Below are 115,343 nucleotides of genomic sequence, written 5' to 3'. Positions count from 1 at the left end.
CAAGGCCAAGGGATAAATCCCAATATCAAGCAAGGCTCCGCCGCCAAGCGCAGGGTCATACATGCGATGCGTCGGATCAAATGGGAAGTGGACGCTGAAATCGGCATGAAACAGATGTGGCGTGCCAATTGCGCCCTCTTCAATCAATGCTTTGGCTTTAATGGTGCTCGGATGAAACCACATCCACATTGCTTCCATCAAAAAGCGCTGGTTGGCTTTGGCCGCAGCAATCATTGCCTCAACTTGTTGGCTGTTGATACCCATTGGTTTTTCGCATAACACATGTTTGCCAGCATTCAAACAAGCGATGGCTTGTTCTGCATGGCGTGGATGCGGCGAGCCAATCACCACCACATCAAGCGCTGGATCAGCCAAAAATGTTTCAATATCGCTATGGGCATGGGCAAATTGATGGGTTTGGGCGAAGGTTTCAGCCGAGGTTTGATTGCGCGAAAGCACGCTCCAGCGTTGAGCACCGGGCAAATCGGCCAAAGCATTGGCAAATTGTTCAGCGATCCAGCCCGTTCCGAGCAAACCCCATTTGAGTTGTTGCATGATGTTCTCCATCAGTTGATGAATCCGGTCTCATGCTACCACGTAATTTGCGCTTGCTGATGAGAGAATGCTTGGATTCAGTTGGGCAATAAGCCAATACTCCTAGCATGCGCATAGCCTAGAGGGTTGGCGATCAGCTAAAAATTCCCTCTAAATCTCAACTGCTCATGCGGGTGCTTGTGTGCTAGACTAGCCATGCGGCAGCGTGATTTAAGCGAAATCGCTCATCGTTAGTAGCCTACTAAGCCATGTGCTATCCCATACAGGAGGATTGACCATGCTCAAACGAGCCAGCTTGGGAATGCTTGTCTTCATCGGCTTGGCCTTGGTTAGTGCCTGTGGAAGTTCTTCTCAGCCCCAATCAGAGACGATTAAAATTGGCTTTTTCGGCCCATTAACTGGTGCGAGTGCGAGCGATGGGAATAATGCAATGCATGCGGCTAAGCTGGCGATTGATCAAGCGAACGCCAACCAAAGCGTGCCTGGCAAAACCTTTGAATTGGTTGCCTACGACGATCAACTTGAGCCAAATCAAGCGATTACGGTGGCCCAAAAGCTGGTAACCGAGGATAAGGTGCGGGCGGTGATTGGCGGCTCCTACAGCAGCACAACCCGCGCAGCAGCCCCCATCTTTCAGCAGGCCGGCATTCCAATGCTCGCGGCGTATGCAACCCATCCCGACGTTACCAAAACTGGCTCGATGATTTTTCGGGTCATTTATATAACGACGGTGCAAGGGAAAGCGCTTGCTCAGTATGCGACAACCAAACTGAACTATCGTAATTTCCATGTCTTGAATATTAATAATGATTATGGGCGCAGCGTTACCGAAGCCTTTACCAAAACCGCAATCGCCAATCAATCAACAATTGTTAGCACCAGTGAATATACCAGCGATACGAGCGATTTTAGTAGCCAGATTGCTACGATCAAGGCCAAACCAGCAGATGCCTTGATATTGATTGGCTATTATGCGCAAAGTGCTGATATTATTAAACAAGTGCGCCAAGCAGGTATTACCTTGCCAATTATTGGCTCCGATGGCTTAGATTCGCCTTCGTTGGTCAAACTCGGCGGCAGCGATGTTGAAGGTGTGATCTTGGCAACCGATTTTTCACGCAATGATCCACGGGCAATTGTGCAAAATTTTATTCGTGAATTTCGCAACGCCTACAATATCGACCCTGATGTGGTGGCTTCGTCGACCTACGATGCGACCAACTTATTGATCGATGCCTTCAAGCGTAGCCCAAATAGCAGTTCGAGCACAATTCGCGATAGCTTGGCCGCAACCCAAACCTTTGAAGGCGTAACGGGGGTGATTGCCTTTACGCCAGAGCGCGAAGTTAACAAAACTGTCTTGTTTGTGCAAATTGAGCGTGGAGATTTTATTTTTCTCGATAAACTTGACCCAAGCCAGCTGCGCTAAGCAGAATGCTTGAGGCATTACATTTGATTCAACGTCGCAAAGCAACGTTTCAGCAAAGATAGGATCATTGATATGCGGGCACGGGTTCGCCAACGAGTTACATTAATAGTTTTGCTTGCGGCGCTGTTGCCGTTATTAGCGGTCTGGGCAATTGCCTTGACGATTAGTTATCGTGCGCAACAGAATTCTGCCCAAAATCAGCAAATTGCGCTGACCAACCTTGCAGCTGAAGATTATCGGCGCTTTATCCTCAATAGTATGGATGAATTGCGCAACGCCAGCAATACAATTGGCAATAATGGCAATCCCAGCCAGCTGAGCGATTTGCAATTAGGTTCGCAAGTGCTGTTTGGCTCAAGCTTCTCCGAAGTTGGCGTATATCGGGTTACTGGCGAACGGATTGCAGTGGCCGCCCGTTTGCGCGGCGTGCAGATGCCCGAAAGTTTGGCTGGCTCGCCATTATTGCAAATGCTGCAAAATCGCCAAGTTGCCATTCAAAATCCCGAGCCATTGCAGGCAGTTTCTTTGCCGCTTGCGCCAAGCGAAGTGCCACGTTTTCGCATGGCCTTGCCTGTGTTGGGCCGTGCCAATGGCGAATTAATTCTGGTTGCCGATATTAGCATGGATCGGATTTGGGAAACGACTTCGCGGATCGAATCGGCGGCTCAGATGCGGGTGTTGGTGGTTAATCAACAAGGCCAGCTTCTCAGCGCGGCCAATACCCAATCGCTGATCGAACATCAAGATTTAGCTAACTTGCCGTTGCTGACAAATGGCAATACCATTGAAACCTACACTAGCCCATTTGGCGAAGAAGTATTGGGCGTGCGCACCGCGCTTGATCCCACCGATTGGCTGTTGATCGTCGAACGTCCACTTGACGTAATCTATAGTAATGTGCGAACATTGGCGCTCAGCCTCTCCATCGTAATTGGGATTGCCTTGCCACTCGTGGCGGGGATTGGCTGGTATGTTGGGCGGCGGCTGGCCTTACCAGTTCAAGAACTGTATGCTAGCGTCACGCGCTTTACCAACGATCCCAAGGCCTACACGCCTGTGCACCTCAAAACTCGCGATGAATTGGCCAGCCTTGGCGATGCCTTCAATACGATGGTGGTGGGCTTGAACGCCTCGCAAACCAAGCTTGCGAAGATGAACGAGGAGCTAGAAGGCTTGGTCGTGACGCGAACTGGCGAGTTACACCATGCCTTGGCCGAGGTGCAGGCCCAAAATGTGGAGCAAGAACGCCTACTCGAAACCGTCCGTCGCTTGAGCATGCCGACCATCCCAATTACCAAACAAATTTTGGTCATGCCGTTGGTTGGTGAATTTAGCGCCAATCGAGCTGGTGATATTAATGCAACCTTGCTCAAAGCGATTGAGCAGCAACAAGCCAAAGTTGTGATTATGGATATTACGGGCGTGCCAGTAGTCGATGCAGCGGTTGCCCGCGCCTTGATCAATGCCTCGCATGCGGCCCAATTGCTCGGCGCACGGGTGATTTTGGCTGGGATTCGGCCTGATATGGCCGAAACCTTGGTTAATTTGCACTTGGATCTGGCGGTGATTGATACGGCAGCAACCTTGGCCCAAGCCTTCAGCCGCGCCACTGAGTATTTGCAAACCCGCAGACGTTAAAGGCTGTTCCCTCACCCCCCAGCCCCCTCGCCCACTGAACGCGGGCGAGGGGGAGCATTTGGCAATCATGCGAAAACCATCAGATTAAGCACCTTTTCCACTGGACGCGGGCGAGCACCTATTTTTACCGCCGAATTGTGTACGAACTATGGATTAAAGCCCCTCGCCCGCGCCACGGGAGCGGGTTTGGGGTGAGGGGATCTTAATTCTGTTCTGGCTCGTTGCGAATATACAATTGCTTGAGCAACGGCGTAAACACGCGGTAAAAACGCTCAAGGGTGTCGATCATCCAAACGTGATGGTCGGCCCAATGCTGATGATCGTGGAGGTTGGCGTTGCGCCGAACCAGCCAAATTTGATATTCCTTAGTTAAGGGATTTTCGCGCCATTCGAGGCCAACGCCTAATTGTTGCTCAATCGCTACTCGTTGTTGGCGCAGCCAGCGAAAACGCAATTTGGCTGAAATTCCACTCAACATCACCGCTACCCCAAGCCAATTATCGCGGGCATTTAAGCTCGCTTGCAAGCTGCAATCGGCTCGGCCTAAGGCAAAGCTGGTGCTTGGCTCAGAATGCGGTTTTTTGGCTCCAAGGTGGCTATTACGCTCGCGCAACATCGCATTAAAGCGCATCCAATAGCCTAAATAAATGTTTTTGCTGGGATTTGCTGTTGGCGGAGCGGCTGGCAAACTTGGCTCGTTAGTAATCGCCAATTCCCAATCTGCGGGCTTACAAATCAGCTTGAAATGCGGGGCAAACGGTGAATCATCAATTTGCCATAATTCCAGTTCAATTGCAAAAAACAAGAGATGCGGCAGAGTTTGTTGATTGAGCCATTCGATGGTGGCCCGATGCTCAGGCGTAAAATGCTCAGCAATCCAAATCAAAATCGTCGCTTTAACGCTGCTGGCGGTGGTGAGCAATTGGCCAAGATGAGCGTGATCGCTGCCAGCTAATTGATTTTCGATCAAGACTTTGGTTTCGGTGCGTTGATCGTAGCAGACAAGGCTTTGGCGCAAATTGCCAGTGCCTTTGTTGAGCGCCTCAAAACGCAATTCGAGGTTGGTGGCGGTGTTTAATTGGGCGATATTTTCTGCTTGAGTGAGCCAATGGGTAAAATGGCTGGCTGCTTGTCGCCAAGCATCGTGAATCGGAACCCGTTTAAGCCGACCAAGCTGATTCATCGCCGTAATTCCTCACTACACCGTTGGGCTGCAAAACTACTACCGATTATAGCATGAAGGGCGCAGGGATGATTTTACGCTCAATCAAGCGATTGATTCGTAATTCAAGCAAAACTGCTAGCATCCAGTAAACAGTTTAAGGAGCAGTTTATGGCTGATCAGATTATTCTTGAAACCGAACGCCTGATGTTACGCAAACTAACGGATGCCGATCTTGATGCTTTATTTCGGCTTTACCGAGATCCGATTATTCGCGAGCATTTTCCCGAGGGCGTGTTGGATCGCGAGGAAACTAAAGCTGAGCTTGATTGGATTATCAAGGTGTATTATGGCGAGTATGGCTATGGTTTATGGGCGACGATTTATAAGCCAACCGGAGCATTTATTGGGCGTTGTGGCTTATTGCCGTGGGTCATCGATGAGCGCCAAGAAGTTGAAGTGGCCTATTTGCTCGATCGAGCCTATTGGGGGCAGGGTTTGGCAACCGAGGCAGCCCAAGCAATTGTGGCTTATGGCTTTGATGTATTGAATTTTGAGCGCCTGATTTGTTTGCCAATTCCCGAAAATGCTGCTTCGATGCGGGTTGCTGAAAAAATGGGCATGCACATAGAGCGTGAAATTGTGCTCGATGGCACGCCGGCAATGCTCTATTCGATAGAAAAAGACTCACGAAGAGAATTTTAACGCAGAGGCGCAGAGGATCAGGCTGTTGGCTGTTGGCTATCGGAATTTAACAGGTTTAGCAAAGACGTTGGGAATTGACACGGAACCGATCCCCAATCCCTGACACCCGATCCCTCGCATCGGAACCACGAAGAGCGCGAAGAACACGAAGGCTTCATTTTTGCTACGAATTGCACGAATTGCAAGAATGATGTTCCGATAGCCACCATCCCATAGCCTTATTTCTCTGCGCCTCTGCGTTAAACATGCTCTCCAAGAAGGGTACGAAGCTGTGGTTATAGGCTGGTGGCTATGGGCTTCTGATTTGATTTTTGACTTTTGCTTTCATCCTTCATCCCTCATCCTTCTGACTTTTCTTCTTTGCTCTTTGTTCTTTGTTCTATCCTTAGACCTAACTTTTTGGCCTGCTCTTGGATATATAAAGCGAGAGCGCTCTCAATCTTAGGCTGAAAGGAAGGATATGCACGATCACGAGGCTATAGCTCGACTCAAACAAGGTGATATTGCTGGGCTGGCCCCCTTGGTTCACCAATATCAATATCAGGCAGTGCGAGCAGCGATCTTGGTTGTCCGCGATCGATCTGCCGCCGAAGATATTGTTCAATCGGCTTTTCTGCGGGTGGTGCAGCGCATCCAACAATTTGATAGCCAGCGGGCCTTTGGGCCGTGGTTTATGAAAATTGTGTTGAATGATGCCTTGAAAGATGCCCAACGCCGCGAACGTCACCGATCACTTGATCAATCGAACGCTGCTGGTTTGGCAATGTTTGAAGAATTGATGAGCAATGAGCCGCAACCAGAGGCCTTGCTAGAACAAGATGCTATGCGCGAAACCGTCGTGCAGGCCTTGAATCAACTAACGCCGTTGCAGCGTGCGGCAATTGTGCAACGCTATTACCTTGGCATGAGCGAAGCCGAAATGGCTCACGATGCAGCCACCAGCCCAGGCGCGATCAAACAACGCCTGTTGGGTGCTCGCGAACGTCTACGTCGGCTCTTAGCCCCAATTATTAATGAATCTGTGTAGTCGAGGAGTCTGTAATGCATAACGATAATACCATCTCAAAAGCACTCGCCAACGTGGCAGAGCACGAAATTCCCGAAGGATCGCTCAACATGCTCAAACCATTGCAACAACAAGCTAGCCTCAAGCCACAAACCCGTCGCACGGGCTGGTTGCGCCCAGCGATGATGGCCGCGACTGGAGTAGCATTGGCCGCAGTTGGTTTTGGCTTGCTGCCAAGCCAAGTCAGCCAAGTTAGTGCCAAAGAAGCCTTGCGCCGCGCCGAACAAGTAACCGCCTTTGGTTTGACTGGCATCGATTCGCTGCATGGCGTGCTCGAAACCCATGTGCCAGGAACTGGCAGCACGGTCAGCGAAGAAATTTGGGTCCAGCAACCAAATAAATTGCGCAAAGAAATTGTTTGGCCAGGCAGCGAAACCAGCGCCGAACAATACGAAACCCAAATTATGAATGGCGCTGATGCTTGGGCTTGGATCTCGCCAGCAGGCCAGCCTAATACAGTTGATGGCACCGTTTCCCAGTTCAGTTCAAGCGAATTGGATGGCGCATTGTATGTGATTCCAAACCCAACCGCTTCGCTCGACTCGAATGGCAATAGCGACGGTTTGTGCGCCCAACCAGGCGATCAACTTTCAACCGTTGGTCAAGAAAGCTTCTTGGGTCGCGATGCCTTGGTGATCGAATGCGTGATTGGTGGCGATAGCGACCAAGCCAACAGCCGACTCAAATTCTGGATTGATGATGAGTTGTTTGTGGTGCTGAAGTCGGAGTATTACGAATCGAATGGCGATATGTTCGTTGAATCAGCCTATACTGAATTCGAAGTTAATGCTGATTACCCAGCCGATTTCTTCGCTCCACCAGCAGGCGCTCCAATCGAAGTTAGCCAATAAGCCTTGAATAGCAGGCCAGCGATCATGTGTTGATCGCTGGCTTTTTGATTTAATCTGTAGATTATTGTTGAATCTAGGCTTTTATTCTAACCGTGGAAGTTGTTGATCTCATTGAATTTCGCCACCCTTCCGTCCCTCCGCCGGAGGGAAACGCAGGGGTTTTCATCCCCTGCACCCCAAATGTTTATGTTGTGGAATGTGCTGCTGGTACAAATCCCTCTTCGTGGTTAAAAAAGATTCCCCTATGTGGTTAAAAATCTATCATCAAGCTGATTATGCTCGATCAGATGCGCAACCATGCATTCAATTGTTGGCCGATCGAGGCTCTGAATCAAAATATCTGGTGTTTCAAATAAACCCAATTCAGCTGATTTAGTTAATTGAAGATCAAAAAAGTCGAATGTTTCAATACTAAAGCTAAAGTTATCCCCATCGGTAAAGCTTATACTCATATTAATAGCATCGAGTGTTCGATTGAATTGATTGTGGAATTCAGCTGAGCTTGCCTCAGATTCAAGCCAAATTGTATAATCGATGTTGCGTTTATCGATGATTGCATTTGGCCGATTAATCGATTGATCAATAAAAATTGTATCGAGATTAATTGAATCGTTTAATAGATGAATTGGTTTAAGCAAATATAAACCATTTAAATTAATAGTATATTCTTCCATTATTCGGCGAATAATTGGCAAATGTAAGCTATTGATGAACACTATTTTGCTATTTTGAATGCTAATTGAATCGATAATATCGAGATTTGTTTGTACTTTGATAATTGAACGAATGTGCTCAAGGGTCGATTGATAGACGATCATTGAAAATGTATCTCCACAAAAATCGAAATTAGATGTATAAACGTGGAAATTGTTGATCTCATTGGATTTCGCCACCCTTCCGTCCCTCCGCCGGAGGGAAACGCAGGGGTTTTGTGCGAGGGGTCGGGGGTCAGGGGCTGGGGACTGGTATCCGTACAGTGCCAACCACTGTTGCATCACCCACCAATTGTTCCGCTCGCCAAGAGCCAAAAGCCAATAGCCTCATCCGCTTCGTGCTCTTCGTGCGCTTCGTGGATCAAAAATAATCTATGCTCTATGCTCTATGTTCTATGTTCTATGCTCTTTGCTACCCATGCTCAGCGCAGCCCAACGAGCTGCAATCGGCGGCCAAGGCACAACCAACCAAGTGGCGCAGCGATTTCGGGGCCTGCGTTTGCTGAACAAAGCTAAACTGATGCGGCAACATCCGGCGTAAGGCTTGATGATCGGCTGGTGGAATTGGCGCACCGAGTAGTTCGCGCAGCCAGTGAGCGCCCGCCCAAAGCGCTTGGGCACGCTCTGGCTGCTGATTAAGTGCACTCCAAACCGCCAAGCCTTCGATTGAAGCCGCCACACCTTCGCGGTCGCCAACGCGATAGAGCGTGGCAAGGCTTTCATGCAGCAGCTGTTGAGCATCAGCATAGCGTTTTTGGGCCAAGGCAACCCGAGCGAGAAAGGTTTGGCTCCGCGCAACCGCTGGCCAGTTGCCCAATGGCTCAAGCATGGCGATGCTCTGTTCGAGCCATTGCTGGGCTTCATGATCGTCGCCGTAGATTAGGAGCGCTCGGCCATAGAAGCCCATTGCTGTGCCAATGCCGCTTTTGCTGCCAAGCTCTTGATAAAAACTGAGGCTTTCGGCCAACAAGGCCAAGGCGCTGCGCGAGCCATGTTGCACCAATTGGCTCATGCCCAAATGGCGCAAACTGCTGGCCAAGCCATAGCGATCATCAAGCATTTTGAGCAAAGGCAAGCTTTCTTGCAAGGCCTGAATTGCCTCGGCGTAGCGACCTTGCCAATAGGCGACCATGCCAATGTTGGTCAAGGCGTGGGCAATTGCCTTTGTTTGATGTTCGCTGCGTGGCTCAACCAGCACTTCGCCAAATGCCCGATTGGCCGCCGCATAATCATCTTGGATAAAGGCCAGTACGCCAGCGCCAAGCCGCACTTTATCGCGAATTGCCAGCGGAATACTGGTTGGTTGCAGCTGTTGGATTTTGGCCAGCCACTCGCGGCCTTCGCTAATTTGGCCTTGCTCGTGCCAAAAACGCCAAAAACTAGCGCCCAATTGCCACACCGCCATGGCATTATCTTGCTGAATGCCCCATGCGAGAATGCTGCGAATCGTGGGCAATTCGCGTTCAAGCCGCTTGATCCAGCCGGTGTGGTTGCTGACCAAGAAGGCCTGCTCTGCTTGCTGCATTAACTCAACATAATAATCAAGTAGTTGTTGTTGCAGCCAATGAGCCTCGCCTTTGGGCAATTTGCTTAGGCTATATTCGCGAATTGTATCGAGCATGGCGAACCAGCTTAAGCCATCGCTGCTGGTTTCGCGTTGCAACAAACTGGCATTAACCAAGTGGTGCAAGCCGCGTTCGATCCTGCTTGGCTCGTCATTGGGCCACAAAGCTTGGGCCGCATCGCGGGTAAAACTGCCAGCAAACAAGCCAATGCCTTGGAAAATCGTTTGCTCGTAGCTGCCAAGCAGTTCGTAGCTCCAATCGATTGCGCCGCGCAAGGAATGTTGGCGTGGCGTGCGATCTGGGCTATTGTGCTGGAGAAAATCAAGCCGCTGATTAAGCCGTTGCAGCATCACCTGTGGTGGATAGAATTTGCTATGCACCGCCGCCAACTCAATCGCCAAGGCCAAACCATCAAGCCGCACACAAATTTCGGCCACGATGGCAGCGTTTTCAGCGGTCAAGCGAAACTGGCTATCAACTGCCTGCGCGCGCTGGACAAAGAGTTGAATGGCGGGGCTGGCAGCAATTTGCTCGAATTCAGGGCTTTGTTGCAAATCGGGCAAGCCCAGCGGCGGCAACACAAATTCATATTCGCCATAAATGCCCAACACAATGCGGCTCGTAACTACAATTTTTAAATTTGGGCAATGCTGGAGCAATTGGCTAACTTGCGGTGCTGCGGCCAGCACTTGTTCAAAATTATCTAAAATGAGCAGTATGGTTTGTTGGCCAACCCAATCTTGTAAGCGTTCAAGCGACTCATCATCGCCATGGTCGCGTAATCCAGCAGCGCGAGCGAGGGTTGCCGCCACCAAACTCGGGTCATTAACCGTATCGAGCGCCACAAAAACTACTGGAATTTGTTGCGTTTGGTGCATGGTTTGGGCGATATAGCTAGCAAGGCTCGTTTTGCCTGAACCGCCCATGCCCGTTATCGTGATCAGCCGCGCTTCTGGTTTGGCCAACAATGCTTGGAGCGTGGTTAACTCATGCTGGCGGCCAATTAGGGCGGCGATGGGATAGGGCAAGCGTAAATGGGCAAGGCTCGCTGGATTGGCTGCTGGCGCATAACTGGGCGCTTCGATGCGCGCAAAGCGATAGCCAATTCCCGATTCGGAGTGAATTAACTGCGGCTTGGTTGGGTCGTCTTCGAGCTTGGCTCGCAAGCGCCGCATATAGGCGTGCAAATAAGCGCGATCTTCGCTATAGCTTTTGCCCCAAACCTGTTGCAACAGCATGCGGTGGGTCAATACTTGGCCATGATATTGAATAAATAATTTGAGCAAAGCCCATTCAGTCTTGGTCAGATGCACCAGCTCGCCATGTTTGCGTACTTGCTGATCCTGCCAATTGATCAGCAACGAGCCGCATTCGGTATAGTTGGGCTGTTGTTGCAAGGTTGTTTGTTGACTGCGGCGCAATAATGCACGCACGCGGGCCAAAAATTCGCTTTCGTGAAACGGCGTAATCACATAATCATCAATGCCTTGATCGAGCGCAATCCCGCGCATATAGGCATCACTGCTGGCTCCAACCATCAGCAACGGCACGCTCGAATGCTCACGCAAACTACGGCAAAATTCTAACGCATCGTGGTCGGGCATCCACTGATCGATCACGACCAAATCGAAGGCTTCTTGCTCGACTAAGGCTTGGGCCTCGTGAATGCTGGTGCTGCGCACAACCTGAAAACTAGCGGTTTTTAACACCCGCACAATCAAGGCTTGCAAGGCGCGATCTGGCTGAATCACTAAGATCGTAGGCTGTTGCGTCATGGAACCTCCTAGTGGCTCGTTGCTCCTTGAAGGCTTCTTAAGATGTTTTTTAGAAATATAACAAGTTTTTTAGAATTTTTTAAGAAGCGTTGTATATAGTATACCTACGAAAAGCGCTTTTCGACAATCATGCAACAGTCCCATTCCCGATCTTTTTTGGTGTCATTCACAAGGAAGGATAGCGATTATGCACAAGCGATGGGCATTTTGGTTCAGCGGCCTAACCATAGCCTTAGTGGCGTTTGCGAGTTTCGGCCCCTTGGCACGCGGCGTAGCAGCTCGCACTTGGGCAACGGTCAGCAATGGCGACACCGGCGATAACGTCTACACCGTGCAAGCAATGTTGAAACAACGTGGCTATAGCTTGACCGTCGATGGCGATTTCGGCCCTGGCACCTTGTCGGCAGTCAAAAGCTTTCAATCGAGCAAAGGCTTGAGCGCCGATGGCGTGGTTGGCCCAAATACTTGGGAACAATTGGTGGTTGTTGTGCGCTCAGGCGATAACAATATCGTTGTCAATGCTTTGCAACGCCAATTGCGCAAACACGGCCACTCGCTGACGGTTGATGGCGATTTTGGCGCTGGCACGTTGTCGGCAGTCAAGAGCTTCCAATCAAGCAAAGGCTTAGGCGCAGATGGCATCGTTGGTGCTGATACTTGGGCTGCCTTGACTGGCAATGCCAGCGGTGGCGGCGGCTCAACCCGCGCCGATTTGGCTCGCACCATCCGCGATAGCAGCCGCATCGCTTTGGCAACCATCCACACCTCAGGCGTTTCCGATAGCGCAACCGCCCGCCAAAACATTGTTGATACCGCGAATGGTGGCGCAGCTCGCCGCAGCAGCTATGGCAATGCTCCAGGTGGCTCGGTCAACCTCGCTGCCTCACTCTTGAACGGCATGATTACCCTCTCGCAATCGTGGAGCTACTCGGTCAGCGAAATTGCTGGCGGCTCGCACAGCGCAAATTCACGTCACTATGCTGGCGTTGCGGTCGATGTCAACGTCATCAACGGCTCACACGTTAGCGCATCACACCCCAACCAACAATCATTCCGCAACAAATGCGCAAACCTCGGCGCAACCGAAGTGCTTGGCCCCGGCGATTCCGGCCACAGCACCCACATTCACTGCGCTTGGCCGCGCCCATAATCGACCTTGCCTGCAAGCCTCACGTTGTCTAACGTGGGGCTTGTTTTTTGAACAAAGGAAAGCCCTGCAATGAAGAAAATTTCGCGCCGAACATTTGGCAAGTTATCAATGGGCGTAGCAATGAGTGTGGTCGTTGGCGGGACGGAATTACGTTTGTTGCGCTCGGCCCACGCCGTCGTGCCAACCCCAGCCATCGATGGCACTGCTGCTTGGGGTTCTGCCGCAGCCAAAGAGCCAATTAATGTGCTCAATCAAAAGCCAATTGGCATCGTCGTTCACCACACCACCAACCTCAACACCAACGATTTTACCCGCAACAAGGCTTGGCAAGTGGCTCGCCAAATTCAACAAAGCCACTTCAATCGTGGCTGGATCGATACTGGCCAACAATTTACGATCAGCCGTGGTGGCTGGATTATGGAAGGTCGCCATCAAAGCCTGAGCATTTTGCAGGGCGGCACGAAGCATGTGCAGGGTGCGCACGTCGATGGCCATAATGAAACCCATATTGGCATCGAATGCGAAGGCTTGTATATGAATGTCACGCCAAGCCTGCCATTGTGGAATAAACTGGTAGCCTTGATTGCCTATATTTGCCAGCAATATGGCCTTACTGCCAACGATATTGTGGGTCACCGCGATTTGGATAGCACCAGCTGCCCGGGCGATACGCTCTATAGCTTGTTGCCTCAATTGCGCACCGCCGTCGATACGACGCTCAATGGTGGTGCGGTTGGCCGCATGTGGCCGATTTTACGCCGCAACACGCCAGCGACTGGCCTTGCCAAAACCATGCAATATCTCTTGCGGGCACGTGGCGCGACGATTACCGCCGATGGCGCGTTTGGCCCAGGCACCGAAACCGCCGTCAAAACCTTTCAAACCGCCAATGGCCTCACCTCCGATGGGATTGTTGGGGCGGCGACATGGGAAAAACTGATTATGACCGTGCGCTTGAACGATACTGGTGAGGCCGTCAAAGCCTTGCAAAATCAACTGAGCGTGCAAAATTATCCAACCACGATTGATGGCAACTTTGGCACCGGCGTAAATACCTTGGTGCGTGCCTTCCAAACCAATCGTCAATTGACGGTTGATGGCGTGGTTGGCCTGAATAGCTGGAATAACTTAGCGATGTAGTGAGGTTACTTCATGAAAGCTTTGGTTTGGCGAATCGCCAGTTGTACATTAATTCTTGGCATTATGCTGAGTTCGATCAACACGGCGCAGGCATTTTCAGCGGCATTTTTTCACACTGTTAGCAAGGGCAATCGCGGCAGCGATGTCAAGGCGATGCAATATTTGCTCAATATCGATGCCGATGGCGTATTTGGCTCAGGTACCGAAAGCTCGGTCAAGAGCTTTCAATCCAGCAAAGGCCTTGGAGCCGATGGCATCATTGGTCCAAATACGTGGGGCGCGTTGGTCGTCACCGTGCGTCGTGGCGATAATGGCAACGCCGTCAAAGCTGTGCAAACCTTGTTGAACGCCAAACGCAATGCAGGCCTGACGGTCGACGGCGATTTTGGCGCAGGCACCGAAAGCGCTGTCAAGAGTTTTCAGAGCCATGCTGGCTTGAGCGCCGATGGCGTGGTTGGCCCCACAACTTGGAAAAATTTGATTTGGCACTATGAATATGCCGATATGAGCGCCAATATCTGCGATAAAGATCCCGATGGCAATGGCAATGCCAACTGGGGCGTAGCCTCAACCGTGGCCCAATTGGAAGAAGCAAGCAGTAATTTTGCCAGCTTTGGCAAAGGCAAAGTGCCACTTGGCGATATTAGCTTTGAGCATGGCGGCGATATTCCAGGCCATGCGTCGCACGAAACAGGCCTCGATGTGGATATTTGGCCAATTCGCAGCGATAGCAATCAATGCTCCGGCAGCCGCATCACATGGCAATCAAGCACCTACGATCGGGCCGCAACCCGCAATTTGGTCAAAGCGATTCGCGCCGCCGCCCCTGGCCAAATTACCGTGATCTACTTCAATGATCCAGTGTTGATTAACGAAGGCTTGACGACTTCGTACCCAAATCACGATAATCACTTACACATTCGCTATAAATAATTATTATTCGTCTGGCGTATAATCCGTCATGGCCGCTGCTGCAAAACAGTGAGCCTGACGGATTCTAGGTATTTAGGGGAATTTGATCGCATGCGTTGGATCCTATTTTTAGCAATTCTTGCTAGTTTAATCAGTTGTGGTGCGCAGCAATCAACCGCTGTGCCAACCGTTGGCCCACAAAGTTGGCGTTTGGGCTACGTCCAACAGCCCTTGGCTGAGGCGAATTTGGTCATGAGCAGCCAAAATACAGCGCCGCAAACCATTGCCTCTGGTGTCAATGGGCCAGTCTGTCTTAGTCAAGGACGCTTGATTTATACGACGAAGCTGAGCGGCACGAATCGCTTACTAGCAAGTGATGTAAATATGCGTCAAACCCAAACCTTGGTTGATGATCCTGCGGCAGTGTTGAGCCAAGCCACCTGCCATCCAGTTAACGATCAAGTGCTCTATTTGCGTTCACCATTGGAGTTGATTGATGACGAGCCTGCGCCCTCCAGCATTTGGCAAATTGGCGCAAGTGCGAGCCAACCCCAAAGCTTGGATGCTGATCAAACGCCAGCCTTGAACCAACAATGGTCGCCTGATGGCAACTGGCTGATCTATGAATTGGCTGATCGACCCAATTTAGTCTTGCAAGCGGCGACAGGCGAGACAAGCGAACTAACCTTCACTGGTACATTTACATGGCAGCCCGATAGCCAAGCACTGATTATTGCGCAATTGACCGAGCCAGCAGCAGGGCGTTTTGGCCGTTTGGTGCGCTACGATCTCGCTAGCCAGCAACTAAGCGTTGTGCTCGAAAGCACCGATGCTGATGTTTATTATCCAAGGCTGGCTCCTGATGGCCAGCAATTAGCCTATATTCGTCGCCTGTTGGGAGCCGAAGTTGGCGATCTTTGGCTGCTAAATCTCAACAATCCTCAACCGCCACGCCAACTGACTGATGATCCACGCTACGATAATTTCGACCCCCAATGGTCGCCTGATAGCCAACAATTGGTTTGGAGCAGACTTGACTTGCAGCAAATCCGCTATTCAATTTGGCAGCAAGATCTGGCCGCAGCAACTGCCAACCAACGTGCTGATGATGCGATTTGGCCGCGCTGGTTGCCCTAAAACACAATGCAGCAGGTCTTGCCTGCTGCATTGGTGATCGTGTGTCGAAAATTATAGCTTATTGTTTGATGATGCGGTTTTCGACATTGGCATTGACTGGTTGCGCCAATTTTTCGATGTAACGTACGAGGCCATCGAGGTCGGTTGGGCCAACTTCGCGGTTGCTGCCTTGTTTGAGCACCACGAAGCCGTCGCCGCCATCGGCCAAGAAGCTATTGACGGTGATGGTATAGCTTGCAGCTTTATCCAACAATTGGCCATCGCCACCGCGAACTTCTAACACCTTTTGACCAATTGGGTTGGCATCAGTCCAGGTGTAGCTCAAGCCTGAAATTTGCAGGATGCGAGCGCGCACTGTGCCATCGCTTTGGGTTTGCCATTGTTGGTTGAGCAAGGTGTAGATGTCGTTGCCTGAAACCGTCATCTTAACCAAATCATTGCTGAATGGTTGAATAGCGTACAACTCGCCCCAAGTGATTTCGCCAGCATCGAGTGGTGCGCGAATGCCACCAGGATTCATGAAGGCAAATTGGGTATTCATGGTGTTGCGTTGGGCATCGGCAATCAAGTTGCCCAAGGCCGATTCGCCTGCATCGTTGGGGGTGTTGTTGATCGCGATTGAGGCTGAGCCAACCACACGGTTGACTTGTGGTGCAACTTGGTCTTCATATTTCTTGACCATCGCTGCAACTTCAGCATCTGGGGTCATGCCTTCGTGGAAGGTCGTGACGATTGTGGCTTTTTTGCCCACAATATCGCGCTTGGCGCGGTCAATCGTCAAATCAATATCAGCAAACGCGGTGCTATACGACAGCGCTTGGGTGATCAATTTGCCATCGACTTCGCCGCTGATTGAGGTGTGGGTGTGTGCGCTGACAATCACGTCAACATCATCATTCACATTATTGGCAATTTCGGCGATTGGGCCAGTAATTACGCCACTGGTTGCGTTTTGGGTGCCACCTTCGTGGGCCAAAACAACAATTGCATGCACGCCTTGGCCGTTCAAATCGGTAACTGCTTGGTTGATTGCGGTCACTTCATCGATGAACTCAAGGTTTGCAACGCCCGAAGGAATCACGATTTCAGGCGTGTTTTTCAACACAACCCCAATAAAACCAATCCGTGCGCCATCGACGTTGACAACGTGGTAGGCTGGCAAGATGGTTTTGTTGGTGCGTTTGTCAATCACGTTGGCAGCGATATAAGGATAGTTTGCACCATCCCAGCAGCCAGCGGTTGGGTGACAGCCACCGTCGATCAAGCGCATCAGTTCATCAACGCCTTCATCAAACTCGTGGTTACCAATTGTGCCGACGTTCACACCCAAGGTATTCAAGAATTCCATGGTTGGTTGGTCTTGCAACAAGGCCGAGCTTGGCGGGCTTGCGCCGACCATATCGCCAGCTTGCACCGTTAAGGAGTAGCGGGATTTGGCGCGAGCTTGTTTGATGTAGCTGCTCAAATAGGCAGCGCCACCAACATCTTTGTTGCTCACTTTGCGGCCAGTTGAGATTTGGCCGTGGAAGTCGTTGATTGCCAACATTTTGAGCTGCATGGGCACCAAGGTCACGCCAAGGCGGGTCAGCAAGATTTGGTTCTTGCCATCTTTGGTGTGCCATTCCATGCGCGCGCGCTCGAAGTGTTGGGTCACGACTTTATCGCCATCGATATTGATTTCTTCTTGTGGATCAGAGAGTGGCAAGCCCCACAAGGCTAACGATTCGCCGTAGGTAATGCCGTTTTCGCCCAAATCCAAGCCTTGCGAGTTCCAATATTTCAAGAACTCACCACAAACGCTGTGGCCAGTTTCGCTGAACAATTGGCAGCCATTGGCTTGTGGAGCGGTTGGGAAGTCGCGCCAGACGCGGTTTTCGCGCAACAGCACTTCATCATTAATCCGTCCGAGCAAAATCGTAAAGGGAGCTGGAGTTTCGGGGTGATATTCAAGCCGTTGGCGCTCGAAATATTGCACCAAGAACTTGCCTTCTGGCGTGACTTCTTCATAGGCTGCGGTTTGGGGATAGCCAAAAACGGGCAAGCCACCGTTCTTTTCCCAATAATCGCGGAACTCGGGAGCAATACATTCAACAACGCCTGGCTGGTCGAAACACAGCTTCTCGGCGGCTTTGGTTGGAGCAGCTTGGCCAATTGAGCCGGCCAACAGCGTCAAGCCAAGTAAGACCCCTACTTTGCTTTTCACGTTATGCCACATTGCAAAATCCATGAATTGTTTCTCCTGGACACACAGATCAAAGAGTATTATACGTCAAAAAAAACTAAATTTGGTTAAATTTAATTCAAATTTTGAGGCAATTTTATTAACAAAGCCAAAATAAGCTATATAGCTAGCAAATATATTGGCTCTATTTATTCTATAATTTATTGGGCACGATACTTAAGAATGAGCTATTTGGGTATTTCGTTTAACGGCCTTCCCAAATTTGCTCGCCATTCATAATTCGGCGCAGCTGCTCGGGAAAGCGTTGGAAATGGAGTGGCTTGGCGAGAAAACCATCAAAGCCAGCAGCGCGCATTTTGGCCACTTCTTGGGGTTCAGATTGGGCACTGACTGCAATCACAATCGCATTACATAATTTCGGATGGGCACGAATTTTGGGCAACAGCACATAGCCATTTTCCCGCGGCAGATTAATATCCAACAAAATTAAATTAATTGCAGGCACTGTATCATTTTCAAGCAAAGCAAACAGCTGCCTACCTGAGGGCCGGACCTTACTGTAGCTCACTTCTGGCATAACATTCAATAATTCAGTTAGTACCAGCATATTATCGATATTATCTTCGACAATTAGCACAAATGCTTTGGTCATTTTTTGAATCAGCGACATACAATTAACTCCTTCGTGAGTCGATTAATTGATTGATAACCGGAAGTATTGACGTAAATCGTTGTCGCTGATCTGGGATATGGAATGAATAAAATGAGCACAACAATTGAAATTAATGATGGCTGAGTTTAGCCACGTTTGCGCGCCACAATCAACACATAGCGCACATAATCTGCATAAATTTTCTCAACCATCGGCCATGTTTGTTCGATCATCGCCAACATTGGTGGTGGATAAATCGCCTCCAGTTCGGCCCGTTTTTTCTCGATACCAAGTTTGGTGTGGGCCAGCGTTTTGGCGATTCCTGCGGTCAAATCGATCAATTCAAGCTGTTCGAAGCCCGTTTGATCAAAAAGCTCAAGGTAGCCCTGCTTAGTGGTCAGGGTATTGATCTGAAATGCAGGGTAAAAGATGTGTTTTTGCTCAAGGCTTAGTGGTTTGACTTCAACAATATCGGTCAGCACCAAATAGCTGCCAGCTTGCAACACGCGATTGGCCTCTTGTAAGACAGTCAGGCGGCTGGGCATATGGAAGATTGATTCGAAAGCCCATGCAGCGTTGAAAAACCCATCAGCAAAGGGCAATTCCATGGCGTTGCCCCAAGCAATCTGCACCTTTTCCTGCATTTGCATGGCTTGAATAGTAGTTTGGGCTTCAGCAACTTGGCCGTGGGCAACAGTAATGCCATGCACGTGACAGTTTTTGGCAGCGGCCATGCGAATTGCTGGTAAACCTGTGCCACAACCAAGATCAAGCATGTGTTGACCAGCGGCAATTGGCGTTTTCTCAATCATCAAATAGGTCAAATGTTCTTGGGCTTCGGGCAATGATAAATGTTCTAAGCCCGCTGGCCAATAGCCCCCGTGAACACTATCACCCCAAATCAGCTTATAAAATGGCCCCATTGCGTCGTAATAGGTTTCGACATCGTTGATGCTTGGTGGGTTGGGTTCTGATAGATCGGTTGCTAAGACTGTCATACACAATTCTCCTTAAAACGCTGCTACAACTCTAATTCAATGCTGGTTGATTGTGGATACCAAAATGGGCCTAGTTGTTGGCCAAGCCCGAGAATGGGGCCGCGTTCCCAGTGCTGCCGAAATTCTAAGGCGGCCTTGGTACGTTCGGTTTTATCGCTCTGCCAGGTTTGGCGCGTGTAGGCAAAATCATACAAAATCTGGCGAAATTCGGCTTCGCTCAAGGTATAACCCGGTTTTTGCGTCCAGTAACATTGCAGATTGCCCACCAACAAGGGTGGTAACACATCCTGATTAATCTGTGGTTTACCAAATGAAACCAATAATTCAGCAGGCGGAATTGGTTCGCCATAGATCGCCTCAATTGCTTGACTCCGTGTTTTGAAGGCAGTCTGATGGGCAGCTTGGAAAATAGCTTGCCAAGGATCTTCTGAATCGCGGACAATAAACCACCAGAGGGTTGGCTGCTCCGAATTGTCGGAAGGTTGATGCAGGCTTTGAGCCGCTTCGGTGATAATCGGCGATGGTTGGGTATCGAGCAAGCGCACTCGCCAATTGTGTTCGCGATAAAACTCTCGCATGGCGGAGCCAGCAGCTCCGCGAGCAACCCAACCCTCAAGATGTTCGCGATAATCTGGTGTGGTTTCTTGGAATTGATTGGGCAAAAGCATTGGTAAAAACAGATGCTTAATGCCGTGGCGGAAAAAGAGCTGTAAACATGCTAATAATTGTCCGTGCGACCAACGCGCATACGCTTCGCCAGTTGCTGGCAAATTGGCCAATGCCGCTTTACGGCGGCTGCCGCCACTCGAAAAAACCATGGTTTTTGGCGCAACCTGGCGGATGGATTCAAGTGGAGCTTGGAGAAATTCTGCAAGCGTTGGAATGCTGTCGCGGATCATATCCTTAAATCTCCTAAGGTGACTGCTAACATGGCGCTTAGCTCATAGGCGCGATCAATCCGTTGGGGGCAATAAATTTCTTTATTGAGCCAACATTGATACTCTTTCATGCGGAAAGGGCGATAATGAGAGCAGAGCCAATTATAGCCACGTTGGAGCATGCGAATGTCATCGTTATCAAGCAGCCCCGCATCACGTAAATTTTGCAAAGCCAGCACTGCATAGGCGGTTTCGACCGTGGTTGAGCGTTGAATAATGCCCCAGCCGCCATCAGGGTGTTGATGGACTTGTAGCGCCGCAACCGCTTCTTTCATGGCTGTTTTATAGGGCGAGTTTTTCAAGGCAATCAACACGTGACATGTTGTATAGAGCCACGAGGTATTCCATTTATCGCCGCTCCAGCTGCCATCAAGCTTTTGGGCATCAATGAAAATCTTCCACCAGCGCGAAATATCGACTCCAGCCAAATCGAGGGCATGCACCGCCCGCGCTGTCAGCGAGATTGAAGGTTGAAGTTCGCCGTGATAGGCAACAAAACATTGGTCGCGCTCAAATTGGCGTAAAATTTCAAGATCGACCGGATAGCCGGCGGCGATCAACACGGCAACTGCTGCCGCTGTATCATCGCCATCGGGCATAAAATCATCGCTAAACCCAATGCCTTTGGGCTTGAGCGCTTGCTGTAAATCAGCAATTTGTGGTTTGAGCACATCTTGAATGCTCGGAAAATCGAGAATTCCGGCGGTTACCAAGGCATAGAGGCTGAATGATTGCTCGAAACGGGGAATTGGCCATGCGGTTGGCATAATACAGGGCGCGCTTTCCGATGTTGCTAATGATGCTTGGCGCAAGTAGCTTTCTGCGCCAGCAATCTCTGCTTGCAAACTCGGATTATGGTTGGCGGCAAATAACCAGGCAGCAGTTGCCGCAGGGCTATGGCCAATTCCACCGGAGCCATCAACTAAGCCAGGATCGGCATGGCTTGCCCACGCTTCCCACGAATAGACCGGAGCAGTACCTGCGCGCGGCTTCTTTTGCTGAATCAATGCCCGTTTGTGTTCGCCCAAGGCGATCAATTCGCGATAGGGCGCAAGGGGAATATCGAGGCGTAATTTAATCGGAATCCCATCAGCATCGTCGGCATGTTCCTCGCGGTACGCCTCTTTGAGCATATACGGTAGCAGCAATTCCATGCCAACTGGCAGATTATCGGGCAAAGGTTTTTCCCAATATTCAAGCTGGCGGCGCAGAAAACGTTTGGCTTCGAGCAAGCCATCGAAGGTTGAGCGCCGTTGGCAATGGTGGCGCAGCGCCAAAATCGCCGCTAAAGTTGGCACTGCCCGACTTAAGGGCATGGCAGGATTACCCCAACCACCATCGGCATGTTGTTGGCCGACTAACCAATTAACTGCTGGCCAAACATGATCTTCGTTGGGAGTTGGGTATAAGCGCAAGGCTTGGGCAGTATCATAGACCGACGGACTCATCAGGCCGCCATTCTGGCCAAGGTCGCGAATTAATGCCCGCAAATCATTGAGTAAAATGTCAAGAATTAAGCTCATAGGCAAAGGGTCGAGATCCTACACAAGGTCGTAATCTTAACCCTGCTCCTTTCTGGATAGCAGCCCAACCAGCGCCGAGCAATCACGCGCTGGTTGAGCTACCGCGATCTAGTAAGGTTCCCAGACCGATTCGCCATTTAAAATGCGGGTGATTTGATTGGGAAAGCGATTGCGATTAATCGGCTTGCCAATCAGTCCATTGAAACCAAGCTCACGCGCTTTGGCTACATCCTGCGGCATCACGTTAGCCGTAACCGCAATTACTTGGGTGTTTTTAAGTTGCGGCACATGCAGCATATTTTTGAAGACGGTAAAACCATCTTCATAGGGCAACTGAATGTCAAGCAAGACCAAATCGGGGTGCAGGCGGGGATTTGCCTCAAGCAACTTAAAGAATTGGCGGCCAGAGGCTCGTCCGTTATAATATTTGACCCGCAAATCTTCGCGGAGCAGAATCTCCAAAACGAATAAATTATCGGGATTATCCTCGACAATAACCACCGATGCGTCGCTGGGTACAACGGGAACAAAATATTCATTACTTGCCACGGGCATACTCTACTCCTTGGTTAAAGATCTCATTAATGCGTCTAAGAAATTCTTCCTCACTAAGTTGGCGTTTAGCAATGACCCCTTGGGCGCGGGTACGCAGCCAATCATGTTCCTGTTGATCAAGATCCTTGGCGCTGACAATAATCACGGGAATGTCAGCATAGTTGGGATTATTCCGCAGGGCTTCGAGCACTTCAAAGCCATCCATATTCGGCATCATCAGATCGAGAATAACCAGATCGGGCTTGGATTGTGCGATCAGCGCCAATGCCTCAACCCCATCCGCTGCCTCGCTCAGCGCATAATCTCGTGCCGCGAGAATGTGTTGGATAACGTGGCGAGCATCAGGGTTATCATCAACAACCAAGATCTCAGCAGTTGGTTCGACACATTCTTGCACAATAGCCAGCAATACCTCCTCACGTACAGGTTTGACAATATGTTTCCTTGCCCCCAACACCAGCCCAATCGTCCCCTGATCAACCACTGAACAGACAACAATCGGAATATGGGCAATCGTTGGATCATTTTTGATTTGGGCCAGCAACTCCCAACCATCAAGATTTGGCATTTGCACATCAGTAATAATTAATCGTGGTTCAATTTGTTTGATGCTGCTAATCGCCAAGCGGCTATCTAAGATGCTATGCACCCGATAGCCCCCTGATTCCAGCATAACCCGAAAGGTTTCATGGGCATCAGGGTTATCGTCAATCACCACAATCTCAATGCTTGCTGGGTCGTTTGCTGCGGCTTCAAGTTCGACCAAACTTGGTGGCGCGGCAAGATCAATGGTTGTAGTTTCGGCCAAGCTATTGGTAATGGGCAAGCTAAAGTAAAAGGTCGAGCCTTCGCCTTGCGTGCTTTCGAGCCACATGCTGCCGCCGTGCATTTCCACCAATAGTTTGCTAATTGGTAAGCCTAAACCAGTGCCTTGATATTGATGGGTGACTTCGTTTTGCACTTGTTGGAACTCCTCGAAAATCTGTTGTTGATTCTCAGGAGCGATCCCAATCCCACTATCTTGGACTGCAATTTGCACCGTTTCAGGATCTGGTTGGCTGATTGTGACCTTCACAAGACCTTGCTCTGTGAATTTGACGGCATTTGAAAGCAAATTGAGCAGCACTTGGCGAATTCGGACCTTATCAATCACCATGGTTGGCAATTCTTCGGGCATTTCTAAGTCAAGTTCAAGCCCTTTGTCGCGCGTCAGGCCGCTCGCAGTGGCCATTACTCCAGTGATAATGGGTTCAAGCTCGGTTTGTTCATACATCAATTCCATCCTGCCAGCCTCGATTTTCGAGAGATCAAGGATGTCGTTGATCAAGCCAAGCAAGTGATCGGCGTTATACAGCACCCGTTCTTGCAGCTCGCGCTGGCGCTCGGAAAACTCGCCATAGCGATCAAGAAAGGCGGTGAAATTGATAATTGCATTGAGTGGCGTGCGCAGCTCGTGGCTCATATTGGCCAAGAAGCGCGATTTAAGTTGGTTGGCTTCTTCGGCAGCGTTTTTGGCGCTTGCCAACTCGAGATTGGTTTTCTCAAGCCGACCTTCGCGTTCCTCAACTTCGTGCAAGGCATCTTGCAAGGCAGCGGTGCGCTGATCGACCAAAATCTCAAGTTTATCGCGAATCTGTTGTAATTCAGATTCACGCTGTAATGCGCGGCTCAAGGCATCATTTAAAGAGGCGCTAAAACGATGAAAAAAGAAGCCTACAATCAAAACGCTAAATACAAACGTGCTAATCGTTGGTGGCAACAGATCGCCGAGCCGTGGATAGGCTCCGATAAATTGCGCATTAAAGAGTTGTAGACCACCAATGAGGGCAATCACAACGATGCTTGCGCCAGCAATGGTTTTAATGCCCTTGCGACCAGTTAACAATCCTGAGAGTGTAATTGGCATCATAAAGGCCGAAAGAATCCAGGCACTATTGCGTAAGCCTTCAAGCGCCAAAATTATCGATAACCCTACCACAAGCCCGCTTGATGCCAGCGTAACTGCGCGGCGAAAATGACCTTGGCGCAGATTCACTACCGCAATCACAAAGAAAATGAAAATTAAAAGACTGGTAAGGCTCGCCCGAAAAGCGCTGCCACTGGTGCTTGAGACAATAAACGCAGTTGGAACAGTAACGAAACAGATGATACTTAAGCCAATTAACATTATCTGTAGTAGGAACGCTTGCTCACGTTGCACAGGGTCGGTAAGATTAATGCGATTCAGCCAGCGCTGGATTGAGGCTTGCATGGGTGCTCCTTCAGCATAGCGCCTGCTATGCCCTACCAAAGTTACACAACTCTTCCATCAGTTACCACAAGAAACTGCTTGAATGGATGCTTGGAGCAAAGCGCAGAATAGATTGATTTCAAGCAGCAATGGCTCAATCCTGAGCGGAACTATTTACACTTTACATACATCCATAGCTGCATACGACTCTGGATTTATGTGTGAGAAGTGTACCATAGCTGGACTATGGTTGTATAGTATTTAAGTTGGATATCAGGCCCGAAGTGCAACTACACCAGTACCATCATTTCCATGTGACAAATTTCGCAATTCTTGGTATGATACGGCCTACACTAATCCTAACTATTTGATAGTCAGGACTAGAACAGTCGTTGCCTAATTATCCCTATGGGTGTTATACCATAGCATGGGTAATTCATTCTAGAAGTGCTAGTACTGAGTTCCTATACACTCTAGGTCAGAAACCAGGTGGTACTATTGGTACTATCCAAATGGTTTCTAATTACCTAGTGGTATGGCGGGTAATCTGTGTATAATCTCCCCACAACCCACAGATAAACCAACCGGATCTGAACAACCATCACCAAATTATTGTGGCACGACCTGCCACAACAATTGACGATTTATCCCCCTCGTGGGTAAAGGTGTCGGGCTGAAAGTTCCAGCAGGCAACCCTGTACAAGGCTAATAGCCTCGTTGCTGATTTGGAGCTTTGGCTGGTGATTGTGGGTGATATACCGCAGCTTGCTGCCATCGCACAAACTAGGTACTAGCCTAGGCTGGTAGGAGCTATCGGAGGCGGGATTTGTATCGGCCCGTGTTTATATGGCATAAACACACCAAATTCTTACCTCAGACCCTGACCGTCTGATGTTTGGAGTTACCATGTTGTATTGTCTTGTAGCAGACCACGGTGAAGCGACATTCACCGACCAATCATCCGTTCGCGTTGGTATCATTGCCCAAACAATTGCTCTTTTGGTTTCATTCTTGCCTGCAATAGCCTCGGTTCAACAGCGTAGCTGGTGTTCTAGATACCTTTTGGCTTGGTCACCGAACGATGAGCATAGTTCTTGCTTAGGCAAACGCTAATCGCAAACCTTCGCTCATCATAATTCGCCCTTGCTCTTTTAACCACGTTGTTAAATGAAGGTAGACTGCTATGACAACCCTGCGCGATGTCTTGGTTTTGGATGTACAAAACCACCCTGTTCAAATGCCCGTTTTGTCGGCCTATCGCAGCAACATGCAATTTGCCCGCTTGCGCCACCACGATTTCTGTGATGCAAACTTGGCAGATACTCAATTCAACTTGGCTGATTTAGTGCGTGCTCAATTGAGTGGTGCAAATCTGCAACGCTGTAATTTTCACCGCGCTCGACTCAATCGGGTTGCCGCTATCGCTGCTGATTTCCGTGATGCGAATCTGAATCAAGCCCAATGTGATGGTGCTGATTTCACCAATGCCGATCTTTCAGGGGCCAATTTGAGCCAAGCTCAATTCTGTGGCGCACGCTTGGTCAACGCTTCGTTGTTTGGGGTTCGCTCCAATCAATCAGCCCACCCAGCCCGCCAACAATTGAACTTTACTGGCGCTGATTTGCGCGGTGCCGATTTGCGTGATGCTGATTTGCGCAACGCTATCCTGACTGATGTTCAACTCCAAGGTGCTCGCTATAATGCTGGCACGGTGTGGCCATTGGGTTGGAACACTGCCGATCATGGTATGATTTTCGATGACCATCTGCTTGCTCGTGAGGTTGCTTGCTAGTTATTCATTTTTTTGAACTGGCATTTTGCTAAGCAACGCCCATTTCACACGCTGAAACGGGCGTTGCTGCTTTTTCGTTATTGGTGCATGCGCTCTGCTTGTTTGAGCAAGTTCACAAATTCGGCTGCACCTTGGTTGTTGGGTAAATCAAGTGCTGCTTCTTCAGCTAAATCAAGAACATCTAAGATGTCAGTGCCGTTGTTCCAGCGCGAATGGCGCAAAAGTTCGGCAAATTCGGCAACACTGGCCGCCAAATGCATTCGTGCACTCGACCGATCAAAGCTGCTATGAATTTGCTCGGTGCTAATGCTCAGGCTTTCTTCAACCGGCGCGTCCGTATCCATATCGACATAACGAATAGTGACTTGGCCAATTGTGCCCTGCGCCTCAGGATGGCGCTTGATTTCATACAGCGCGGTTACATTATGCCCGCCACCAACTTCGCCCCCATCAACACTATCGTTGCGGAAGTCGCTATCAGCAACATCACGATTTTCGTAGCCAATCAGGCGATAACGCTTGACCACATTGGGATCAAAACTGACTTGGATCTTGGCTTCGCGGCCAATGGTTTCGAGCGAGCCAGTTAGTTGCTCGCCAAACAAGCGTTGGGCTTCGTCTGCTGAGTCGATATAACCATAGTTGCCATCGCCTTTATCGGCCAATTGCTCCAACAGAATATCGTTGTAGTTGCCCATGCCAACCCCATAGGTCGAAAGTTGCACGCCTGCATCAAGATATTCTTGGAAGGTTGCCAAGAGTTGGCTTGGCTCGGTCATGCCGCTGTTGGCAACGCCATCCGAGCACATCAAAATCCGGTTGATGCCTTCTGGTTTGAAGGCTTGCCACGCTAAATCGAAGCCAGCTCGCAGGCCTGCCTCTGCATTGGTGCCGCCGCTCGGTTCCAGCGAATTGATCGCCGTAATAATAGCCATCTGATTTTCGCCCGTAGTTGGTGGCAAGATGATCTGCATATCATTGTTGAAGGCCACAATCGCCAAACTATCATCTGGCTGCAACTTGCCAGCCAAATAGAGCAAGGCGTTTTTGACCATATCTAAGCGACCATCTTGCGCCATCGAGCCTGAGCTATCGATCACAAAGGTCAGCGCTGCTGGCTTGCGATCGGCAACTGCAATCTCGCGCGCTTGAATCCCAATTTGTACCAATTCGTAATTCGGGCCTCCAAATGGCGATGGTGCTACCTCGCTGTAAATTGCAAAATCACCATCTTCTGGCTGTGGATAATCATAATCAAAGGCGTTCAGATATTCTTCGACCCGCACCGAATCGGCTGGTGGCAAGAGGTTTTGATTGATGCTGCTGCGCATCAGGCTATACGAGGCACTATCAATATCCATCGCAAAGGTTGATAAGGGGTCAGTTTCTGTACGCACGAATGGATTGGTGCCATAATTTTTGAAGTACATCGAGTCGAACACTTCTTGATCTTGGTCGCTTGAGTAGGGCCGACCTGGATCAAGCGGTTGGGTTGGCATTACTTGCACATCTGGCAATGGCGCACCTGCATTAGCTGGTGGTTGGCTGGGGATTGGCCGCGGCGCTGGTTGTTCCGGTAAGCCGGTTGGCTCAAATTGTGGCGCTGGTTGTTGAGCGACGCTGGTTGGGATACTTTGTGGTGCTGGACGTGATTTTGGATCGCTGACTGACGTTGGAACACTCGCTTCTCCCCCACAAGCGCTGATGATCAGTGCGATCAGCACAATGCTACCTCGTTTGAATCGCATAACAGCCTCTTTTCAGATAATGTTGATCAAGCAATTGTGGACCACACCCATCAAACGCTACCAAAGAAATTTTTGTTCCATAGCTATCTGTAGTTTCTGCCTAGCTCTTCGTAACTCAATGCTGCGGATTGAACGCGCTATCAATTAAAGCTCCTTGGGTGATCCAGCTTTAGAATACCTGCCGCAAATGGCGAAAAAATGGATTTTTACTGGTGAAATACTGCCATTTACTGTACAAAACGCCAGTACAATGCTAAAAATCGAGGTTAATCCACCCAAGAAAGGCCAACGTGATGCAACTTTCAAGAGTCGATCCTGAATTACAACCCTATGTTCGCCGCATTCCACCGATTCCGCTTGGCAGCAATTGGGGGCGACGTTTTGTGCGTTGGTTGGGCAAGCGCCTGCCAAACAAGCAGTTTGCTGGCGTGAGCATTGAACAGCATACCGAGCTGAATCCTCCATTGCGCATCTATCGCCCAGTTGTTTGCCACTCCAGCGCCGCCTTGGTATGGATTCACGGTGGTGGGCTGATTATTGGGAATGCTGCTCAAGATGATCAATTTTGCGCCACGACCGCCCAAAAATTGGGAATTGTGGTGGTTTCGGTTGATTATCGGCTTGCCCCTGAACACCCGTTTCCTGCGCCGCTTGATGATTGTTTGGCGGGCTGGGATTGGCTGCAACAGCATGCAGCAACGCTTAACGTTGATCCAACGCGGGTGATTATTGGCGGCGAAAGCGCTGGCGGCGGCTTGGCTGCCAGTTTGGTGCAGCGCTTGTTTGATGCGGGCCAAGCGCAGCCAATTGGCCAATTGCTATTATGCCCAATGCTTGATGATCGCACGACGCTTGATCGCGGTTTGACGGCAATCGATCATTTTGTCTGGAATAACCACAAAAACATGCTTGGTTGGCAGGCCTATTTGGGCCACAAACCAAGCTTTGACGAGCTTCCAGCCTATGCTGCTGCTGCTCGGCGTGCCGATTTGGCTGGGTTGCCAGCAACCTGGATTGGGGTTGGCGATATTGATTTGTTTTACGAAGAAAATCGGCGTTATGCTGAACGTTTGCAGGCTGATAAGGTTGACGTAACGTTTGAAGTTATCGCTGGCGGGCCGCATGGCTTTCAGAATTGGGCCTTTGCTACAGCCATTGGTCAACGCTTTATTGCCAAAACTCATACATGGCTGAAAAGCTTGCTTGCAGCTGCGAATGATTAAGAGCTGCGCTACGCGGTTGCGCAAATTGAAGCCACATTTTAATAAATTCTAAAGTTTTAGTATTGACAGACTGCTTTTTTTGGCTAAGATGCTTTATTAATCGCTATTTAATTTTTGAGACCGGTTCCACTAGATTGAATAGTGAAGGAGGTTTTATTCGTTCATTGGGCTTACTAAGCCCTAGCTAATCCTTTTCTTGGAATCGATTCCAAGAAAACTTCTAAAACTTTCCTCAAAGGCCAAGCCCATTCTTGCTTCGATTCTACTTTGTGCTTGGCTGCTGCTTTACCTAATAGATCTAATCCTAGGGTGCAAAGGAGACCCCATCTATGCGTATGCTAAAGATGGCCGCAGCAGTAGTGGTGCTGTTTGCAGGCGTGATTCAAGCAATGGTCGCCGTACCGCAATCGCGGGCGGCAAGCAGCCAGCCCTATACGTGGGCCAATGCTGAGATTGTTGGCGGCGGTTTCGTGCCGGGCATTGTTTATAATCCAACTGAACGCAATTTGGTCTATGCGCGTACCGATATTGGCGGCGCATATCGTTGGAACCCAACCACCAAACGCTGGATTCCCCTGACCGATTGGATTAATGCAACCGCTTGGAATTGGACTGGGATTGAGAGCTTGGCAACCGACCCAGTTGAACCTAATCGCCTCTATTTGGCCGCTGGTACGTATACCAACGATTGGACTTCGGCCAATGGCGCAATTTTACGCTCAAACGATAAAGGCAATACTTGGAGCCGCACTGATTTGCCATTTAAGCTTGGTGGCAATATGCCGGGCCGCTCGATGGGCGAACGTTTGGCCATCGATCCCAACAAAAATAGCGTGCTTTATCTTGGGACACGCGGCCAAGGGCTTTGGCGCAGCACCGATTATGGGGTGACGTGGGCGAAAGTTACCAGTTTTTCGGCAATCGGCAACTACACCGATCCCTATTTTGGCGACCGAACTGGAGTGGTGTGGGTGACATTTGACCCACGCAGCAGCAGTAATGGCAGCGCTTCGCAGGTGATTTATGCAGGTGTGGTCGACACGACCACCAGCATTTACCGCAGCACCGATGGCGGCGCAACGTGGGCTGCTTTGGCGGGCCAACCAACTGCTGGATATTTTCCGCATCACGCAACATTGGCCTCAAATGGCATGCTCTACATCACCTATAGCGATACACCTGGCCCCTACGATGGCGGTAAGGGTGATGTTTGGAAATATAACACCGCCAATCAAACGTGGACGAATATTAGCCCCATTCCTTCGAGCAGCGCTGACAATTATTTTGGCTATGGTGGCTTGGCGGTTGATGCCCAAAACCCCAATACCTTGGTGGTCAGCAGCCTTAATTCGTGGTGGCCCGATGCCTTGCTCTATCGCAGCACCGATGGCGGGGCAACTTGGAGCGGCATTTGGTCGTGGGGCAATTATCCCGAACGGATTTTTCGCTATACTCAAGATATTAGCACCTCGCCATGGCTTGATTTTGGCGGCACGGCCAATGCGCCGGAAGTTGCACCAAAATTGGGCTGGATGATTGGCGATATTGAAATTGATCCATTTGATTCGAATACAATGCTGTATGGGACTGGCGCAACCATCTATGGCACTAGCAATTTGACCGCTTGGGATACCGGCGGCAAGGTTGCCTTGGATGTGCGGGCGCATGGCCTTGAAGAAACAGCAGTGCTCGATTTGATTAGCCCACCATCGGGCGCAAATTTGGTCAGTTCATTGGGCGATATTGCTGGTTTTTACCATACTAGCCTCAATGTTGCCCCATCATGGTCGAGCGGCTTGCAGCTTGGTACATCAACCGGCATCGATTTTGCTGAAAAGATGCCAACGACGATGGCGCGGGTTGGCTATGTTTCTGAAGGCAGCACAACCAAAAAATTAGCCTGCTCGTGGGATGGTGGCAAGAACTGGTCGCATGCTTCGAGCGAACCAACTGGCGCAGTTGGTGGTGGTAAAGTTGCAGTTGCCGCCGATGGTGCAAGCATTATTTGGAGTGGCACGACCGCGCCAGTGAGTGTAGCCAGCGGTTGTGGCAACTCGTGGACAGCCAGCGCTGGCATTCCAAGTGGCGCAGTAGTGGTTGCCGATCGGGTTAATCCCAAAACTTTCTATGGCATTGCTGCTGGCAGCTTCTATCGCAGCACCGATGGTGGATTAAACTTCAGCCTCGTTGCCAGCAACCTGCCTGCTGAAACGACCAAAATCAAAGCAGTTCCTGGGATTGAAGGCGATGTTTGGTTGGCTGGGCGTAAAGATGGCTTGTATCATTCGACCAATGGTGGCACGAGCTTCAGCAAAATTGCTGGGGTCGAAGTTGCCAATGTCGTTGGTTTTGGCAAGGCTGCGCCGGGCCAGAGCTATCAGGCAATCTATATTACTGGCACGATTGATGGTGCTGAAGGCTTCTTCCGCTCGGACGATGGCGGCACAACTTGGCTGCGCATCAACGATGATCAACATCAATATGGCTCGACTAACGAAACGATCACGGGCGACCCCCGAATTTATGGCCGCGTGTATATTGGGACGAATGGGCGCGGGATTATTTATGGTGATATTGCTGGCTCAATCCCGACCACTACGCCAGCCCCAGCGACGGCGACCGCAACCCGCGTGCCAGCGACGGCGACCAGCGTGCCCGCAACCGCAACGGCGACGCGCGTTCCAGCAACTGGCACACCAACCTTTGTACCTGCGACTGGTACGCCAACCGTGACCAGCGTGCCACCAACCGCCACGGTGACGCGCGTGCCAGCCACGACTACGCCAACGGCACTGCCATTTACTCCAACGCCAACTCGTGTGCCAACCGCAACATCCACGCCGCCAGCTGGTGGTTGCCGAATCAATTATGTTGTCAATCAGTGGAATACGGGCTTTACTGGCAATCTGACAATCACGAATTTGGGGGCACCAATTAGCGGTGGCTGGACATTGACCTGGAATTTTGCCAATAGCCAAACGATTTCCAGCAGTTGGAACACGGTTTTGACGCAAACTGGTTCAGCTGTAACAGCCAAGCATAGCGCCGATTGGAATGCGAATATTGCAACCAACGGCACGCAAAGCTTTGGCTTTATTGCAACTCATAATGGCACAAATGCTGTGCCAAGTAACTTTGTTCTGAATGGAGTTGCTTGTAGCGTTGCTCCATAGGTGTTGGTAGAGCGCGCCTGTTTCTAGGCAGCAGGCACGCTCTATGTTGGCAGCCACTGGTGAGCTTGCTTCTAGGCAGCGGGCTTGCTAGTGGCTTTGTTGCAACAGGTCGTGAATTTTATTGGCCAAATCGGTAATTTCAAATGGCTTGCTGAGCAACTCCATATGCGGTTCAAGCTCGCCGCTGCGCACTGCCGCTCGATCGGTATAGCCGCTGACCAACAAAATTGGTAAGTTTGGGGAGCGTTGGCGAATCTGGAGTGATAAATCGTAGCCATCGGTTTTGGGCAGGCCAATATCAGTAATCACCAAATCGATCGGGATATTTTGGGCAAAAATGGCTAAGGCACTGGTTGCGTCATACGATTCTAAGGTGTAGTAGCCCAACTCGCCCAACACATCAATTAAGACCATGCGCACTGCCTCATCATCCTCAACGACCAAAATTGTTGCGCCTTCAATGCTGCGCGATTGGGCCGATTCGGCAGCAAAATTGGGGTCGATCCCGCTTTCATCACGTGGTAAATAGAGCTTAATATTCGTGCCTTGTTCAAGTTGACTGTCAATTTGAATATGGCCGCCAATTTGTTTAATAAAGCCATAAATCATCGATAAGCCCAAACCTGTGCCTTGGCCAAGTGGTTTGGTGGTAAAAAACGGATCAAAGGCGCGTTCGACAATCTCTGTACTCATGCCAGTGCCAGTGTCGGCAACTTCGATCAACACATAGTCTGCGGGATCAAGTTGTTGTTGGCTGGCTTGTTGCGTGTTGATGTTGCTGGTTGCAATCCGCAGCGTTCCGCCATACGGCATTGCATCGCGGGCATTGATCGCTAGGTTGAGTAAGGCGTTTTCAAGTTGATTGGCATCAGTCTGTACGCGCCAAACATCGTTGCCAAGCGTGGTTTCGACCTGAATCTGCTCGCCAAGGCTGCGTTGCAGCAAATCGTCAAGCGATTGAATCAGGTTATTGACATTGATTGGTTGCACATCAAGCGCTTGTTGGCGCGAGAAGGCGAGCAGGCGTTGAGTCAAAGCTGCTGCGCGCTTGGCCGATTTAACCGCGCTGGTAATGTAGCGTTCAATGGTATCAAAACGGCCAGCATTAATTCGGCGTTGCAGCAAATCTAGCCCGCCAAGAATGCTGGTCAAAATATTATTGAAATCGTGGGCGATGCCGCCAGTGAGTTGGCCAATGGCCTCCATTTTTTGCGATTGACGGAGCTGGGTTTGCATAACTTCAATTTCAGCTTGGCGCTGTTTTTCGCTAGTAATATCGCGGGCAACACAATAGAGATATTTATTGTCGAGCACTGCCGTCCACGAAAGCCAATGATACTTGCCATCGCGGTCGCGGAAGCGATTTTCAAATGAGCTGGTGGGAATTCCCCGCGCCAATTTGGCGATTTCTTGCTGGGTGCGCTCATGATCATCTGGGTGTTCAAGCCAAGTGCTGGTGCGGCCAAGAATATCGGCATCATCCCAACCGAGCGTGCGTTGCCAAGCAGGATTGATTGAAAGCCAATTGCCATCTGGATCGGCAATGCCCAATAAATCTTGGCTGACCAACCAAATGCGGTCGCGTTCGCGGGTGCGTTGGGCTACCAAGCCCTCGAGGTCGTTATTGAGCGCTTGAAGTTGCTTTTCGGTGCGTTTTTCGCGGTCAATATCAATAATGGTGATTAAGCCACCAGTGATCGTGTTATCAAGATCGCGGACTGGGCCGCCGATAACCTTAATCCAAGCCCGCGAGCCATCGCCACGTTGATAGTGAAAATCGCGCTCGGAAACTTGGCCGGTTTGCACAGCAATTGCCAGCGGATATTCGTGGATTGGCACAAGTTGATTATGTTCGTCGTAGGCAATCCATTCGCCATAGGCATCGGTTGCAGGCGACGGCAAAACAGGATGCAACAAAATGCGCTCGACATGAGCATTGCCATCGGTAATCCGTCCGGTCGGAGTTTCGGCAAAGACCAAACCAACTGGCAAGGTATCGAAAATTGCGCGTAACCGTGCTTCGCTATGAGCCAAGGCATCTTCACGGCGCTTACGTTCGGTAATATCGATTAGCACGCCAGGAAAGCGCTGTGGTTGCTCGTTTTCAAAAATGCAAAAACCACTTGCTTCGACCCAACGATAGCCGCCATCGCGGTGGCGCACCCGATATTCGGCCTGATACGATTGGCCGTTATGAATCGCTGATTCGATCAAGTGCGCAATGCTTGGGCGATCATCAGGATGAATTGACTCAAACATGGTGCTGACGCTCACGCCTTGGCTTGCAAGCACGGGATCAAGCGAAAAATACTCGGCAAAACGGGGATCGACGATACAGCGATCGTCCACAATATCCCAATCCCATGTGCCGATAAGTAAACCAGCGTCTAAGGCTAATTGATAGCGTTCTTCGGCGCGATAGCGTTGTTGCTCAGCCAGCACTTGTGAGGTTATTTCGACGACTAAGGCCATCACCCCAAGAATTTCGCCCTGTTGATCCACGATTGGGCTATAACTTAAGTCGAACCATGCTTGTTCAGTGCGTCCATTCCGTTGGAGCATCAAAGCGTGCTTTTCATAGGTCAGGCTTTGGCCTGCAAACACCTGATCGAGGATCGCTTGATTGAAATCGGCAATTTCAGGCCACGCTTCAAGAATTGGACGGCCAAAAAGCGCAGGGTGGCGCGAACCAGCAATAGTTGAATAGCCAGCATTGTAGATCAGCACGCCTTGCCTGCCCCATAAAGTGGCGATAGCAACCGGAACCGCCAGCATCATATCCACGATGCTGCGCATGGCAATTGGCCATGTTTCGATTGCCCCAAGCGGCGTTGCACGCCAATCAAAGCTCTGAAGTAAGTTGGTGAGCGTAGCTTGATCGACGCGGGGCGCGGCGGTTCGTAACGAATTCGGCATGGCAATCTGATCCTTTATGTCCTGAAAATGCGTGTAGTTATTGTACCAAAAACGTTGCCACCAAACCGACTTTTGCCTAACCAATTTTTACTTAAGAATTTCTAAAGTTTTGCTATTGACAAAATTGATTAAAAGATTTAACATTCGTCCAACAGCTTTGGGATCGCTCTCAAAAAACGCTCTCGCCTCCCATTCCAAAGCCTGTTTTCACCCACATAAGCTATAAAAATGAGACCGGTTCCAAAGGAGGTTAGCCACTTTTTTTACCCAGTTTCCACGTTGAATGACAATGAATTGTTTGTGTACATAAAACCATGCGCGTTTTAATCGATGAAGAGTACACATACTACGCAAGGAGGCGAATTCGATGGCTCGGATCTTTAATTCCCGTGGATTAATTCTTGTTCTTTTAACCGCCGTGGTTAGCAGTGGCTTAGGCCAACTCAATGCTAAACCAACCGCCGCAGCCACCAGCTGCGAAGTCGTCTATAACATTGCTAACGATTGGGGTAGCGGTTTTATTGGCGATGTAACCCTCAAAAACACCGGTTCAGCGGTCTCAAGCTGGACAGTCGGCTGGTCATTCGCAGGCAACCAGAACATCTCAAATCTTTGGGGTGGGGTTTTGGCCCAAACTGGCGCGAATGTCAACGTCAGCAACGCTGGCTGGAATGGCAATATTGGCACTGGTGGCACGGTAAACTTCGGTTTCCAAGCAACCTATAGTGGTGCCAATGCCAAACCAACCGCCTTTACCCTCAATGGCGTGACCTGTGGCGGTGTCGTTGTTCCAACGACTGTTCCTACCAACACCACAGTCCCCACAACTGCACCAACCAATACACCGGTTCCAAGCGCAACTACGCGTCCAACCAACACGACTGTTCCAACGAATGTTGCAACCAATACACCGGTTCCAAGCGCGACTACGCGCCCAACCAACGTTCCGACGAACACTCCAGTTGCCAGCGCAACCACACGCCCAACCAACACAACTGTGCCAACCAACGTTCCAACCAATACGCCAGCTCCAACCACTGAGCCTGGAATTCACGTTGCGAACCCATTTGTTGGCGCACAAGGCTACATCAATAGCGAATATGCTGCTCGGGTGAACGCTGAAGCAAACGCCACTGGTGGCACGCTTGGTTCACAAATGCGCAAAGTTGCTGAGTATCCAACTGCGGTTTGGCTGGATCGGATTGCCGCTATCGCTGGCAGCAGCGATGCCATGGGCTTGCGCGGTCACTTAGACGCTGCCCTCGTGCAACAACAAACTAGCGGCCAACAAGTTGCGATCTCGATTGTTGTGTATGACTTGCCCAACCGCGACTGTGCCGCTTTGGCTTCAAACGGCGAGTTGAAAATTTCGGAAAATGGCTTGGCCCGCTACAAAGCCGAGTACATCGACCCGATTGCTACGATTCTGAGCGATAGCAAATATGCTTCGTTGCGGATTGTGGTGGTGTTGGAACCGGATTCACTCTCGAACTTGGTGACCAACGCCAACATTCCGGCTTGTGCCGAAGCAATTTCGAGCGGTGCCTATGTCCAAGGTGTCCAATACGCCATCAACAAACTGAATGTGACCAGCAACGTCTACATCTACATGGACATTGCGCACTCCGGTTGGTTGGGCTGGGACAGCAACTTCACGCCAGCGATTCAGCTGTACACCCAAACGGTGCGCGGCACGACCAAAGGCTTGAGCGGGATCGATGGCTTCATCTCGAATACAGCCAACTACACGCCATTGAACGAAGTGTTCTTGCCAAACTCGGGCTTGACCTTGGGTGGTGGCAACCCCATTCGCTCGTCGTTGTTCTACGAATGGAACCCGTACTTCGACGAAGTGGATTATGTGGTAGCGATGCGCAATGCCTTCATCAGCGCTGGATTCCCAAGTGGGATCGGGATGTTGATTGATACCAGCCGCAACGGTTGGGGTGGCACGGCTCGGCCAACGTCGGTAAGCAGCTCGAACTCATTGGAAATCTATGTCAACGATTCGAAGCTGGATCGTCGTCCACACCGCGGTGGCTGGTGTAACCAAGCCGGAGCCGGGATTGGCGAACGCCCAACGGCAGCACCATTGACGGGGATTGATGCCTATGTATGGGTCAAGCCTCCAGGCGAATCCGACGGCGTGGCCACGGCAGGGGTGATTGACCCAACCGACCCAGCCAAGCAGTTTGACGCAATGTGTGACCCGAACGCGCAAAACCGCTACAACCCAGCGTACCCAACCAATGCGTTGGCAGGTGCACCACACGCAGGCCGCTGGTTCTCATCACAATTCGCGATGTTGGTTCGCAACGCGTATCCACCAATTTCGCAATCGACCAACCCAACCACGACTCCAGTTGCAACGACGGTTCCTGCAACCAGCACGCCAGTTGGCACGCCTGCTCCAACGAGCACGCCAGCCCCAACGAGCACGCCTGCACCAACCAGCGTTCCTGGTGTCCACGTTGCGAACCCATTTGTTGGCGCACAAGGCTACATCAATAGCGAATACGCTGCTCGGGTGAACGCTGAAGCAAACGCCACTGGTGGCACGCTTGGTTCACAAATGCGCAAAGTTGCTGAGTATCCAACTGCGGTTTGGTTGGATCGGATTGCCGCTATCGCTGGCAGCAGCGATGCCATGGGCTTGCGCGGTCACTTGGATGCTGCCCTCGTGCAACAACAAACCAGCGGCCAACAAGTTGCGATCTCGATTGTTGTGTACGACTTGCCCAACCGCGACTGTGCCGCTTTGGCTTCAAACGGCGAGTTGAAAATTTCGCAAAATGGCTTGGCCCGCTACAAAGCTGAGTACATCGACCCGATTGCTACGATTCTGAGCGATAGCAAATATGCTTCGTTGCGGATTGTGGTGGTGTTGGAACCGGATTCACTCTCGAACTTGGTGACCAACGCCAACATTCCGGCTTGTGCCGAAGCAATTTCGAGCGGTGCCTATGTCCAAGGTGTCCAATACGCCATCAACAAACTGAATGTGACCAGCAACGTCTACATCTACATGGACATTGCGCACTCCGGTTGGTTGGGCTGGGACAGCAACTTCACGCCAGCGATTCAGCTGTACACCCAAACGGTGCGCGGCACGACCAAAGGCTTGAGCGGGATCGATGGCTTCATCTCGAACACGGCCAACTACACGCCATTGAACGAAGTGTTCTTGCCAAACTCGGGCTTGACCTTGGGTGGTGGCAACCCCATTCGTTCATCATTGTTCTACGAATGGAACCCGTACTTCGACGAAGTGGATTATGTGGTGGCGATGCGCAATGCCTTCATCAGCGCTGGATTCCCAAGTGGGATCGGGATGTTGATTGATACCAGCCGCAACGGTTGGGGTGGCACGGCTCGGCCAACGTCGGTAAGCAGCTCGAACTCATTGGAAATCTATGTCAACGATTCGAAGCTGGATCGTCGTCCACACCGCGGTGGCTGGTGTAACCAAGCCGGAGCCGGGATTGGCGAACGCCCAACGGCAGCACCATTGACGGGGATTGATGCCTATGTATGGGTCAAGCCTCCAGGCGAATCCGACGGCGTGGCCACGGCAGGGGTGATTGACCCAACCGACCCAGCCAAGCAGTTTGACGCAATGTGTGACCCGAACGCGCAAAACCGCTACAACCCAGCGTACCCAACCAATGCGTTGGCAGGTGCACCACACGCAGGCCGCTGGTTCTCATCACAATTCGCGATGTTGGTTCGCAACGCGTATCCTGCAATTGCACCGTAGGCTAGTTCCAACGCTGGACTATCCACGATACGCTCGCGATTAAACAGCCAAGGCGCAACGATTATTACAATCGTTGCGCCTTGGTTTTTTTAGGAAGCTTCACTTGAGCGATCAAGCGGTTTTGGCTGTTTATATTGGCGCTGCTGCCAACGGCGTAATGCTGGCAAGCGTAATAATAAGAGCATGCCAATCGCCGCGCCATACAGGAGTGGTTCACGCACATCAGCCTTAACTAACCAGACATAATGTAAAACAGCTAAGCCTGCAATCAAATAAACCAGCCGATGTAAAAGCCGCCAACGCTTACCAAGCCGCCGCATCCAGCCTTTGGTCGAGGTAATGGCCAATGGAATGAGCAAGAGCCAGGCGATTAAGCCAACGATGATATAGCGTTTTTCGCCAATCGCCTCGCCAATAAATTCCCAATCGAAGCCATAATCCCAGGCTACAAAAATTAACAGGTGCAAGCAAACATAGAAAAAGGCATATAAGCCTAGTGGTCGTCGCAACACCGTTACCTGTTTAAATGGCGTAAAGGTTTTGATTGGTGTGCATACAAGTGATAGCACCAAAATAATTAATGCAGTTTTGCCAGTGCGCAAGGTTGCTGCCTGAATCGGGTTGACGGTTAACTGATTGTTCAGATAATCGAAGATCAATAACCCAAACGGCACCAGACACCCGACATGCACCAAATAGCGTAGCCAATGACGTTTGAGTTGATTGAGCATGCGGCCTACCTTTTAATAGTTAGCTTTCAAATCCATATCTTTGTACAACGAAGCGACTTCATCGGCGTAGCCATTGAAGGGCAAGGTGCGGCGGCGGCCTGCCTCGCCAATGCGGCGCTCGCTTGATTGCGACCAACGTGGGTGGGGCACATCGGGATTAACATTGGCATAGAAGCCATATTCATCTGGCGCTGCGTTCATCCATAAACTGCTTGGTTGGTCGGCCACAAGCTCAATTTTGACGATCGATTTGATGCTTTTGAAGCCATATTTCCATGGCACGGCGAGGCGTAACGGCGCACCATTTTGGGGCAAAATAGGCTTGCCATAGACTCCAGTTGCCATCAAGGTCAAATCGTGCATGGCTTCATCGAGCCGCAAGCCCTCGACGTAGGGCCAAGTGTAGTAGCTGCTATTTTGGCCGGGCATTTCTTCGGGGCGCATCACGGTTTCAAAACGCACATATTTGGCAGCGCTGGTTGGCTCGACCTGTTTCAACAAGCCAGCAAGGCTAAATCCCGTCCACGGAATGACCATCGACCAGCCTTCAACACAGCGCAAGCGATACACCCGTTCTTCTTGAGTAAACTGCTTGAGCAAATCTTCAATTGCAAAGGTTTGAGGTTTGTTGACCAAGCCGCCAACTTCAACCGTCCACGGCGTGGTAGTGAAGTTTTTAGATTTTGCGGCAACTGCTTCTTTATTGGTGCTAAATTCATAGAAATTGTTGTAGTTGATGATCGATTCGTAGGGTGTTTGCACATCAACGCCAGCTGGCAAATTGCTGCTATCGTCGCTACCACATGCGGCTAACAGCGCGGCACTGCCAACCAAGGCCGCTGCACCCTTGATAAATTGGCGGCGCGAATGGAACAAGGCTTCGGGCGTTATCTCCGATGAGGGAATCTTTTTCATGCTCAGCATCCTTTTAACTAACAACCACTAACCCAACCTACGTTTGGCTAGCCCAAATAGATCCACGTTGCTGTTAATAGTATAGGGCTGAGATATTAATAGAGTATTACACCACGCTTACAGCTTGCGATCAATTGCCACGATGCTGAGCATTTTGCTGCTATGTGGAACAGAAGCACTGAATAAGGAATTTCTGGCAAGCAAAATTGGGATTTTTACAAGTACGGATGACTATCTTGTTGCTGCGGTTGAACACAAGATCATAACTCCTGATGAGCGTGATGCGATTCGAAGGCAATGGCAAACAGTGAGTGATACCAAAGATGTCGTTATCATGGGTGTCGATGGCCCATTGCAAGAGCCGACATATATCGATGTTCCTAACCTACCAATTCCTGATTGTTGATGATAGACTTGGCGGCAAATAATGGCTCATTAATCAAAACCAAAGCATTAAATAAAAATGCCATGATGATAGTTACGCTGACTATCACCATGGCGTTTGCTTATTACACCACAATGCCTTTGATCGCATTGACATGGGCTTGAAGCGTGATCTGGCCATTGGTATTGAGTGGCAAATTCGCCCGAATCTGGGCTTGGAAGGCTTGCTGCTTGCTGGCACTCATAGCATTCAGTTGCGGGCCAACGCTGGGTGCGCCAAGCGCAGTTTGCCAATAATCAGCAAAATCAACAAAGCTACGGGTTACGCTGATAACTTCAGTTTGAATAGTGCTGAGACCTGCTTGCAGCCAAAGCTCGTGCAAAACCTCCATGCGTGAGGCTTCGGCACTCGGCGGGCGCGGCACGCTGATGCCTGCATTAACCAACGCTGCTTGCAACGAAGCATAAGGGAAGCCGCCGCCAAACATATCCCAGGTGTAGGCTGCAACGGTTCCGCTTGGGGCAACCACGCGCGCCATTTCGGCTACGCCTTTGGCTGGCTCTGGCACAAAGAAAATCACCAAGGGCATCACCGCGATATTGACGCTGTTACTATCTAAAGGCAGGTTTTGGGCATCGCCTTCCTCCAGTTTGACTGGATAATCCGCCAAGCGCTGGCGGGCATAGCCAATTTGGGCGGGCGCTGGATCGATTCCAGTGACGGCGCTTGGTTGGCATTGTTTGAAGATCATTTCGGTAAATGCACCATTGCCACAGCCAACATCAAGCCAGTTTAAGCCTTGTTGTGGAGCCAGCCACGTTAAGAATTTGGCTGCTACCAGTTGGCTCCATACACCCATGTAGCGCTCATAGCTTGCGCCATCGTCGAAGCGAATTTGATCGTTTGACATAAAATCCTCAAGCTACACACTAAATCTACGCTGCCACTATAGAAGCATTGCAGGGATTTTTCAAGGGATTGGGGATCGGGGTTAGGGTGCAGAGCTAGCTTAAGCGAGTGTTTTTGATTATCTCGCTGTTTGTTGGGGATGAGGGGCTGCTTACAAGGGTAGGTTTTGAGCGATTGGTCGGCTGTAGAACGTTCCCTCACTCCCAGCCCCTCGCCCACTGCACGCGGGCGAAGGGATGAGCGATTGTTCACCAAGGAATTGGGAGAGAACCACGCTGTTAAAGCCCCCTCGCCCACGCCACGGGCGAAGGGATCTTAAAAAAACTCTAGTGAATAAATGTTGCTTCGCCGCTTGTTTCTCCTGTACGGCGAAGAAAGAGCGCCAAGAGCAATCCAACCACGGCCAAGCCTGCCGCGACCGCAAATGCCTGTTGGATGCCTGTGTTCAACGCTGCTATAGGATCAGCTGAGATCGTTTGTAAATGGCGAGCCTGCCCAGCACTCATAATCGTGATTAACAAGGCTGTGCCAATTGCTCCGGCAACTTGTTGCAGCGTGTTAGAGATTGCAGTGCCATGCGAGTGCAAGGCTTGGGGCAATTGATTAAGCCCAGTCGTCAGCACTGGTGTGAACAAGCAGGCAAGCCCCAAGCTGAAGATAACATGCAAACTCAAGAGCCAAATGACCGATGTGTTTGGATTGAGCGATGTCCATTGCCAAAGTGCGAGCACAACCAGCAGCATGCCGCCGATAACCAGCACGCGTGGCCCAGAACGATCGAAAATCCGCCCGACGAATAGCCCGCTAAAGCCCATCAAGGCCCCACCAGGCAGCAAAAATAGCCCAGTTTGCAGCGTATTGAAATGGCGAATTTCTTGGAAATAGAAGGGCAACAAAATCGCCGAGGCAAAGAGCGTCACCATCACAACCATCATCATCACAACGCTCAGGGTAAACATTGGAAAGCGAAAGACCCGCAGATCAAGCAATGGGCTAGCCAAGCGAGTTTGTCGCCAAGCAAAGAGCGCAATGCCAAGCACGCCAATTCCAATCAAGCCCAATACCAGCGGATCGCTGATGCTGCTACCTGGTTCGCCTGCGCGGCTAAAGCCATAAACCAGCCCGCCAAAGCCTATTGCGGCAATCACGATTGAGGCAATATCAAGGCTAGCTGGCTGAAGCTTGCCAACATTAACCAAGCGCAAATAGCCATAGGCCAGCACGCCAAGCGCAATCGGAACGACGAAAATAAACATAAAACGCCATGACAGGGCTTGCATAATCAGGCCCGAGATGGCTGGGCCGATTGCTGGCGCGACCGAAATTACCATGCTGGCGGTGCTCATCATGGCTCCCCGCCGCTCCATTGGCACAAGCACCAAAATCACGGTCATCAGCAAGGGCAACATAAGCGCTGTGCCCGAGGCCTGAAAAATCCGCCCAACTAAAAGCACTTCAAAGCCTTGGGCGGCAGCGGCGGTTATCGTGCCAACGCTAAACAAACTCATCGCCGTCAGAAAGAGTGTTCTCGTGCTAAAGCGCTGAATCAAAAAGCCCGTGGTGGGAATCAACACCGCCATGACCAAAAGATAGGCCGTGGTCAGCCATTGCACGGTACTGGCCTCAACTTGGAATTCGGTTTGTAAGCGTGGTAGGGCCACACCCATAATAGTTTCATTGAGAATCACCACAAAGGTAGCGATTAATAAGGTCAAAATAATGCCTTTTTCGCTGGTAGCGTTGCTTGAGGCATGTGAGTTTGGGGTAGTCTCTACGCGCATAACATTCCTTTAAGTATTCGACATCAACCAAGAAGCTGGTTGGTACAATTGTTAGCTAGCTAGCTAGCGAGGCCCTTCGCGTTTCAATTGACATGCTTGCTACAATCAGCCTGATCAGCGCTGATCAGCGAGCCATAACTGGAGTGATAGCATGAATGATCAAGTAGAACAAAACAAACAAAACGTCCAAGCATTTTACGATTTAATGTTTAACCAGTGTCAGCCAGCAGAAGCGATCGCGCGCTATGTTGGCGACCAGTATATTCAACATAATCCGGCGGTAGCCGATGGCAAAGCAGCGTTTATTGCCTATTTTGAGCGGATGGCAGCAGAGTATCCTGGCAAACATGTTACCTTCAAACGAGTGATTGCCGAAGGATCGTATGTGGTATTGCATTGCTACCAAACATGGCCCGGCGATCACGATTGGGCCGGCATCGATATTTTTCGCCTCGATGAGGCTGGCAAGATTGTTGAACATTGGGATGTGCTCCAGCCGATTCCTGCTGATTCGGCCAACGACAACACGATGTTCTAGGGTTTAGCGCCAGCGTTGCAGTGCGCCATGAAAACAATGATGCATGGTTAACTCCTGTTACAGAACAGCTTACAAGGCTTGAAAGTAGCGGGCAATTGGCATGAGCTGAAAACCTTGTTTGGCGTAGGTTTGGCGCGCAGGCTCATGGCCAGGGTCGCCACCAGTTTCAACCATTGCTACCCGCATGCCAGCGTTGCGAAAGTGTTCGAGCGCAAACTTAGTTAGCGCTGCGCCAACTCCCCGTTGCTGGTAGCTTGGCTCAACTGCGAGCATCACAATTTCGCCCATGCTACTTGCTTGATGCAGGGTTGTGGCTACAAAGCCAGCAAGCTGTTGATCAAGCAAGGCTACCCAAACTTGGTTGCTTTCGGCGGCGCAGACATCGGCAACCGCTTTGCGCTGGTCGTTCATCCAATCGGGATAAAAATGGCCGAATACCGCTGCATCCATTGCTGCTGCCATCGAAGCAAACACTGGTGCCCAAGCCCGAATCGAAAGCTCGCCAACCGCCGTGCGATCCTCAGCAGTATAGCGCCGAATCGTGACTTCCATAGAACCTCCATAAAGAGAGCCGTAGACCACATGCTACGGCTCTGTTGATCCTACCATGGCTGGTCGCTGCAACCCTCCATCGCGAGACCGAACATTACGAAAGGATATTCTATGAAGACGAATGAGATTGAAATTATCGTCTGTTTGGCAGATGATGATCGTGAAAGTGAAATACCTGGATGGATTGCGGAAATCTGGCATAAAGGCGAGACGGTAGCTGAAGTGTATGATTCTCCTCAAGGTTTGCAGATTATCCTCTATCCGCGCCGCAATGGTGATCCATGGCGCTGGACATATGCCGATTTGATGTTGATGTTGGAGAAGGCCAAAAGCGTCTTCAAAAACTATCAATAGCCTGTGATTATCGGGAATACTGTGTGCGAACGTCTTCTTGCAGCAGCAACATGCAGCTAGAGTATTTCGATCGTGCCTGTGCTGCCATTGAGCCGAATTCGTTGGCCATCGTGGATGCGTTTGGTTGCATCAGCAACGCCAACGACTGCTGGCAAGCCATATTCGCGGGCAATCACCGCACCATGAGTCATCAGCCCGCCAACTTCGGTTACAAGGCCGTGAATTGCCACAAATAATGGAGTCCAGCTTGGGTCGGTAAAGCGAGTAACCAAAATATCGCCTGCTTCAAGCGCTGCTGCTTCCATTTGCAATATAACCCGTGCTCGACCTTCGATGATGCCCGCCGAAACTGGCAAGCCCACCAGCGCCCCAGTTGGCACGTCGCTGCGTTGATAGCTGCCATTCAGCAGCTCGCCATCAGAGGTCAGCACGCGCGGCGGTGTGAGTTTTTGAAACTGCGCATGCTCAGCTTTACGCTGCTCAATCAGCTGATCATCAAGCTGTTGGGTACGCAGAACTTCGTGCAATTCAGCAAAGGTGAGATAGGCTATATCGCTTTGGTCGCGCAAGATATTGGCTTGTACCAAAACCTCGGCGGCCTGCAACAATGCCTGTTTATAGACAAAATAACGGCTAACAATGTGATATTTGGGATACTCACGATAGCCAATGAAGTTGCGAATCAGATCAATGACGCGTTTGGTGGCAGCGGCTTTAGCTGCTCCCTCAGGTAATTGCTGCAAGCGCTCCAAGAGTTCATGCTCTTTGGTTAAGGCTACTTGGCGGCCATGGGCAAATTTTTGCTGGCTGAATCCAGGGGCAAAGCTTTTAATATTATGCAGAATTAATGGCAGCAAGGTTGCTGGATTTTCGCTCCAACGTGTGCGCGTAATATCAATTTCGCCAGCGCAGCGCATCCCATATTTGGCCAGATAGGCCTCGATTGCCTGTCGCGCTAGGTTGCCACCTGCAAATTGCTCCAACGTAGCCAAAAAATTCGGCTCGTTGGTTTGAGCTAAATAATCAATGACCGCTGGATAGGGGCGAATTGCATCGGCCACATCCAACAGCGCTAAGCCCATTGCTGAAGTGATATTGTGATCGACCGATTGCGAAATGCTATCAGCAGCGTTTTTTTCGCCCAACCACTCATCCATGCGCTCGTTGAGCCAGTTCGAAGCATTGATCGCGTTCATAATCACCCCAAAGCTTTGGGGGTTGGCAAGGCTTTGCTTGAGCTGTTGGATGTCGTGCAAAATGGAGTCGCAGAGTTCAGCGCCAGATTTTGGCGCAATCGTTTGTTTTAAAGTGGCCAGATCGCGTTCGCTTTGGGCGATCAACGCAGGAACAATCGTTGGATCATTTTCAATCGTTGGCTGAAATTCGAGCGAATCGGCGCTTGCAGGCTTGAATTTATCCAGCGTTGAGGCTGCTGGCTGCGCCGGAGTTGCTGGAATAATATCGCCACGCTCGATCAACGTGGTCAAGGCAGAGCGAATCAGGGGATCGGATTTGCCCAAAACATCGAGCATAATTGCACGGCGGGCTGGCACAGCCAGATCATCAATTATATCGACAAATAAGCGTCCGCCAGCATGGACCATTGGGCGGCCAGCAGTTAATTGCCAAATCGACAAGCCTAAGGGTTTCATCGCATCGGTCATCATTTGTTGGTGGCCAACCGAAATATAGATATGATTTTTGGCATCATTGGCTGCTGGAATTGGGTACAGCGTGGTGATTGGGCGACTTTGAACGATATAAAATTGCCCGTCGGCTAAGCACCATTCAATATCTTGGGGCTGGCCAAAATGCTGTTCGATGGTTCTGCCGATGGCTTCAAGCTGCGATAATTGGGGCTGATTGAGGGCTGGTTGCTGCTGTTGTTCGGGTGGAATTGGTTGTTCTTCAGTTCCGCCAGCCATGGTTGGATACATGGCAAGTTGCTTGGTTGCGATAGTTGCGCTTACAACCTCGCCATTGCGCAGCCGATAACTATCTGGATTGACGTGGCCAGCAACCAAGGCCTCGCCCAAACCAAAACTGGCTTCAATTGCCAAGAGCTTACGATTGGCAGTAATCGGATCGGCAGTAAACATAACGCCTGAAACGTTGGCAAAAACCATGGCCTGCACAATCACTGCCACGCTAACGCTGCGCTGATCAAAGCCCTGTTGCAACCGATAGATCATGGCCCGTTCGCTGAACAGCGAGGCCCAGCATGCTTTGATCTGCTGCATGATTGCTGCTTCGCCAACGATATTCAAATAGCTATCGTGCTGGCCAGCAAACGAGGCGCTTGGCGAATCCTCGGCAGTTGCACTTGAGCGAATCGCATAGGCTTTGGTTGGGCCAAACTGCGCCAGCAGCTGGCTGATTGCTGCATGAATATCGTCGGGCATGGGGCTTGATTCAATCGTTTGGCGCAGTGTTGCGCTTAATGTTGCAATCGTTGCCCGATCATCGAAACGCAACAGGGCTGCTTGATCAAGCAATTCGCTGATCGCTGGAGTTAGTTCAAGCATGCGCTGAAAAGCGGCGGTCGAAAGACAAAAGCCAGTTGGCACATGAATGCTTGGAATCTGGGCGAGTTTAGCCAAATTAGCAGCTTTCCCGCCCACTAGTGTGCTATTGGTTGGGTTAATTTCATGAAATTCAAACACATAGCCATTCATCAATTGCTCCCTTTGTTGGTATTGGATGGCGCTTGGTTAGCCGAATGTTGAAGATTGTAGCTGAGCGGCGAGCGAAAAAGAATCGGCGTTAGGCCGTTTTATGGCCTAGACAGCCATGCTATACTCAAGCTGAGCAAAGCACGAAAACCAAGCGACCATGTTGGTCGCTTCTTTGTTTAATTTCGGGCACAAGGTTTATTTTTTTGTTGACATAATTATTTTAGGGGGGTTGGAAATGGCAAAGTATGCGCTCCCAGCGATTGTGCAGCCAACCAGCCAGAGTTTGATTCTTGGCACGCTGCCAGGCGATCAATCGCTGGCGGCTCAGTTCTACTATATGCATCCACGCAATCAATTTTGGCGGATTATGCAGGCATTATTTGAGGCTGAACCTGGCACGACTAGCGCAGAACGAACTGACTTTTTAGCGCGCCATGGGATTGCGCTTTGGGATGTATTGCATGCTGCTGAGCGTGACGGCAGCCTTGATACGGCAATTACTCAGCCCATCCCCAATGATTTTGCAACGTTTTTAGGCAACTATCCCACGATTCGCACAATTGGCTTGAATGGCATCAAAGCTCAGCAACTGTTTGAGCGGCTGGTCTGGCCAACGCTGAGTGCTGAATTGCAAGCGCGATTAACGCTGCATGCGCTGCCATCGACCAGCCCCGCCAACACCCAAGCCTTTGCCGCGAAACTCCAAGCCTGGGCCGTGATCGTGCAGCATAAGCAGCAAGGTTAGCGGTTGGCAAAATCCCGATGTACAAACAAGACCGAGGCACGCTGAAATTTCAGCGTGCCTCAATGCTATCTGAATCCTGATTGTGGATTTGCGGTCTTGGTTTACTTTTCGCGCACCACCAATGGTAGCCATAGCTTGAATTGAGGAATCGGCAGCGTTGCACTTGCGGTCACGGTTGCGGTTTGGCTTGGGGTAAGCGTGACGGTTGGCGTGTTGGTCGCGGTTGCAGTTACGATTGGCGTAAGCGTGACGGTTGGCGTGTTGGTCGCGGTCGCAGTCGCAGTCGGCGTGATAGTTGGCGTTGCAGTCAGCGTTGGCGTGTTGGTCGCGGTCGCAATCAGGGTCGGTGTGATAGTTGGCGTTGCAGTCAGTGTTGGCGTGTTGGTCGCGGTCACAGTCAGAGTTGGGGTTGTAGTCAGGGTCGGTGTTACAGTCGCGGTTGCAGTCACGATTGGTGTGACAGTTGGTGTGCTCAAAACAGTACAAGCAGCAGTGGTGTTTTGGGGATTGCTGCCTGTAACATAGCTAAAATCAGCCTGATTATTATCAGTATCAATCCCATTGCCAGCGCTGCCACCTGGCTTGCGCTCGTAGCTCTGATTGAGATTATTGCCGGTTGGAGCGAGTGGCGTACCCTCTTTGTAGGCTGCGCCAGTGCTCATTCCTACCATATCGATGATAACGTTATTTGGGTCGAGTAGGGCAACTCCGCCATCATCGGCAACGCCGGTTGTATAGTTAAGGTTACTGCTAGTAGACCCGCTATAGCCCGATGAATTGACCAAAAGGTAGCGACAGCCAGCAAGCAGCACCGTATTGGCAGGAATGGTCGCCCGCGTTGAAACTGTACCACTGCTACTAGAACCATTGAGTTTCCAGCCGCCAATGCTGACTGGCTCAGTGGAAAGATTATAGAGTTCAACAAACTCATCAGCAGCCCCATTTGAGCCACGGGTGCGAAATTCGCTAATAACCAAGGTTGTGCTCAGTCTTGGCTGATTGACCAACGTCGGCTGATTGTTTGTGGCGCGGGCAGTTGTGCGCTGAATGAGCATGGCTCCAAGCATCATGGTACTGATTGTGCCAAGCAGGATCAATCGATAGAACGTCGATTTGCGCATAGAATCCTTCCTTATCGTGGCTAATACTCCTCGCTGGCTGCATCCCGCGTTCTGAAAAGCAGGTTGTATACCATCCTGCCCGCGCACAATTGGGCTAGTAGGCGAAAAGATTATTCTTCAATCGCCCCGCCGATTTGGCGCAAATGCTGGCGAAAGGTTAAGCTGGGGTCACGCTCACGATGGGCGGTATAGGCCTGAAACTGAACTTGTTCTCGTAACGTGCGGCCTGCTTGGATGGCACGGGCTTGCTGGCGTTCACGCTCTGCGATCTGTTGTGCGGTTGCCAAAACCTCAGCTGCACGATCAGCAGCGACAAACAATACGCCATCTGCATCAGCAAACACAAGATCCGCATTGGTGACGCGACAACTGCCGATTTGAGCGTTGCTCAGAGCTTCTGCTTGCCAAGGGTCAAGCCGCTGTGGCCCAGCAGTGCACCGCCCAGCGCTAAACACTGGAAACCCAATGCGCAGCAAATCGTTGGTATCGCGATGCAAGCCCCAAACGACAATCGCTGCCAAACCAGCTGTTTGCGCCTCAAGCACAATCAGATCGCCAATACAGGCCTCATCGGTTCGGCCTGCATTATCAATGACCAAAATATCGCCAGCTTGGGCGGTTTCGAGCACAGCGAGGAAAATATCAACACTGCCATAATGACGAACAGGCAGTGCTCGGCCAACACAATGGCTGTTTGGCAGCAAGGCTTGAATTTGTGTTGGCGCAGCGCGTAGCGGTAAGTTGAGGCGGAGACAGGCATCGGCAATTAACGGGGTCGAAAGCGCCGCAAATTGATTGGTATAAGCAATCTGATCCATTACATCCTCCTGCATCGAGGTCTAATCAACGTTGATGGTTGTATGATACAAGCTGGTACAAGTGACATTATTGGCATGCAGGAAGGACAATTTTGTTTGGCGATTATTGCGGGGCTGCTTGGGCTGGCGCGATGATCGACTCATCGCGCCTAAGAGAAGATTTAATGTTGCTTGCTTAGGCTTAGTTCATAACCAGCGTTGCAATAAAGGCTAGATAGGTGAGACCTGCCAACGTTCCTAGGAAGTTGGCAAGGGTTACAGCGCCAATGCTGCGCAAAAGAATAAAGCCTGCAATTAACAGCCACACCAGCGTATGGCCCCAGCGCAAAATCAAATAGCGAATGCTGGTGGTATCGCCTGGCACTTTATCGCTTGGCCAAACATACACGAAGATTGCTGCAATAATCAGCGCCAACATTGACCAAACGACTGCCGGAATGCCTAAAAAACGTGTACTCACTTGAACTCCTTCACACACACTATGAGAATTAGCGGTTCGATTCCTTAACAATATTTCTCCTCCCTTCCGTCCCTCCGCTGGAGGGAGACGCAGGGGGTTTTCATCCCCCTGCACCCCCTAATATGTATGTTGTGGATTGTTGCTGTTGCTGCTATTTCCCCATTCTTCTCCCTTTGCGCTCTTCGCGTTCTTCGCGGTTTCTCAATCCTGATCCCTCAATAGTATTTCTCTTTCCGTCCCTCCGATTTAAACTTCCCTCACCTCCAGCCCCTCTCCCTTCAAGGGTCGGTTGTTAAGATCCCCTCACCCCAACCCCTCTCCCGCGCACAGGCGAGGGGCTTTTCATTGTGTGGCTCTTGGACAATTTGTTGGGAAACAAGGTCGGCTCACCCTCGCCCGTGTTCAGTGGGAGAGGGGGTTGGGAGGCGAGGGGACATGGTTGCCAACCCGTTCATGTTTCCAAGAGCCAATAGCCCAAAGCCTATAGCCTTCGCGCTCTTCGCGTTCTTCGCGGTTTCCATCGCTCAATCTCCTAGCTCTCATCCTTCATCCTTCATCCTTCATCCTTCACCCCTAGCCCTTTTGCCAAAAGACCGAATCTTCGTCAATGGGCTGCATTGTGACGGTTTCGCCAATTGATTCGAGATAATCATGGACAGCGTTGTAGCACTCTTCGAAGGTGGCATAATCGTCAACAATCACATAGCCGCCTTGAGAAACTTTGGGGTACAACGCCTCTAACGCATCGTAGGTTGAATCGTATAAATCGCCATCTAAGCGTAAGAGGGCCAAATTATCGATTGGCGCTTGATGCAGGGTATGGCAAAACCAACCCTTGAGAAACTTAACCTGATCATCAAGCAAGCCATATTGCTCGAAATGTTGGCGCACTTCGTCGTATGACGTGCCTTTCCACAGCAGGTCGAGAATATCTTGGATGGGCTTGGGCGGCGGGCCATGTTGCTCTTGGGGCAGGCCAGGCGATTCGGTTTCGCCAAGCAGGCCTTCAGCTTCGTTTTTGGGAAAGCCTTGGAATGAATCGGCGACCCAAACTGTGCGATCGCTGCAATTGTAGGCCTTGAGAATGCCGCGCATAAAGATTGTGGCTCCGCCGCGCCAAACGCCAGTTTCAATTAAATCGCCAGGAATTTGCTTTTCGAGAATATCGGTGACCACAGTTTGAATATTGTTCAGTCGATGCATACTCAGCATCGTATGCGCTTGGCTCGGCCATTCATGGCCATTCAGCCGTTTTTCGCGATCAAAGGTGCTGTAGGGGCCGGTGTAGGGCGCATTGATGCTAAATGGCTCGTACACAATATTGCGTAATGGCTGATCTTCATAGACCAAGCCCATAATACAGCGCTTCAGTAGATCAAGATAAAGCTGGGTTGTTTCGTTTGCCATTGATTGATAATCTCCCTTGCAAAAAATTCTTGATTGGATTCGTGATGATTAATACCCCTTATCCTTCGTTTCTTCCCTATACTTAACAATCATTTTCACCACCCTTCCTTCCCGCCTCAAGGCGGGAGACACAGGGGGCTTTAATCCCCCTGTACCCCCTCAAGGGCATGGAGTGGGGAACAGGCATCCACCGATGAACCAGCGTTGCCGTGGTTCGCAGCAAAAACTTACCCTTTTAATTGCGCCAAATTGGTTAATAATTCAATTACCCGCTCGGGGCCTGGTAGCTCGCGAATTTCGGCTTGAAAGCGTTGGGCGTTGCTGCGGTAGCGGGGACTTTGCAATAGCTCGCGTACGCTGGCCCGAATCGATTCAACCGAAAACTCAGGAACCCATTGATCGAAAAATTCTTTGGGTTGGTTGGGCAAGCGCAAAACTTTACCTAAACCAAGCTCTGCCGCCCGCATTGCGCCTGCTGGCTCCTCGCCCGCCACGGGAATCATCAACAACGGCATGCCATGGCTAATTGCTGACATAATTGTGGCAAATGGGCAGTGGGTGATGAACAGATCGCAATGCGGGAAGAGCAAGGCTTGAGGAATGTATTGCTCGATATACACATTCGCTGGCTGCGGCCCAAATTGGGCTGGATCTTGTTTGGTGCCAACCGTCAAAATCAAATTAATTGGCTCGTCGCGCAACGCCTCAAGAATCATCGGGAAGATCGTTGGGGTATCAAAGACTGAACTCATTGAGGCATACACGGTTGGCCGATCAGGCAATTGCTCAACCCAGGCTGGCAATTCGCCATCGCTAAACCGCGTAAAGCGCAATGGCCGCAACGATTCCATGGTCGGAATTTCCTTGGGCTGGAACGAGGGTGGCGCGAAGGCAAGATATAACGCTGGATAGAGCATATCCATGGTTGGGTAGGGTGCTAGGCCATAGGTGCTGCGCAAATAGGCTAGTTCCTCGCCAATTAACGATTCAAGTGCATTCGCCGAGAGAAAATAGCTAATGCTGATCGTTGCTTGCGGAATGCCCAATAGTTCGGCGGCAACACAACTGCCAAACTCAAAATCGTTGCGCACAATCAGATCTGGTTGCCAGGTTTTGCAGAGGTTAAGCAGGTCTGCAACCATCGCATGCGCGGCAGCATCAGCGAAAATACTGCCCAAAATTGCCTGCCCTTGTTCGGCAAACGGTAGTTCGAAAATCTCGGGAAAGGTTTGGGCCATTTCTGATGAAAGCCACGCTAAGCCAGCAGGAAAGCCATCAAACCCTTTGGCGACGATGCTTGGGAGCATTTTTGCCGATACTGCAAAGGCTACGTCATGACCTGCCTCTTGCAACACTTGAGCAACTGGCAACATCGGGTTTAAGTGGCCAATGCCAGGATTCAGGACAAATAAGGCACGCATTGAACAATCCAATCCTTTCGGGCTGTGAGGCGGGCTAGCCGCTGTGAACAATGTTCTTGGGCTACCCTGCTAGGCTAGCGATGTGACCGACCTGACCAACGCTTGAATGTGTTGGTTGACATGCGTGGTTAGCTCGTGCTGCGATGGGTTGTGCAGATAAAAATGATCGCCAGCCATAAGCTCAATCTCACATGCATTGCTAGTATGGCTACTCCACAATTCAAGCTCAGCAGCGGCAACACTTGGGTCATCAAGGCCGCCATAGACCACCATTGGGCAATCTAGCACAATCGCGTTGGTGTAGCTGAAGGTTTCGCAGACCGCAAAATCGGCGCGCAAAATCGGGGTCAACAATTCGACTAACTCTGGATGCTGCAAAATATCTTTGGGCGTGCCATTCAATTGCAGCAAGCGATCCCAAAATTGCTGGTGGGGCAACTGATGAATCACGCTTTGGCGTGGGATATGCGGCGCTGCATGGCCCGAAACGAAGAGCATTTGGGGCCGCAGTTGATGCTCATGTTGCAAGCGCCGACTGAGTTCGTAGCTGACCAACGCGCCCATGCTATGGCCAAAAAACACGAATGGCTTTTCCTCAAGCAAGGGTTTAATCACCGGAATCAAATCGTTGAGCAATTGCTCCAAATTGGTATAAGCAGGCTCCATGAAGCGTTTGCCTCGGCCTGGCAATTCAATTGCACATAGCTCGACATCTTGGTCAAGCTGCTTGGCCCATTGATGGGCGCGCTGCGCCGTACCCCCTGCGTAGTGAAAGCAAAAGAGCCGTAGCGCAGCGTTTGGTTGCTTGCGCAACCATTCAATCCATAATTGTGATTTCATGTGATCCTTCATGGTGTGATGTTGTAGGTCTTAATGAATCATCAGCGACGTTATTCAACGCCACCGCCAAGTGGCGCGCCAAGCTTGGCAGGGCTGGCTCGCTCAGCAGGGTGTTGTGCGTGCCTGGGATGGTCTGGATATGAATCTGACCAGTTACAAATTTGCCCCAACCCAAATCGGCCAGCTGATACGCAGCTTGGAGTTGATCGTCGTGTTGGCCAGCCAAATCGGCAGCCCGTAAAATCAACACCTCGTTGGGATAGCTGGCTGGTTGATAATTCCAGACTGCTTGCGAATGGGTGCGAAAGGTTGCTACAAGGTGGCGCAAACGCACCAACGTGTAGCTATCGGGCAAGCCAAGATGCTGCTTGATAATCTCCAAGATCTGATTCCACATCGTCACATCTGGCTCAGCCTTGGGATCGTCAATGCCCAAAATGCTAGCATCTACGCCAAGCATCGCAATCAACAGCTCCAGATCCGTCAGTTGTTCCGGCGATGTGCCACTCAAGGTAGCGGGAGTATCGATTAATGCCAACAGGCCAACAGTTTCGCCTTGAGCAACTAAGTGGCTGGCAATTTCAAAGGCAATCGAGCCACCCATCGACCAACCGCCAAGCAGATATGGCCCTTGCGGCTGAACCTTGCGTATATCGCTAAGATAGCGTTGCGCCATCACTTTGATATTGTTCAGTGGCATTTCGGGGTGCTCCAAGCCAAAGGCTTGAATGCCATAGAATGGGCGTTGGGTGCCAAGCAATTGGGCTAAACCTGCATAGACGTTGGCCATCCCGCTCATTGGGTGAATGCAGAAGAACGGTGCTGCTTGGCCTTGCGGCTGCAAACGCACCAATGCCGATTGCTGATCGGCTTGCGGCGCAGTTTGGGCTTCGATCAGTTGCGCCAATTCGGCAATCGTTGGCGCTTCGAATAGACTGCGCACGCCGAGATTGGTATGGACTTTTTCTGCAAGGTGGGTGGCGACTTGCAATGCCAACAGTGAATCGCCGCCCAATTCAAAGAAATTATCGTGGATGCCAATCATTGGTACACCCAAAACCGCGCCCCACAATGCACTAATGGTTTGTTCAAGGCTGCTGCTTGGCGCAACATACTCGCTTGTGAGCTGTGGCCGCTCGTAGCTATTGCCTGTGTCGCTTTGCTCAGCCGGCTCTTGGTTGTTGGCTGCTTGCGTGGTTTCAGGCACATTTGCGGCTTCGGCGGTATTGATAAATTGCTCGACCCAATAGCGTTTGCGTTCAAATGGATAGGTTGGCAGGGCGATGCGGCGTGGTTTGCGCTCGACCCGTTGCTGCCAATCGATTGCAACTCCGGCGATCCACAAACGGCCTAGCGCATTCAACAAACATTGGCTATCAGTTTGCTGATCTTGCGGGTGGCGCATCGATTGCACCACAACTCGTTCTGCCCCAAAGCTGGCTTGAGCACGAGTTAAGGTTGTCAAGGTTTGGCCCGGCCCAACTTCAAGAAACACATGGGCTGGGTTTTGCAAAAGTTGGCTCATGCCAGCGCTAAATCGCACAGTTGAGCGCAAATGTTCAACCCAATAAGTTGGATTTGACCATTGCTCATGGCTCATCCAATCACCTGTCACATTCGAAATATAGGGAATCGTGGCAGGCTGCATACTGATAGTTTGGGTAAAAGCGGCAAATTCGGCCTCGATTGGCTTGAGCATGCTCGAATGGGCCGCTACGCGAATTGGCAAGCGACGATATTTGATTTCGCTGCTGAGTAGCTGCTGCTCAAGGGCATCAATCGCAGGAATTGGCCCAGCGACGACCGAATGTTCAGGGCTATTGAGCGCAGCCAGCGAAAGTTGGTCGCCAAGCAACGGCAAGACCTCAGCTTCGGGCAAAGCAAGATTAATCATGGCCCCGTCTTCAATCCGATCCATTAATCGGCCACGGAACTCGACCAAGCTAAGCACTGCTTCCAGCGAGATTGAGCCAGCCAAATGCGCCGCCGTATATTCGCCCAAACTATGGCCGATTAAGGCGACTGGTTGAATGCCCCATGCCAACCACAATTGGGCCAAGGCATATTCGGTGATGAAAATTGCCAACAAACTGTAGTGCATGCTGGCAAGTTGTTGTTCGTCGACGTTTGGGTTTGGGCTATAAACTAACTGACGTAAATTCGCACTGGTTTCGGGGTTGAGCAGATTCAAACAGCGCTCAACTGCTTGGCGAAAGCTGGGCTGAGTTTGGTAGAGTTCTTGGCCCATGCTTGGGTGTTGCACGCCGCTGCCAGGGAACATAAACACCACTGCTGGAGTCGTGGCATTGATTTGGCCGCTGACCATGCGTTTATCGCGCTGGCGCAAAATTTGGCTGGCCTCGGCGATCGATTGGCAAACCACGACCCGCCGATGATTGAAGGCTTGGCGACCTACTTGCAAGGTATAAGCAACATCGGCCAAGTTGAGCTGGGGATTGGCTTCAAGATGATCGGCCAGATTTTTGGTTGCTGCGTTCAGAGTTGCACGATTGCGCCCAGAGATCACGAGCATCTGCAAGCTGTCGGTTTGCGCGCTTGGCTCAAGTGCTGGTGCTTGCTCCAACACAACATGCGCGTTCGTGCCGCCAATGCCAAATGAACTTACGCCCGCTCTTCGCACAGGCTGATCTGCTGGCCAATCGCTTAATATTGTATTGACATAAAATGGCGATGTTTCCAGCGCAAGCTGGGGATTTGGGTTTTGATAATGCAGGCTGGCAGGAATTTTATTGTGGTGGAGCGCCAGCACGGTTTTGATCAAGCCAGTTACGCCTGCGGCTGTATCGAGATGGCCGTAATTGGATTTAACCGAGCCAAGCATACAGAACTGAGTTTTTGCGGTTTGCTGGCGAAAGGCCTTGGTGAGTGCTGCAACTTCAATTGGGTCACCAAGAATCGTTGCGGTGCCATGGGCTTCGATATAGGAAATTGTGGCTGGATCAACGTCGGCAACTTCTTGCGCAGCGCGAATCACCGCAGCTTGACCATCGATGCTGGGCGCAGTGTAGCCAATTTTCAGCGCCCCGTCGTTGTTGACCGCCGAGCCTTTGATCAAGGCATAAATCGTATCACCATCGGCGATTGCATCGTCAAGCCGTTTGAGCACGACAACGCCCGCCCCATTGCTATTGACAGTGCCTTGGGCTTGGGCATCGAAGGGCCGACAGTGGCCATCGGGCGAGAGAATGCTGCCTTCTTGGGCATGATAGCCTTGCTGTTGCGGCACGCTGATCGAAATCCCGCCTGCAAGCGCCATATCACATTGAAAACTCAGCAGGCTTTGGCAGGCCAAGTGCGTTGCAACCAACGAGGTTGAACATGCGCTCTGGACGCTAAAGCTCGGGCCACGCAGATTGAGCTTATAACTGACTCTGGTGGGCAAAAAGTCTTTGTCATTGCCCATGATCAACTGGGCCAGATCGGGAATTGTGCCCCGCCCTTGTTGGCTAACAAGGTTGCGCAACAAGTAGGTATTTAAGCTTGAGCCAGCAAACACACCAATTAAGCCTGGATAGGCTGAGGCATTGTAGCCAGCATGCTCCAAGGCTTGCCACGCACATTCCAAGAAAATCCGTTGCTGGGGATCGATTAATTCTGCATCGCGTGGCGAATAGCCGAAAAAGCCTGCATCGAAAAGCTCGATGCCTTCGAGCACCGAACCAGCCTTCACATAGCGTGGATGGGCCAATTGCTCAGGCGTAACACCTGCGGCCTGCAATTCAGCAGCATCAAAAAACGTAATGCCTTCGGCTCCAGCACAAAGCTGCTGCCAAAAACTATCAACATCGGGCGCTTTGGCCCAACGTCCAGCTAAGCCCACTACGGCAATATCAAGGCTGCCATCGTTGGCAAAGGTTTCATCATGACTCATCGTCGGTATCCTATCTTTGTTAACGGCGGCGACGTTGGCGTTGCAACGCTTGGCGCTGTTGTTGGGCACGATTGTCGTGATCAACAAAGGTTGAAGCTTGGGTCGATTGCTCGCTGCTCAGGTAGGCGGCGAGGGTCTGAATCGTTGGATACTTGAATAAATCCAAGAGCACAAGTTCGCGGCCCAAAAGCTCTTGCAGCCGACTATGCACTTGCACCATTGCCAGCGAGTTTCCGCCAAGATCGAAGAAATTGGCTTGGGTGCTAATTGGCGCTTGTTGCAAAATCTCTTGCCAAAGGTTGCTGATGGTTTGTTCAAGATTGTTTTGTGGCCCAAGCGTTTGGTCGCTGGCTTGATTGTGGCTCGGCGCTTGTTGGGCAAGGCTGCGATAATCAATCTTGGCATTGGGCGTAAGTGGCATTGTTGGCACGACCACGAAGGCGGCTGGCACGGCAAAGGCTGGTAATTGTTGTTTGGCATAGGCCTGTAAATCGGCAGCCAGATCGTATGGCGCTGGGTTCTGATTGCTGCCAACTGCCTGTTGTCGCGTGCTCGCTGCATCGACGACAGTTGGATTAGCCACAACATAGGCAATCAGCCGCGCCGTGCTACTGGCCTGATCGTGAAGCAGCACCACGCTTTGCTCAACCGCTGGATGGGCATTCACAATACTGCTGATCTCACCGAGTTCAATGCGATGGCCGCGCAATTTAATTTGCTGATCGATCCGTCCGATAAATTCAATTTGGCCATCAGCCCGATAGCGCCCAAGATCGCCAGTGCGATACAAACGCTGGCCTGGGGTTGCACTAAATTGGTCGGGCACAAAGCGCTCAGCAGTCAGATCAGGGCGGTTGCGATAGCCGCGGGCTACGCCAACTCCGCCAACATAGATTTCGCCAATCACGCCAATTGGCACGATCTGCTGGTGCTGATCAAGCAAATAGATCTGGAGGTTGGCCAGCGGACGGCCAATTGGTGGCGTGGTTGTGAGGGTCGGCTCAAGGTCGGTCAAACTGGCACAAACGGTTATTTCGGTTGGCCCATAGGCATTGATTAAGCGCCGATCAACCGCCCAGCGTTGCACAAGCTCGCTGCTTGAAGCCTCGCCAGCAGTAATTAGCGTGGTTAAACTTGGGGTTTGATCGGCTGGCAAGACCGCCAACAACGATGGTGGCAAGGTTGCCACGCTCACGCTGTGCTGGCGAATAAAGCCGAGTACGTCGGTGCCTGCGGCCAAACCGCCTGCTGGCATCAACACCAAACTTGCCCCAGCCAACAAGGCCATGCCAATTTCTGAAATTGCTGCATCGAAACTCAATGAGGCAAATTGCAGCACCCGGCTTTGCTCAGTTACCCCAAAGCCAGCAATCTGGGCTGTCACAAGGTTGGTTAGGCCCTGATGGCTGACCATGACCGCCTTTGGCTGGCCAGTCGAACCCGAGGTATAAATCAGATAGGCCAAATTGGCTGGCTGAACCGTGCTTGAACAATTATCAGCTGGCTCGCTGCCATCACAAATCGTAGCAAGGTCGAGGATGGTTACTCCGCTCTGCTTGAGCGCTGATACCTTTTCGAGCACATGGTGTTGGCTCAAAACCAAGCCTAGCTTGGAATCGTTGAGCATCCATGCCAAGCGCTCGCTTGGATAGGCCGGATCAAGCGGCAAATAGGCCGCGCCTGCTTTGAGGATTGCCAACAAGCCTACAACCATCACAAGCGAGCGATCGCAACAGATGCCAACCACGCTCTCTGGGCCAATGCCTTGGGCTTGCAAGCGATAGGCCAATTGATTGGCTCGTTGATTCAGTTCGTGATAGCTGAGCGCTTGATCTTCGCCAATCAAGGCGATTGCGGTTGGCGTTTTGGCGACTTGGGCCTCAAAAAGCTGCTGAAACAACTGTTGATCGGGATAGGCTTGGCTGCTGGGATTCCAATCCTTGATGATTTGGGTTTGCTCGTTGGGCGTGAGCATTGCCAATTGCGAGAGCTTGGTTTGGGGTTGCTGGGTGATGCTGCTCAGCAGGGTGACATAATGCTGACCCATGCGTTCAATCGTGCTAGCATCAAAGAGGTCAACATTATATTCAATCGTGGCGCGCAGGCCATGCTCAAATTCAACCAGCGACAGCGTGAGGTCGAATTTTGAGGGGCTAGCCACATCTTCCAAAATATCCAAGCCTGAATGACTACCACCGATGGCAACATTTTGTAGCACAAACAACACTTGGAACAACGCCGAACGACTGAGATCGCGGGTTGGTTGCACGGCATCGACCAACATTTCAAACGGCAAATCTTGATGCGCATAGGCTCCAAGCGCCACGTCGCGCACCTGCGCCAGCAATTCGAGAAATGTTGGATCATTGGCAGGTTTGACCCGCATCACCAAGGTATTGACGAAGAATCCAATCAGATCTTCAAGCTCGCGGCGATTGCGATTGGCAATTGGCGAGCCGACGATAATATCGTTTTGGCCAGTGTAGCGCTGCAACAAACCGACCCACGCGCCGAGCAGCAGCATAAATAAGGTTGCTTGCTGCTGCTGACTGAGCTGATTGAGCTGCTTGGTAAGCTCGCTGCTGATCCAAAAGGTGTGTCGCCCACCTTTGAAAGTTTGGATTGCAGGCCGTGGCCGATCGGTTGGCAAGGCCAGCACCGGCAATTCGCCAGCGAGTTGGTTTTTCCAATAGCTGAGTTGCTGGTCGAGCGTTGCGCCTTGCAGCCACTCCCGTTGCCAAGCAGCAAAATCTGCATACTGCAAGGCCAATGGCGTGAGTTCTGGCAGCGGCTGCTGGTTTTCCAAGGCGCTAAAAATCGCCTCAAACTCTTGGATAAAGATTTTGGCCGACCATGCATCAAAGGCAATATGATGGATGGTCAGCAATAAAATGTGCTCTTCCTCGCTAACCCGCAGCAATTTGGCCCGAAACAGCTGATCGTGGCGCAAATCAAATGGCTGCTCGGTTTCCGTTTGGATGGCTTGGTGGAGGGCTGCTTCGCGTTCGGTAGCATTGAGTTGACTGAAATCGCTGAGCGCTATATCGATATGTTCCAACGGCTTAATTACTTGTTGCGGCAGACCATCGATCATGCTGAAGCTGGCGCGCAATGGCTCATGGCGCTGAACAATCGCGGTGAGGGTTTGGCTTAGGATGCTTGGTAAATTGGCATAGCTCCCGCGAATTTGCATAGGAATTGAGATGTTATACAGCGCTGCATTGGGCTGAAGTTGCTCAATCAACCAGAGCCGTTGTTGAGCAAACGACAACGGATAGCTGGCTTGATCGGGTCGTGGCTGAATTTGCTGGGCTGGTTTATTGCCCTTGGCTTGAACTTTTTGCAACAGTAGGGCGCGTTTGGCTGGCGAAAGTGCTGCTAAACGCTCAGAATAATCATTCACAATCAAACCTCATGGCGCACATAAAAACGACTATGAATCCCCTCACCCTCAGTTTTCAAAGGTTAGTTTTTACGAATCATTGGCCAGTCACCACCCTTCCGTCCCGCCTCAAGGCGGGAGACGCAGGGGGCTTTAATCCCCCTGCACCCCCTAAAATTTATGAGTGGCGCTCAATCATTCCAGCTCCTCGCACGGACGAGAGGAGGATGGAACCAATACAACAGCCTTACAACCCAGCTTGAATCTCCTCTTCCGATAAGCCTTCAAGCTCGGCCAGCAGCGCTTCCATATCGGCTGCGTCGATCTGTTCAAGTTGTAAGTTTTCAATCGTTGTTGCTAGCTCGGCAATGGTTGGCGCGGCAAAGAGTTGATAGAGCCGCACTTCGAGCTGAAAGCTATCGCGCAAGCGCGAGACAAGCTGAGTTGCCAGCAGCGAATGGCCACCCAAGGCAAAAAAGTTGTCGTGAATCCCAATTTTGGGCTTGTCGAGAATCTCCTGCCAAATGCTGACCAACTGGGTTTCAATGTTCGTGGTTGGTTGGTCGACCACGGCATGTTGGTTTGCTGTGCCAATTTGGCTGAGCGCAGCATGATCAATCGCGCCGCTGCTCGTGCGTGGCAAGGCATCAACCTGATACCATTCGAGGCTGGCTGCGCCAAAATAGCTCTGCGCAAGTTGGCGATAGCGCTCGTGGCTGAGCGTGCCATGCTGATTAGTGGTATACAGATTGAGCTGTTGTTGCACTGGCTGATTAGTTGCGATATAAGGCCGCAAGGCTGGGCTATCGCCGTTTAAGCCAATCATCAACAGCGAATATTGCTGCTGGCTGATGCCAGCGAGCAGCGATTGCAAGCCTTGGCGCACGCCGATTAGGCTATAGCCGCGTTCTGCGGAAAGGCCACGGATTTGCTGGGGATTGTTGTGACTCATGCCAATGTTGTCCCATTGCGTCCAGTTCAAACACAGCGCCTTGGGATGCGACGTTTGGCGTTGATGCTGCATAAAGCTGTCGAGAAAGCTATTGGCTGCCGAGTAGGCACTAAATGTTGCGCCGCCAAAGAAACTATTAATCGACGACATGGCGATGATTGGCAGTTCAGGCCGATTAATCAATGCTTGTTGCAAGGCCCACGTTGCATAAACCTTGGGTGCAAACATCATTTCAAAGGTCGCAAGGCTTTCGTTGGCGATCCAGTGGCGCTCCATCACCGTCCAGTGATAGGCCAAATTGCCAGCCCCAGCAAAGTGGAAAACCCCAGCCAATGGCTGATTCCAGCGCGCTTCGGCAGTGTTGATCAGATCTGTGATCTGCGCGGGATCAGTCAGATCAAGTGCTTGATACACCACATCGGTGCTGAGATCGCTCAGATCTTTATAGGCGCGGAGCCGTTTGGCTAGGCTGCTATCGGCATGCAAATGCTTGGCCCAATCGCTTGCCAATGGCAACTCAGTTGAGCCAGTAATCACCAGTCGCGCGTTGTAGTTTTGCAGCAACCAGCGGGCAAATTGGCTGCCAATGCCGCCAAGTCCACCAGTAATCAGATACAAGCCACCCTTGATCAGCGGCGATTCAATCGGCGCTGTTTGTTCGATTTCGGCCTGAACGAGTGCTGGGACTAAGCGTTGGCCTGCCCGATAGGCGACTTCTGCTGTTGGCTTTGGCTGAGCCAGTTCATGGCAAATCTGCTGGCTATTGGTTGCTGCTGGCGCAGCATCGAGATCAAGATGCTGGCAACTGAGCCAATCAAGCTCCAAGGGAATTGTTTTGAGCAAGCCATGGATTGGAGCCGCCGCATACACCACCTGATCGCTTGGATTAATCGCATGACTTTGCTGCGAAACCACGGTTAGATGCGCGTTGGCAAGCTTTTGCTCGGCCAGAGCTTGGGTCAGGAACAGAATGCTATAAGCTCCCCGATATTGGGCCGCCGCCAGTTCGCTTGCTTGCTCGATTTGGCTTGGCAGATCAGCGCTATATAAGTGAATATAATCGTGAATATTGGCTGCGCTGAGCATCGCAACAAGCTGTTGGTAGTGCTCGCGATCGTTGAGATTAATCGTGTAATGGCGCTCGTGCTGGCTGAATGTTTCGCCAGCGCTAACCAAAACCCATGCTCGTTGGTGCTGTTCGAGCAGATCGATCAAGGCGCGGGCGAGCGCAGTATCATCGCTGAAAATGGCATAGCTTGGCTTGAGCAAGGCTGAATTGCTGCGCTGGCTGGTTGGTTGCCATTGTTTGCTATAAAACCAGCGTGGCAGCGTTTGCTCGTTGGCCAAGGCCAGATCGATGCGCTTACTAATCGCGCTAAAATCGCCAGCAACGTAGCGTTGGCTCAATTGCGAACGCTGAATTTTGCCAATTGCCGTTTTGGGAATATCGGTTTTGGCGACTGGCAGCACAGCGCTGGGATTAATGCCAATTTTCTGCACCACAACTTCACGAATCTGCTGAATTTGCTCAAGTTGCTCGGTAAAGTCGGGCAATTTCGAGTTGTAGAAAATAACCAGCGATTCGGTGCCACCTGCATGTTTGCTGGGCACGCTACAGGCTGCGCTATACGAAACCTCAACGCCAGCGATTGTTTCAACCAAGGCTTCGATTTCGTGGTTATGATAATTAATTCCATTGATGATGATGACATCTTTTTCACGGCCAGCAATTGTCAAGCGGCCTTGGTGCAAAAAGGCCAAATCGCCAGTTGTAAACCAGCCATCGCTGGTGAAAACTTCTTGGTTGAGTTCGGGATTGCGGTAGTAGCCAGCGGTAATCGTCGGACCTTTAATTTGCAAGCGGCCAATCATATCTTCGCCAAGGATTTGATCATCAGCATTGACGATGCGCAAGCTAACCCCGGGCAAAGGTGCTCCAACCTCGACGAACGCGACCCCAATGCTGTCGGCAGTTGCTGGTTGAATGACGCTTTGCAACGAGGCTTGATCGAGTTCGTGAAAACCGCTGTTCGCGCCAAACACCAATTGATCCGATGAGCTAATGCCCGATGAGGTTTCCGACATGCCATAAGCAGGATGCATCGCGCTGGCTGGTAGGCCATGAGCTTGCAGCAAGCCAAGGAAATTGAGCGCAGTTTGCTTATTGATGCCCTCGCCACCATTCAAAATGAAGCGCAAGGCCGAAAGATCGCGCTGTCGGCTATTAACTCGCTCGTGCTGATCGTTGATCAGGGCATAGGCAAAGTTGGGTGCCCAGGTAATCGTTGCGCGATAGTGCTCAAGCAGATCAAGCCAACGCACCGGATCTTGCAAAATATACTCGGTTTTGGCCTGAATTTGGCGACAGCCCAAGCAGAGATCATGAAAGTGGAACATCACGATGCCACCAACATGATCAAGCGGCATCCAATTTAATGAAACATCATTGTGATCAAAATGATTGTGTTGCGCGCTGGCCTTGGAGCGGCTGATAATATTGTGATGGCTCAGCTCAACGCCTTTGGGCAGGCCGGTGCTGCCCGAGGTAAACAGCACCAAGGCTGCATCTTGTGGCGCAAGCTGCTGGTGCTGCTGATCAGGCTGGTTCTGGCGCAACTGTTCTGCGATTTGAATTGCAACGTTGGCAACGCCCAAGCCATTGAACATGCGCTGCATATGGCTTAAGCTGGCTTGTTCGCAGACAATCAATGGTTGTTCCAAGGTTTGCCAGGTATTATAAAGTTTGCTCACCGCTGGGTTATGCGGATCGCTGCTAGTGGGCACTGCCAGCGGCACTGCGACAAAACCGCCAAGCATACAGGCCCAAAATGTCACCACAAACGGCTCGTTATTGGTGCATTGCAAGACCACATGCTGGCCTTTTTGTAAGCCTGCTGCCCGCAAACCAGCCAAAACCGCCTCAGCAGCGGCCAACAACGCCGCATACGATTGAACCAAAACCGTGCCATCGGCCTCGATATAGCTGATGCCATGCTCAGGATAGAGCTTGGCGGCCTGCACCAAGGCTTCGGCCAAGGTAAACGGCGCTTGATCGGCCTTGATTAATGGCTGGCCAACGGCCAAAGCTGGTTTGTCGCTGACTGCCAATGGTTCGGCTGGCTGCGCGCTCATGCTGCGCTGGGCTGGGCCAACATGCCCCATTTCAAGCACTGGCAAAATATCGTCGAGATGCAGCGGGGTTGCTGCTGGCACGATTGATTGGGCGACCAGCGCGACTTCTGCGCCATTGGCTGCCTGTTGCAGTTGGGCTTGTAACTCGGCCAATTGGCGCGAATCAAGCACGCTGGTTTGGGCTAATTGCTGGCGATCAGGCTGGCCATCGGCCATCCGCGGCAGGCGATCAAGTTGAATCAAGCCAAGGGTTGGCAATTGGCAACCAAGCTGAGTTTCGAGATAACTGAGCACGTCGCTTGGCTCAAGGCTGTGATTAGCAACGACAAAGCCCGTTAAGGCTGCTGCCTGATTGAGTGTAGTGCGGCGTACCACACAGCTTGCTTGAATTGCCGGATGGGTTTCGAGCAGGCTTTCTAGTTCTTGCAACAATAATGGCGCACCAGCCACGTCAAGCGTTGAATCAAGGCTGCCAATGATGTTAATTCGGCCATCATCGTGCCAGCGCGCGAGGTAGCGGGTTTGATACAGCTGGGTATCAGCGGCAAAAGGGCTAGCAATCAAGCGCTCTGCATTCAAGTGAGCTTGATCAAAGCCAGCAAAAACGCCTGCGCCAGTAACATACAATTCACCAGTTAAGCCAATTGGTGCAAGCTGCTTGTGTTGGTCGAGAATGAAGGCTTGGGTGTGGGGCACGGGCTTGCCGCTATGAATTTGGCCGGTTTGGCTGTGCTCGCCAACCACCGTCAGCAGTTGCATGGCCGGAAAACCATAGTAGTTGTGCCAGGCAGTTTGTTGCTGTTTGAGCTGTTGTTTCAGCGCCTCGCCAGCGAGCAAGCTTTCGCCGCTGCTGAGAATATGCCGAACTTTGGGCAAACCAAGGTTGGCTTGTTGAAGCTGACCCAGGGTTGCGAGGCTCAAGCCTAATGTTTGTGGTTGCTCGACATAATCCTGCTGATGCAGCGCTTCAAGCGTGCTAAACCGTAGCGTGCCGCCACTTGCGAGGGTTGCCAAACTGATGAACGCCGCAAAATCGGTAAATTCTGCGCCAAGCCACAGGCTTTGCTGAAAGCTCACTTTGGCTTTGCTCAAGTTAAAATCGATAAAACTGAGCAAATTGGCTTGGGTGAGCTGGCCTGCTTGCAGCAAGCCACTGGGATGCGAGGCATAGCTCAGGGCAATAATGCTTTCGGCAGTTGCTACAGGTTGCTCGATTGCAGCCGAATCGCTGTGCATGAGTTGTTCAAATTCAATGCTTGGAGCCTGATCGGCGACCAACGCCAGCGTCTCAGCTGTGCCGACTACCAATTGTTGGCGGGCAATAATGTTGCGCAAGCGAAAACCAGCCAAATTGGGGCTGAGCACGCTATAGCGCGCGCCCACCAGCAGCGCTGTTAGCAGCGTGCTACACACATCAATTGGCTTGGTGAGCAAAATTGCTACATTACTGCCAGCGCCAATCTGCTTGGCAGCTAAACCAGCCGCAAGCCGTTGGACGCGCGTCGCAAGCTCGCCATAGCTCAGTACTTGATCGCCATCGATGAGCGCTACATGGCTCGCTTGCTGTTCAACGCTCGTTGTAAAACGTCGCTGGATACTCTGAAAATCCATGTCCATTTCACCCTTTGCAGCGTAGCCAAGGGCTAGCATCAAATCTAGCCCTTGGAGATTCGATCGATTTAGAACAAATCGTAGTCGTCGTCGTTCGCTTGGGCCCAGCCGCCGAGCAAGCGTTCTTTTTCCGCCATGCTCAACAATGAGACTTCGCTGATCTTCTGCTGTGGATTCGCAACCATGCTTGCCAACAATTGTAAAAATTGCTCGGTCATGCGCTTGATCGTTGTGGCTTTAAACAGGTCGCTGTTATATTCGAGCCATGCATCGATGCTTGAGCCATGGTCATAGAGCACCAAGCTCAATTCAAATTTGGCCGATTTGGTTTCGACGCTGCGCGGCACAATCTGCACCTCGGGCAAATCGAGGCTGGTGCGTGAAGCGTTTTGCAACACCAACATGGCTTGGAAAATCGGCGAACGATTGGTTTGGCGTTCAGGCAAAATCTCGCTCACCAACAAATCAAACGGCAGATCTTGGTGGCTGTAGGCATTGAGCGCAGTTTCGCGAATGCGCTGGAGAACCGTTTGCAGGCTTGGCTCGTCGCTCAAATCGCTGCGAATTGCCAAGGTATTGGCAAAGAATCCAATAATGCTCTCAAGCTCTTGGCGATTGCGATTGGCAACCGGCGTGCCGACCACAATATCGCTTTGGTTGGTATAGCGATTGAGCAGCACGACCCACGCGGTCATCAGCAGCATAAACATGGTTGCTTCGTTATCACGGGCCAATTGATTGAGCTGGCGATAGAGTTCTGGTTCGATGCTCAGCGTTTCGTGGCCACCATTGAAGGTTTGGACGCTTGGCCGTGGATAATCCAGCGGCATTTCGAGCGTCGGCAATTTGCCATGCAATTGGTGTTTCCAGAAATCGAGTTGGCTTTGCAATACGTCGCCTTGCAACCAATGGCGTTGCCAAGCAGCAAAATCGGGGTATTGCAAGGCCAATTCTGGCAATGGCGAGGCTTGATTGCTGGCAAATGCTTGGTAAAGCTGGGTCATTTCGCCAAATAAAATGCCCTGCGACCAATCATCAAAGGCAATATGATGAATGCTTAATGCCAACACATGCTGCTGTTCGGCAAGTTTGATCAACCGCCCACGCAACAATTGGTCACGATCAAGCTGGAATGGTTGATTAACTTCTTGTTGCAAGCGTTGCTCAAGCGCCGTTGTTTGAGCCTCGCCAGCCAACCCACTCAGATCATGAATCGTGAGGGTTAAGGGTTGGGCTGGCTGCACTTGCTGAATTGTTTGGCCTTCGTGGCTTACAAAGCGGGTGCGCAAGCTATGATGACGCTCAACAAGTTCATTCAGCGTGCGTTCCAAGGCCACAAGGTTCAATCGGCCATTGATTTCGAGCACAACTGGCACCGTGTAGAAGCTGCTGTTTGGGTCCATTTGGGCCAAGAACCAGATCCGTTGTTGAGCATAGGAGAGCGGCAAACGGGCCTGTGGATCAGCTTTGTGAATGGCGATAATGCTGCTTTGGGCTGGCGTTTGGTTTGCCTGCTCGATAATGCTGGCTAAGCCTTTGATCGTTGGGCTGAGGAAGAAATCACGCAGATTCAGACTGACATTAAAGACCTCGCGAATGCGCGAAATCACTTGGGTTGCCAGCAACGAGTGGCCACCTAAATCAAAGAAATTATCCTGAATGCCAACCTGTGCAACGCCCAGCAAACTTGTCCAAATTGCCATCAGCGATTGCTCGGTCACGCTGGTTGGGGCCGCGATCGGAACCGTGCGCTCGACAGGTTTGGCTTGCTGTTGGCTTGGCAAGGCGCGATAATCAATTTTGCCATTGGCCGTCAGCGGAATCGCATCAAGCATAATAAAGGCGTTGGGCAGCATATACTCGGGCAATCGTTGCTTGAGAAAGCTGCGCAGTTGGCTAAATCGGGGCGCTTGATTGGGCAGCGTTACCAAGTAGGCGACCAAGCGCTGATCATCAGCAGAGATCGTGTTCACCGTTACGATTGCATCGGTAATCGCCGGATGCGCCATCAGCGTGGCTTGAATTTCGCCTAACTCAATGCGGAAGCCGCGAATTTTAACCTGATTATCGCGCCGCCCAAGGTATTCGATCTCGTTATTGGCCAAGCGCCGTACCAAATCGCCAGTTTTATACAGCCGACCGGTGGCGGCAAACGGGTTTTGGATAAAGCGTTGGTTGGTAAGTTCTGGCCGATTCCAATAGCCGCGCGCCAAGCCAGCCCCGCCAACATACAATTCGCCTGCAATCCCAACGGGCACTGGCTGACAATGATCGTCAAGCACATACAAATCCAAGTCGGGAATTGGCGCGCCAATCGGGCTAGTTTGCGGGTTTTGTGCGTCGTGCAGCGTAAGTGGGCGGTAGGTCACATGGACGGTGGTTTCAGTGATGCCATACATATTGACCAATTGAGGCCGTACAGCGCCATGGCGCTCAAACCATGGTTGCAATGCGCCAACATTCAGCGCTTCGCCCCCAAAGATGACATACCGTAAATTTAGCCGCGAGGGCAGAGCTTGCTCTGCATCGTTGATAATTAATTGGCGGAAGGCCGATGGGGTTTGGTTTAAGACCGTCACGCCTTCATCGCAGAGCAATTGATAGAAGGCTGCTGGATTGCGGGTGGTCATAAATGGCACGACCACCAGCCGCCCGCCATAGAGCAACGCGCCCCAAATTTCCCAGACTGAGAAATCAAAGGCAAATGAATGGAATAAACTCCAAACATCGTGCTGATTGAATCCAAACCAGTGCTCAGTTGAGCTAAATAAACGCGCCACATTGCGATGGGTAATCAGCGCGCCTTTGGGCGTGCCGGTCGAGCCAGAGGTATAAATGACGTAGGCCAAGTTATCGAGCTGGGCGCTTGCTGGGAGATTGGTCGTTGGCTGGTTGCTAAGTTCTGAATCAACCGCGTCGAGCATAATTAATTGCAATCCAGCTTGCGGCAGTTTATTGCTACAGCGCGTTTGGGTCACAACCAGCCCAACTTTGGCATCAGCCAAGAGCCAAACAATCCGCTCTTGCGGATACGATGGGTCAATCGGCAGATACGCGCCGCCAGCCTTGAGAATCGCCAAAATTCCAATAATCGTATCCAGCGATGGCTCAACACACAACCCAACCAAACTATCTGGCCCAATATTGAGCGTTTTCAGCTGATGGGCAAGTTGATTGGCGCGGCTGTTCAGCTCTGCATAGCTCAGTTGCGTTTGCTCAAAGCGCACTGCAATTGCCTGCGGATTGGCTTGGGCTTGCTGCTCAAACTGTTCGTGCAATGGCAACAAGTTTGGTTGGGCGCTTGGCTTTGTTTGCGGCAGCAATTGCTGAAGCTCGCTTTTGCTCAATAATGGCAAGCGTGAAAGCTCCAGCTCGGGCGTGGTTAATGCAGCTTCAAGCAAGATTTGGTAATGTTGGGCCAAGCGTTCAATCGTTGCTCGATCAAAAAGGTCGGTTTTATATTCAAAACTTAAGTTAATTTGCTGATCAAGCGAGATTGCCTCAAGGCTCAAGGCAAATTTGGCGGTGCTGCTTTCAATTGGGAATGGCTCAACGCTAAGTTCTGGCGTTTGGAAGCTATTAAGCGTATCGCGCTGAAACACAAACAAGCTTTGGAAAATTGGCGTGTGTGCTAGATTGCGTTCAGGTTGCAAGGCCTCGACGAGTTGCTCAAACGGCAGATCTTGATGATCTTGCGCCGCCAAATTGGCTGCCCGCACTTGATCCAAAAAGCTGCGAAAACTCATGTCGCCAGCGGCTTGGGTGCGAATAACCAAGGTATTGACGAAGTAGCCAATCAAGGCTTGCAAATTGTTGTAGTGGCGATTGGCAACCGGCATGCCGACTAATAAATCGGTTTGGTTGGTATAGCGAAACAGCAGCGTTTTCCAGACCGCCAGCAAAATAATGTTGAGCGTATAGCCTTCGCTGCGGCTCCATGTCACCAAGCGTTGCACCAAATCGGGGCTAAGTTGTACCCGATAATGCGCGCCGCGCGATGATTCGACCGCTGGATAAGGTCGATCGGTGGGCAATTTGAGAATTGGCAATTCGCCAGCAAGTTGGGTTTTCCAGTATTGAAGCTGTTGCTCCAACACGCTGCCTTGCAGCCAATTGCGCTGCCAAATTGCATAATCGGCATATTGAATTGGCAGGGCTGGCAAGCTGCTTGGTTGACCAGCGTAGGCTGCATTCAACAAGCTATTCAATTCGACGATCATCACGCCAGCCGACCAGCCATCAAAGACACTATGATGGACGTTGATTAATTTAATATATTCGTGATCACGAATCTGCAGCACAAGAATGCGCAATAACGGCCCAGTTTGCAGGTCAAATGCTTGTTGGGTTTCAGCCTGAATCTGGCTTTGCAGCGCGCTTTCACGCTCATCGTCGTTCAGCTCCCGCAGATCAACCAGGCTAAACCCGGGGTTCAGCTCGGCATGAATTTGCTGATATGGGACGTTATCGACGAGTTTAAAGGTGGTGCGCAACACTTCATGGCGCTGGGCAATGCTATTAAAGCCTGCTTGAACTGCATCAATATCTAGCTTGCCAACATAGCGTACGCCATAGGTAATGTTATATAACGGACTGCTTGGGTCCCACTGATAGAGCACCCATTGGCGCTCTTGGGCAAACGATAAGGGCAGCGTATTGGTTGTTCGTGGCTGGGCGACCAATGCTGGTGGCTGATTGGCAGTTTGTTGCAGCCGACGAATCAAGAGCGCTTGTTTTTCAGGCGGTAATGCAGCGATTTTGGCAGCAAAATCAGTCATGTAAAATCTCCATACCTCAGCCAACCAGACGAGATTGAGCCTCATCAGTGGAAAGTTGTTCTAATTCAGCAAGTATTTGGGCGATCTGGTCGTGATCGCTTTGCTGGACTTGTTCAAGCAGCGCCTGAAGCGCATCATCGCGACTTTCAGGCGAAGCAAACAGCTCCGATGATAGTTCGAGGGCTAGTTGTTGATTGACGTTCACACCAATTTCATCAATGCTCGGGCCTTGAATCAGATAGGCAACCGACAAGGTTACGCCAAGTTGCTGGCTGATGCCGGTCTTGAGTTCAATTGCCATAATCGAATCGAGGCCAAGCGTATGCAGCGGGAGCTGACTCGCCAATTTTGCTGGGTCAAGCTGCATAACTTTGGCAATTACTTGTTTGAGTTGCTTGGTTATCAAGGCTTGGCGTTCGCTTGGGTCGGTTTGTTGCAGCAAGCGGCGAAATTCATGCTCGTGGTTGGCGGTGCTTGCTGCTTGTTCAACGCTTGTTTGGGGCATAAGCGCCGCAAAGAAGGGCAACGCTGCCACCACGGGATTGGTTCTGAGCCAGGTCGCCCAATCGATCTCGGCGATGGTCGTCTGAATTGCCTGCTCGCTGAGCAGCTGCTCCATGGCAACTAAGGCTTGGTTTGGCTCAAGCAACTGCACGCCATGGGCTTCGAAAATTTGTGGATTAAGCCGCGCGGCCATCCCCACGCTGGCCCATGGCCCCCAATTAATGCTCAGCCCAGCGAGGCCTTGACTGCGGCGATAGGCTGCGAGGCTATCCATAAAGCTATTGGCCGCGGCATAGTGGGCTTGGCCAACCGAGCCAAGGCTTGCCGCCAGCGATGAACAGAAGATCATAAAATCAAGTGGCTCAGCGCTGAAAACCTCGTGCAACGCCCATGCGCCAGCAACCTTGGGCGCAAACACACTCGTTAGCGCGCTTGGCTCCATGCGATAGAGCATTTGATCGTCAAGTACGCCCGCTGCATGGACAATCCCGCGAATTGCTAAGTCCGTTTCGGTCCGATAGTGCTGCAAAAATTCAGCTAATGCTGCCTGATCGGCGACGTTAATCGCTGCATAGTGGACGTTGGCACCAGCCTGCTCTAAATCATGTAGCGCATTGAGCAGTTGCGAGCGTTGATCCGATAAGCCTTGCTGGGAAGCATTGGCGGGCTGCAATGGGCGGCGACCAAGAATCACCAAATTGCGCGCACCCTTGGCGAGCATCCAATGGGCGATTTCCAAGCCCAAACCACCACTGCCGCCAGTGATCAGATAGGCTGCGTCGCTGGTTAGGCTGATCGGGGTTGGTTTGGCGGGCGCTTGGCGTTTTTGCAAGCGCGCAACTAGCGCTTGTTGGTTGCGCAACGCTTGTTGATGCTCATTCGAGCGCTGAAGCAAGATGCCTGCTAGTAGGGTTGCTTCGTTGGCTAGCGAGTTTGGATCAAGGTCGACCAAGGTTGGGCTAAGTTCGGGGTGTTCCAAGGCGGCGCTGCGCAACAAGCCCCACAGTGGTGCTTGAGCCAGATTCACAACCTCGTTGGTGATTGCTTGGCCACCACGCGTAACACACCACAAGCGTGAGTTTGCTAGATTTGGGTCGCTGATGGTTTGCAGCAAGGTCAACATCGCGCTACTTTGATGAATTGCGGCGGCTGGAGCTTGATCGTTGCTTGCGGCGAGCGGCCATAAACAGACGATGTGTTGATATTTTGCCTGTAATTGGGTTGTGAGCCACGTGCGCAGATCGCTTGCTTCGCTTGGTTGTTCGAGGCAATCGACCTGTTGGCCATGGCCTGCGAGGTTGCTGCTCAATTGCTTGGCGAGTTGATCGTTGGCATTGGCCAAAATCAGCCAGCGCTCTGCTGGCAGCTCGACGTTTTGAGCTGGGCTTGCTTGCCAAGCATAATCATATAAGCCTTGCGGCGCTTTGGCAGTGGTTCGGGCGGCCACTTGAAACAGCCGTAAGCCAGCAATTTCGACGACTACGCGACCTTGCGCATCGGCAATAATCAAATCAGCTTCATACATCATGGTTTCATCGGCAGGCGCAGACCGCAAAACCGCGTGACACCAAGCCTCTGCTGGAATCCGATCAAGCACATTCAGCCGTTCAATCGCAATTGGCAGGTAGGTCTGATCGTTGGTGTGTTGATCGAGAATGACCGCGACCAATTGGAAGGTCGCGTCAAGCAAGGCTGGATGCAGCTGATCATAGGTTTCGAGTTGCCCAATTGCGCTGGCAAGTTGGAGTTTGGCCAAAGCTTCATTTTGGCCGCGCCAAATGCTAGTTAATGATTGGAAAGCTGGTCCGTATGCCAATTGAACCTGTTGCATGCGTGCATAATGCGCGCTAACAGCAAGCGTTTCGGGGCAGCGCGCTTGCAATTCATCAAGTGCAATATAGGTTGAATGACTGGCAACGGCACTGGTATCAAGCGCTGTCGCAGTGGCATGTAATTCCCATTGGCTCGCTTGATCAGCTGCTTGGCTCAAAATTTGGAAGCTGAAACTATGGCTCTCTTCAGCAGTGCAAATCAGCTGAATTGTGCGTTGGCCTTGCTCAGGGATGATCAACGGTTGTTTGAAAACGAGGTTATTGAGCGTGACGGTTTGTTGACCACGGCTGCGCAAGGCCGCAACAATCATCTCAACATAGGCTGCGCCAGGCAACAAAACTTGCTCTTGAACCACGTGATCAGCCAAATAAGCTGGATAGTTGGTAGCCACACTCGTTTGCCAGAACTGTTGGTTATTCAAAGCCGAAGCGATTGAAATGCCGAGCAATGGGTGTTGATTGCTTGGTGTTGCCTGAACTTTGCCCGATAAAAGGGCTGGCACAAATCCGCTACGGGCAGTCGCTTGGCTGGTTGCTGCTGGCAACAGCTGATCAAACCAATAGCGCTCACGTTGCCAAGGATAGTGTGGCAAAGCGCTGCGTTGGCGTGAATTGGGATAAATCTGTTGCCAATCGGGTGCGTAGCCAGCAACATACAAACGGCCAAGGGTCTCGAACAACAGGCCCAATTCGGCTTGCTCGCGGCGTAATGAGCTAAATACCTGGGCTGGCTGCTTATAGTGTTGGATGCTGCGCAGCATCGATTCGCCTAAAACTGGGTGTGGGCTGATTTCCAAAAATGTATCGTAGCCCTTGTCGAGCAGGCTTTTCATGGCGTTGGCAAACAAGAATGGTTCGCGCAGATTGCGGCCCCAATAGCCATCGCTGTAGAGCGTTTGCTCAACAAAATCGCCAGTGACGGTTGAAACCAAGGGAATCGTTGGCGCTTGGGGCTTAAGTTCGGCCAGTGCCGCATTCAATTGGGGCACGAGTGGCTCCATATGCGGGCTATGGAAGGCAATATCGACCCCACGAACCAAACGAGCAAAAACATCGTTGTGTTGCAGCGAGGCAACTAATTGCTCCAAAATGGTTGGATCACCAGCCAAAATACACGAGGTTGGGCTATTGATCCCAGCAATCGCCACCTGTTGCTCACGACCAGCCAAGAGCAAACGGGCTTGTTCAAAGGTCAGTTCAACCGCAGCAGTTTTACCCTTGCCAGCAACCTGTTTCATCAAGCGGCTACGATGATAGACCACTTGCACCGCTTCATCGAGGGTCAGCACTCCGCTGACATGGGCGGCGGCGATTTCACCCAAACTATGGCCAACAATTGCCGCCGGCGTGATGCCCCAAGCGCGCCAAAGGGCTGCGAGGCTCACTTGCAGGGCAAAAATAAGCGGCTGCGCCCGATCGGTCTGGTTAATCTGCTCGCCAATCTGGTCATCAAGCAGTGCTTCAAGCAACGACCAATCTGCATAGTTGCTGAAACAGCGGTCGCAGGCTTCGAGCGTTTGGCGAAAGACTGGTTGCTGCTCAAGCAGCCCACGGCCCATGCCGAGCCAATGCGAGCCTTGACCCGAAAATACCCACACCAATTTATGTGCTTGGCTCTGTGAGTGGTCTTGGGTGATTATGCCGCTGGCAGTTCGGCCTTCGGCAAAATCATTGAGTTGCTCGATCAGCAAGTTTTGGCTCGTAGCACTCGCTGCCAGCCGATAATCGAGCTGGCTGCGGCCAACGCTGGCACTGTAGCAAATAGTGCTAGCTTCACTCGCGCTGCTGGCAGCAAGCTGGGCTGCATAACGGGCGGCAAGTTGACGTAAGGCTGGCTCGCTTTGGGTCGATAAGGGCAAGAGCAAGGGCCATGCTTCAGTGCTATTTGCTGCTGGAGCTTCAACTGCTGGAGCCGATTCGAGCACCACGTGGGCGTTGGTGCCGCCAAAGCCAAAGCCACTCACCCCAGCCAGTAAGGGTCCGGCTGAGCTTGGCCATGGCCCTAATTCACTTTGCACTTGCAAGCGCAGTTCGTCAAACGGAATCATCGGATTGGGCGTTTCAAAGTGTAAGCTTGCTGGCAAGATGCGATGCTTCATTGCCAGTGCTACCTTGATCACGCCAGCAATGCCTGCTGCCGATTCGGTATGGCCAATGTTGGTTTTGACCGAGCCAATCACACATGGTTGCTGTTCGGAGCGCCCAACTGCTAAGACCGCGCCAAGCGCTTGGGCTTCGATCACATCGCCAAGGCTTGTGCCTGTGCCATGGGCTTCGATATATTGCACGCTTGCAGGATTAACTCCAGCGCGGCGATAGGCTTCTTGCAGTACGACCTCTTGCGATTGGCGATTGGGAGCCATAATGCCGTTGGTGCGGCCATCGCTGTTAACCGCACTGCCGCGAATAACTGCATAGACTGGGTTGTCATCGGCTAGGGCTTTTTGCAATGGTTTGAGGATAATAATGCCTGCACCATCGCTGCGTACAATGCCATTGGCGCGGGCATCGAAGGTTTTACAACGGCCATCAGGCGATAACGCCCCAGCCTTGGAGAAAAATAAGTTGCCATCAGGTAGAAAGCTGGCATTAACCCCGCCAGCAATCACCAAATCTGCCTCGCCAGCCTCTAATGCCTGACAAGCCATATGAATCGCCACCAACGAACCGGAGCATGCGGTGTTGATACTAACGCTTGGGCCTTGCAAATTCAGCACATACGAGAGCCGATTGGCCAAAATGCTGTGCGACGTGCCTGGCCCAGTATAGGCATCGATAATCTCAGGATGGCTAAATAAAATGCGGCCATAATCTTCGCTGATTGAGGCAATAAAAACCCCAGTGCGGCTGCCAGCCAGCGCTTGCGGCGATTGGCCCGCATCCTCGAAGGCTTCCCAGGTACATTCGAGCAGCATGCGTTGTTGAGGATCAAGGTGGATTGCCTCGCGGGGCGAGATGCCAAAAAAGCCTGTATCGAAATATTCAGGCTGATCAACAAAGCCACCCCAACGGGTATACATCGTGCCTGGGACGCTGCGATCAGGGTTATACACCGCCTCTAAATTCCAACGCTCAGCAGGAATTTCAGTAATTGCATCACGCCCGTTGACCAGTAAATCCCAATAATCTGCCAAATTGTTGGCTCCAGGGAAACGGCAACTCATGCCAATAATGGCGATGGCTTGCTCGTTATGCTGCGGCTCTGCTGAGTTTATTGGCGCTGCTTGCTCCGATCCAAGCAATGCTGGCACAAGTGTCTCGATGCTTGGATAATCCCAGAGCATTGTTGGTGAAAGTGAGCGTCCAAGCAGTTCTTCAAGCTTGCTGATTAAACTAAGCGCTTGGAGTGAATCGATTTGATAGTGCGCAAACGGCAAGCGCACATCAATCTCAGCGGGGGCAACATTTAAATAAGTGCAGAAATGATTAATCAACCACGCGGTTAGAATTTCGGCGGTTGATTCGGGTACTTCAGGCTTGATGTTATCAGTTCCAGCTGGTAGGTTGTTCATAGGATTCCTTTGTATGTCGTGTTGCACAGCAAGGTTTAATGCTATAGCGTGAGCAACTAGATACTGGAAGGTACATCAGATTGAGAACGTTATAGGTATTGAACTGTTAACCTTCAACCATTAGTTCGTAATGATTGAATTTTCTGATTTATTGACCAAAACTCTCTAATAATAGCAATAATATTGCTATCAATAAAATTTTGATCGTAAATAAATGAATATATTAAAATTATGAAATAGAGCGAATATAAATTCAAAATTATTAAATTGAGAATATATGTCGCTATAATTACAAAAATTATTAATTCATGAATAAAAATACTTAAAATTGATAAATTATCGAGCATTTGGCAATGATATTACTCAATAATCTAATAGTGTAAAGCTATTCAGATGCATTCTATTGTGCAAAATACCCAAATAAAATACCACAATAATTTGGGCAAGATTGCTAAATAGCATTCATCTATATACATTTACATTGTAAAAGGAAAACAGCAGAGTTTGCTATGAAGCAGTAGAATTGAGCTATTTTATTTGTTAAATCGAGTTAACATGCAGTTAAGATATTAATCAAAAATCTCGCTTGATCAACAATTTTAGCTCAAATGGCTTATAGCGCAGCTATTATAGTTAAAGCATATTAGCATTGTCAAGGCGAATTAAATATATCTAGGCAGGCTTGCTATTTACTTGTGATCGAATTATGCAGCCGATTCTTGGCTCTTGCATAATTTATTTTCTTAGGTTATTATCCCCGCTGTGTGCTAAGATTCGTTAATTTTAAGATTAATTTGTTGACCTATATGCATCAGCATAAATCAGCCCTAAGACTCATTAATTTTGGTGCTATTTGTGAGAATTAATTGCAAAAACTGATCATAATCAATTCTCTAAACACTCCAAATTAATTAAGCTAACATTGTATAGTTTAATTGGCTCAATCTCAATTAATTAAGCTAACATCGTATAGTTTAATCATCTAGCGCACTGTTGTAGGGCTATCAGCTGCCGAATACCAGTGTTATCAGCCAAAGCTGCGTCACAGAACTACATTATGTTCTCAGCTTCGGTTGTGATACCAAACACATGCTGACCATGGCGAGGGGTCACTGGGTAAGCACGTAGATTGAGGACGTTAGCTGGATTAGCTAGCCAATCAATTGAGGAGTAACAACGACAGCATGAATATTTTTGAACGCTTCCGCATCATCGGGCTGGGTTTGCAGGCCACCAAACAGATCATGACGTTGCTTGAACATGCAACCCTTGAACCTCGTTCGCCAACAGCGACCGCCGATGCCGATTCGCTGAGCGTTGGCACATTGTTGGTTCCTGTAACCGATAGTGTGGCCAAAGTTGCCGTGCTATATGGCTTGAGTGGCCTGAGTGCCTTGCTCAACGCAGTTAAATCTGGCGATGATGTCGCCAATCCGCAAGCCCAAGTTGCTTGGGGTGCATTTCAAAAATCGCAGGTCAATGCGGGCCAAGTTTGGCGGATTTTGACCTATAGCTTGGTTCACCCTAGTTTTGCCCAAGCCTTGCGCGAAAGTGCTGCAATGGGGATTTTGGGCACAGCAACCACCCGTTTTCAATCATTCAGCTTAGCGTTTTCGGCAGTGCGGCTGGGCATTTTTGTGCCATTGCTGGTTACTGCGCCTCAAGCAGACAACGACACAGTGCTCATCAACATGTCTGGCTCTTCCTACTGTTTGCTTGGGGTCTTTTTGGCCTCAATCGCGACCGACCGCGACCGGCTGAGCGTGCGCTCCCAAAGCGATGTGCTGGCGGCAACTGGCTTGGGTGTGTTGAGCACTCAAATGCTGGTGCGGCTCTTACGCTCAAGCGGTCAAACCCGTAAAGCTGGTTTGGCTTCGTTGGGCGCAGGCATTGTGAGCACCGTAATTATGCAGATCGTGCGGCGAGTTAACGCCAATAAAGCTGAGTAGTCGCGGCGCTTTGCAGCTATTTCTCGTGCTCAAATACTGGAAATGCTCCCAGCGCTCATCCTACGCGCCATTCATTACAACATTCTAGCTTTGGCGCACTTGCAACTCTGATACCCATCGTTGGGCGAACCAGCTGGCTTGATTTTGCCGCAGGTTCGCCGCCAATTCCTCGTCGTTGTTTGGTTGCTCAGGCAACATATCCAGCAGGCGGTCGAGGCTTCCAATGCAGAAAACTGGCTATCCCACCTGAACCTCAACGGAGCAGCTTGATGATTATTCTTGAAACCAAGGAATTGGCCAAAAGTTTTCGCGTGCGCGGACGCTTAGTCGAAGCCGTCAAAGGCGTAACGATGAGTGTTCAAGCAGGCGAGATTTTTGGATTTCTCGGGCCGAATGGGGCTGGCAAAACCACAACCATGCGCATGTTGACCACGTTGCTTAAACCGAGCAGTGGCCAAGCAACGATTGCCGGCATTGATCTTTTCACCAATTCGCGCCAAGTTCGCGAAAAAATTGGCTATGTGAGCCAGGATGGGGGCGCTGAAGGCGCATCGACAGCCCGAGAAAATTTGATTCTGCAAGGTCGTTTTTATGGCCTGAGCTTGCCCGATGCGGTTGTACGGGCCAAAGAGCTACTTGCGGCGCTGGATCTTGAGCAAATTGCTGATCGCCCAAGCAGCAGTTACTCCGGTGGCCAACGCCGCCGCCTCGATTTGGCGCTGGGCATGGTCCATAAGCCAAAACTGTTATTGCTCGACGAACCAACTGCTGCGCTTGACCCGCAAAGTCGGGCTTGGTTGTGGACAGAGGTGCGGCGGCTTAATGCTGAAGGCACAACCGTTTTTATGACCACCCATTATCTTGATGAAGCCGATGCGCTATGTCAGCGGTTGGCAATTATCGATGATGGCCGAATTGTAGTTGAAGGTACGCCCGATGCGCTCAAACGCCAAATTGTTGGCGATACGATCACGCTTGGCTTGCAATTTCAGCCCGAAACTGGCCAGCAGGTTCAAGCGCTGTTACAAGAACAGAGCTATATCCACTCGCTCGAATACGATGAGCAAGCAATTCGCTTGGTTGTTGATCGAGGCGCAGAGGCACTGCCGAAGATTCTCCGACTGATTGATGATGCCAATGTGCAGGTGCAAACCGTCGAGCTTTCGCGCCCATCGCTTGATGATGTATTTCTTAAGCAAACTGGTCGTTCATTACGTGAGTCTGCCAACTAATGAGGATATTCAATGCAATCGCTCCGTGATACATGGTTGCTGTTTAAGCATTATTTCACCATGACCATGCGCAACCCAGTGATGGTTATTGTCGGCCTTTTTCAGCCAATTGTGCAATTGCTGCTCTTTGCCCCGTTGCTAGAGCCAATCGCCAATACCGAGGGCTTTCCCGAGGGCGGCGCAATTGGCGTGTTTACGCCTGGTTTGCTGGTGATGTTGGGGATTACTGGGGCATTGTTCGTGGTATTTGGCTTTATTGCTGAGCTGCGCGCCGGCGTTTTGGAACGTATGCGGGTTACGCCGCTGAGTCGTTTGGCCTTGGTGCTTGGGCGTTTGCTGCGCGATGTGGTGATGTTGCTGCTGCAAGCGGCGGTGCTGGTTGGCGTGGCATGGCTCATGGGTCTGCGCGCTGATCCTGCTGGCGTAGCGCTGTCAATGTTGATTGTAGTGCTGCTTGGGTTGCTGGTTTCGTCGTGCTCCTATGCTGTCGCGCTCATTTTGCAAGATGAAAATGCGGTGGCTTCGGTACTTAACTTTTTGATTTTGCCGATTTTATTACTCTCAGGCATTACCTTGCCGCTTACTTTAGCCCCAAACTGGATTCAAAATGTGGCGGGGGTTAACCCCTTTGCCTATGCGGTTGATGCCTCACGGGCCTTATTCATTGGCCAGTTTAGCAATCCGGCGGTTTGGCAAGGCTTTGTGGTGATGGGTGTCTTAGCATTTTTGGGCGTTTTCTGGGCTGTGCGTTCGTTCCGCCAAGGAGTTGCCTAGCACGATTGATCCCCTCATCCCCCGACCGCCTCTCCCACTGAACGCGGGCGAGGGGGAGCATCCGTGGTTCGCCAAGAAATTGCGGGGGAACCATAACGTTAAAGCCCCTCGCCCGCGCCACGGGAGAGGGGTTGGGGTGAGGGGATCTTAACCAAAAATCCCCTCGTCCGTGCGTGGACCAGGGGTGGGGTGAGGGAATCGCAACGCATACAAATCGCTACCTATGGAGCTTTATTGAATGGCGACAATTGTAATCAGTATGTTTCCCGAAGAAGGCCATCTTATTCCCAGTTTTAAGCTTGGCAAACGCTTAAAGGCCCAAGGCCATCAGGTGTATTATTTGGCGCTGGCCGATTTTGAGGCCTATGTTCGCAGCCAAGGCTTTGACTATTTGGCCTTATTGCCAGAAGAATTTCCGCTCGGCTTTCGGGCACAACAAATTGAACGAATTGCCACAACCAGCGGCAGAAGCTTCTTGCGAGAGGTTTCGCATACGGCATTTTATCGGGCCTTATGCCAAACGGTTCTTGAACCGCAAAATTCGATCAAAGCTAGTTTGCTTGAAGTTGGCGCTGATCTCTGTCTTATCGACGGCTTTATGGCTCCGCTAAGCTTGATGGTTCGGCATATGGGCATTGCGGTGGTGAGTTTGAGCATTAATATTAACTTGCCGCAAGCAGCCAATTATCCGCCAGTTGTGACCAATATTATTCCCGATACAACCCCGGCCTCGCCTTCCAAGGCCAGCATGGCCTGGAAATTTAGCGGAATTGCGGTCAAAGTAACCAATCTCTTGGTGGGCTTTAATTTTCAAAAAGCGCTGACCAAGGTTGCGACCCATTTTGGTTTCCCAGCTGATCTGATTGTGCCAGCCGCCTTGTTTCCACGGCTACGACCACAGCTGGAGATTCCAGAAATTGTGCTTTGTCCTCAGGCCTTTGATTTTCCACGACCAAATGTTGAGCAAGGTATTTTCTACTGCGAACCATCGATCGATCTTGATCGTCAGGAAGCAGCCTTTGATTGGGCGCAGATTGACCCAAGCAAGCCGCTGATTTTCTGCACTTTAGGCAGCCAGAGCCATATCTACAAGCAGAGTCGGCGCTTTTTTCAAACCGTCATTGATACGTTGCGCGAGCATCCTGAATGGCAGTTGATTATGGCGCTTGGTTCAAAATTTCAAGCCCACGAATTTCACGCTGTGCCAGCGAATGTTCAGCTGCTGCAATGGGCTTCGGTAGAGCAAATTCTGCCGCGCGCCAGCGTGATGATTACCCACGGCGGGGTTGGTGCAGTCAAGGAATGTTTGTATTTCAACCTGCCGATGCTGGTTTTTCCTGGTAATCGCGATCAACCGGGCTATGCTGCGCGGGTTGTCTACCATGGGCTGGGCTTGATGGGCGCAATGGCGAAAGTGTCGGCCCAAAGCCTCGCAACAATGCTCACTGATGTCATTCAAAACCCCAGTTTCAAGCAACGGGTCACGGAAATGGGCGCAGAATTTCGGGCGCTCGAAGCTGCAATGCCTGCGCTTGAACTGATTCAAAGCAAATTACCCAATAGCCGCACGGTTGCCTCGTAACCCTTGCCAGCGCCAAGGTTGGAGCGCCCAACAGTCGCTAATCGGGCTTGGCTGCCGAGCTATTCATGGCATTTGAGTTCACCGCTCGTGAGGTTCTGATAGGTGGCATGCTGCCACCACAATTAAGAGCCTCCTATGCCGTGCCTTGCAACTCCATTTGAAGGTTGGCTCCGCCCAACCATAACGCTATATAGGGAAGCATACCGCAGATGAATATTGCCCAGCATCTTGAAAAAGCGCAACGCCAAACGCCCAATAACATCGCCTTGATCTTTGAACAGCGCCATTATAGCTACCAAGAACTTGACCAATTGGCCAACCAAGTGGCGAATGGCTTGAGCGAGCTTGGGATTCAGGTTGGTCAGCGAGTAGCGTTATTCTTGCCCAATATTCCCGAGTTTATGTTTGGCTACCTTGGAATTATTAAACTTGGGGCGATTGCCGTTTCGCTGAATGTGCAACTTCAGAGCGCAGAGATTCAGTTTATTGTTAACGATAGCCAAGCCACAGCGCTTATTACAACACCTGAATTAGCCCACCTGATTCCAATTGACGCTTGCCCAAGCCTCAAACATGTGTTGGTTACTGGCGATGCTAATTCGACTGATAGTTTCGCTGGTTTGATGCAGCAATCCTCAAAACAATACCAAGCTCGTACCATGCAAGCACATGATCCATCTGCAATTGTCTACTCATCGGGAACGACTGGTTTTCCCAAGGGCGTAACGCTTTCGCATAACAATATTATTTCGAATATGCAGGCCAAAAATCGCTATTGTGATATGCGATCTACTGATAGATTATTATTATGCGTACCACTCTTTCACTGTTTTGGCCAAAATGCAATTTTTAATAGTGCGCTGAATGCAGGCGCAACGATTGTGTTGCACCGTAGTTTTAACCTCGATCTGGTTATTCGTTCAATTCAAGCCGATCAGGTGACAATGTTTTTTGGCGTACCAACTATTTACTTGCTCTTACTGAATAAAACTGAGCCTGAGCAATTGCAACCAGTGCGCTATTTCTTCTCCGGCGCAGCAATTTTGCCAGTCGAGATTGCTCAGCGTTGGCAGGCAAAATACAAGCTGCCAATTTATGAAGGCTATGGTTTAACCGAAACTTCCCCATTTGCTGCCTACAATCATAGTTCGCGCTATCAATTAGGCTCAGTTGGCACGCCAATCGAGGATGTTGACATAAAAATCGTCGATCTTGAAACAGATGTCGAAGTGCTGCCTGATCAAGTTGGCGAAATTATTATCCGTGGCCCGAACGTCATGCTCGGCTATTGGAATAATCCAGCTGCAACCGAGCAAGCGATTCGCAATGGCTGGTTTCATACTGGCGATCTTGGCAAAAAAGATCAGCATGGCTATCTCTTCATCGTTGATCGCTTGAAAGATATGATCAATGTTGCTGGGCTTAAAGTCTATCCCGCTGAAGTTGAAAATGTCATTTTCCAACTCCCAGAGATTGCGGAAGTTGCAGTGTATGGGGTCGCTGATGCCATCACTGGTGAACGGGTCGAGGCCCAAGTGGTCTTCAAACCAGATCAGCAGCGCACAATTCAAGAAATTATCGCCTATTGTCGCAAGCATATGGCGAGTTTCAAAGTGCCCACCGCAATCAAGGTTGTTGATTCCATTCCCAAAAACCCGACCGGCAAAGTGTTAAAGCGGCTCTTACGCAACGAGGCAGGAGCCTAGGTTCGAAAGGTTTAGGACAATGTTAGAGCGACTATCAACCAATTCATCGTCGGAGAACCCTATGCGCAATCAAGTAACCCTAACAGGAGCAGGCCTAACCATTGAGGATGTTGTTCGGGTAGCCCGCCATCATGCAACCGTGGGCCTCAGCGATCATCCTGATATTGTGAACCGGATTGCTGCCTCGTGTGCCTATATTAATGATGCGGTCAAAGCGAGCAAGCCAGTGTATGGCGTGACGACTGGCTTTGGGGGCATGGCCGATGTGGTTATTTCGCCAGAAGAAGCTGCCGATTTGCAGAATAATGCCATTTGGTATCATAAAACTGGCGCTGGTAAATTATTGCCCTTGGCCGATGTGCGGGCTGCCATGTTGTTGCGCGCCAATTCGCATATGCGCGGGGTTTCGGGCATTCGGTTGGAAATTATTCAACGCATGATGACCTTTTTGAATGCCAATGTTACGCCGCATGTGCGTGAATTTGGCTCGATTGGCGCGAGCGGCGATCTAGTGCCATTGATCAGCATTACTGGGGCCTTGCTGGGCACTGATGCAGCATTTCGGGTCGATTTTGATGGCGAGGAAATGGATTGTATCTCGGCCTTGGAACGCCTGAATTTGCCGCGCATGCAATTGTTGCCCAAAGAAGGTTTGGCAATGATGAATGGCACTTCAGTGATGACCGGGATTGCATCCAATGTCTTGCACGATGCCCGCAACTTGCTGGGTTTGGCCTTGAATATTCATGGCTTGATGATTCAAGGTTTGCAAGGCACCAATCAATCGTTCCACCCATTTATTCATGCTCACAAAGCGCATACTGGCCAGGTTTGGGCTGCCGACCATATGTTGCAAATTCTCGATGGCTCGGTGTTATCGCGCGATGAACTTGATGGCCGGCACGAATATCGCGAAGGCGATTTGATTCAAGATCGCTATTCGTTGCGCTGTTTGCCACAGTTTTTGGGGCCAATTATCGATGGCATGGCCTATATTACCCATCATTTGCGGGTTGAAATTAACTCGGCCAACGATAATCCCTTGATTAATACCGAAGATCAGGCCAGCTATCATGGCGGCAATTTCCTCGGCCAGTATATTGGCGTTGGCATGGATCAATTGCGCTATTACATGGGGCTGATGGCCAAACATCTTGATGTGCAAATTGCTTTGTTGGTTTCGCCGCAGTTCAATAATGGCTTGCCAGCCTCATTGGTCGGCAATTCCAGCCGTAAAGTCAATATGGGCCTCAAGGGTTTGCAAATTTCGGGCAACTCGATTATGCCGGTGCTGGGCTTTTTGGGCAACTCGTTGGCCGATCGCTTCCCAACCCACGCTGAGCAGTTTAATCAAAATATCAATAGTCAAGGCTTTGGCTCGGCCAACTTGGCGCGCCAAACGATCGAAACCTTGCAACAATATATTGCAATTGCCTTGATTTTTGGGGTGCAAGCTGTTGATTTACGCACCTATAAAATTGCTGGCCACTATAACGCGCTTGAAACGCTTTCGCCCATGACGGCCAAACTCTACACTGCCATGCGCGAGGTAGTTGGCCGACCTGCATCGCACGAACGCCCCTACATTTGGAACGACGATGAACAAGCGCTCGACCAACACATTAGTGCGATCGTTAGCGATATTACCAACGATGGGATTATTCCGCAGGCGATTCAACAGACCCTTGATAGTTTGCGTTCGATTATTTTATTTGCCTAGAATGTGATTTAAGCCAAAACCCCTCGCTCATTTGCGGGCGAGGGGTTAACTTGGAGCATGCAATTGAAGATTTGCAGGCGCGCTGATATGTTCAGCGCGCCTGCGTGGCGTAGCTATTTTAGTTGGCAGCTGGTTGGTGCAAGCCAATCCGGTTGCCTTCGGTATCGATAAAAATTGCCATCCAGCCTTGTGGGCCGATTGGAGTTTTATCGAGCACGACCGTGCCGCCTGCTGGAGCAATCCGCGCGACGATTTGCTCCAGTTCTTGGCCAGCATTAATGTAAATCAGGGTGCCACCACTGGCAGGCGTTGCATCGTGGGGAGCCACAATAGCTCCACCTACGCCACGCTGATCGGCAGCGAAAAAGCCATGCGGAATGCCCATAAAATCGTCTTCGCGAATAGCTTGCGCGAGGATGGTGCTGTAAAAACCGACGGCGCGTGAAAAATCGGTAGCTGGAATCTCAAACCAAGTAATTGCGTTGTGCATATATCCTCCTGAAAATCGATATGCACTGAGCATAACTCGGCTGAGTGACAACCCTATGTCAGTAGCAATTTGCTATTTTGGTAATTTTCCAACATTCGTTCAACTTCGATGGCAAGCCGCTGGCGCAGCGAATCTGGCTCCAAGATTTGGACATGCGCGCCCCAACTGAGCAGCCACTGCGTGACATCGTGTTCATTGCGGGCAAGCAGCGTTACCAACAACCCAGCATCACATGGCTCGTGAGCCACTGCATAAAACGAAGGTTCCTCGCGCACCCAAGCCGCACTTTCATGGTCAAACAACACCCTGATGCGCAACATGCGATCATTGCGTTGATCCTCGTCGAGGCTGAAGTTGCTAGGCCGTTCAAAGTTGCTGCTCATAACGCGTAACTCGGCTATGCGCTCAATCCGAAAGGCGCGAATAGCTTGACGTAACATACAAAACCCAATAATGTACCAACTCTTGCCCGTGTGAATTAAGCCATATGGATTGACTTCGCGCTCAAGAGCAGCGGCTCCATGGCGGGCTTGATAGGTCATGCGTATTCGTTGTTTGGCCACGATTGCGCGTCGGAGTTGCGGCAAGAGGCTAGTTTCGTGCTGGTTGGCCGCGCCGCCTGGCACAAAGCGAATTGTGGTTCGAAGCGATTTAACCTCGGCGCGTTGTTGCTCTGGCAGTGCGCCGGCGATTTTGCGTGCGGCGGCATGGGCTGCTTGGCGATACTCAGCATCGAAGCTTGCGGCCATCAGGTCGGCTCCCAAGAGCAACATCATTGCCTCATCGGGGCTAAAACGCAGGGGCGGCAGAAAATAGCCTTCAACCAGCGAATAGCCTTGGCCTGCTGCGGCCACTACGGGTACGCCAGCTTCACAGAGCGCTTGAATATCACGATAAATTGTGCGCTTGCTGATCTCGAAGGTTTTGGCTAAATCCTCGGCGCGCCGTCGCCCGTGCGCCTGCAACTCCAGCACAATTGCGAGCAAACGGTCGGTTCGGTTCATGGCAGTTCTCCAACGATCTATCCAACAGGTAATTTATTCTACGCGAGGAGTTGGCTGCTGTCATCTTAATTTTATATTGATACAAATAAGTCTGTTTCACAGAATTTTCCTGTTACTGTTAAACCAACAAAAACCAAACCTAAGCTCGGTGTATACTAACACCACAGATGTTGAATTGATCGGGAGGTGGTGCAATGGCCGGGGTCAATGAGGACGAGATTCTTGCTCAGCATGTCTATACTGAGTTAATGACGCGATTCGCTGCATCCTCTTCCGTTTCGAGCATTGCTATCCAAGGGAACGGTGTGAATAGGTCATGTACTATCCAAACTGCAAACCGTGCATGTAAGATTAGCGTTTATCCAAGGAATGTGATGCCCTATTGGATCGGATTCCAGAACGCCGATTCAACTGTTGCCGATGGCTGGACAGCGCACGCCAGCGATCTGTATCACCCAATTGCTGCATGGTTGCATGGTGCTGATCGCGCTGAATTATATACCCATGGCGAATTTATTGATCGGAAGATTCGTGCCCTCGGTGATCTTGAAGCTAAGCTTATTGAGCATGATCACACCCTCAGCGCTCTGCTCAAGCACGACCACGATCGCTTCCACCGACGAATGTACGATCTGGTCGCCCAGAATTCAACGCGGAGTTGTCGTATCAAATTTTATGGCCACAATGAACAGCCAGACGCACATTTTCTCTGGGATGACTGCCCACTCTTTCAATTTCCGGTGATCCAGAGTGCTGATCTTGCTGTAATGCTCCGGCGCTGGCTGATCGATTCGGCGGCACCGAGCGCCTTAGAACAAGAATTTCCATGGCTTTCAGTCGGGAAGCTTGCGCGCTACTATGAAGCTGGGCAAGGGATTGAGGCCGAGTTTATCGTAAGCTGGGATCGCATGGCTGAGTTTTATGCGGACTTCAATTGGCCGATTGCCCCAATTGGGCAGCGTTTCGTTGGAATATTGCAGCGTGCAGGCTATGATCGGCTTTTTCGGGCAGGTCATTCCTTAGTAACCTTGATCCTATCGCGATCACGGCGGCACAATTTACGAATGGAGCAGGCAAGTATAAGTTTTTTCTTTCATGCAGATGCGACGATGAATGTGACGCTCAATAAGATTGGTGGCCGTAAGGAGCATGTGTTCTACCGCCTACCAGTTGCCCTAACCCCAACCCTCAAGCAGATGCTTGACCACTTTGCCCGCCAAGCGATCGATTGAATGCGTGGGGCGCATTGCCCTAGAGATCAATATTTATATTTGGGCTGTAAGTGGGCAACAATGTTGATTACTTGTCATAATAGTTTAGCCATGTAGGCGCAGGTTGTTATCCCAAAATTGCACTTTTAACGTATACTGTTGCGCGTGCAAGTGTTCACATGGGAGGCGACCAGTGCCAAGTAAAATTGACCCCAATGATTGGGATGCGAACTTTTCGGCTAAGGGGCCGCGTCAACAGGGCCCACTCGGTGTTTTGCTGCAAACCTTACTAGTGCTTGGGATTGCTGGTGGCTTAGGCTATGGGGTTTGGCTGCTGAATCAGAGCCTTGATGAGCAAAATGCCGCCAATAATGCAACGGCCACAGCGGTTGCGCCCACAATGTTTGCCCGGGCAACCCAACGTGCGCTCCAAGCAACCCAAGCGGCGATTCCAACCGCAACCCCCAATTTGCCGCTTGGCCGTTCGTTGGCAACTACGCCCTTACGCTTTGAGCCAGACGAACGCTCAAACTCGAAGGGGAATATCAACCCTAATGATAGCCTGCAATATATCGAATCACGCGAGGTTAATGGAGTCCTTTGGTGGAATGTTCGGCTCGCTGAGCGGGCCAACACCGATTTGCCCGCTGCCGATATTGGCACTAACGGCTGGGTGGTGGGTACAACAGTGACTGAGCCAAGCGCACCGCCGCCAGTTGTGAGCGATGCAACGGCTGTTCCTGCTGGCCCAGTTGACCTGCCAACCGCGCCAATCGACCCAAGCAGCGTGATTTTGACCCGCAATAGCAACACCAATATGAGTGTCTCGCATCCACAGGCTTGGACTGAATATGCGATTGGTGACGATCTCGCGGTCTTTTTCTCAACCGCAAGCGATGGTGAGCAAGGGATCTTGGCGCGCAAGGTCATTGGTAAAAACAACGATGCTGCTGGCATCAAGTCATCGATCGAGGAAACGCTTAATCTCTTGGCTGCGCCCAATACCCAACGCGAATATGTGATCAATGCCTCTGAAGGAACTGTGAAATTTGTGCGGCTTGTACGTGGGCAGGAAGCAAAAATGCAGGCCTTTGTCACAGTCAAGCCCGGTCCTGGTGGCAGTTTGGGCGTGATCGTTGGCTTTGTGCCCGAATCTGGCTATGCAGCGAATGAAGCTCTTTTGCAGCAAATGACCCGCAGTGCAATTGTGCAATAACGCCGCTCAGCATGTGGCTTGCGCCTAGCAGCACCTGCTTTTTGCTAGTGGCATATGCTATGCTATGCGATTGAACGAATGTCGCAGTTTAAAGGCGGTTAACCATCTATGGCACACGAGGCAAAGCAACCAATTGATCAGGCAGAGCATGACGATCATACTCATGACCATGGCTCGCATCACCGTCCAGCTCCCACCGGGCGTTATCTCGCGCTGCTTTCCTTGTCGGCGCTGGGCATCGTCTACGGCGATATTGGCACCTCACCACTCTATGCAATGCGCGAAAGTTTCCACGCTGGCCATGGCCTCGCCCTGACCCCAGCCAATATTCTTGGAGTTGTCTCGTTAATTTTCTGGGCCTTGGTCACGGTTGTTACGATTAAGTATTTGATCTTTATCGTCAAGGCCGATAACCGCGGCGAGGGCGGCATTTTGGCGCTCACCGCGTTGGCCACGCCGATTAAACAGATTGGTACAACTGGTAAAAAATGGGTCGTGTTGTTGGGGGTTTTTGGCGCGGCGCTGCTCTATGGCGACGGCATTATTACCCCAGCAATCTCGGTGCTCAGTTCGATTGAGGGCTTGAATGTCGCGACAGACTTCTTTCAACCCTATATTATTCCGCTGACCATTCTGATTTTGGTTGGGTTGTTTTTGATTCAGCGCTTTGGCACAGCCCTCGTTGGCAAGCTGTTTGGGCCAATTACCTTGCTGTGGTTTACCGTGCTGGCTGTGCTTGGGATCGTCAATATTATTCACGAGCCAGGTGTCATTCGGGCGATTAACCCGCTGTATGGCTGGGAGTTTTTTCAGAATAATGGCTGGAAGGGCTTTCTGGTGCTGGGCAGCGTGTTCTTGGTGGTGACTGGCGGCGAAGCACTCTACGCCGATATGGGCCACTTTGGGCGGCGGCCAATTCGCATTGCTTGGTATGTGGTGGTGCTGCCAGCCTTGTTGCTCAATTATATGGGCCAAGCTGCCTTGCTGATTCGCGAGCCAGAAGCGGTCGAACATTCGTTTTTTCGCATGGCTCCCTCATGGGCTTTGTACCCGTTGGTTATTCTGGCCACTCTGGCAACCGTGATTGCCTCGCAGGCGCTGATCTCAGGTGCGTTTTCGATTACGATGCAAGCCAGCCAACTTGGCTTTTTGCCGCGGACTCGCACCTTGCACACCTCGCGCACCGAATACGGCCAAATCTATATTCCGGTGGTTAACTGGTTGCTGATGGTGGCTTGTATTCTGGTGGTGATTGCCTTCCAAACCTCATCGAATTTGGCTGCTGCCTATGGGATTGCAGTTACTTCGACGATGGCAATTACCTCGATTATTTTCTATGTGGTAGCCCGTGAACACTGGGGTTGGAGTGCCTTGAAGGCTGGCTCGCTGACTGGGTTCTTTTTGGTGATTGATATGGGCTTTTTGATTGCCAATGCGGTCAAAATTCCCCATGGTGGCTGGTTCCCCTTGGTGGTTGCGGTGGTCTTATTCACGATCATGACCACGTGGAAGCGCGGTCAGCACTTGGTAGCCGAACGCGCCAGTAGCGATCAATTGCTTTCCGAATTGACCAACCGCATTGCCCACGATCCGCCAGTGCGCGTGCCTGGAACCGCGATTTTCCTGAGTGCGCGGCGTGATGGTGCACCTGAGGCATTGTTGGCCAACATGCGCCACAACGGGGTGCTGCACCAACATATTCTCTTGGTGACGGTTGAATATCGCCAAGTGCCGCACGTCGAAGAGCACGAGCGCTTTTTGCTTGGGGAGGCCAGCCATGGCTTCCAGACCTTGACGATTTTCTTTGGTTTTATGGAAGATCCCGATGTGCCCAACGCCTTGGCCAAGGCAACAATCCCTGGGCTGCCATTCGATCCCGAGCAAACAACCTATTTTGTCAATCGGACGAAGGTTATTGCAAGCAAGCAATTACCTGGCATGGCGCTTTGGCGCGAACGGTTGTATGCAGTGATGCTGCAAAATTCAACCAGCGCCGCCGATTTCTTCAGCCTGCCGCCAACGTCAACCATCGAGATTGGCACCCGGGTCGAGGTGTAAACTGCTGCTCAATTGCTCAAACGTACAGGCTTGTGGAATTTTTACCACAAGCCTGTAGGCTTTAATCTAGCTATATTCTGTTTGATTGTTTCGATAATGTTGTCGTTGCGCAGCTGCGCCTAAGTTTGGCCATCCGCACGCGGATCGGCGGAAAGGTTGAAGATTGTTTCGATAATGTTGTCGTTGCGCAGCTGCGCCCCAGCCCGCTGCATTGTGGCATACACCAAGCCAAGAATGGCGACGCTACAGACCTCAATCGCACCCCAAGGCACGCTAAAGCCAAAGCTCCCGACCATGCCAAATTGATAATAGAGAACACCACTAAGCGCAATTGCTAGCGGCAGCCCACACAGCAGTGCAGTTAGGCCATAAAACAAACTTTCGTAACGCAGCATGCGGGCGAATCCTGCTTGGGTTAGCCCAACCGATCGGAGCATGGCAATTTCGCGCCGCCGCAGCTTGATGCTAGTATCAAGTGTATTGAGCATATTGATTACGCTGATCAGGGTAATTAAACTGAGAAACCCATAGAAAAACAACTTTGTCATCAGGGTTTGGGTCTCTTGGCTGCGATTGGCTTCTGCTCTGGCTTACCTTGAGAATTTCCACGATTTCTCTGCCAAACATGCTGGTTTGCTCAGATCATGGCTGCATTCGTGGATCGTGGGTTGGGTCGAGATACATTTCTGGGCAGCCCGATTCAATTGCTTCTGCACGATATTCGTAGTGCCAAACTTCGTTCCCATAGATTTGACATAATCCGAAATCATCGCCATGTTGAATCAGCCAATCGAGGGCTTTGTAGGGGCCAATATCGACCGCCAAGCCTGCGACATGGGTTGATGTTGCTGGGCTTGCGACCCAACGCGCAGCTTCGGTCTCAGAACCATAGTTAACAATTGCCTCCTCTAGCAATTGATTTTGATAGGCTGGAGAACGCCAGCCACTGGTTACATAGAACACAACATCATTTTCGGCAGCGTCGTTGGCAGCTTGGCGCAACGCATTCAACAGGGTTGGGTCAAGGTTGGCGATTGCTGGCAGATCGCTATCAAACACGGTTGTGCCCTCGGGCACGATGCCATCAGCAATGCCAATTTCGCCATTGTGCTCAAACTGTGGCGGATCGCTGGGCGGCGCAAGCATTTCGCTGGGCGGCGTTGGCTCGCTGGTTGCTTCAAACTCTGGCGTGGCGGTTGCTGGCACTGCGGTTGCAGCAGCTGGCTGCGGTGATGGAAGCAAGCTCAGGGCAGTCTCGGTCGGTGGGCCGTCGATCAGAATCGCGGTTTGGTCGAACCCTGGCATGCGAAGTTGGAAGCTGCGGAATGCGCCAAACGCTGCGACGCTGAGCAATCCGGCTACCAGCAACCAGAGAATCCGACGGGTTGGATTTTGGGTTGGTTTGTGATACATCATGGCGCTAGGATAGCAAGGCTGGTGTTGCCAGAACGTATCAAATTTTCGATATGCTGCTGATATGCTTGGGCTGCTATACTGTGCGCTATTAACCAACAGGAGCATTTGCCCATGCGGGTCTTAATTGTTGAAGATGAACCCTATTTAGCCGAGGCGATTCGTGATGGCCTACGTTTGGCAGCCATTGCCGCCGACACTGCCGGCGATGGCGATACCGCGCTGGAGTTATTAGATCTCAATCCCTACGATATTGTGGTGCTTGACCGCGATATTCCTGGCCCTTCTGGCGATGAAATTGCCAAATTAATTGTTGCCTCTGGCAGTGGCATGCCGATTCTGATGTTGACTGCTGCCGATCGGCTTGATGACAAGGCTTCTGGGTTTGAACTTGGCGCTGACGATTACTTGACCAAGCCATTTGCGCTGCAAGAATTGGTGTTGCGGCTGCGTGCGCTTGATCGACGGCGTGCTCATAATCGGCCACCAGTGCGCGAACTTGCTGGCTTGCGGCTTGATGTTTTTCGCCGTGAGGTCTATCGCGATGGCCGCTATATTGCGCTGACCCGCAAGCAATTTGCGGTGCTTGAGGTGCTCGTGGCAACCGAAGGCGGAATTGTGAGCGCCGAAGAGTTGTTGGAACGTGCTTGGGATGAGCATGCAGACCCATTTACCAACGCCGTGCGGATTACCGTCTCTGGCTTGCGCAAACGGCTGGGCGAGCCATGGCTGATCGCCACCGTGCCTGGGGTTGGTTATCGAATTGACATAAATGAAGGATCTGAACGTGGCTAGGCCCGATGGATTGAGCGTTCGGCTCAAGCTGACGATTAGCTATGCTGGCCTGTTAATCTTTGCCGGAATTTTGATGGTGGCGGCAATCGGGGTCTTTTATTATGTGCCTGATGCGGCGATTACTGCGCTGGGGCGCTATGTTCCCGACATGTTGCGGGAGCCAGTTGCCCGCGCCTCTGCGGTTTTATCGTTTTTATGGCTCTTTGGTTTGGTTGGCGGCTGGTTTTTGGCTGGCCGCATGCTGGCTCCCTTGGCACGAATTACTGATGCCACGCGCAAGGTTGCCAGCGGTTCACTGACCCATCGCATTGGCTTAGAAGGCAGCAATGATGAGTTTCGCGAACTTGCTGATAGTTTTGATGCAATGCTGGTGCGGCTCGAAGCCCATGTTGGCGAACAGCGGCGCTTTGCCGCCAATGCCTCGCATGAATTACGCACACCTTTGGCGATTACCCAAACCCTGCTCGATGTGGCACGCAGCGACCCAAATCGCATCACCACCGAGCTGATCGAGCGGCTGCATACGGTCAATGCGCGCGCAATCAACTTAACTGAAGCTTTGCTGATGCTCAGTCGCGCCGATCAGCGCTCGTTTACGCCCGAACCGGTCGATCTCTCGTTGATTGCCGATGAAGCGACTGAAACGTTGTTGCCGTTGGCGGAACAACGCGGTCTGAGCATTGAAACATGTGGCGAGCTAGCGCCGACCATCGGCTCAGCGCCGCTTTTGCTGCAAGTGATGATGAACCTTTTGCATAACGCAATTGTGCATAATCTGCCAGAACGGGGCTGGATTTGGGTCACAACCAGCGTCGAGCACAACATGGTGTTGCTGAAAGTCGAGAATAGCGGCGAGAAGCTTAGCCCAAGTGTGGTGGCGACGCTGGTGGAGCCGTTTCGCCGTGGTAGCGAGCGCATCCAGACGAGCCATGCTGGCATGGGGCTTGGCTTGGCGATTGTTAAAAGTATTGTTCAAGCCCACGATGGCCTGCTTACGCTGACACCACGTGAGGCTGGTGGGCTATGTGTGAGCGTGCAACTTCCGCTGCATGTGGATCATGATCTAGCGCTCGCCGCGCCAACCGCTACGCAACCAGCCTCAGTGTGCTGAATTAAAGGAAGTTTATAATACGAATTATTCTGTTATACAGAAAAATCGCATTAATTATCAAAGGTTGCTATCCACTAGTGGCATGACCATCGCCGTGGTCTTGCACGACCTGAATCAAGCTGCGCGCTATGCTGATCGGCTGGTGGTGCTCCAACGCGGCACGATTATGAGCGATGGCTCGCCCTTGACCACTCTGAATCCAACAATCCTTGAGCAGGTCTTCGGCGTGCGCGCCCATATTATTCCCGATCCTGAAACAGGCACGCCAATGTGTTCCCTATGCCACAATCAAAGCCTAAGCTGGTCAAGCGTTCGTTCTGACCACAAAAATGCGCTTCAACACTGAAGCGCATTTTTTATGTGTAAGTATAATTCAAAGATTAGTCTGCTAAACAGAATTAATGCTTTATACACGGCCATGCTTTCCCTAACGAGAGCATGGCCGTGCTTAATTAATTGAAGCTTATGGTTTAATCAATTCAGTTGCATCAAGATACAAATCATCGGTTCCGGCAGCGGTTTCAATATACCAGGTCACCCGTTGTAATGTGCCAGTCCAAGTTGGGGTTACTTGGCCGCTCAATTGGGTCCATGCGCTGTTCGAGAGCGTTGTATTTGGTGAGAGTTGGAGCCATTGATTGCCAGTTGTGGTTTCAATTTGCAGCATAATTCGAGCTTGCGGTGTGCCACTTGCGCTGCACACCCAAGCTTTAGTTTGATAGGTCACACCTGCTTGGAAACTAGCAATGTCCAGTTCTTGGGCAGGGCCGTTCCAAGCTGCAACCCGTTGGCTGAATTTCAGCGCATTTGCGCCTTGATAGACAGGACTGTTGACAACCGTCAACGTACAGCATCCCCAGAAATTGCTGCCTTGCTCCATCCCCGGGTTACGCAACAGATTGGTTGGGCCAGGGGTTGGGCCAGGGGTTGGGCTTGCGGTTGGCGTTGGCGTGCGGGTTGCCGTTGAAGTTGCCGTTGGCGTGTTGGTTGGGGTTGCCGTTGCCGTCGGCGTAATCACAATTGGGCTAAATTCATAGGCCCCAAGGTCGGGAGCGCTACCAGTGTAGGCAAGGCCAACATTGATGCCTTGATCAATTGCAAAACTGCTGCTGCTGGCCAACGTATAAAATGGATAGGGCTTTGCGCCTGCCAAGGTGAGGCCAGCTGGTTGCGGCCAATTGTTGCTCAAACTAACGCTGGTTACTGGCGGCCCATAATTAACAAAAAAGCCCCAATTTGTGTTTGCATAGCTGTTATTGCTCAAAATGAGGTTGGTACATGCAGTAGCCACAACACATTCAGTCGCAACAATTGTGTTTAATGTGCCAATTTCATTGGTTTGGAAAATATTATTGCGAATCTCAATATTTTTTAAATAGATGCCAGGCTTATCTCGGCGTTGGATATAAATTGGAATGCCAAATGAGCCATAGCCAGTATTATTATAAAATTTTACGCCATCGATATATGATGCTTGCACATGCAGCATCCGATGATTGGTTGTGGTGCCCGATTCAAAAATATTTTGCGAAATCTGATTATTTTTGCGTTCAGGTCCAACATTTTCATCTGCACCCGACCATACCGCAACACCATTTTCACCAGGATTTTTAATATAATTATGGTGAATTTTAGTATTGCTCATGGCTACTTCGATTGCTAAATTGCCATACCAATTGTATTCATTCTGCGGTTTACAGGCAACTCCCGCTGTACACCATTCGGTTAAATTCAGGCTATTATCGTGAAAATCAAGCGTGGTTGTTGCTGGAAGTTGATTATTATCATACCAACTAACAAATGATGTCCACGTATTAACTTGCACGTTATTAATTTCATTACCTTCGAGCAAATTCCATAATTCGATACTAGCAGCCATACCGCGCCATGTACCACTGGTAATATTCGAGTCGGCAATAATGCTGCCATGATGAATATGAGTGTTTTTAAACCAACCGCCTTTGGCAAATTTCAAGCCATAGGCATCGCTGGTTGGGCTATTAATCACGAAATCGTGAATCTCAGCGCCATTAAGCCCACCAATTTGCACAGCTCCGCTCATCCAACTCCCCATATGTTTGCCTGCATTGGTCACGCTAAAGTGATGCAATTTGAGGTTCTGCACATAGGCTGTCGGTGGAATATGCGCATCAGCGCTATCATCTTCTGGATTGTAGCGAATGCTGCCATCAGCATTAATATTAATCGCGACAAAATCGACATCGCTAATGTTCAGGTTGTAAAGTTCAAAATTATGCCGCCCTTGCATATAAATGCCCACGTGTAAGCTGCGATTGTTGCCATTAATGCTTAAATCGTGGATCGACTGGTTGCCATTTGCTGCTGGCGCAGAGATGAAATTTAACATGCCTTCATCGTAGGTCGCGCCGGTGGGAGTCCAGGTTGCGCCAGTCAAGATGGTTTGCTCCACGCCAGCGCCTTGAATATTCACTCCTGTTGGAACATACAATTTGTTGGGCACGAGGTGCGTGCCTGCATTGAGGTGAATCGTGTGGCCTTGATTGGGGGCAACCAGCGCGATCGCGGTCGCGAGTGTTCGCCAAGGTTGGCCACTACTACCATTGCCCGTTGTATCATTGCCAAGCGTTGGGTCAACATAATACGTTGTTGCCAACGCTGTTGCCTGCAAGCCAAGGCGCGAGGCTGCTACGGCTCTTGGCTTTGCCACCAGCAATCCGCTGCTGATCAATAATCCGACAACGACCAAGCCAACAACTAGCCGCCAATGTTGTGTTCTCATCCTTACCATCCTTCGACACCAACAATACACCACCCGCATGCCTGGCTTCAAGCGGCGTGACAATTGGTTTGGGCGGCAAAAATGGTGGCAATGATCAATCGTTGAGACCGCTTTCAGCAAAGCAGCAAACATGGGTATTGGCTTCTATGTGTAGAATACTCTACCACAAAAATGTTTAAACATTATTAAGCTGACTTAAAGCTCTGACTAGCGGCTGAGCGCACAGATTTTGCAGGCGGATCGGCAGTTTCCAAGGCTGCCGATCCTCGTTTTCAGCTTACTTTGCAATCCAGTGCATCTCGTTGCGCTGCGCTAAATCGGCAAATTGATCGTGGCTCGCACCACGTAAATGCCGATCAAAAAACATTCGTACATATTTATCTGCCAGCACTAAGCCTTGGTGTGGCTCAAATCCATCGGGCGCTAACAAGGGCGATAGCAGTTGGGCGAAGGTGAACGACAAATGCGAGCTGTTGGGCAATTCGAGCCAAACTGCCTGATTTTGAGCATTACTGATTAAGTGGTTCCAGTTTTTGACCGCAGTGGCTAAATTGCTGCTTTCCTGCGAAGTCAGCAGCAGCAAGGGCTTGGTTGCAGCGCGCTCAACGCTTTTGCCATACAGCCCTCCATCGAGATTGACCACCACCGTGCAGCGAGCATCAACTTCACACGTTTCCAAGGCGGTTGCGCCACCAAATGAATGACCAAAGAGGCCAATCTGCGTGAGATCAAGCTGCCCAGCCAATAAGCCGTCATTTGCATTCCACTGTGCAAGCGTATCCAACACAAAGCGTTGATCGGCAATCCAGACTGGTAACACGTGCTGATTAATCTGCTCGGTCGTTACTTCTTGGGCTGGATCGATGCCAAAATGAGCGAAATTGGAGAAGCGCACTTCGCCATCGGGAAAGACGGTTACTGCTGCGGCATCGGTGTGATCGATGGCGACCACCACATAGCCCCAACTTGCCAGTTCTTGAAATGTCGAGCTATTTTGGGCGCGCAAACCAACCATGCCTGGCGAAAACACCAGCACTGGCAATGGCTCAGCCGTTTTTAGCACGGGCACGCCTTCGCTCGCCGCAAGTTTGATGTAGCGTAAATGTTGAAAGACGAAGGCTGGAATTCCTGTCATATCTGCCAGCCCAGCCGCAAGCTGATCGGGGTATTTGGTGAATGGCGCAGGCTCGCCAGCATGAGCCGCAGGATACCAAACCGAAACCATCAAGCGGCGTTGACGGCTTGCATCAACCACTTCGCGATCGACAATGCCAACCGCATACGGCCCTGTTGGCGTGGGCAAGCTTGGCACTGGCAGCAGCCAACTTGCGCCAATAATGCCTAAAACAAACCCAACAAAGCTTATGCCGCCGATAATGCGCAAGCGACGTTCGCTATACCCCAACAATTGATTGAGCAAGACCAAGCTGGCCAGCCCATATAACGGCAGCATTTGGATTCGCCAACCCTCGAAGAGGATGTGCATCAAACCCACAATGGCTGGCAGCAATGCTGCACTCAAGCGCCAGCGTGCACGCGAACGTTGCGGCATAAACGGTAAAAACAACGCTGGCAAAAAGGCTAAACAGACGATCCATTCCAAGCTGCGCATTGTGGATTCCTTTGCAAACACAGTCAACGATGTGCATGCAGGATAGCTGTTTGGCATCGCGAACCAATATCGAAACGGTTGCAAGCTATTGCCCAAAAACAAACATTTGTTAACGAATACATCGTAGAATATTCTGCTTTACAGAATGAAAAATAAACAATCTACTCTTCATCGGCCTAATTCTTGCTCTTACTGAAGCTAGAACTGAACAATCAAATAATTAAGAGGAGTGAATTATGAGTTCAGATACGAATATTGCTGAGGTTTATAACGGCATCGTTGTTCAGCTGGAAACGCTGTTGCGCTCACGCTTTGATGATATTACCTGGGATCTTGGGCGCTATAGTGAACTTGATGCCCAATCCAAGGTCGAACATCTGCCCAATGGCAACCAGCGCATTACCGGCATTATCGTGACCGGAACCGCCAATGATGGCAAGCACCAAAGTAGCTTCATTCCAATCGACTTTACGCCAGAAGGCTACTCCACCATTGAGAATCTTGATGAAACAGTTATTGCCTTGGCTGAGCAATTACGCATTCCGCTCTTAGAGCCAGCAAGCTAGTTTTAGTGAACATTATTTGACATAAGATTTAATTAGGCAAATCGATCTGTTTGCGAACCCTAGCGTTCAGCAGCAAATGCCGCTGCGATCGAGGCAAATTCGGGGTCGCTTGCCAACCATGTCTCGAGCGTGCGGGCTTCGTCGCCTGGTGGAAAAACCGGAAACGTGCGATGGAATCGCGTGATCTCTGTTTGTGCGCCAGCGGCCCGAATGCGCATGATATACCCGTGACCAGCGATCGAATAACGCTTACCATTCATTTCTATCCAACCGGACTCTTTACTGCGATCCGACTCAACCCAAATCGTTGATGTTACCAGCGTGCCATCTCCAAACCGAAGTTGGCACTGATAGACTTTCTGCTGATCGATGATCGGTTTCGTACAGGTTTCCTGCATTGTAGGACCATCTGCGACGATAATCAGCTGTAATCCTTTGTCCCATGTATAAAGCCGATAGGCCGCCGTCGGAATAGTGCGGGCAACACGAATATCAGGCATTGTTAACGAAAAAATTGTATTATTAGGGTCGTGGTACGCAAAAACAAAAAACATCCCAATCAAGCAAATGCCAATTAGTCGCTTAATGCTATCGATGAAAGAGTTTGGCGCTTTGGGTGGCGATGAGCTATTCATTGGCAAACTCCAGCCTACTTGTTCAAACGATTGATACGGTGGCAGTCTGAGCTGGTACATTGTTGTTTTGGGTCATTATTTTAATTCCTCCTGTAACCACTGGCATTGCTAACGAAACTTCCTTCCAATCGGCATTAATCAACAACATTTTGTCCCGACTGTTGTCTAAGCAACAAACCCGCAGATCTGGTGGTTGACGCACAGTTCAGCCATCTGCCATACTATCGACAACAGCTGTTGTTTAGGCAACAGTTGGGGCTTATTCTTACTGGTTGCCTATCTATCGCCTGTTGCATTGTGCACGTGCTGCTGAGAGCGATGTGGTTGCTTGCCAAGATGCTACGCTATTTCAAGATGAGCCGCACCTAACCTTCCGTATTGAATAGCCTGTAGTCTATTTCTCATCGTGCCGCTCAAGGAGTGTGCCGATACCATAATAATGGAGAACACGTTCTATGCTTACACTCGCAATTGTCGGTGCAGGGCCAGGGATGGGTCACGCGATCGCACGAACATTTGGGCGCAACGGGTTTCAAGTAGCACTAGTCGCGCGCAATCAAGCCAAACTCACGGAGCTTGTTGCACAGCTTGAGCAAGAAGGCATTACGGCAGCGGGTTTTACTGCCGATGTATCTGAGCGCTCATCGCTCGTCGCCGCCTTTGCTGCGATTAAAGAACGCTTCGGCCCAGTTGATGTCCTCGAATTCTCGCCGGCTAATCCGGCGCTTCCCTCAGCTCCACCAACCGAGGTAAGCATTGCCAACCTTCAGCCGCAGATCGACTTCTACATCTATGGTGCCATCACCGCTGTCGAACAGGTATTGCCCGATATGCTGGCGCGTGGCACCGGCACACTGCTGTTCACAACAGGTGGCTCTTCAATTACCCCATCGCCCATGTTTGCAAACATTGGGATTGCCAGCGCAGGGCTGCGCAATTGGGTTTACAGCCTGCATGCGGCGCTGGCTGAGCACGGAATTCAGGCTGCGCATATCGCAATTAGCGCTTGGATCGGACAGCAGCCAGGTGCAGCGCCGGAAAACATTGCGCCACTATATTGGGAACTCTACCGTCAACGTGACCAGATCGAGCGGCACTTTCTGCCAGCTTAATCTATCGATCTTGGTGGCCGATTTTAGAAGGCATACTGCGACCGATGCTGGATACACTTTGAAACAGATGCCAGAATGTTGATTCTGTCGTCAGGCAATCACCACAATCACGCTTGGCGTAGCGCCTGCTCTCGAGCATACTGGGTTGGTGGAATCCCAACGTGCCGCGTAAAGGCAACGCTGAAGGTGCTCGCGGAGCTGTAGCCAACCTGCTCGGCGACGGCGGCAACACTTACGTTCTTATCACGTAAGATGTTTTTTGCCAGCGCTATCCGCCAGTTGAGCAAGTATTCCATTGGGGTTACGCCGACTGCGTGCCGGAAGCGCTCAAAGAAGGTCGACCGCCCGAGCGCAGCCTCGTTTGCCAGCTCCGCAACCGTCCACGCCTTGGTCGGTTGCTCATGCATCAGGCGCAGGGCAATCGCCAGTCGCTCATCGGCCAACCCACGCAGCAAGCTTGGTGAGGCTGCGGTTCCTGCCGTCGAGCGCAAAGCTTCAATGAGCAGCACTTCAAGCAGGCGGGCAAGAATAACCTCACGCGCAGATCGTTGTTCGCGCGCCTCTTCTTGGACAAGCTCCATAAGGATGGCGAGTCGGCGCTCGTGGCGAACGTGCACAAGTTGCGGGAGCAGCGAGACAAGCAGGCGGGCATCTGGGGAATCGAAGACACAGTATCCCACCACCATGCGTACATCAGGCGGGCTGTTTGCCACACCATGGCGAATTTCGCCGTTGGGCAATACAACGTGCCTGCTGGCGTATTCCTGTGGTGCTGGTCCAACACTCGATACAGTGAAGTCGAATGCTGACGGGATCAGCACGAAATCACCCTGTTCAAGAAGCAGCGGGGTGCAACCATCGACAGCGAGCTTAATCGTCCCCGCAAGGATGGCGCAGTAAAAGGGCCTGCCAACCTCCGTCCGTCGTACAATCCATGACCCTGCGCCACTCACCAGCTTTGAGAAAGGAGCACTCGGCTGAAGCAGCGTGACAACCTCTGCAAGCGGATCAATCATTCTTGGACTCCTACCAATGAAATGTGGACGTTCTAGTGTAGCACGTCCAGGCGGTGCTGGCTATACTCACACCATAATCTTTCAATGAGGAGCCACCATGAACACGATATTAATCACAGGATGCTCGACCGGATTCGGCCTCGAAACCGCACGTAGCTTTCTCGAGCGCGGTTGGAAGGTCATTGCCACGATGCGAACACCAAACGCCGACGTGTTGCCACCATCCGAGCATCTGCGCATCCTCGCGCTTGATGTCACCGATTCAGCGAGCATTCGCGCCGCCGTGGAAGCCGCCGGGCCAATCGATGTGCTGGTCAACAACGCTGGTGTTGGTCTGCTCGGCATTGTCGAGAACACTCCGATGGAGACAATCCGCGCCACGTTCGAAACCAACACGTTCGGCGCGATGGCCATGACGCAGGCCTTCCTGCCGCAGTTCCGTCAGCAGCAGGGCGGAGTCATTGTAAACGTCTCTTCCAGTACGACGCTCATGCCGCTCCCAATGCTCGCTGTATACACTGCAAGCAAAGCGGCGCTCAACGCATTCAGCGAGTCGCTCGCCTTGGAGCTTGAACCATTCGGCGTGCGGGTACGATTGGTGCTGCCCGGGAGTTCGCCGGAAACCGCATTTGGCCAAAATGCACAGACTGCTATGCGCACGCAGGGTCTTGGTGTTCCCGAAGCCTACGCCGAATTTGCGCAGGGTGTTACCGAGTCCATGGCTGCCCGCCGTGCGCAACCGCGCACCCGATCGCTCGACGTGGCCGAAGCCATCTGGCGGGCAGTCACCGATCCTGCGAGTCCAATGCGTCTGCCTGCTGGCGCAGATGCTGTTATGCTCTCAACCGCGAACTAGCCGGATGCTCCAACATACGACCGTCCTCACCCGAGGCCATTCGCGCTTGTGTACGAGCGCGGATGGTCTCATCCATTTAATCTTGGGGTCAATTCTTTACTGAAAGCGGATGGTCTCATCCATTTAATCTTGGGGCCAATTCTTTACTGAAAATGGGCCAGATATTTCGCGAGTGATGCTCACCATGGAACCAGCAGCATCGTCCGTAACGGTAATCGTCATCCCAAATGCAGGGCCACAGACTCCATTTGCCGTGTAGCTATACCTGCTCGTTGTTGCACTAAATTGCTTTTCCTGCCAAGCAGCAGCAAGGGCTTGTTCGCGATACCATGCCAAGATCGTCGCTGATGGTGCGGAACTGCTAAATGTTGTGTGCCGGATAGCAGCTATATCAGTGGGAGTCTCGGTCTGAGTCAGATTACTATAGTCAGGATACAGGAGCCGCTGGGGATATACAGGGTGGTCCAATGTTTCGCAACCACGATATTCATACCACTCCTCCTCAGTGGGCGTTGGTTGTGTCAGCGTGGCTTGAACTGGCGTTGCCGACGGTAACAGCTTGGCCTGCATTATCGTCGCGGTCGCTAGCACAGACTCTTGGGGAATACTAGATTGTGGTGTAGAATCACATCCCTGAAGCAGTACAACTGCCAGCAAAAGCACAAACACATAGTTCATCGAAACCCTCCTTAATCTACCATCGATAAAGCAGCTGCTTGTAGTACGTAAAACATCCGAGATTGTTAGCATGTTCCAGCAAAAATCGGTTAACCCAGCATTTGCCCCGCTGAATGCTATAATCGGTCATTGAAGCAAGATCGATTGATTCGGTGGCCAAGGGAGTGGCAGCCGCTATAGCCTTTCAACCTATGTTGCGCGACTTTTGTCGGGCTATGTGAAAGCCAATCCAAACGGGCCAATCGAAGGTGCTTTCATCTCAAACTGGCATCTTAACGAGCTAACATTTAACTATAATGAGCAGCTTATTCGCTCATCATTAACCGAATCGGCGTTTACACTCTCGATGTTTCGGCTAAAATCGTAACTCGAGAACCGAAAATGAGATAATGGAGGGTGTAATGAACCAACCCTATCACGTTCCCCCTACGCATTCCCCATACCGTTGGCGTGTTGTGCTGCGCATTATCGTAACCCTTTGCGCATGCTATCCACTAGGGTTCTTCATTATTAGCAAAAAACTAGCCCCTTATTTTACAGATCAGGCACTTGGAGTGACGTTTGGGCAATATGTTGCGCTTGATCCTGATTTTTGGACGGTGTTTCCGCTCACATTCGCATTGGCGTGCTTCGTCATAGGTTTGGTAGGCGATCTCCGGCTTCTGATCAAGCGCCGAAGTTCATCTACCTTACTGCCGATACCCTATCGGCTTGCACTCCTCCTCATTGGGCTGGCAGGAATGTTAAACCTCACTAACGAGATCAGATCGATGTGTGTGCAGCGTGGATGGCACAACCTGCGCTTATGTCGCGCATGTGACTCTGTGTTTCCATAGCTTCGTTCCTATAAAATCCTCGTTCTCTAGCGCAATACCCAGTATAGCTGCTTGACAAATTATTGAGACTCAGTATTATTATCAGACCTTATTGAGACTAAGTATTATTATTATAGTGTAGTTGTAGGGGGCATGCGATGGGGCATCTTTTGATGCTAGAGAGTTGGGTCGGGGGAACGGGCCAGATTTTGCCAGCGGCCATTACGGCGCTGGGCCATAGCTATAGTTTTGTGACGCGGCGGCGCGAGCATTACGCAACGCCACCAGCTACCCATCCAGTGCTGGCTTATGCCCAACATGTGTTTACGACCGAAACCAATGACGAAGCGGCGCTGATCGATTTTCTGCGCGAGCAACATCGCTTGCTGCATTTCGATGGCGTGCTGACGATTTGCGATTATTACATCGACACTGCGCGCCAAGTGGCTGCTGCGCTTGATTTGCCATGTTCGTTTCCGAGCCACGTTCGCAGCATTCGCAATAAAGCTTTGTTGCGTCAAGCGCTTGATGTGGCTGGCTTGGCCAATCCCGCTTATCAACTGGTGAACTCGTGGAGCGAAGCCCAAACTGCGGCGTTGACAATTGGCTATCCGCTGGTGATTAAGCCGACCGATTTGGCCTCGAGTGCCTATGTGCGCTTGGTGCGCAATGAAGCAGAACTGCGCGAAAGCTATGCGACGCTCGCTGGGTTTGAGCGCAACTTTCGCGATCAGCCCCGCGAGCGTGCGGTTTTGCTCGAAGCCTATATGCATGGCCTAGAAGTTAGCGTTGAAGCGTGTACGTTTGCTGGCGAAACCACGATCTTTGGGATTACTGATAAAGGCCTTACTGGCGAGCCATATTTTATCGAAGATAGCCATATGTTTCCGGCTGCGCTGAGCGAAGACGATCAAACGGCGATTATTGAGCTTGTGCGGGCTGCGCTGAACGCGGTTGGCTTTGATCATGGCATCAGTCATACCGAAGTTAAGCTCACTCCCGCTGGCCCACGGATTGTCGAGATCAATCCGCGCGTTGGCGGCAATTACATCGCCGAATTGGTTGATCGGGTCAGTGGCATCAATCTGTTGAATGCGACAATTGAGCTAGCGCTTGGGCAACGGCCAAACGTGCAGCCGCGTGCAACGGGCATTGCCAGTGCGGCAATTCAATTTTTGGTGCCAAAACAGGCTGGCACATTGCAGGCGATTGATGGCCAAACTGTGCTCGCCAACGCGCCGCATGTTGCCCGCTGGACGCTTAGCGCAACCGTTGGCAGCACCATTGATCAGCCAATCGATAATGCTTGTTATTTGGGCCATGTGGTCGCGGTTGATGCTGATGGCTTGCAAGCTCGGGCATTTGCTAGCCAAGCGGCGGATTTGCTGGAATTTGAATTTGCCACGCAGCCAAGTTTGGAGGTTGCTAGCAATGGCTAAGCCAAAATCTAGCGCTGCGGCAAGCGTTGACGAATTGATCGCAGCAGTTCTGCGTGGTGGGTATGCGCTTGATCCAGCAGAGCTATTTGCTACGGGATCAATGTGGATTGCTCAAAGTACTAAATTTCCGGGCACAACCCAGTTGTATCGCAACTACTATTTGCTGCTGCGCTCGGGGGCAGCGTTTGGCGCTTGCTGTGTTGAGCGTGATGATCTCCCAGCGTTAGTTGCCGAAGATTTAGCAGGCGCTTCGCTGGCAACGCTGCTGAATGATCCACGTTTGCCAGTGCGCATTGCAGCGCTTGATGCCTACTTCGGCAGCGTCGAACCGCATCGTGATGCAGCCCGTGCTACGCCATGGCAACTGCCACTTGGCACCCCGCACGATCGTGCTTTAGCCCGTGATCGGGCGATTGTGAGCTTGCTCAAAATTGAGCCAGGCCAACAGGTTGCACTGATTGGGGTGGTTAATCCACTTGTGCAAGCGATTCGCGAGCAAGGTGGCGTGTGTTGGCCCTGTGATTTCAACCTGCGCCAGACCCAATGGGGCGAGCCAGTGAGCAAAACCATGGAGCCAGCGCTTGATGCTGCTGATGTGGTGATTGCAACTGGCATGACTCTCAGTAATGGCTCGTTTGATCGAATTTTGGAGCGGGTGCGGGCGCGCTCGATTCCGCTGGTGGTCTATGCCCAAACGGGTAGCAGCATTGTGCCGCAGTTTCTTGATCGCGGCGTGACAGCGGTATCTGCTGAGCCGTTTCCTTTTTCGCAATTTAGCGCCGAGCCAAGCGTGCTCTATCGCTATCAATAACCCTGAGTGATTCGTTATGGAGGACGGATGGAGCTTCCAAGCAATTTTTCCAACCTGTTACACGATTATCCCCAGCTCTACGACCAGGTGATTCCCGACCCTGAGCAGGCGATGGGACGCTTTTTGCATGGCCTGCTGGCGCAGTTTGCGCCAGGCCCACGGCTGCTTGATGTGGGCTGTGGGCTTGGGCGCGAAATCGCCTATCTGCAAACCCAAGGCTATCAGCCAATTGGCATCGATTCGTCGGCAGCGATGATCGCATGGGCCAGCCAACGTAACCCGAGCGTGCGCTTTGTTCAGGCCAGCCAACAAACATTTGCGCTTGATTGTACGTTTGATGCGATTATTTGTGTTGGCAGCACGCTACTTTACAATTTGACCAATGCCGAGCTGCTTGGCACGCTGCGGCGTTTTCGCCAACACCTCGTCGAAGGTGGCGTGTTAGTGCTGGATATGCGCAATGCTGCCTTTTTCTTGACCGAAGTTGGCCAGCGCTGGCTACGCCAAGAACATCGCGAGGAAACCGAGCTGGCAAATGGCACACTCGTTGGTTTAACCAGATTTGACATAACGCCAAGTACGCAAATTCTCGAACGCTACTACACCTGGCTATTTCTTGATCAGCCGCCGCTGCACGAACACCTGCAACATCGGCTGCTTTTCCCGCAAGAGCTGGGGTTATTGCTGCAACTGGCAGGCTTTGGCATCGAAGTGATGTTTGACGAACCGGCTCCGCATATTGGTGCGTTTGCTGGCGATTGGACGTTTGGCCAAAGCCTCTTTGGGCGACGACTACAAGTTGTGGCGCGGGCTTTGCCGTCGAGCGCACAAGGAGCGACCGCATGGAGCTAACCTTGGCGGAGCGGCAACGCGGCCTGCGAGCCTTGCTGGTCTTTACCTTTTTTATGGTCAGCGGTTTTACGCTGGTTATGCCGTTGGTCGCGGTTCATTTCGTCAACACGCTTGGCTGGGCGGCGGTGACGGTTGGCTTGGCTCTCGCTGTGCGTCAACTGACCCAACAAGGCTTGGCGCTGGTGGCGGGAAGTCTGACCGACCGCATCGGGGCGCGCCAACTGTTGTGTGGCGGCGTTTTGCTGCGGGCGGTGGGGTTTGCCAGTTTGGCGTGGGCCAACACCATTCCGAGCTTGTTTGCTGCTTTGGTGGTTTCGGCCTTGGGTGGGGCATTATTCGAGGTTCCCTATCAGGCCTCGATTGCCATGCTGACCACTGACGAATCACGGCCTCGCTACTATGCGCTGAGCAATTTGGTGAGTGGCGTGGCGACGACACTTGGCCCACTTATCGGCGTATGGCTGCTGCGCTTTGATTTTCAATGGGTTTGTTTGAGTGCGGCAGCCTGCTTTTTGGTGACGTTTGTGATTGCTGTGCTGGTGCTGCCAGCGGTGCGCACTGCCAACTCGGGCAACAAGCTGGGGGCTGGCTATACGCTCGTGTTTGGCGATCGGCGCTTTTTGGCCTTGACGGCGCTGCTGATGGGCTATTGGTTTGTGGCGGTACAAATTAATATCAGCCTGCCAATTATGGTCGAACGTCTAACAGGCAGCAGCGATGGCGTTGGCGTAATGTTTGCGCTCAATGCTGGCATGACGGTCTGCTTGCAATACCCAATGATCCGGCTGCTGGAGCCACGGCTATCCACCCACGCAATTCTCGTAATTGGGGTTGGTCTGATGGCTTTGAGCTTGGGCGCGGTTGGCTTGGTCGATAGCTTTAGCCTCTTGCTTGGCTGTGTTGGCTTTTTTGCCTTTGGTTCGCTCCTGACTAGACCAACCCAACAAAGCTTGACCGTGGCGTTGGCCGATTCGCAAGCCCTTGGCACCTATCTCGGGGTTAGTTCGTTGGCACTAGCAATTGGCGGTGGCTTGGGCAATGGTATTGGTGGCTGGCTGATCGATTTGGCGGTAGCCCATGCGCTGCCGCTGCTGCCATGGATCGTGTTTGCGCTGGTGGGGCTAGTAAGCGCAATTGGCCTCGTGCTGTTGCCATTGCCCAAGCCAGCGCTTAATTCTGCCGAAGTCGAGGCGCATTCCGAGGGCGAAACGACTGCCGCCCCAGCTTGATGGAGAACTTATGCTTACGATTGTTGATACGATTGGTCAAACGCCGCTGGTGCAATTGCAACGCCTAACCCACGCCAATGAGGCGCGAATTGGGCTGAAGTGCGAGCGCACCAATCCAGGCGGCAGCGTCAAGGATCGTCCGGCGCGGTTTATCATCGAGACAGCTGAGCGCGCTGGCTGGCTTAGCCAAGGCGGCACGATCATTGAATCGTCAAGTGGCAATTTTGGCATTTCGCTGGCGATGCTGGGCGCTGCCAAAGGCTATCGGGTAATTATTCTGGTTGATCCAAAAATCACTCCAACCAATTTGGCCTTGCTTGAAGCCTATGGCGCTGAGGTCGAGATTGTGACTGAGCAAGATGATAGCGGCAGCTATCACAAAACCAGAATTGCCCGAGCCAACGAATTGGCACGCCAGATTCCCGGGGCGTTTCGGCCCGACCAATGCTTCAATTTGCTCAACAGCGAGGCCCATGCCAACAGCACCGCGCGCGAGATTCTGGTGCAGGGCGGCGATTCATTGGCCATGGTGATTGCAGCGGTCAGCACTGGCGGCCAGCTTGGCGGCATCCTGCGTCAGCTCAAACTAGTTGCGCCGCATGTTCAGGTCGTTGGCGTTGATGCAGTTGGCTCGGCAATTTTTGGCGGCGCGGCCCATAGCTATCTGATGCCTGGAGTTGGGCTGGGCTGGACTCCCGCCAATTTGCCGTTGGCCTTGCTCGACCATGCCTTCAATGTGCCCGATGAAGCTGCCTTTTTGGCCTGTCGAACCTTGGCGCGCCATGAAGGGATTATGGTTGGCGCTTCGAGTGGCGCGGTGCTGTTGGCCGCCATGTTTTTTGCCCAGCAATTGCCTGCTAATGCCCAGATTGTGGCAATTGCTGCTGATAGTGGCGAGCGCTATCTGCAAACTATCTACAACGATGCGTGGCTCACTGACCATGGTCTTAGTATTAATTGTAGCCCTGCAGAGTTGCGAGCGCGTGCCCGGAGCTTGCGGCCATGCGCGTTTCACGAAGGTCAGGTTGGCACAGTCCAAGCCAATTTGGCCGAAACGCTGCAAGTTCCCGCATCGACGCAGCAGATGAATCAGCTGATGCAGGAACAGTGGCAGCAACGCTCGGCATTGCAAGTGGGTGCGGCGTTTGCCACCCGCCAAGCGCTGCTGCAAGATGTCTATTGTTAAGTTGGACCTGAAATTCAATTCAGCGGAACATGGCGCTGAATGATCGTCACCGCAGCTGAAATCCCCGTATCGCTGGCGATCTGCTGTCCCAAAGTCGCTGCTCGTTGCTGCATTGTAGCATCATGCAGCACCTGGTTGATCGCCGCACTTAACTGAGGCGTGCGAAGGGTCTTGCGGGCCATGGGCGGTAGTCCAACTCCTAAACGGGCCACCTGCCTTCCCCAAAAGGCTTGATCGCCCATAAAGGGTACGACAATAGAGGGGACTCCTGCCCGCAACGCCGCAGCGGTGGTTCCCGCCCCTCCATGATGCACAATCGCGGCCATTTGCGGAAACAACCACGCATGGGGAATTGCATCCAACAGATAGACGGTAGGTGGCAGATCACGCACGGTCAATCCACCCCATCCCGCTGCAAGGATTCCCCGCTGGCCAGTTTGGGCCAAGGCCTCTAGCGCGATGTGCCCTGCAGCTTCTGGATTGCGGCCACCCATGCTGCCAAACCCAAAATAGATCGGTGGCTCACCAGCTGCCAAAAACGCAACCAGATCGGCAGGCGGTTTCCAATCTGCTGGCGGATCAAGGAACCATGCCCCCGTCACCGCATGGTGCGCAGGCCAATCGCTGGGGCGCGGCAGCACATGAGGGCTATAGCCATAGATCACTGGGATTTGCTGGCGCTCATACTGACCAAAAGCTCCAGCTAGCGGCGCGGCTGGAAGGCCAAGGGTTGTTCGTGTCGCCGCATCAGCGGCTTTCAGGGTTTGCCAAAACACGAACTGCATTAGGCGGAAGGAGAAGCGATTAAGCATGCCACCGAGGGTTTTCAATGGCACAAGGGGACTGGGAAACATGCTGGTTGGAGTAAACGGAAAGACATGCGCAATCAGCATGGGGATTTGGGCCGCTGTCGCTGCGGTAAATGCCCCGCCAAAGCCCGCCATCCCAGCAATCAGCAGATCGCTACCATGGAGAATTGCTGGAAGCTGACGAGCTTGCTCGGCGGCACGGCTGCGCATCTCACGCTGCATTTGGCGCAGAATCGTCACGAAATTGCCGCGTTCAAGGGTTGCACGCCAAGTGGGGCTATTCAGCAAGACCTCAATGCTCTCACCGGTTGAAATAAAACTCAAGCCAGCATCCGTAACAAGGGGCGCAAAATTGTCACTGGCGGCAACTCGTACTGTATAGCCAGCCGCTTGCAAGCCGACCCCAAGCGCCACATAGGGTTGTACATCGCCCCGCGTTCCGCCCGTCATAATGGTGATAATTGGCATAGTCCCCTCCTTGCCGATCATATCGAAGGCCTGCTTGATGGTGGGCGACGCACCACGACAGCGCTTTTAATGGAATCATCAGTACAATAGATGAGAATCGCGCTGTCGCCATCGGATTTAGAATATCATGCAGAATGACCTTAAACGATCCCCCACCTTTGCCAGTTCTCATCGCCAACGCAAAGCAATCCTGAAGGCTCAAGCCATAGCCACGATGATCTGGAAGCATCTCGACGATTCCAATTTCGCTAATCCTGCTAATCAGGATGCTCATGAAGCGGCTGCAACTGGTTGCCAAAGGCTAATCGTTCAGGATGGCCCGCGACGCTTTGTAAAGTCGCTGACCATCCTGATTGGGTGCTGATCACTGGCTTTTTTTGTTATCACTGCGGGGTTGTGGCATGCGCCGTAAAATGAGCATCCCACCGCCACCAGCGAGTAGCGAGGCAAGCAAAATGGCGAGTTTTGCTGCTGTCTGTGCTTCTGGAGTGGGTAAGCCAAGCGTGGCAAGAAACATCGACATCGTAAACCCAATTCCGGCAAGCATGCCTGCCCCGAGCATGTGGCCCCACGTCACCCCCTCTGGTAACTCGACCCAGCCACTTCGCACCGCCAGCCAACTTGCACCGACTAAGCCAATCGGTTTGCCGAGCACCAAACCAAACAGCACGCCGAGCACAATGGGGATGGCTGGGCCGTGAAGCGTGCTGAGCGACACCACCACACCCGCGTTTGCGAGGGCAAAAATTGGCATAATGCACCAGGTAATCCAGCCATGTAGGCGGTGTTCGAGCTTTTGCAGGGGAGCTTGGACATGTTCACAAAGATCTTCGAGTTCGAGGACGGTTTGTTGTTGTTGTTCATCGGTTAGCATTAGCGCTGTAGCGTCGGTAGTGACGGAAAATCCCTCAACAAGCGCATGGGCACGCGCCCGAAACGCCGCTCCATCAATTCGAAAGCGCGCCGGAATGGTTAATGCAACCGCAACCCCCGCCAGCGTTGCATGAATCCCTGAAGCCAGAAATGCCAGCCATACTCCGACACCGACAACGAGGTACACCAGCAGCGTGCGAATCCCCAGCCGATTCGCAGCCACTAACAAGAGGAGCAGGCCGATGCCGACCAGGAGTGCCCCAAGGTTCAGCTCCGCCGTATAGAAGATGGCAATCACAATCACGGCAATCAGATCATCAACAATCGCCACGGCAGTTAAAAAGATTTTGAGCGCTGCTGGTACGCGCGACCCGAGCAGCGCGAGACATCCCAAAGCAAAGGCAATATCCGTTGCCATCGGAATCCCCCAGCCGGAACTGCCCGTGCCACCACTATTGAGAGACGCATAGATTGCGGCTGGCACAACCGCACCGCCAATGGCGGCGATAATTGGTAATGCGGCCACCCGTAGGTCTGGGTGGTTTGTCAAGAAGTGTGCAAAATCAATCTAGCCAGGCATGCGAATTTTACGAAGCTGGAGCGTCCGAACGACCGCATAAAAGAGTAATAAA

The 115,343-nt window shown here is 51.3% G+C and carries 78 protein-coding genes (1 of these 78 running past the window's edge); 37 read left to right on the top strand and 41 right to left on the bottom strand.

Annotation, left to right across the window (positions count from 1 at the left end; genetic code table 11):
- Positions 1 to 555, bottom strand: the 5' portion of a protein-coding gene (locus tag JOD20_RS10300) for a Gfo/Idh/MocA family protein (protein WP_204755189.1). It extends 426 nt beyond the left edge of the window; 555 of the gene's 981 nt are visible here — the first part of the coding sequence; it begins with the start codon at positions 553 to 555; its stop codon lies beyond the left edge, outside the window.
- A 277-nt stretch (positions 556 to 832) separates the two neighbouring features.
- On the opposite strand from JOD20_RS10300, the gene JOD20_RS10295 reads away from it, so the two are divergent.
- On the top strand, positions 833 to 1,984 hold the full coding sequence (locus JOD20_RS10295; protein WP_204755188.1) for an ABC transporter substrate-binding protein: 1,152 nt from the start codon (positions 833 to 835) through the stop codon (positions 1,982 to 1,984).
- A gap of 72 nt (positions 1,985 to 2,056) precedes the next feature.
- Positions 2,057 to 3,622 (top strand): STAS domain-containing protein, encoded by a 1,566-nt coding sequence (locus JOD20_RS10290; protein WP_204755187.1) that lies wholly within the window; start codon positions 2,057 to 2,059, stop codon positions 3,620 to 3,622.
- A gap of 202 nt (positions 3,623 to 3,824) precedes the next feature.
- Here JOD20_RS10290 and JOD20_RS10285 read toward each other — a convergent pair whose 3' ends face one another.
- Positions 3,825 to 4,805 carry a DUF4268 domain-containing protein gene (locus JOD20_RS10285; protein WP_204755186.1) on the bottom strand — a complete coding sequence of 327 codons (981 nt, stop codon included), beginning with the start codon at positions 4,803 to 4,805 and terminating at the stop codon, positions 3,825 to 3,827.
- A gap of 150 nt (positions 4,806 to 4,955) precedes the next feature.
- On the opposite strand from JOD20_RS10285, the gene JOD20_RS10280 reads away from it, so the two are divergent.
- The 3 genes from JOD20_RS10280 (at position 4,956) to JOD20_RS10270 (ending at position 7,406) form a co-directional block, all read left to right on the top strand.
- Entirely contained in the window at positions 4,956 to 5,489 is a 534-nt protein-coding gene (locus tag JOD20_RS10280; protein ID WP_204755185.1) for a GNAT family N-acetyltransferase, read from the top strand.
- A 460-nt stretch (positions 5,490 to 5,949) separates the two neighbouring features.
- The gene (locus JOD20_RS10275) at positions 5,950 to 6,516 is read left to right on the top strand and encodes an RNA polymerase sigma factor (protein ID WP_204755184.1); all 567 of its coding nucleotides are present in this window, start codon (positions 5,950 to 5,952) and stop codon (positions 6,514 to 6,516) included.
- A 14-nt stretch (positions 6,517 to 6,530) separates the two neighbouring features.
- Complete coding sequence (locus tag JOD20_RS10270; protein WP_204755183.1) at positions 6,531 to 7,406, top strand: LolA family protein; 876 nt, start codon at positions 6,531 to 6,533, stop codon at positions 7,404 to 7,406.
- Positions 7,407 to 7,648: 242 nt separating this feature from the next.
- Here JOD20_RS10270 and JOD20_RS10265 read toward each other — a convergent pair whose 3' ends face one another.
- Positions 7,649 to 8,224 carry a hypothetical protein gene (locus tag JOD20_RS10265; protein ID WP_204755182.1) on the bottom strand — a complete coding sequence of 192 codons (576 nt, stop codon included), beginning with the start codon at positions 8,222 to 8,224 and terminating at the stop codon, positions 7,649 to 7,651.
- A gap of 307 nt (positions 8,225 to 8,531) precedes the next feature.
- Positions 8,532 to 11,459 carry a winged helix-turn-helix domain-containing protein gene (locus JOD20_RS10260; RefSeq protein WP_204755181.1) on the bottom strand — a complete coding sequence of 976 codons (2,928 nt, stop codon included), beginning with the start codon at positions 11,457 to 11,459 and terminating at the stop codon, positions 8,532 to 8,534.
- 187 nt (positions 11,460 to 11,646) lie between these two features.
- Here JOD20_RS10260 and JOD20_RS10255 point away from each other — a divergent pair, with 187 nt between their 5' ends.
- From JOD20_RS10255 to JOD20_RS10240, 4 genes are all read left to right on the top strand, one after another.
- Complete coding sequence (locus JOD20_RS10255; protein WP_204755180.1) at positions 11,647 to 12,609, top strand: peptidoglycan-binding domain-containing protein; 963 nt, start codon at positions 11,647 to 11,649, stop codon at positions 12,607 to 12,609.
- Between the two features lie 69 nt (positions 12,610 to 12,678).
- The gene (locus JOD20_RS10250) at positions 12,679 to 13,749 is read left to right on the top strand and encodes a peptidoglycan recognition protein family protein (protein ID WP_204755179.1); all 1,071 of its coding nucleotides are present in this window, start codon (positions 12,679 to 12,681) and stop codon (positions 13,747 to 13,749) included.
- Between the two features lie 12 nt (positions 13,750 to 13,761).
- Positions 13,762 to 14,682, top strand: coding sequence for a penicillin-insensitive murein endopeptidase (locus JOD20_RS10245; protein ID WP_204755178.1), 921 nt, complete (start codon positions 13,762 to 13,764; stop codon positions 14,680 to 14,682).
- A gap of 90 nt (positions 14,683 to 14,772) precedes the next feature.
- On the top strand, positions 14,773 to 15,798 hold the full coding sequence (locus JOD20_RS10240; RefSeq protein WP_204755177.1) for a TolB family protein: 1,026 nt from the start codon (positions 14,773 to 14,775) through the stop codon (positions 15,796 to 15,798).
- Positions 15,799 to 15,856: 58 nt separating this feature from the next.
- Here JOD20_RS10240 and JOD20_RS10235 read toward each other — a convergent pair whose 3' ends face one another.
- The 7 genes from JOD20_RS10235 to JOD20_RS10205 form a co-directional block, all read right to left on the bottom strand.
- Positions 15,857 to 18,025 carry a bifunctional metallophosphatase/5'-nucleotidase gene (locus JOD20_RS10235; RefSeq protein WP_204755176.1) on the bottom strand — a complete coding sequence of 723 codons (2,169 nt, stop codon included), beginning with the start codon at positions 18,023 to 18,025 and terminating at the stop codon, positions 15,857 to 15,859.
- Between the two features lie 199 nt (positions 18,026 to 18,224).
- Positions 18,225 to 18,650 (bottom strand): response regulator, encoded by a 426-nt coding sequence (locus tag JOD20_RS10230; protein WP_204755175.1) that lies wholly within the window; start codon positions 18,648 to 18,650, stop codon positions 18,225 to 18,227.
- A gap of 128 nt (positions 18,651 to 18,778) precedes the next feature.
- Positions 18,779 to 19,630 (bottom strand): SAM-dependent methyltransferase, encoded by an 852-nt coding sequence (locus tag JOD20_RS10225; RefSeq protein ID WP_204755174.1) that lies wholly within the window; start codon positions 19,628 to 19,630, stop codon positions 18,779 to 18,781.
- 23 nt (positions 19,631 to 19,653) lie between these two features.
- A complete protein-coding gene (locus JOD20_RS10220; RefSeq protein WP_204755173.1) occupies positions 19,654 to 20,529 on the bottom strand; it encodes a (+)-kolavelool synthase in 876 nt (291 codons plus the stop codon).
- Positions 20,526 to 22,091 carry a prenyltransferase/squalene oxidase repeat-containing protein gene (locus JOD20_RS10215; protein ID WP_204755172.1) on the bottom strand — a complete coding sequence of 522 codons (1,566 nt, stop codon included), beginning with the start codon at positions 22,089 to 22,091 and terminating at the stop codon, positions 20,526 to 20,528. Before JOD20_RS10215 ends, JOD20_RS10220 begins: the two co-directional genes overlap by 4 nt.
- A gap of 108 nt (positions 22,092 to 22,199) precedes the next feature.
- Entirely contained in the window at positions 22,200 to 22,646 is a 447-nt protein-coding gene (locus tag JOD20_RS10210; protein WP_054533867.1) for a response regulator, read from the bottom strand.
- Positions 22,630 to 24,897, bottom strand: coding sequence for an ATP-binding response regulator (locus tag JOD20_RS10205; RefSeq protein WP_204755171.1), 2,268 nt, complete (start codon positions 24,895 to 24,897; stop codon positions 22,630 to 22,632). The genes JOD20_RS10210 and JOD20_RS10205 overlap by 17 nt, the downstream gene beginning before the upstream one ends.
- Before the next feature lie 1,162 nt (positions 24,898 to 26,059).
- On the opposite strand from JOD20_RS10205, the gene JOD20_RS10200 reads away from it, so the two are divergent.
- A complete protein-coding gene (locus tag JOD20_RS10200; protein WP_204755170.1) occupies positions 26,060 to 26,668 on the top strand; it encodes a pentapeptide repeat-containing protein in 609 nt (202 codons plus the stop codon).
- A 77-nt stretch (positions 26,669 to 26,745) separates the two neighbouring features.
- Here the strand turns inward: JOD20_RS10200 and JOD20_RS10195 are convergent, their stop codons facing one another.
- On the bottom strand, positions 26,746 to 28,416 hold the full coding sequence (locus JOD20_RS10195; protein WP_204755169.1) for a YfbK domain-containing protein: 1,671 nt from the start codon (positions 28,414 to 28,416) through the stop codon (positions 26,746 to 26,748).
- A gap of 293 nt (positions 28,417 to 28,709) precedes the next feature.
- On the opposite strand from JOD20_RS10195, the gene JOD20_RS10190 reads away from it, so the two are divergent.
- The gene (locus JOD20_RS10190; protein WP_204755168.1) at positions 28,710 to 29,639 is read left to right on the top strand and encodes an alpha/beta hydrolase; all 930 of its coding nucleotides are present in this window, start codon (positions 28,710 to 28,712) and stop codon (positions 29,637 to 29,639) included.
- Positions 29,640 to 29,968: 329 nt separating this feature from the next.
- Positions 29,969 to 32,812 carry a cellulose binding domain-containing protein gene (locus tag JOD20_RS10185; RefSeq protein ID WP_204755167.1) on the top strand — a complete coding sequence of 948 codons (2,844 nt, stop codon included), beginning with the start codon at positions 29,969 to 29,971 and terminating at the stop codon, positions 32,810 to 32,812.
- 87 nt (positions 32,813 to 32,899) lie between these two features.
- Here the strand turns inward: JOD20_RS10185 and JOD20_RS10180 are convergent, their stop codons facing one another.
- On the bottom strand, positions 32,900 to 35,728 hold the full coding sequence (locus tag JOD20_RS10180) for a hybrid sensor histidine kinase/response regulator (RefSeq protein ID WP_204755166.1): 2,829 nt from the start codon (positions 35,726 to 35,728) through the stop codon (positions 32,900 to 32,902).
- A 367-nt stretch (positions 35,729 to 36,095) separates the two neighbouring features.
- On the opposite strand from JOD20_RS10180, the gene JOD20_RS10175 reads away from it, so the two are divergent.
- Positions 36,096 to 39,485: a glycoside hydrolase family 6 protein gene (locus JOD20_RS10175; protein ID WP_204755165.1), complete on the top strand. Its 3,390-nt coding sequence runs from the start codon at positions 36,096 to 36,098 to the stop codon at positions 39,483 to 39,485.
- 89 nt (positions 39,486 to 39,574) lie between these two features.
- On the opposite strand, the gene JOD20_RS10170 is transcribed toward JOD20_RS10175, so the two are convergent.
- On the bottom strand, positions 39,575 to 40,216 hold the full coding sequence (locus JOD20_RS10170) for a protein-methionine-sulfoxide reductase heme-binding subunit MsrQ (RefSeq protein WP_204755164.1): 642 nt from the start codon (positions 40,214 to 40,216) through the stop codon (positions 39,575 to 39,577).
- A 12-nt stretch (positions 40,217 to 40,228) separates the two neighbouring features.
- Positions 40,229 to 41,131 carry a protein-methionine-sulfoxide reductase catalytic subunit MsrP gene (gene msrP, locus JOD20_RS10165; protein WP_204755163.1) on the bottom strand — a complete coding sequence of 301 codons (903 nt, stop codon included), beginning with the start codon at positions 41,129 to 41,131 and terminating at the stop codon, positions 40,229 to 40,231.
- Between the two features lie 142 nt (positions 41,132 to 41,273).
- Here msrP and JOD20_RS10160 point away from each other — a divergent pair, with 142 nt between their 5' ends.
- Complete coding sequence (locus tag JOD20_RS10160) at positions 41,274 to 41,537, top strand: hypothetical protein (protein ID WP_204755162.1); 264 nt, start codon at positions 41,274 to 41,276, stop codon at positions 41,535 to 41,537.
- A gap of 103 nt (positions 41,538 to 41,640) precedes the next feature.
- Here JOD20_RS10160 and JOD20_RS10155 read toward each other — a convergent pair whose 3' ends face one another.
- Positions 41,641 to 42,426, bottom strand: coding sequence for a class I SAM-dependent methyltransferase (locus JOD20_RS10155; protein WP_204755161.1), 786 nt, complete (start codon positions 42,424 to 42,426; stop codon positions 41,641 to 41,643).
- 325 nt (positions 42,427 to 42,751) lie between these two features.
- The gene (locus JOD20_RS10150) at positions 42,752 to 44,206 is read right to left on the bottom strand and encodes an MDR family MFS transporter (protein ID WP_204755160.1); all 1,455 of its coding nucleotides are present in this window, start codon (positions 44,204 to 44,206) and stop codon (positions 42,752 to 42,754) included.
- 151 nt (positions 44,207 to 44,357) lie between these two features.
- Here JOD20_RS10150 and JOD20_RS10145 point away from each other — a divergent pair, with 151 nt between their 5' ends.
- Positions 44,358 to 44,744: a nuclear transport factor 2 family protein gene (locus tag JOD20_RS10145; RefSeq protein ID WP_204755159.1), complete on the top strand. Its 387-nt coding sequence runs from the start codon at positions 44,358 to 44,360 to the stop codon at positions 44,742 to 44,744.
- A 69-nt stretch (positions 44,745 to 44,813) separates the two neighbouring features.
- Here JOD20_RS10145 and JOD20_RS10140 read toward each other — a convergent pair whose 3' ends face one another.
- Complete coding sequence (locus tag JOD20_RS10140; protein WP_204755158.1) at positions 44,814 to 45,296, bottom strand: GNAT family N-acetyltransferase; 483 nt, start codon at positions 45,294 to 45,296, stop codon at positions 44,814 to 44,816.
- Positions 45,297 to 45,407: 111 nt separating this feature from the next.
- On the opposite strand from JOD20_RS10140, the gene JOD20_RS10135 reads away from it, so the two are divergent.
- A complete protein-coding gene (locus tag JOD20_RS10135) occupies positions 45,408 to 45,650 on the top strand; it encodes a hypothetical protein (RefSeq protein WP_204755157.1) in 243 nt (80 codons plus the stop codon).
- A gap of 56 nt (positions 45,651 to 45,706) precedes the next feature.
- Here the strand turns inward: JOD20_RS10135 and rph are convergent, their stop codons facing one another.
- Positions 45,707 to 48,325 (bottom strand): rifamycin-inactivating phosphotransferase, encoded by a 2,619-nt coding sequence (gene rph / locus JOD20_RS10130; RefSeq protein WP_204755156.1) that lies wholly within the window; start codon positions 48,323 to 48,325, stop codon positions 45,707 to 45,709.
- A 235-nt stretch (positions 48,326 to 48,560) separates the two neighbouring features.
- Here rph and JOD20_RS10125 point away from each other — a divergent pair, with 235 nt between their 5' ends.
- Positions 48,561 to 49,070 carry a DNA-deoxyinosine glycosylase gene (locus tag JOD20_RS10125; RefSeq protein WP_204755155.1) on the top strand — a complete coding sequence of 170 codons (510 nt, stop codon included), beginning with the start codon at positions 48,561 to 48,563 and terminating at the stop codon, positions 49,068 to 49,070.
- A 101-nt stretch (positions 49,071 to 49,171) separates the two neighbouring features.
- Here JOD20_RS10125 and JOD20_RS10120 read toward each other — a convergent pair whose 3' ends face one another.
- From JOD20_RS10120 to JOD20_RS10070, 11 genes are all read right to left on the bottom strand, one after another.
- Positions 49,172 to 50,191 carry a lamin tail domain-containing protein gene (locus JOD20_RS10120; protein ID WP_204755154.1) on the bottom strand — a complete coding sequence of 340 codons (1,020 nt, stop codon included), beginning with the start codon at positions 50,189 to 50,191 and terminating at the stop codon, positions 49,172 to 49,174.
- Between the two features lie 110 nt (positions 50,192 to 50,301).
- The gene (locus tag JOD20_RS10115; RefSeq protein ID WP_204755153.1) at positions 50,302 to 51,009 is read right to left on the bottom strand and encodes an RraA family protein; all 708 of its coding nucleotides are present in this window, start codon (positions 51,007 to 51,009) and stop codon (positions 50,302 to 50,304) included.
- 181 nt (positions 51,010 to 51,190) lie between these two features.
- Entirely contained in the window at positions 51,191 to 51,469 is a 279-nt protein-coding gene (locus tag JOD20_RS10110) for a hypothetical protein (RefSeq protein WP_204755152.1), read from the bottom strand.
- A gap of 573 nt (positions 51,470 to 52,042) precedes the next feature.
- The gene (locus JOD20_RS10105) at positions 52,043 to 52,876 is read right to left on the bottom strand and encodes a TylF/MycF family methyltransferase (RefSeq protein WP_204755151.1); all 834 of its coding nucleotides are present in this window, start codon (positions 52,874 to 52,876) and stop codon (positions 52,043 to 52,045) included.
- A 227-nt stretch (positions 52,877 to 53,103) separates the two neighbouring features.
- Positions 53,104 to 54,297, bottom strand: a complete 1,194-nt coding sequence (locus tag JOD20_RS10100) for a glycosyltransferase (protein WP_204755150.1) — start codon at positions 54,295 to 54,297, stop codon at positions 53,104 to 53,106.
- A 69-nt stretch (positions 54,298 to 54,366) separates the two neighbouring features.
- Complete coding sequence (locus tag JOD20_RS10095) at positions 54,367 to 55,137, bottom strand: thioesterase II family protein (protein ID WP_204755149.1); 771 nt, start codon at positions 55,135 to 55,137, stop codon at positions 54,367 to 54,369.
- Complete coding sequence (locus JOD20_RS10090) at positions 55,115 to 59,029, bottom strand: type I polyketide synthase (RefSeq protein ID WP_204755148.1); 3,915 nt, start codon at positions 59,027 to 59,029, stop codon at positions 55,115 to 55,117. Before JOD20_RS10090 ends, JOD20_RS10095 begins: the two co-directional genes overlap by 23 nt.
- A 19-nt stretch (positions 59,030 to 59,048) precedes the next feature.
- Positions 59,049 to 62,432: a non-ribosomal peptide synthetase gene (locus JOD20_RS10085; protein ID WP_204755147.1), complete on the bottom strand. Its 3,384-nt coding sequence runs from the start codon at positions 62,430 to 62,432 to the stop codon at positions 59,049 to 59,051.
- Positions 62,433 to 62,658: 226 nt separating this feature from the next.
- Positions 62,659 to 68,106, bottom strand: coding sequence for an SDR family NAD(P)-dependent oxidoreductase (locus JOD20_RS10080; protein WP_204755146.1), 5,448 nt, complete (start codon positions 68,104 to 68,106; stop codon positions 62,659 to 62,661).
- 68 nt (positions 68,107 to 68,174) lie between these two features.
- Positions 68,175 to 72,884, bottom strand: a complete 4,710-nt coding sequence (locus tag JOD20_RS10075) for a non-ribosomal peptide synthetase (RefSeq protein WP_204755145.1) — start codon at positions 72,882 to 72,884, stop codon at positions 68,175 to 68,177.
- Positions 72,885 to 72,900: 16 nt separating this feature from the next.
- Positions 72,901 to 78,732, bottom strand: coding sequence for a type I polyketide synthase (locus tag JOD20_RS10070; RefSeq protein WP_204755144.1), 5,832 nt, complete (start codon positions 78,730 to 78,732; stop codon positions 72,901 to 72,903).
- A 1,184-nt stretch (positions 78,733 to 79,916) separates the two neighbouring features.
- Between JOD20_RS10070 and JOD20_RS10065 the strand changes: the two genes are divergently transcribed.
- From JOD20_RS10065 to JOD20_RS10040, 6 genes are all read left to right on the top strand, one after another.
- Entirely contained in the window at positions 79,917 to 80,681 is a 765-nt protein-coding gene (locus JOD20_RS10065; protein WP_204755143.1) for a rhomboid family intramembrane serine protease, read from the top strand.
- Between the two features lie 269 nt (positions 80,682 to 80,950).
- Entirely contained in the window at positions 80,951 to 81,913 is a 963-nt protein-coding gene (locus JOD20_RS10060; RefSeq protein ID WP_204755142.1) for an ATP-binding cassette domain-containing protein, read from the top strand.
- Positions 81,914 to 81,925: 12 nt separating this feature from the next.
- Complete coding sequence (locus JOD20_RS10055) at positions 81,926 to 82,687, top strand: ABC transporter permease (RefSeq protein ID WP_204755141.1); 762 nt, start codon at positions 81,926 to 81,928, stop codon at positions 82,685 to 82,687.
- Between the two features lie 238 nt (positions 82,688 to 82,925).
- A complete protein-coding gene (locus tag JOD20_RS10050; protein ID WP_204755140.1) occupies positions 82,926 to 84,269 on the top strand; it encodes a glycosyltransferase in 1,344 nt (447 codons plus the stop codon).
- Positions 84,270 to 84,478: 209 nt separating this feature from the next.
- Positions 84,479 to 85,975, top strand: coding sequence for a class I adenylate-forming enzyme family protein (locus tag JOD20_RS10045; RefSeq protein ID WP_204755139.1), 1,497 nt, complete (start codon positions 84,479 to 84,481; stop codon positions 85,973 to 85,975).
- Positions 85,976 to 86,036: 61 nt separating this feature from the next.
- On the top strand, positions 86,037 to 87,695 hold the full coding sequence (locus tag JOD20_RS10040; protein ID WP_204755138.1) for an HAL/PAL/TAL family ammonia-lyase: 1,659 nt from the start codon (positions 86,037 to 86,039) through the stop codon (positions 87,693 to 87,695).
- A 118-nt stretch (positions 87,696 to 87,813) separates the two neighbouring features.
- On the opposite strand, the gene JOD20_RS10035 is transcribed toward JOD20_RS10040, so the two are convergent.
- Both JOD20_RS10035 and JOD20_RS10030 read right to left on the bottom strand, forming a co-directional pair.
- Positions 87,814 to 88,185 (bottom strand): VOC family protein, encoded by a 372-nt coding sequence (locus JOD20_RS10035; protein ID WP_204755137.1) that lies wholly within the window; start codon positions 88,183 to 88,185, stop codon positions 87,814 to 87,816.
- A gap of 53 nt (positions 88,186 to 88,238) precedes the next feature.
- A complete protein-coding gene (locus JOD20_RS10030; RefSeq protein WP_204755136.1) occupies positions 88,239 to 89,189 on the bottom strand; it encodes a helix-turn-helix transcriptional regulator in 951 nt (316 codons plus the stop codon).
- 374 nt (positions 89,190 to 89,563) lie between these two features.
- On the opposite strand from JOD20_RS10030, the gene JOD20_RS10025 reads away from it, so the two are divergent.
- The 3 genes from JOD20_RS10025 to JOD20_RS10015 all read left to right on the top strand — a co-directional run bounded on the left by JOD20_RS10025 (position 89,564) and on the right by JOD20_RS10015 (position 93,674).
- Positions 89,564 to 90,421, top strand: coding sequence for a hypothetical protein (locus tag JOD20_RS10025; protein ID WP_204755135.1), 858 nt, complete (start codon positions 89,564 to 89,566; stop codon positions 90,419 to 90,421).
- 172 nt (positions 90,422 to 90,593) lie between these two features.
- The gene (locus JOD20_RS10020) at positions 90,594 to 91,616 is read left to right on the top strand and encodes a hypothetical protein (protein ID WP_204755134.1); all 1,023 of its coding nucleotides are present in this window, start codon (positions 90,594 to 90,596) and stop codon (positions 91,614 to 91,616) included.
- Between the two features lie 108 nt (positions 91,617 to 91,724).
- Positions 91,725 to 93,674: a potassium transporter Kup gene (locus JOD20_RS10015; protein WP_239583811.1), complete on the top strand. Its 1,950-nt coding sequence runs from the start codon at positions 91,725 to 91,727 to the stop codon at positions 93,672 to 93,674.
- Positions 93,675 to 93,793: 119 nt separating this feature from the next.
- Here JOD20_RS10015 and JOD20_RS10010 read toward each other — a convergent pair whose 3' ends face one another.
- Together JOD20_RS10010 and JOD20_RS10005 are read right to left on the bottom strand one after the other, a co-directional pair.
- The gene (locus JOD20_RS10010; RefSeq protein WP_204755133.1) at positions 93,794 to 94,222 is read right to left on the bottom strand and encodes an ABC transporter permease; all 429 of its coding nucleotides are present in this window, start codon (positions 94,220 to 94,222) and stop codon (positions 93,794 to 93,796) included.
- 94 nt (positions 94,223 to 94,316) lie between these two features.
- Positions 94,317 to 95,090 carry a M15 family metallopeptidase gene (locus JOD20_RS10005; protein WP_204755132.1) on the bottom strand — a complete coding sequence of 258 codons (774 nt, stop codon included), beginning with the start codon at positions 95,088 to 95,090 and terminating at the stop codon, positions 94,317 to 94,319.
- Between the two features lie 111 nt (positions 95,091 to 95,201).
- Here JOD20_RS10005 and JOD20_RS10000 point away from each other — a divergent pair, with 111 nt between their 5' ends.
- The 3 genes from JOD20_RS10000 (at position 95,202) to JOD20_RS09990 (ending at position 97,339) form a co-directional block, all read left to right on the top strand.
- Entirely contained in the window at positions 95,202 to 95,882 is a 681-nt protein-coding gene (locus JOD20_RS10000) for a response regulator transcription factor (protein ID WP_204755131.1), read from the top strand.
- A complete protein-coding gene (locus JOD20_RS09995) occupies positions 95,875 to 96,993 on the top strand; it encodes an ATP-binding protein (RefSeq protein ID WP_204755130.1) in 1,119 nt (372 codons plus the stop codon). The genes JOD20_RS10000 and JOD20_RS09995 overlap by 8 nt, the downstream gene beginning before the upstream one ends.
- Positions 96,994 to 97,075: 82 nt before the next feature.
- Entirely contained in the window at positions 97,076 to 97,339 is a 264-nt protein-coding gene (locus JOD20_RS09990) for an ATP-binding cassette domain-containing protein (protein WP_204755129.1), read from the top strand.
- A gap of 117 nt (positions 97,340 to 97,456) precedes the next feature.
- Here the strand turns inward: JOD20_RS09990 and JOD20_RS09985 are convergent, their stop codons facing one another.
- Both JOD20_RS09985 and JOD20_RS09980 read right to left on the bottom strand, forming a co-directional pair.
- Complete coding sequence (locus tag JOD20_RS09985) at positions 97,457 to 99,754, bottom strand: carbohydrate binding domain-containing protein (protein WP_204755128.1); 2,298 nt, start codon at positions 99,752 to 99,754, stop codon at positions 97,457 to 97,459.
- A 277-nt stretch (positions 99,755 to 100,031) separates the two neighbouring features.
- Positions 100,032 to 101,366 (bottom strand): alpha/beta hydrolase family protein, encoded by a 1,335-nt coding sequence (locus JOD20_RS09980; protein WP_204755127.1) that lies wholly within the window; start codon positions 101,364 to 101,366, stop codon positions 100,032 to 100,034.
- Between the two features lie 236 nt (positions 101,367 to 101,602).
- On the opposite strand from JOD20_RS09980, the gene JOD20_RS09975 reads away from it, so the two are divergent.
- Entirely contained in the window at positions 101,603 to 101,932 is a 330-nt protein-coding gene (locus JOD20_RS09975) for a hypothetical protein (RefSeq protein ID WP_204755126.1), read from the top strand.
- 59 nt (positions 101,933 to 101,991) lie between these two features.
- On the opposite strand, the gene JOD20_RS09970 is transcribed toward JOD20_RS09975, so the two are convergent.
- A complete protein-coding gene (locus tag JOD20_RS09970; RefSeq protein WP_204755125.1) occupies positions 101,992 to 102,567 on the bottom strand; it encodes a hypothetical protein in 576 nt (191 codons plus the stop codon).
- Between the two features lie 455 nt (positions 102,568 to 103,022).
- Here JOD20_RS09970 and JOD20_RS09965 point away from each other — a divergent pair, with 455 nt between their 5' ends.
- Entirely contained in the window at positions 103,023 to 103,679 is a 657-nt protein-coding gene (locus JOD20_RS09965) for an SDR family NAD(P)-dependent oxidoreductase (RefSeq protein ID WP_204755124.1), read from the top strand.
- Between the two features lie 107 nt (positions 103,680 to 103,786).
- On the opposite strand, the gene JOD20_RS09960 is transcribed toward JOD20_RS09965, so the two are convergent.
- The gene (locus tag JOD20_RS09960; protein ID WP_204755123.1) at positions 103,787 to 104,695 is read right to left on the bottom strand and encodes an AraC family transcriptional regulator; all 909 of its coding nucleotides are present in this window, start codon (positions 104,693 to 104,695) and stop codon (positions 103,787 to 103,789) included.
- Between the two features lie 97 nt (positions 104,696 to 104,792).
- Here JOD20_RS09960 and JOD20_RS09955 point away from each other — a divergent pair, with 97 nt between their 5' ends.
- Positions 104,793 to 105,551, top strand: a complete 759-nt coding sequence (locus JOD20_RS09955; RefSeq protein ID WP_204755122.1) for an SDR family oxidoreductase — start codon at positions 104,793 to 104,795, stop codon at positions 105,549 to 105,551.
- Positions 105,552 to 105,674: 123 nt separating this feature from the next.
- Here the strand turns inward: JOD20_RS09955 and JOD20_RS09950 are convergent, their stop codons facing one another.
- Positions 105,675 to 106,229, bottom strand: coding sequence for a hypothetical protein (locus JOD20_RS09950; RefSeq protein WP_204755121.1), 555 nt, complete (start codon positions 106,227 to 106,229; stop codon positions 105,675 to 105,677).
- A gap of 988 nt (positions 106,230 to 107,217) precedes the next feature.
- Here JOD20_RS09950 and JOD20_RS09945 point away from each other — a divergent pair.
- From JOD20_RS09945 to JOD20_RS09925, 5 genes are read left to right on the top strand one after another with little or no spacing between them, the layout of a single operon-like run.
- Positions 107,218 to 108,483, top strand: coding sequence for an ATP-grasp domain-containing protein (locus JOD20_RS09945; protein WP_204755120.1), 1,266 nt, complete (start codon positions 107,218 to 107,220; stop codon positions 108,481 to 108,483).
- Positions 108,476 to 109,294: a Rossmann-like domain-containing protein gene (locus JOD20_RS09940; RefSeq protein ID WP_204755119.1), complete on the top strand. Its 819-nt coding sequence runs from the start codon at positions 108,476 to 108,478 to the stop codon at positions 109,292 to 109,294. Before JOD20_RS09945 ends, JOD20_RS09940 begins: the two co-directional genes overlap by 8 nt.
- Positions 109,295 to 109,321: 27 nt before the next feature.
- The gene (locus tag JOD20_RS09935; protein ID WP_204755118.1) at positions 109,322 to 110,146 is read left to right on the top strand and encodes a class I SAM-dependent methyltransferase; all 825 of its coding nucleotides are present in this window, start codon (positions 109,322 to 109,324) and stop codon (positions 110,144 to 110,146) included.
- Positions 110,137 to 111,375 (top strand): MFS transporter, encoded by a 1,239-nt coding sequence (locus JOD20_RS09930; protein ID WP_204755117.1) that lies wholly within the window; start codon positions 110,137 to 110,139, stop codon positions 111,373 to 111,375. Before JOD20_RS09935 ends, JOD20_RS09930 begins: the two co-directional genes overlap by 10 nt.
- A 10-nt stretch (positions 111,376 to 111,385) precedes the next feature.
- A complete protein-coding gene (locus JOD20_RS09925; protein WP_204755116.1) occupies positions 111,386 to 112,561 on the top strand; it encodes a cysteine synthase family protein in 1,176 nt (391 codons plus the stop codon).
- A gap of 14 nt (positions 112,562 to 112,575) precedes the next feature.
- Here JOD20_RS09925 and JOD20_RS09920 read toward each other — a convergent pair whose 3' ends face one another.
- A complete protein-coding gene (locus JOD20_RS09920; protein ID WP_204755115.1) occupies positions 112,576 to 113,838 on the bottom strand; it encodes a glycosyltransferase in 1,263 nt (420 codons plus the stop codon).
- Positions 113,839 to 114,202: 364 nt separating this feature from the next.
- Positions 114,203 to 115,237, bottom strand: coding sequence for a Na+/H+ antiporter NhaA (nhaA, locus tag JOD20_RS09915; RefSeq protein ID WP_420828946.1), 1,035 nt, complete (start codon positions 115,235 to 115,237; stop codon positions 114,203 to 114,205).
- Between the last annotated feature and the right edge of the window lie 106 nt (positions 115,238 to 115,343).

The sequence above is a fragment of the Herpetosiphon giganteus genome (assembly GCF_016907925.1).
In the GTDB taxonomy this organism is placed as follows: domain Bacteria; phylum Chloroflexota; class Chloroflexia; order Chloroflexales; family Herpetosiphonaceae; genus Herpetosiphon; species Herpetosiphon giganteus.
The sequence above is the reverse complement of the archived record's forward strand: the minus strand, read 5'-3'. Positions and strand labels throughout refer to the sequence as shown.

What these genes read in the sequence shown, in the direction of transcription:
- JOD20_RS10295 (WP_204755188.1), top strand. Translation starts at nt 833, where the DNA reads ATGCTCAAACGAGCCAGCTTGGGAATGCTTGTCTTCATCGGCTTGGCC.
- JOD20_RS10290 (WP_204755187.1), top strand. Translation starts at nt 2,057, where the DNA reads ATGCGGGCACGGGTTCGCCAACGAGTTACATTAATAGTTTTGCTTGCG.
- JOD20_RS10285 (WP_204755186.1), bottom strand. Translation starts at nt 4,805, where the DNA reads ATGAATCAGCTTGGTCGGCTTAAACGGGTTCCGATTCACGATGCTTGG.
- JOD20_RS10280 (WP_204755185.1), top strand. Translation starts at nt 4,956, where the DNA reads ATGGCTGATCAGATTATTCTTGAAACCGAACGCCTGATGTTACGCAAA.
- JOD20_RS10275 (WP_204755184.1), top strand. Translation starts at nt 5,950, where the DNA reads ATGCACGATCACGAGGCTATAGCTCGACTCAAACAAGGTGATATTGCT.
- JOD20_RS10270 (WP_204755183.1), top strand. Translation starts at nt 6,531, where the DNA reads ATGCATAACGATAATACCATCTCAAAAGCACTCGCCAACGTGGCAGAG.
- JOD20_RS10265 (WP_204755182.1), bottom strand. Translation starts at nt 8,224, where the DNA reads ATGATCGTCTATCAATCGACCCTTGAGCACATTCGTTCAATTATCAAA.
- JOD20_RS10260 (WP_204755181.1), bottom strand. Translation starts at nt 11,459, where the DNA reads ATGACGCAACAGCCTACGATCTTAGTGATTCAGCCAGATCGCGCCTTG.
- JOD20_RS10255 (WP_204755180.1), top strand. Translation starts at nt 11,647, where the DNA reads ATGCACAAGCGATGGGCATTTTGGTTCAGCGGCCTAACCATAGCCTTA.
- JOD20_RS10250 (WP_204755179.1), top strand. Translation starts at nt 12,679, where the DNA reads ATGAAGAAAATTTCGCGCCGAACATTTGGCAAGTTATCAATGGGCGTA.
- JOD20_RS10245 (WP_204755178.1), top strand. Translation starts at nt 13,762, where the DNA reads ATGAAAGCTTTGGTTTGGCGAATCGCCAGTTGTACATTAATTCTTGGC.
- JOD20_RS10240 (WP_204755177.1), top strand. Translation starts at nt 14,773, where the DNA reads ATGCGTTGGATCCTATTTTTAGCAATTCTTGCTAGTTTAATCAGTTGT.
- JOD20_RS10235 (WP_204755176.1), bottom strand. Translation starts at nt 18,025, where the DNA reads ATGGATTTTGCAATGTGGCATAACGTGAAAAGCAAAGTAGGGGTCTTA.
- JOD20_RS10230 (WP_204755175.1), bottom strand. Translation starts at nt 18,650, where the DNA reads ATGTCGCTGATTCAAAAAATGACCAAAGCATTTGTGCTAATTGTCGAA.
- JOD20_RS10225 (WP_204755174.1), bottom strand. Translation starts at nt 19,630, where the DNA reads ATGACAGTCTTAGCAACCGATCTATCAGAACCCAACCCACCAAGCATC.
- JOD20_RS10220 (WP_204755173.1), bottom strand. Translation starts at nt 20,529, where the DNA reads ATGATCCGCGACAGCATTCCAACGCTTGCAGAATTTCTCCAAGCTCCA.
- JOD20_RS10215 (WP_204755172.1), bottom strand. Translation starts at nt 22,091, where the DNA reads ATGAGCTTAATTCTTGACATTTTACTCAATGATTTGCGGGCATTAATT.
- JOD20_RS10210 (WP_054533867.1), bottom strand. Translation starts at nt 22,646, where the DNA reads ATGCCCGTGGCAAGTAATGAATATTTTGTTCCCGTTGTACCCAGCGAC.
- JOD20_RS10205 (WP_204755171.1), bottom strand. Translation starts at nt 24,897, where the DNA reads ATGCAAGCCTCAATCCAGCGCTGGCTGAATCGCATTAATCTTACCGAC.
- JOD20_RS10200 (WP_204755170.1), top strand. Translation starts at nt 26,060, where the DNA reads ATGACAACCCTGCGCGATGTCTTGGTTTTGGATGTACAAAACCACCCT.
- JOD20_RS10195 (WP_204755169.1), bottom strand. Translation starts at nt 28,416, where the DNA reads ATGCGATTCAAACGAGGTAGCATTGTGCTGATCGCACTGATCATCAGC.
- JOD20_RS10190 (WP_204755168.1), top strand. Translation starts at nt 28,710, where the DNA reads ATGCAACTTTCAAGAGTCGATCCTGAATTACAACCCTATGTTCGCCGC.
- JOD20_RS10185 (WP_204755167.1), top strand. Translation starts at nt 29,969, where the DNA reads ATGCGTATGCTAAAGATGGCCGCAGCAGTAGTGGTGCTGTTTGCAGGC.
- JOD20_RS10180 (WP_204755166.1), bottom strand. Translation starts at nt 35,728, where the DNA reads ATGCCGAATTCGTTACGAACCGCCGCGCCCCGCGTCGATCAAGCTACG.
- JOD20_RS10175 (WP_204755165.1), top strand. Translation starts at nt 36,096, where the DNA reads ATGGCTCGGATCTTTAATTCCCGTGGATTAATTCTTGTTCTTTTAACC.
- JOD20_RS10170 (WP_204755164.1), bottom strand. Translation starts at nt 40,216, where the DNA reads ATGCTCAATCAACTCAAACGTCATTGGCTACGCTATTTGGTGCATGTC.
- msrP (WP_204755163.1), bottom strand. Translation starts at nt 41,131, where the DNA reads ATGAAAAAGATTCCCTCATCGGAGATAACGCCCGAAGCCTTGTTCCAT.
- JOD20_RS10160 (WP_204755162.1), top strand. Translation starts at nt 41,274, where the DNA reads ATGCTGAGCATTTTGCTGCTATGTGGAACAGAAGCACTGAATAAGGAA.
- JOD20_RS10155 (WP_204755161.1), bottom strand. Translation starts at nt 42,426, where the DNA reads ATGTCAAACGATCAAATTCGCTTCGACGATGGCGCAAGCTATGAGCGC.
- JOD20_RS10150 (WP_204755160.1), bottom strand. Translation starts at nt 44,206, where the DNA reads ATGCGCGTAGAGACTACCCCAAACTCACATGCCTCAAGCAACGCTACC.
- JOD20_RS10145 (WP_204755159.1), top strand. Translation starts at nt 44,358, where the DNA reads ATGAATGATCAAGTAGAACAAAACAAACAAAACGTCCAAGCATTTTAC.
- JOD20_RS10140 (WP_204755158.1), bottom strand. Translation starts at nt 45,296, where the DNA reads ATGGAAGTCACGATTCGGCGCTATACTGCTGAGGATCGCACGGCGGTT.
- JOD20_RS10135 (WP_204755157.1), top strand. Translation starts at nt 45,408, where the DNA reads ATGAAGACGAATGAGATTGAAATTATCGTCTGTTTGGCAGATGATGAT.
- rph (WP_204755156.1), bottom strand. Translation starts at nt 48,325, where the DNA reads ATGAATGGCTATGTGTTTGAATTTCATGAAATTAACCCAACCAATAGC.
- JOD20_RS10125 (WP_204755155.1), top strand. Translation starts at nt 48,561, where the DNA reads ATGGCAAAGTATGCGCTCCCAGCGATTGTGCAGCCAACCAGCCAGAGT.
- JOD20_RS10120 (WP_204755154.1), bottom strand. Translation starts at nt 50,191, where the DNA reads ATGCGCAAATCGACGTTCTATCGATTGATCCTGCTTGGCACAATCAGT.
- JOD20_RS10115 (WP_204755153.1), bottom strand. Translation starts at nt 51,009, where the DNA reads ATGGATCAGATTGCTTATACCAATCAATTTGCGGCGCTTTCGACCCCG.
- JOD20_RS10105 (WP_204755151.1), bottom strand. Translation starts at nt 52,876, where the DNA reads ATGGCAAACGAAACAACCCAGCTTTATCTTGATCTACTGAAGCGCTGT.
- JOD20_RS10100 (WP_204755150.1), bottom strand. Translation starts at nt 54,297, where the DNA reads ATGCGTGCCTTATTTGTCCTGAATCCTGGCATTGGCCACTTAAACCCG.
- JOD20_RS10095 (WP_204755149.1), bottom strand. Translation starts at nt 55,137, where the DNA reads ATGAAATCACAATTATGGATTGAATGGTTGCGCAAGCAACCAAACGCT.
- JOD20_RS10090 (WP_204755148.1), bottom strand. Translation starts at nt 59,029, where the DNA reads ATGAGTCATGATGAAACCTTTGCCAACGATGGCAGCCTTGATATTGCC.
- JOD20_RS10080 (WP_204755146.1), bottom strand. Translation starts at nt 68,106, where the DNA reads ATGGATTTTCAGAGTATCCAGCGACGTTTTACAACGAGCGTTGAACAG.
- JOD20_RS10075 (WP_204755145.1), bottom strand. Translation starts at nt 72,884, where the DNA reads ATGACTGATTTTGCTGCCAAAATCGCTGCATTACCGCCTGAAAAACAA.
- JOD20_RS10070 (WP_204755144.1), bottom strand. Translation starts at nt 78,732, where the DNA reads ATGAACAACCTACCAGCTGGAACTGATAACATCAAGCCTGAAGTACCC.
- JOD20_RS10065 (WP_204755143.1), top strand. Translation starts at nt 79,917, where the DNA reads ATGAATATTTTTGAACGCTTCCGCATCATCGGGCTGGGTTTGCAGGCC.
- JOD20_RS10060 (WP_204755142.1), top strand. Translation starts at nt 80,951, where the DNA reads ATGATTATTCTTGAAACCAAGGAATTGGCCAAAAGTTTTCGCGTGCGC.
- JOD20_RS10055 (WP_204755141.1), top strand. Translation starts at nt 81,926, where the DNA reads ATGCAATCGCTCCGTGATACATGGTTGCTGTTTAAGCATTATTTCACC.
- JOD20_RS10050 (WP_204755140.1), top strand. Translation starts at nt 82,926, where the DNA reads ATGGCGACAATTGTAATCAGTATGTTTCCCGAAGAAGGCCATCTTATT.
- JOD20_RS10045 (WP_204755139.1), top strand. Translation starts at nt 84,479, where the DNA reads ATGAATATTGCCCAGCATCTTGAAAAAGCGCAACGCCAAACGCCCAAT.
- JOD20_RS10040 (WP_204755138.1), top strand. Translation starts at nt 86,037, where the DNA reads ATGCGCAATCAAGTAACCCTAACAGGAGCAGGCCTAACCATTGAGGAT.
- JOD20_RS10035 (WP_204755137.1), bottom strand. Translation starts at nt 88,185, where the DNA reads ATGCACAACGCAATTACTTGGTTTGAGATTCCAGCTACCGATTTTTCA.
- JOD20_RS10030 (WP_204755136.1), bottom strand. Translation starts at nt 89,189, where the DNA reads ATGAACCGAACCGACCGTTTGCTCGCAATTGTGCTGGAGTTGCAGGCG.
- JOD20_RS10025 (WP_204755135.1), top strand. Translation starts at nt 89,564, where the DNA reads ATGCCCTATTGGATCGGATTCCAGAACGCCGATTCAACTGTTGCCGAT.
- JOD20_RS10015 (WP_239583811.1), top strand. Translation starts at nt 91,725, where the DNA reads ATGGCACACGAGGCAAAGCAACCAATTGATCAGGCAGAGCATGACGAT.
- JOD20_RS10010 (WP_204755133.1), bottom strand. Translation starts at nt 94,222, where the DNA reads ATGACAAAGTTGTTTTTCTATGGGTTTCTCAGTTTAATTACCCTGATC.
- JOD20_RS10005 (WP_204755132.1), bottom strand. Translation starts at nt 95,090, where the DNA reads ATGATGTATCACAAACCAACCCAAAATCCAACCCGTCGGATTCTCTGG.
- JOD20_RS10000 (WP_204755131.1), top strand. Translation starts at nt 95,202, where the DNA reads ATGCGGGTCTTAATTGTTGAAGATGAACCCTATTTAGCCGAGGCGATT.
- JOD20_RS09990 (WP_204755129.1), top strand. Translation starts at nt 97,076, where the DNA reads ATGACCATCGCCGTGGTCTTGCACGACCTGAATCAAGCTGCGCGCTAT.
- JOD20_RS09985 (WP_204755128.1), bottom strand. Translation starts at nt 99,754, where the DNA reads ATGAGAACACAACATTGGCGGCTAGTTGTTGGCTTGGTCGTTGTCGGA.
- JOD20_RS09980 (WP_204755127.1), bottom strand. Translation starts at nt 101,366, where the DNA reads ATGCGCAGCTTGGAATGGATCGTCTGTTTAGCCTTTTTGCCAGCGTTG.
- JOD20_RS09975 (WP_204755126.1), top strand. Translation starts at nt 101,603, where the DNA reads ATGAGTTCAGATACGAATATTGCTGAGGTTTATAACGGCATCGTTGTT.
- JOD20_RS09970 (WP_204755125.1), bottom strand. Translation starts at nt 102,567, where the DNA reads ATGAATAGCTCATCGCCACCCAAAGCGCCAAACTCTTTCATCGATAGC.
- JOD20_RS09965 (WP_204755124.1), top strand. Translation starts at nt 103,023, where the DNA reads ATGCTTACACTCGCAATTGTCGGTGCAGGGCCAGGGATGGGTCACGCG.
- JOD20_RS09960 (WP_204755123.1), bottom strand. Translation starts at nt 104,695, where the DNA reads ATGATTGATCCGCTTGCAGAGGTTGTCACGCTGCTTCAGCCGAGTGCT.
- JOD20_RS09955 (WP_204755122.1), top strand. Translation starts at nt 104,793, where the DNA reads ATGAACACGATATTAATCACAGGATGCTCGACCGGATTCGGCCTCGAA.
- JOD20_RS09950 (WP_204755121.1), bottom strand. Translation starts at nt 106,229, where the DNA reads ATGAACTATGTGTTTGTGCTTTTGCTGGCAGTTGTACTGCTTCAGGGA.
- JOD20_RS09945 (WP_204755120.1), top strand. Translation starts at nt 107,218, where the DNA reads ATGCTAGAGAGTTGGGTCGGGGGAACGGGCCAGATTTTGCCAGCGGCC.
- JOD20_RS09940 (WP_204755119.1), top strand. Translation starts at nt 108,476, where the DNA reads ATGGCTAAGCCAAAATCTAGCGCTGCGGCAAGCGTTGACGAATTGATC.
- JOD20_RS09935 (WP_204755118.1), top strand. Translation starts at nt 109,322, where the DNA reads ATGGAGCTTCCAAGCAATTTTTCCAACCTGTTACACGATTATCCCCAG.
- JOD20_RS09930 (WP_204755117.1), top strand. Translation starts at nt 110,137, where the DNA reads ATGGAGCTAACCTTGGCGGAGCGGCAACGCGGCCTGCGAGCCTTGCTG.
- JOD20_RS09925 (WP_204755116.1), top strand. Translation starts at nt 111,386, where the DNA reads ATGCTTACGATTGTTGATACGATTGGTCAAACGCCGCTGGTGCAATTG.
- JOD20_RS09920 (WP_204755115.1), bottom strand. Translation starts at nt 113,838, where the DNA reads ATGCCAATTATCACCATTATGACGGGCGGAACGCGGGGCGATGTACAA.